Below are 115,343 nucleotides of genomic sequence, written 5' to 3' on the forward strand. Positions count from 1 at the left end.
GCGCCAGCCGTTATGACGAAATCAAAGCCTATACGCCAGCCTGGGCAGAGAAAGTGACCGGTGTGCCGCAGGCACAGATCATTCGCGTTGCGCGCGAGTTCGCCGAGAATGCTGATAAAACCCACGGCCGTTCGATGATCATCGTCGGTGCCGGGATGAACCACTGGTATCACCTCGATATGAACTATCGCGGGTTGATTAACATGCTGGTCTTCTGTGGCTGTGTTGGTCAGAGCGGCGGCGGCTGGGCGCACTATGTTGGCCAGGAAAAACTGCGTCCGCAGACCGGCTGGCAGCCGCTGGCCTTTGCCCTCGACTGGCAGCGTCCGGCGCGCCATATGAACAGCACCTCTTACTTCTATAACCACTCCAGCCAGTGGCGCTATGAAACGGTGACGGCGCAAGAGTTCCTCTCGCCGATGGCGGATAAATCCCGCTACAGCGGTCATCTGATTGACTTTAACGTCCGCGCCGAGCGTATGGGCTGGCTGCCTTCCGCGCCGCAACTGGGTACTAACCCACTGCGTATTGCCGCCGAAGCGGAAAAAGCTGGCATGTCAGCGGTGGATTACACCGTGAAATCCCTGAAAGAGGGTTCGCTGCGCTTCGCCGCCGAGCAGCCGGAAAACGGTAAAAACCATCCGCGTAACCTCTTTATCTGGCGCTCCAACCTGCTTGGCTCCTCCGGGAAAGGGCATGAGTACATGCTCAAATATCTGCTCGGCACCGAGCACGGTATTCAGGGCCAGGATCTGGGCAAACAGGGCGGCGTGAAACCGGAAGAGGTGGATTGGCAGGATAACGGCCTCGACGGCAAACTCGACCTGGTGGTGACGCTCGACTTCCGTCTCTCCAGCACCTGTCTCTACTCTGACATCGTGCTGCCGACCGCAACCTGGTATGAGAAAGACGACATGAATACCTCGGATATGCATCCATTTATTCATCCGCTCTCTGCCGCCGTCGATCCGGCGTGGGAATCGAAAAGCGACTGGGAAATTTATAAAGGTATCGCCAAATCCTTCTCCGCGCTCTGCGTCGGACATTTAGGCAAAGAGACCGACGTCGTGACGCTGCCGATTCAGCATGACTCCGCTGCCGAGCTGGCGCAGCCGCTGGGCGTGAAGGACTGGAAAAAAGGCGAGTGCGATCTTATCCCGGGTAAAACCGCACCGCACATTATTCCGGTGGAGCGCGATTACCCGGCAACCTATGAGCGCTTTACCTCTATCGGCCCGCTGATGGAGAAAATCGGTAACGGTGGGAAAGGCATCGCGTGGAATACTCAGAGCGAAATGGATCTGCTGCGCAAGCTCAACTACGTGAAAGCGGATGGCCCGGCGAAAGGCCAGCCGATGCTTAACAGCGCCATCGACGCGGCAGAGATGATCCTCACCCTCGCACCGGAAACCAACGGCAACGTGGCGGTGAAAGCCTGGGCGGCGCTGAGTGAATTTACCGGTCGCGACCATACGCATCTGGCGCTGAATAAAGAAGATGAGAAGATCCGCTTCCGCGATATTCAGGCGCAGCCGCGCAAAATTATCTCCAGCCCAACGTGGTCTGGCCTGGAAGATGAGCATGTCTCTTACAACGCCGGTTATACCAACGTTCATGAGCTGATTCCATGGCGTACGCTCTCCGGCCGTCAGCAGCTCTATCAGGATCACCAGTGGATGCGTGACTTTGGCGAAAGCCTGCTGGTCTACCGTCCGCCCATCAACACCCGTTCGGTAAAAGAGATGCTGGGCGTGAAAGGCAACGGCTACCCGGAGAAAGCGCTCAACTTCCTGACGCCGCACCAGAAGTGGGGGATCCACTCCACTTATAGCGACAACTTGCTGATGCTGACGCTTGGTCGCGGCGGCCCGATTGTCTGGCTGAGTGAAACCGACGCCAAAGAGATGGGCATTGCCGATAACGACTGGATCGAAGTCTTTAACAGTAACGGCGCACTCACCGCCCGTGCGGTGGTCAGCCAGCGCGTACCGTCCGGTATGACGATGATGTACCACGCCCAGGAGCGCATTGTGAACCTGCCAGGCTCGGAGATCACCGGCCAGCGCGGTGGCATTCATAACTCGGTCACGCGTATTACGCCGAAACCGACGCACATGATTGGCGGTTACGCGCAGCTGGCGTACGGCTTTAACTATTACGGCACGGTCGGGTCCAACCGCGATGAATTTGTGGTGGTACGTAAGATGAAGAACATTAACTGGTTGGATGGCGAAGGCAATGACCAGGTACAGGAGAGCGCAAAATGAAAATTCGTTCACAAGTCGGCATGGTGCTGAATCTCGATAAGTGCATCGGCTGTCATACCTGTTCAGTCACCTGTAAAAACGTCTGGACCAGCCGCGAAGGGATGGAGTACGCGTGGTTTAACAACGTCGAAACCAAACCGGGCACCGGCTTCCCGACCGACTGGGAAAACCAGGAGAAGTGGAAGGGCGGCTGGATCCGTAAAATCAACGGCAAGCTGCAACCGCGCATGGGTAGCCGTGCGATGCTGCTGGGCAAAATCTTCGCTAACCCGCATCTGCCGGGCATCGATGACTACTACGAGCCGTTTGATTTTGACTATCAGAACCTGCATAACGCGCCGGAAAGCAAGCATCAGCCGATTGCGCGTCCGCGTTCGCTGATCACCGGCCAACGCATGAACAAAATCAGCGCCGGGCCGAACTGGGAAGACGATCTCGGCGGCGAGTTCGAGAAGCTGAGCCGCGATCAGAACTTCGAAAACATGCAGAAGGCGATGTACGGCCAGTTCGAAAACACCTTCATGATGTATCTGCCGCGCCTGTGCGAACACTGCCTCAACCCGGCCTGCGTCGCCACCTGCCCGAGCGGTGCCATCTATAAGCGTGAAGAAGATGGCATTGTGCTGATCGATCAGGATAAATGCCGCGGCTGGCGCATGTGCGTTACCGGCTGCCCGTACAAAAAAATCTACTTCAACTGGAAGAGCGGCAAGTCTGAGAAGTGCATCTTCTGCTACCCGCGTATCGAAGCGGGCATGCCGACGGTCTGCTCCGAAACCTGCGTAGGGCGTATTCGTTACCTCGGCGTGCTGCTGTATGACGCGGATGCGATTGAGAATGCGGCCAGCACCGAAAATGAGAAAGACCTTTATCAGCGTCAGCTGGATGTCTTCCTCGATCCGCACGATCCGGCAGTGATCGCTCAGGCTCTGGAAGATGGCGTACCGCAGAGCGTAATCGACGCGGCGCAGAAATCGCCGGTCTACAAAATGGCGATGGACTGGAAGCTGGCACTGCCGCTGCACCCGGAATACCGCACGCTGCCGATGGTCTGGTATGTGCCGCCTCTGTCACCGATTCAGTCCGCTGCCGATGCGGGCGAGCTGGGCAGTAACGGCATTCTGCCGGACGTCGAGAGCCTGCGTATTCCGGTGCAGTATCTGGCGAACCTGCTGACCGCCGGGGATACCCAGCCGGTGCTGCTGGCGCTGAAACGTATGCTGGCAATGCGTCACTTCAAGCGTGCTGAAACCGTCGACGGTGTGATTGATACCCGTGCGCTGGAAGAGGTGGGCCTGACGGAAGCGCAGGCGCAGGAGATGTATCGCTATCTCGCCATCGCCAACTACGAAGACCGTTTTGTGGTGCCGTCCAGCCATCGTGAACTGGCGCGTGAAGCCTTCCCGGAGAAGAGCGGGTGTGGCTTTAGCTTCGGCGATGGGTGTCATGGTTCGGATAACAAATTCAACCTGTTCAACAGCCGCCGCATCGACGCGGTGAATGTGACAGTGAAAACGGAGCCGCACGCATGATTGAACTGGTGGTTATCTCCCGCCTGCTTGAGTACCCGGATGCTGCCCTGTGGCAGCATCAGCAGGAGCTGTTTGATGCGCTGGCCTCCGGCGACAATCTGTCGAAAGCGGACGCCCAGCAGGTAGGTATCTTTTTACGTGACCTGACTTCGCAGGATCTACTCGATGCGCAGGCCACCTACAGTGAGTTGTTCGATCGTGGTCGCGCCACCTCGCTGCTGCTGTTCGAGCATGTGCACGGTGAATCACGCGATCGTGGCCAGGCGATGGTGGACCTGCTGGCGCAGTATGAGCGCCACGGGTTGCAGCTCGACAGCCGCGAGCTGCCGGACCATCTGCCGCTCTATCTGGAGTATCTGGCGCAGTTGCCAACCGCTGAAGCGATTGGCGGTTTACAGGATATCGCGCCGATCCTGGCGCTGTTGCAGGCGCGCTTACAGCAGCGTGAAAGTCACTACGCCTCGCTGTTTGACGCGCTGTTGACGCTGACGAAAACCGAGGTGGATAACGCGCAGGTGGCGGAAAAAATTGCCGGCGAAGCGCGCGACGATACGCCGCAGGCGCTGGACGCGGTATGGGAAGAGGAGCAGGTGAAGTTCTTTGCTGAACAGGGCTGCAATGATTCCGATATCACTGCGCACCAGCGTCGTTTTGCCGGTGCCGTCGCGCCGCAATATCTGAATATCTCAACAGGAGGAGAGCGCTAATGCACTTCCTTAATATGTTCTTCTTTGACATCTATCCCTATATGGCGGGCGCGATCTTCCTGATTGGCAGCTGGCTGCGGTATGACTATGGGCAGTACAGCTGGCGGGCAGGCTCGAGCCAGATGCTTGACCGTAAAGGGATGAACATTGCGTCCAACCTGTTTCACTTAGGCATCCTCGGGATTTTTGCTGGTCACTTCCTCGGTATGTTGACGCCGCACTGGATGTACGAATCCTTCCTGCCGATTGAAGTGAAGCAGAAGATGGCGATGATCGGCGGCGGTGCCAGCGGCGTGCTGTGCCTGGTGGGCGGTCTGATGCTGCTCAAGCGCCGTCTCTTTAACCCGCGTATTCGCGCCACGTCGACGGCGGCGGATATCCTGATCATGAGCCTGCTGATGGTGCAGTGTACGCTCGGTCTGCTGACCATTCCGTTCTCTGCACAGCATATGGACGGCAGCGAAATGATGAAGCTGGTGGGCTGGGCGCAGTCAGTGGTGACCTTCCATACCGGTGCGTCAGCCCATCTTGATGGCGTTGCCTTTATTTACCGCGTGCATCTGGTGCTCGGCATGACGCTGTTTGTGCTCTTTCCGTTCTCTCGCCTGGTGCATATCTGGAGCGCGCCGGTGGAGTATTTAACGCGTAAATACCAGATTGTCCGCGCTCGTCGCTGATAACGCTGGATTGACAATGAAAAACCCTGCCCCGGCAGGGTTTTTTGTTTTCGGCGCGGTGCGGGTTGTGTGCCGGATGGCGGCTGCGCCTTATCCGGCCTACGGGTTAGTTCTATATGTTCGATTGCCGTCGGCCCGATAAGCGGAGCGCCATCGGGCAATGGCATGTTGCACGATTCAACATTGGGCGCTGGTTTTGTAGGCCCGATAAGCGAAGCGCCATCGGGCAATGGTATTTTGCACGATTCAACATTGGGCGCTGATTTCGTAGGCCTGATAAGCGAAGCGCCATCAGGCAATGCAGCGGTTGCAGAACTGGTAAATATAAAAGAAGGGTAGCGGAATAAGCAGGGGGAAGGATTACTCGTCGCTGCGCTCCTCGCCCTGCGGGTCGTTGCCTGCGGCAACGCTCTCTCGCTACGCTCGAGTCGAACCTTGGTCGAAGCTTCTCATCCTTCCCCGAATGGAGAATATGAATGAACAGAACGCGTATAAGAATGGGAGTTTTATTCGAGAGATGGTGGTGGGGGAAGGATTACTCGTCGCTGCGCTCCTCGCCCTACGGGTCGTTGCCTGTGGCAACGCTCTCTCGCGATGCTCGAGTCGAACCTTAGTCGAAGCTTCTCATCCTTCCCCGAATGGAGAATATGGGTGAACAGAACGTGTATAAGAATGGGAGTTTTATTCGAGAGATGGTGGTGGGGGAAGGATTCGAACCTTCGAAGTCGATGACGGCAGATTTACAGTCTGCTCCCTTTGGCCGCTCGGGAACCCCACCACGGGGTGACTACATTGTTGCGGTATTGCAGAGGAAGGATTATTCGGAGCTACGCTCCTCACCCTTCGGGCCGTTGCCTTTGGCAACGTTCTCTCGCTGGTGCTCGAGTCGAACCTTCAAAGTCGGTGACGGCAGATTTGCAGTCAGCTCCCTTATGATCGCTCGGGACCCCACCACGGGGTAATTCAAATTGTGATGCAGGACGTAGATGGTGGTGGGGGAAGGATTCGAACCTTCGAAGTCGATGACGGCAGATTTACAGTCTGCTCCCTTTGGCCGCTCGGGAACCCCACCACGGGGTCACTACATTATTGTGGTATTGCAGAGAAAGGATTATTCGGAGCTACGCTCCTCACCCTTCGGGCCGTTGCCTTTGGCAACGTTCTCTCGCTGATGCTCGAGTCGAACCTTCAAAGTCGGTGACGGCAGATTTGCAGTCAGCTCCCTTATGATCGCTCGGGAACCCCACCACGGGGTAAAACTTTTTACTGGCCGCTTCCTTCTCGGGAAGCGGGGCGCATCATACCAAATGACGCGCCTCTGTAAAGCATTCAATCGTGAAAAATGAATCGGTTGCCTGCTTTTTACCCGCAACGCTGTAAAGCCAGGCAACCTGAAGAGAGAGCGCTTAAAGAATGATTGTCCGGTTACCGTAAACAAAAACGCGCTGGGCCAGCACCTGGTAGAGCGCGCGGCTGAGCACGTTCTTCTCCACGTCGCGACCGGCGCGCATCATATCTTCAGCAGTATAGGTGTGATCGACATGGATCACGTCCTGCATGATGATTGGGCCTTCATCCAGATTGTCGTTAACGTAGTGCGCGGTAGCACCAATAATCTTCACGCCGCGCTCATAAGCCTGGTGATAAGGGCGTGCGCCGATAAACGCCGGCAGGAAGGAGTGGTGAATATTGATGATCTTATTCGGGAAGCGCGAGACAAAGTCCGGCGTCAGGACGCGCATATACTTCGCCAGCACCACGTAATCAGGCTGATGGGCTTCAATCGCTTTCACCATCAGATTGTCGTGCGCTTCGCGCGTTAAGCCTTCGTGGCTGACCAGCTCGAAGGGAATGTCGAAGCGTTCAACCAGCGGGCGCAGCGTTTCGTGGTTGCCGATCACTGCCGCGATCTCAACATCCAGACCGCCATAGTTGGCTTTCATCAACAGATCGCCGAGGCAGTGCGCCTCTTTGGTCACCAGAATCACCACCCGACGACGACCCGCCGCGTTCAGCTCACGAATAGAGCCTTCCGGCAGCGCGCTGTCGAGATCGGCCAGCAGCGTGGCATCGTTAAAAATGCCCTCAAGTTCGGTACGCATAAAGAAGCGGCCGGTACGGTGGTCGACAAATTCATTATTCTGAACAATGTTCAGCTCGTGCTTATAACAAATGTTAGTGATACGAGCGATAAGGCCCTTCTGATCGGGGCAGATGGTGCGCAGAATTTTACGTTGTAAAGAGTGCATTGCCGGGTAAATCCTGTTGAGTGTGTTTGTTAAGGGTGCTGCCGGGCTTATTGCCCGCAGCACTTTTTGAATTTTTTACCTGACCCGCAGGGGCAGGGATCGTTACGACCAAACTGCGGGCGCGTACCGTCGATGTAATACCATTCGCCGTTTTCCTTTAAAAAACGGGAACGTTCAATAATTGCGCCATTTTTGTCATTCTCGCGAAAGCGAGCAACAAAACTGACATAACCTTCATTGTCATCGTGACCGTAAGCGTGCTCAAATAGCGTCAGTCCGAGCCAGGTTGTGGCCGCGAAACCGGCCTCAATCTGTTCGCGAAAGGTGTGTGCCGCGCAGGAGGGATGCCAAGTTTTCACCAGATAATCCGTCTGATGTAAGACAAAAGCGGTATAGCGAGAACGCATCAGGCGAGAGGGATCCGGCGCCGCGTGTTGACCAGACAGATAAGGCTGGCAACATACGCTATACTCCTGAGCGCTACCGCAAGGACATGTTTGAGACAAAACAGCATTCCTGAAACAATAATAACGGCGCAGCACGCGCCAGGGTGGCAATATGTTAACTGAGCCGCCGCGTTGTGGCTACAGTAAGCCGGGGGAAGTGAAGCACGCGGAATGAGAACGGTAAAAATCGGTCTGGCGCTGGGTTCTGGCGCAGCCAGAGGTTGGTCGCATATTGGCGTCATTAATGCGTTAGAGCGCGCCGGCATTACTATTGATGTCGTGGCAGGATGCTCAATCGGGTCATTAGTTGGCGCGGCATACTCCTGTGGACGTTTGTCTCTGCTGGAGAATTGGGTGCGCTCTTTCCGCTACTGGGACGTACTGCGGCTTATGGATCTCTCCTGGCGCCGCGGCGGTTTGCTGCGCGGTGAGCGCGTGTTCAATCAATACCGCCAACTCCTTCCTTTCGACGACTTTAGCCACTGTGAAAAACGTTTTGGCGCGGTCGCAACCAATCTCAGCACCGGACGTGAGTTATGGTTTACCGAAGGCGATCTGCACCGTGCTGTGCGCGCCTCATGCAGTATTCCGGGTTTGATGTCGCCCGTTGCGCATAATGGCTACTGGCTGGTCGATGGCGCGGTGGTTAACCCGGTCCCGGTCTCATTAACCCGCGCGCTGGGTGCTGATATCGTTATTGCCGTTGATCTTCAGCATGACGCCCATTTAATGCAGCAGGATTTGCTCTCCGTAACGCCTTCCGATAGCGAGATGGAAAAAGGTAGCGGTGAAGCCCTGCGCTGGCATCAGCGCCTGCGCGAACGGCTTAGCCGCACCACGCCGAAACGCCCGGTGACGCCGACTGCGATGGAGATCATGACTACGTCGATCCAGGTGCTGGAAAACCGCCTCAAGCGCAACCGTATGGCGGGCGATCCGCCGGATATTTTGTTGCAACCCATTTGTCCGCAAATATCCACTCTCGATTTTCATCGTGCTGATGCGGCGATTGCCGCCGGGCAATTAGCGGTGGAAAAGAGGATGGACGAGTTACTTCCGCTGGTGCGGACTTTAGCGTGAACATAATTTTTATAAGACTTCAGCAAATTCTGACAGGCGAGTGTCGGCGAAGCATGCCACTATTGATCTACTGTCAGGCAGGGGAGAAGAGATGACGCAGCCGTTGGTCGGAAAACAGATATTGATAGTGGAAGACGAACTCGTTTTCCGATCGCTGCTGGATTCATGGTTGCAATCTCTTGGCGCAACGACGTTGCTGGCCGGAGACGGAGTGGATGCGCTGGAGCAGATGGCTGGCAATCAACCCGATTTGATTATTTGCGACCTGGCCATGCCGCGTATGAATGGTCTCGCGATGGTTGAAGCGCTGCGCAACCAGGGCATGCAGACGCCGGTGCTGGTGATTTCCGCTACCGAAAATATGGCCGACATCGCAAAAGCCCTGCGTCTTGGCGTGCAGGATGTCGTCCTGAAGCCCGTTAAAGATTTTAATCGTCTGCGGGAAACTATCTTCGCCTGCATCTACCCAAATATGTTTAATTCCCGGGTCGAGGAGGAGGAGCGTTTATTCCAGGACTGGGATGCGCTGGTGGATAACCCGCAGGCGGCAGCGAATTTATTAAAAGAGCTTCAGCCTCCTGTACAGCAGGTCATTTCCGGTTGTCGGGTAAATTATCGCCAGCTTGTTTCCGCTGAAAGCCCCGGACTGGTGCTGGATATTGCACCGCTTTCCGGACACGATCTCGCTTTCTATTGTCTTGATGTAACTCGCGCCGGCAATAATGGCGTGCTGGCGGCGCTGCTGCTGCGCGCATTATTTAACGGCTTACTTCAGGAACAATTGTCACATCAACGCCAGCGCTTACCTGAAATGGGTGCTTTACTTAAGCAGGTAAACCAATTGCTGCACCAGGCAAATTTGCCGGGGCAGTTCCCGTTACTGGTGGGGTATTACCACAGCGAGCTTAAGAATTTGTTATTAGTTTCGGCCGGTTTAAACGCCACGTTAAATACCGGTGAACACCAAATTCAAATCAGCAGCGGCGTTCCTCTCGGTACGCTTGGGAATACCTACCTGAACCAGGTAAGCCAGCGCAGCGAAGCGTGGCAATGTCAGGTTTGGGGTGCAGGCGGGCGGTTACGCTTAATGTTGAACGCGGAATGAGCGATCGCGTGGCGAAGCTCAGATAGATTTACCCGTCATTTAAAAACGGGTGCTAATATCGCCGCAGTTTCTTCGTATTAATCCGAATTAGTTGTTAGCGCGTCCTTTTCAGACCTGGTCATTGGGTTGGTACTGATATACTCAGACGCGAGTTAATTCATGAACCTGTTCAAATCATGGACAGTCCAGGAGATTTCAATGGCTGCAATAAATTCGAAAGTGACTAAAGCAGTAATCCCGGTCGCGGGGTTGGGAACGAGGATGCTACCAGCTACGAAGGCAATTCCGAAAGAAATGTTGCCGCTGGTTGATAAGCCATTAATTCAGTACGTGGTCAATGAGTGCATCGCCGCGGGCATTACTGAAATCGTTCTGGTAACACATTCATCTAAAAACTCTATTGAAAACCACTTCGATACCAGCTTTGAGCTTGAAGCAATGCTGGAGAAGCGCGTTAAACGTCAGCTTCTTGAAGAAGTGCAATCTATCTGCCCGCCGCACGTGACCATCATGCAGGTGCGTCAGGGCCTGGCGAAGGGTCTTGGCCATGCCGTCATGTGTGCGCATCCGGTTGTCGGCAACGAGCCGGTCGCTGTTATCCTGCCGGACGTTATCCTTGATGAGTTCGAATCCGATCTGTCGCAGGATAACCTCGCTGAGATGATCAAACGCTTCGACGAATCGGGTGCCAGCCAGATCATGGTTGAGCCGGTTGATGACGTTACCGCATACGGCGTAGTGGACTGCAAAGGCGCCACGCTGAACCCGGGCGACAGCGTGCCGATGGTTGGCGTGGTTGAGAAACCGAAAGCGAACGTCGCGCCGTCAAACCTGGCGGTTGTTGGCCGCTATGTCCTGAGCGCTGAAATTTGGCCGCTGCTGGCGAAAACGCCTCCGGGAGCCGGTGATGAGATCCAGCTTACCGATGCAATCGATATGCTGATCGAAAAAGAGACCGTTGAAGCCTATCACATGAAAGGCAAAAGCCATGACTGTGGTAATAAACTCGGCTATATGCGCGCCTTTGTAGAATATGGCATTCGCCATAACTCTCTGGGCGAAGAGTTTAAAGCCTGGCTGAACGAAACGGTAGGCGCTGCTAAAGCATAACCCCCAGCGCAGAAAGTAAATAAGGTCGACATTAATCGTGCTCAGCACTGATTATCGTCGGCCTTTTTTATTGCGCGTTTATCAGAAGGCCTTTGTGAAAAGGGGAGATAAGAAAAAGCCTACAATGCTGGTAATAAAAATGGCGGGTTTTTGAGCGCTGCCAGCGGCGAAAACAAACATCGTCATCGTCCGGCCTATTTGTGAAGAAATTGTGTAGAACGGGCAAAAAAAAATCCCGCCAGCGGCGGGATATTAAAAGCAGATAAGCGTTTACTCACTTAAGCGAGCAGAAAGTCTTCCAGCTTTTTACCTTGTTCATCGATAGCTTTTTTGATTACGGCTGGAGTACGCCCCTGACCGGTCCAGGTTTTCGTTTCGCCATTTTCATCTACGTAGCTATATTTAGCCGGACGTGCAGCGCGTTTTGCTTTAGTACCCGTTTTAGCCGCAGCCATGCTGTTCAGCAATTCATTCGGGTCAATACCATCAGCAATTAACATTTCACGATACTGCTGCAGTTTACGGGTACGCTCTTCAACTTCAGCTGCGGCAGCGTTCTCTTCTTCACGACGCTCATTAACCACGACTTCTAATTTTTCCAGCATCTCTTCCAGTGTTTCAAGCGTGCATTCTCTTGCCTGTGCGCGCAGAGTACGGATGTTGTTCAGAATTTTAAGGGCTTCGCTCATTGTAGTAATCTCAAACTTATATTGGGGTGGTTTGTTGGGCTAATAATAGAGCGTTAAATTCAGCAGTGCAATAGCCGCGAATGTAAGGAATTCAAAATAGCTCTTTATTTAAGTCTTTCCTAAATACCGCTATCTTAAATTTTTAATCAACAACCACACTGCCAGACAGGTATAAGCGTGCAGCCCAGCTTCGTTCATATGCAAAGGTGAAACGATATTTTTTGATTATTCCTTTAGGAGAAATAGCCATAATGGATAAATAACAACCGCGTGTATTACCGTGTTAAATGCGCTTACTTTAGTAAAATATTAATAATTTCTGGATGATATGATAAGGATCATCGCATAACGACCGTATGCTAACTTCCTGAATTCGTTACGGCTGTTTCTTTTGCAGCTACAACCGCTGCGATCGGAAAATGCGTGTTTATGCGTAAATCTGTCTACAGGATTAACCTAAGCTACAACGCTTGCTCAGGTCCGGCCGTTAAAACATGATACAATTCGCCGCAGGATCATCACACTTTGATTAGGGTTTTGCGCGCAATGGCACAGCTTTATTTCTACTATTCAGCAATGAATGCAGGGAAATCGACGGCATTACTACAGTCCTCGTACAATTATCAAGAGCGAGGCATGAGAACGGTAGTTTATACCGCAGAAATTGATAACCGCTTTGGTGCAGGGAAAGTCAGTTCCCGGATTGGTTTATCCTCGCCCGCACGTCTGTTTAATCAGCACACCTCGCTGTTTGACGACATTAAAGCTCAGCACGAAGAAGAAGCCGTGCACTGTGTGCTGGTGGACGAATGCCAGTTTTTGACGCGGGAGCAGGTATATGCTCTTTCAGAAGTGGTGGATGAGCTTGATATTCCCGTGCTCTGTTATGGGCTGAGAACTGATTTTCGCGGCGAGCTCTTTGGCGGAAGCCAGTATTTGCTGGCGTGGTCAGATAAATTAGTAGAGCTTAAAACCATCTGTTTCTGCGGCCGTAAGGCAAGCATGGTGCTGCGACTGGATCACGCGGGACGTCCTTATAATGAAGGCGAGCAGGTGGTAATTGGCGGCAATGAACGCTACGTCTCCGTATGCCGTAAACATTATAAGGAAGCGCTGGCAGAAGGCTCTCTCGCGACGATACAGGCGCGGGTAAGAGGGTAGGGATTGCGTACCGCGACCTGAGTAAATAGATGCTGGTTGCGCAGAAAATAAAAAACCCGCCGAAGCGGGTTTTTTTATGACGCTATATCATTAAGCGGGTTTCTTGGCTTTTTTGTCAGCTTTAACCGGTGCAGCTTCCACTTTTGGCGCGGCAGCGGCTTCACCCTCTTTATATTCGCGACCGTAGAAGGTATCCAGCAGGATCTGCTTCAGCTCTGCGATCAGCGGGTAACGCGGGTTCGCGCCGGTGCACTGGTCGTCAAACGCATCTTCAGAAAGTTTGTCGACGTTGGCCAGGAAGTCCGCTTCCTGCACGCCAGCTTCGCGAATTGATTTCGGAATACCCAGTTCCGCTTTCAGGCTCTCCAGCCAGGCCAGCAGCTTCTCAATTTTTGCCGCGGTGCGGTCGCCCGGTGCAGAGAGACCCAGGTGATCGGCAATCTCTGCGTAACGGCGGCGTGCCTGCGGACGGTCATACTGACTGAACGCGGTCTGTTTGGTCGGGTTGTCATTCGCGTTGTAGCGGATAACGTTGCAGATCAACAGGGCGTTAGCCAGACCGTGCGGAATATGGAACTGCGAGCCCAGTTTGTGCGCCATGGAGTGACACACGCCGAGGAAGGCGTTAGCAAACGCGATACCGGCGATGGTTGCGGCACTGTGGACGCGCTCACGGGCAACCGGGTTTTTCGACCCTTCGTTATAGGAAGCCGGCAGGTTCTCTTTCAGCAGTTTCAGTGCCTGCAACGCCTGACCGTCGGAGAACTCAGAAGCCAGTACAGAGACGTACGCTTCCAGCGCGTGGGTTACCGCATCCAGGCCACCAAAGGCGCAGAGGGATTTCGGCATATCCATCACAAGGTTGGCGTCAACCACCGCCATATCCGGGGTGAGGGCGTAATCCGCCAGCGGGTATTTCTGGCCGGTGGCATCATCGGTAACCACCGCGAACGGCGTGACTTCAGAACCGGTACCGGAGGTGGTGGTCACGGCGATCATTTTCGCTTTGACGCCCATTTTCGGGAACTTGTAGATACGTTTACGGATATCCATAAAGCGCAGCGCCAGCTCTTCGAAGTGAGTTTCCGGATGTTCGTACATCACCCACATGATTTTCGCGGCATCCATCGGGGAACCGCCGCCGAGGGCGATAATCACGTCCGGCTTAAAGGAGTTCGCCAGTTCAGCGCCTTTACGCACCACGGTCAGTGTCGGATCCGCTTCCACCTCGAAGAACACTTCAGTTTCCACGCCCGCAGCCTTCAGCACGGAGGTGATCTGGTCAGCATAGCCGTTGTTGAAGAGGAAACGGTCGGTCACGATCATCGCGCGTTTGTGACCATCAGTAATCACTTCATCCAGCGCGATAGGCAGAGAGCCGCGGCGGAAGTAGATTGATTTCGGAAGTTTATGCCACAACATGTTCTCAGCTCGCTTAGCAACGGTTTTCTTGTTGATCAGGTGCTTAGGACCAACGTTTTCTGAGATGGAGTTACCACCCCATGAACCACAACCCAGAGTCAGGGAAGGCGCAAGTTTGAAGTTGTAGAGGTCACCGATACCACCCTGAGAAGCCGGGGTGTTGATAAGGATACGCGCGGTTTTCATCATCTGGCCGAAGTGGGCCACACGCTCAGGCTGGTTGTCCTGGTCGGTGTAGAGGCAGGAGGTGTGCCCGATACCGCCCATGGCGACCAGTTTCTCTGCTTTCACGACCGCATCGTCGAAATCTTTCGCGCGATACATTGCCAGCGTCGGAGAGAGTTTCTCATGGGCAAACGGCTCGCTCTCATCCACAACGGTAACTTCACCGATGAGGATTTTGGTGCTTGCCGGTACGCTAAAGCCCGCCAGTTCAGCAATTTTGTGCGCCGGTTGACCGACGATAGCCGCGTTGAGTGCGCCATTTTTCAGGATGATATCCTGAACCGCTTTCAGCTCCTGGCCCTGCAGCATGTAGCCGCCGTGGCTGGCGAAACGCTCACGCACTGCGTCATATACGGAGTCAACAACCACAACAGACTGTTCAGAAGCACAGATCACGCCGTTATCGAAGGTTTTCGACATCAGCACAGACGCAACAGCACGTTTGATATCGGCGGTTTCGTCGATAACCACCGGGGTGTTACCCGCGCCAACACCGATTGCCGGTTTACCAGAACTGTAAGCGGCTTTCACCATGCCCGGACCACCGGTCGCGAGGATCAGGTTGATATCCGGGTGATGCATTAAAGCATTAGAGAGTTCGACGGAAGGTTGGTCGATCCAGCCGATAAGATCTTTTGGCGCACCTGCTGCAATTGCAGCCTGCAGCACAATGTCCGCCGCTTTATTGGTGGCATCTTTTGCACGCGGGTGCGGAGAGAAGATGATTGCGTTACGGGTTTTCAGGCTAATCAGTGATTTAAAGATTGCAGTAGAAGTAGGGTTAGTGGTCGGGACGATACCGCAGATAATGCCGATAGGCTCAGCGATAGTAATCGTGCCGAAAGTATCATCTTCCGATAATACGCCGCAGGTTTTCTCATCTTTGTACGCGTTGTAGATATACTCAGAAGCAAAGTGGTTTTTAATCACTTTATCTTCAATGATACCCATGCCGGATTCAGCTACGGCCATTTTCGCGAGGGGGATTCGAGCATCTGCGGCAGCCAGGGCGGCGGCGCGGAAGATTTTATCTACTTGCTCTTGAGTAAAGTTGGCATATTCACGCTGGGCTTTCTTCACACGTTCAACGAGTGCGTTCAGTTCAGCGACATTAGTAACAGCCATAATGCTCTCCTGATAATGTTTAAACTCTTTTAGTAAACCATCTGCGCAAACTGTCAGTATAGTCAGCGCCGCCACAGGTTGCGTAAAGCTATGTAAGACAACAAGTTACAAAGCATAATGCCGCTGGTTTACTAAAAGAGCCTTAACGAACCGGGAGCAATTATTGACATTTCTGCTCTCTATTCGTGGCATCAAGATTACCCACTTCTGAGTAATTAATGCGTGATCCATATCAAGTTTTAACGAAGCTGACACCTTTCAGCCTGCCCATTTTCAGTGAGTTGTATCAATTGTTAACGGTTCCCCGCAGAAGATGGCTCGGATTTTTCACATCTAGCTCAACTCAATAACACCCTGTTTTATCAGGGTTATTGGTGCATGAACTGATGGACTCCAGAAAAAAATCGCGTATCTTCTGCATGGATTTTCCTGTCACGCTATTGTTTCTAAGGTACTGGCGATAACGCGGAGCTTGCTGTGGATCACTTTGGGTTTGATATTCCTCTCTATTTTAAATTTTTCGTCGGTCTTTTTGCGCTGGTGAACCCGGTTGGCATCATCCCGGTTTTTATTAGTATGACCAGCTATCAAATGGCCGACGCCCGCAATAAAACCAACCTTACCGCGAATGTCTCAGTCGCTATCATTCTCTGGACGTCACTCTTTCTGGGCGACACCATCCTGCAACTGTTTGGTATCTCGATTGACTCTTTCCGCATTGCCGGCGGCATTCTGGTCGTTACCATCGCAATGTCGATGATCAGCGGCAAGCTGGGGGAGGATAAACAGAATAAGCAGGAGAAATCGGAAACCGCTATTCGCGAAAGCGTGGGCGTGGTGCCGTTAGCGTTGCCATTAATGGCAGGGCCGGGGGCAATCAGCTCCACCATCGTCTGGGGGACGCGCTACCACACGCTTGCACATCTTATCGGCTTCTCAGTAGCGATTGCGCTGTTCGCGCTCTGCTCATGGGGGCTGTTCCGCATTGCGCCCTGGCTGGTGCGCCTGCTCAGGCAAACCGGTATTAACGTCATTACGCGTATTATGGGGCTGCTGCTGATGGCGTTAGGCATTGAGTTTATTGTTGCCGGCGCGAGGTCGCTTTTCCCTGGTCTGCTGAATTGATTCATTCTTTCATTTATATAGGTTTTATTTTTTCCTGAGCGCGAGAACATTGCGCTTTCGAATGTAAGCCTGCTCGCATAATTAGCAAAAGATATGAAGAATCAGCAGAAGGGCGGCAGGCATAACAAATTACAATAATCAGAAAAGCTGTTTTCTATCATAGAATTATAAGTTTCATGAATCATTGATGTCTGCATTTTGAGCAATTAAATCTGTTATTTCTCTCACATCATACTATTGGGCTTGCCGAGTCATTATCGAAATGATATTAGTACTTTCAATCTCCTCGCAGAGTAATGTGCTAAAAAGTAGTCAATTGTTGATTTTTTGTGCAAACTTCTGCGAAGGCAGCCAACAAGCATCACAAGGCGGTGATGCTTCTTTATCTGATTGATAATTAATAAGAAAAAACCAACAGGGAGACGCAGTCGTCATCTCGCTGCGGCTGTCGCTACGCCGTAAAAGAGAAATGGTTAACAAATTTGCAAAATGTATTGGCGGCGGTCTCGGGCATTTGTTATTTTCCGGCGAATGTCTTTATCAGCCTCATAATTTACAGCGTAAAGCGATTTGTTGAGAATCGTTTTCAATTAGAAAATAAATAGCATGAATACAACGCGGCTCGACAGGGGAGGCGCGTTAATGAATCGACGCGAGATTGCCGTTCGAGCGATCCGTAATAAAAAAGTCGGTGATAGCAGAAGTAAAAAAAAGATGTCTGAAAGCGCCAAAAGCTCCTGCGCTATTCAGGCCCCCGAACAGGGGATGATACAGCTGGCATAAATGTCGGTAATTATAATGATTGGAGTCACAACACAATGTCCATCATCACAAAGAAAAGCGTAGTTGCAGCGGGTATTTTAGCAGCGCTAATTTCCGGTAACGCCGCCTTCGCGGCCGACGTACCGGCTGGCGTTCAACTGGCGGAAAAACAGACGCTGGTGCGCAATAACGGTGCTGAAGTGCAATCTCTCGATCCGCATAAAATCGAGGGCGTTCCGGAATCAAACGTTAGCCGTGACCTGTTTGAAGGTCTGCTTATTTCCGATGTTGAAGGCCACCCGACTGCCGGTGTTGCTGAAAAATGGGAAAACAAAGATTTTAAAGTCTGGACATTCCATCTGCGTAAAAACGCAAAATGGTCAGACGGCACCCCGGTTACCGCCCATGACTTCGTCTATAGCTGGCAGCGCCTGGCAGATCCTAAAACGGCTTCTCCGTACGCCAGCTATCTGCAATATGGCCATATCGCCAATATCGATGATGTTATCGCCGGTAAAAAACCGACCAGCGAATTGGGCGTAAAAGCGATCGATGATAATACCTTCGAAGTCACGCTGAGCGAGCCGGTTCCCTATTTCTATAAACTGCTGGTTCACCCGTCCGTTTCCGCTGTGCCAAAAGCCGCGATTGAAAAATTTGGCGATAAGTGGACCCAGCCTGCAAATATCGTTACCAACGGCGCTTATAAGCTGAAAGATTGGGTGGTCAACGAACGTATCGTTCTTGAGCGCAACACCAATTACTGGGACAACGACAAAACCGTTATTACCCAGGTAACCTACCTGCCAATCTCTGCAGAAGTGACGGACGTTAACCGCTACCGCAGCGGCGAAATCGACATGACCTATAACAACATGCCGATTGAACTGTTCCAGAAATTGAAAAAAGAGATCCCGAAAGAAGTTCACGTCGATCCGTACCTCTGTACTTATTACTACGAGATCAACAACCAGAAAGCGCCATTCACTGACGTTCGCGTGCGTACCGCCCTTAAACTGGCGCTGGACCGCGATATCATCGTTAATAAAGTGAAAAACCAGGGCGACCTGCCTGCTTACAGCTACACCCCGCCGTATACCGATGGTGCAAAACTGACCGAACCGGCCTGGTTCAAAATGACCCAGGAGCAGCGTAACGCCGAAGCGAAAAAACTGCTCGCCGAAGCGGGTTACACAGCGGACAAACCGCTGAGCTTCAGCCTGCTGTATAACACCTCCGATCTGCACAAAAAACTGGCGATTGCCGTTGCCTCTATCTGGAAGAAAAACCTCGGTGCCAACGTCAAGCTGGAGAACCAGGAGTGGAAAACCTTCCTCGACACGCGTCATCAGGGCACCTTTGATGTTGCACGTGCCGGCTGGTGCGCGGATTACAATGAGCCGACCTCCTTCCTGAACACCATGCTTTCAGACAGCTCGAACAACACCGCGCACTATAAGAGCCCGGCGTTTGATAAGCTGATCGGCGACACGCTGAAAGTGACCGACGAAGCGCAGCGCGCTGAGCTTTACTCCAAAGCTGAACAGCAGCTTGATAAAGACTCCGCCATCGTTCCGGTCTACTACTACGTGAACGCCCGTCTGGTGAAACCGTGGGTGGGTGGCTACACCGGTAAAGACCCGTTAGATAATATCTACGTGAAAAACTTGTATATTATCAAGCATTAATGGCAATGAGTGGGGCAGGGCAACCTGCCTCACAGTGTCTTATTTTTATCGCACCAGAACACACATCGGTCGCAGACGGCACTTGGGTTGTCTGAAAGAGAATGTGTAAAAGGCACAGGCCAGAAGGTACGGGCAATGTTGAAATTTATCCTGCGTCGCTTTCTTGAAGCGATTCCAACACTCTTTATTCTGATTACGATTTCGTTCTTTATGATGCGTCTTGCGCCGGGAAGTCCTTTTACCGGTGAACGTGCGCTTGCGCCGGAAGTAATGGCCAATATCGAGGCGAAATACCATTTAAACGATCCCATCACCACCCAGTATTTCAGCTACCTGAAACAGCTGGCGCATCTGGATTTTGGTCCGTCGTTTAAATACAAAGATTACACCGTGAATGACCTGGTGGCGGCGAGCTTCCCGGTTTCCGCCAAATTGGGCGCCGCGGCGTTTATCCTCGCGATTGTGTTCGGCGTGACGGCAGGCGTTATTGCCGCCTTGAACCAGAACACCAAATGGGACTACACGGTAATGGGGTTAGCCATGACCGGGGTAGTGATACCCAGCTTCGTTGTAGCTCCTCTGTTAGTGATGATATTTGCCATTGTGCTGCAGTGGTTACCGGCCGGCGGCTGGAATGGCGGGGCACCTAAATTTATGATCCTGCCGATGGTCGCGCTCTCGCTCGCCTATATCGCCAGCATCGCGCGTATCACCCGTGGTTCAATGATTGAAGTGCTGCACTCCAATTTCATCCGCACCGCGCGCGCGAAAGGGCTGCCGATGCGCCGGATCATCTTCCGTCACGCGCTGAAACCGGCGCTGCTGCCCGTGCTCTCCTATATGGGCCCGGCTTTTGTCGGCATCATTACTGGCTCCATGGTTATCGAAACGATTTATGGCTTGCCGGGTATCGGCCAGCTGTTCGTGAACGGCGCGCTTAACCGCGACTACTCGCTGGTGCTGAGCCTGACGATTCTGGTCGGCGCGCTGACCATCACCTTCAACGCGATTGTTGATGTGCTCTACGCCATCATCGATCCGAAAATTCGTTATTGAGACTGGAGTTCGCCATGATGTTAAGTAAGAAAAACAGCGAGGCGCTGGAAAACTTCAGTGAGAAACTTGAAGTCGAAGGGCGTAGCCTTTGGCAGGATGCGCGTCGCCGCTTTATGCACAACCGCGCGGCGGTCGCCAGCCTGTTTGTACTGGTGCTGATTGCGCTGTTCGTGACGCTGGCACCGATGCTGTCGCAGTTCAGCTACTTTGATACCGACTGGGCTATGATGTCTAACGCGCCGGATATGGAATCAGGACACTACTTCGGCACCGACTCCTCCGGGCGCGATCTGCTGGTGCGCGTTGCTATCGGCGGGCGTATCTCGCTGATGGTCGGCATCGCCGCCGCGCTGGTAGCGGTAGTTCTCGGCACGCTCTACGGTTCGCTCTCCGGTTACCTTGGCGGCAAAACCGACTCGGTGATGATGCGTCTGCTGGAGATCCTCAACTCCTTCCCGTTTATGTTCTTCGTTATCCTGCTGGTCACCTTTTTCGGGCAGAACATTCTGCTGATCTTTGTGGCTATCGGCATGGTCTCCTGGCTCGATATGGCGCGTATTGTGCGCGGCCAGACCCTGAGCCTGAAGCGTAAAGAGTTTATCGAAGCAGCGCAGGTGGGTGGGGTTTCCACCGCCAATATCGTGATGCGCCATATCGTGCCGAACGTACTTGGCGTGGTGGTGGTGTATGCCTCGCTGCTGGTGCCAAGCATGATCCTGTTCGAATCCTTCCTGAGCTTCCTCGGCCTCGGTACGCAGGAGCCGCTCAGCAGCTGGGGCGCGCTGCTAAGCGATGGCGCAAACTCAATGGAGGTTTCTCCCTGGTTGCTGCTCTTCCCGGCGGGTTTCCTTGTGATCACCCTGTTCTGTTTCAACTTTATCGGCGATGGCCTGCGTGATGCCCTCGACCCGAAAGATCGTTAAGGAGTGCCGTTATGAGCATGACTGAAACCGTAGTAGCGTCAACGACGCGGCAGCAAACGGACCTCCTGCTGGATGTGAAAGATCTCCGTGTGACCTTTGGCACGCCGGATGGCGATGTCACCGCGGTCAACGACCTGAACTTCTCCCTGCGCGCAGGCGAGACGCTGGGCATCGTGGGCGAATCGGGCTCCGGTAAATCCCAGACCGCATTTGCGCTGATGGGGCTGCTGGCCTCCAACGGGCGTATTGGTGGCTCGGCGCTGTTTAATGGCAAAGAGATACTGAATCTGCCGGAACATGCGCTGAACAAACTGCGCGCCGAGCAGATCTCAATGATTTTCCAGGACCCGATGACCTCGCTGAACCCTTACATGCGTGTCGGCGAACAGTTGATGGAAGTGTTGATGCTGCACAAAGGCATGAACAAAGCCGAAGCGTTTGAAGAGTCGGTGAAAATGCTCGACGCGGTCAAAATGCCGGAAGCGCGTAAGCGCATGCGCATGTACCCGCACGAATTCTCCGGTGGGATGCGCCAGCGCGTGATGATCGCCATGGCGCTGATGTGCAGGCCGAAGCTGCTGATTGCCGATGAACCAACCACTGCCCTCGACGTGACCGTGCAGGCGCAGATCATGACATTGCTTAACGAGCTGAAACGCGAATTCAACACCGCAATCATCATGATCACCCATGACCTCGGCGTCGTGGCAGGCATCTGCGATAAAGTGCTGGTGATGTATGCCGGGCGTACCATGGAGTATGGCAAAGCGCGCGACGTCTTCTATCAGCCGTCGCACCCTTACTCTATCGGCCTGCTGCATGCGGTGCCGCGTCTGGATGCCGATGGCGAAGCGATGTTGACCATTCCGGGCAATCCGCCAAACCTGCTGCGTCTGCCGAAAGGCTGCCCGTTCCAGCCGCGCTGTCCGCACGCGATGGAGATCTGTAATAACGCGCCGCCGCTGGAAGAGTTCGCGCCGGGCCGTCTGCGCGCCTGCTTTAAGCCGGTGGAGGAGTTAGTATGAACGCCGTAACCGAAGAGAGAAAAGTGCTGCTCGAAATCGCCGATCTGAAGGTGCATTTCGATATTAAAGATGGCAGACAGTGGTTCTGGCAGCCGCCGAAAACCCTGAAAGCGGTCGATGGCGTGACGCTGCGTCTTTATGAAGGTGAGACCCTTGGCGTGGTCGGTGAATCCGGCTGCGGCAAATCCACCTTCGCACGCGCGATTATCGGCCTTGTGAAAGCGACCGACGGGAAAGTCGCCTGGCTGGGGCGTGACCTGCTGGGCATGAAGCCGGATGAGTGGCGCGCCGTGCGCAGCGATATCCAGATGATTTTCCAGGATCCGCTCGCCTCGCTGAACCCGCGTATGACCATCGGCGAAATCATTGCCGAGCCGCTGCGCACCTATCATCCGAAGATGCCGCGCCAGGAAGTGAAAGATCGGGTAAAAGCGATGATGATGAAGGTGGGCCTGCTGCCTAACCTGATCAACCGCTATCCTCATGAGTTCTCCGGCGGTCAATGCCAGCGTATCGGCATCGCACGCGCGCTGATCCTTGAGCCGAAGCTGATTATCTGCGACGAGCCGGTCTCCGCGCTCGACGTGTCGATTCAGGCGCAGGTGGTCAACCTGCTGCAACAGCTACAGCGTGAAATGGGGCTGTCGCTGATCTTTATTGCCCACGATTTGGCGGTGGTGAAGCATATCTCTGACCGCGTGCTGGTGATGTACCTGGGCCATGCGGTAGAGCTGGGCACCTATGACGAGGTGTACCAGAATCCGCTGCACCCTTACACCAAAGCGCTGATGTCGGCGGTGCCGGTGCCCGATCCGGATGTCGAGAAGAACAAAACCATTCAGCTGCTGGAGGGGGATCTGCCATCGCCGATCAACCCGCCGTCGGGCTGCGTCTTCCGCACCCGCTGCCCGATTGCCGGGCCGGAGTGTGCGAAAACCCGTCCGGTGCTGGAGGGGAGCTTCCGCCACGCGGTCTCCTGTTTGAAGGTCGACCCGCTTTAAGCGAGGCATAAAAAAAGGGCTGACAACATGTCAGCCCTTTTTCTTTCCAGCGTTTATTCGCGCCAGAGAATATGGCACAGCTTATGGTCTTTCTCACGGCACAGCAGCACGCGCGCAAAGATATCATTCAGCTCACCGCCGTCCGTCTCCGCCAGGCCAATGACCACCTCAGCAAAGAAATCGGGGTTTAAATCGAAATCCACATGCTCCTGCCAGTCCTCGCCGGGATCGAACAGTTCTGCACCGCCACGCTCTTCAAACTGCAGGTTGAAAAGAATGATGTCCGCCGGATCCAGGTTGTCCGCCGCCAGTTCCAGGAAGATGTCGTACGCTTGCTCAAGCGTTTCATCTTCCGTCAGGCGGTTATTCAGGTCCATTTCCATAAATTACCTCATCACGTCTGTTGGGCACGTTTTACAGCAACGGACTAAAGAAGTAAAACAGTCGTTCAGCAATGCGGTGCCAGAAGGGGCGTTTTACCCATAAGCGCGCATCCAGTAAGCGCGAGCGCGAGATGTAATCATCCTGCACCGCCGCCAGATCGCCGCCAAATCCCGCATCGTCAATTACCAGCGTGATCTCAAAGTTGAGCCACAGGCTGCGCATATCGAGGTTCACTGTGCCGACCAGGCTCAGCTCGCCGTCAACCAGCACGCTCTTGGTATGCAGCAATCCGCCTTCAAACTGGTAGATTTTCACCCCGGCGGCCAGCAGCTCGGTAAAGAATGCGCGGCTGGCCCAGCCGACCAGCACGGAATCATTTTTGCGCGGCAGAATAATGCTCACATCCACTCCACGCTGCGCGGCGGTACAGATCGCATGCAGCAGATCGTCGCTGGGGACAAAGTAGGGGGTGGTCATGATCAAATATTCACGCGACGCATACACCGCCGTTAGCAGCGCCTGGTGGATCAAATCCTCCGGGAAGCCCGGGCCAGATGCAATGGTGTGAATAGTGTGCCCGCTGGCCTCTTCAAACGGCATGATATTGGCATCGGGCGGCGGCGGCAGAATGCGCTTGCCGGTCTCAATCTCCCAGTCGCAGGAGTAGACGATACCCATTGCCGTGGCGATGGGGCCTTCCATACGCGCCATCAGATCGACCCACTGACCGACGCCGGAGTCCTGTTTAAAGTAGCGCGGATCGACCATGTTCATGCTGCCGGTGTAGGCAATATAGTTATCGATCAGTACGATTTTACGGTGCTGGCGCAAGTCCATGCGGCGCAGAAAGACACGCATCAAATTGACCTTCAGCGCTTCAACGACATCAATGCCCGCATTGCGCATCATTCCCGCCCACGGGCTGCGGAAGAAGGTGACGCTGCCTGCTGAGTCCAGCAGCAGACGGCAGTGGACGCCGCGGCGCGCTGCCGCCATCAGCGACTCTGCCACCTGGTCGGCCATACCGCCGGGCTGCCAGATATAGAAAACCATCTCGATATTGTGGCGGGCGAGCTGAATATCGCGGATCAGCGCCTGCATTACGTCATCTGAGGAGGTCAGCAGTTGCAACTGATTACCTTTGACCCCGGCGATACCCTGGCGGCGCTCGCACAGCTTAAACAGCGAGGAGGCAACGCTGCTGTTCTCGGTGGCAAAGATATGGTTGAAGTGTTTAAGATCGCTGAGCCACTTGGCGGTGGAGGGCCACATCGCCCGCGCACGCTCCGCGCGCCGTTTACCGAGATGCAGTTCGCCCAGAGAGAGATAAGCGATAATGCCCACCAGCGGCAGGATATAGATGACAAGCAGCCATGCCATGGCCGAGGTGACCGCCCGGCGCTTCATCAGAATACGCAGCGTAACACCTGCAATAAGCAACCAGTAACCAACAACAATGAGCCAACTCATTACGGTGTAAAACGCGGACATCGACAAAAATCCTTTTACAATCTGTATTGGTTGAGTTTACGCATACGAATTCATCTGGCAAATAAAAACGCCGAAAAGCGCTGGCCTGAAAGAGGTGACGGACTATAATGGCGGCTTCTCTTTTGTATAGAGTTGTAACAATGAAGCGTAGTCGAACGGAAGTGGGGCGCTGGCGTATGCTGCGTCAGGTTGGCCGCCGGAAAGCGCGCTGGCTGGAAGCGCAGTCCCGCCGTAATATGCGAATCCACAGCATCAGGAAATGCGGCGTTAATCGCCATCGTAATGTGCTGCTGTTTGCCATCTACGATATCTGAATCCCGGGCACCGAAAAGGTGCCCGCGGTCGTTTATAGTCCCTTAGATTCAGGAGAAAGACGATGTTGCGTAAGCCGCGCGTCATCCGCTGGATGGATCGCTGCACGGGTATCGTATTCCTGCTTTTTGCTACCCGTTTAGCATTAAGCAAGCGTTGATGCCATGCGGGGCAATGGAGTGCATTGCCCCGTACTGACTTAAAAAACTTTCTTGTACGGTTTAACCGTCACAGTCTGATAGACGCCCGCCGCCACGTAGGGATCGGCTTCCGCCCAGGATTTCGCCGCTTCCAGCGATTCAAACTCAGCAATCACCGTTGAGCCGCTAAAACCTGCAACACCGGGATCGTTACTGTCGACTGCCGGCAGGGGACCTGCGGTTAACAGACGGCCTTCATCGCGCAGCAGTTGCAGGCGTGCGAGGTGGGCCGGGCGTACGGAGAGGCGTTTTTCCAGAGAATCGGCAATATCTTCAGCAAAAATAACGTATAACACAGAGCAAGCTCCTGTCTTTTCAGAAAGGCATAACGTAAGTGAAAGGTGGATTGACTGCAATGCAAAGATTGCAACCGGCAGGAGATCCTGCCAATTAACGGGGCTTTTTTACCCGTAGCAGCGATAAATTTGATCTGCACCAGGCTGGCTTGTTGAATATGATTGCTATTTGCATTTAAAATCGAGCCCTGGTTTTTTAACTGACACGATTATGACTTCAATGACCCTGGATTTACCTCGCCGCTTTCCCTGGCCGACGCTGCTCTCCGTCGCCATTCACGGTGCTGTTGTGGCGGGTCTGCTTTATACCTCGGTACATCAGGTTGTTGAACTGCCCGCGCCCGCGCAGCCTATCTCTGTCACCATGGTGTCGCCTGCGGAGCTGGAGCCTGCTCCCGCTCCGGCACCGCCGCAGCCGGTTGTCGAGCCGGAACCAGAACCGGTTGTTGAGCCAGAGCCAATCCCGGAGCCGCCCAAAGAGGCACCGGTGGTGATTGAGAAGCCAAAGCCAAAACCCAAGCCGAAGCCTAAACCGAAGCCGGTGAAAAAAGTGGAGCAGCCGAAGCGTGAAAGCAAGCCGGTTGAGCCGCAGCAGGCGAATCCGTTTGAGAACAGCGCTCCGTCACGTCCGGCGGCAAGCACCACGACTTCGACCGCGACAAAACCGGCACCGTCTGTTCCGGCAGGCCCGCGCGCACTGAGCCGCAACCAGCCGCAATATCCGCCGCGCGCACAGGCGTTGCGTATAGAAGGGCGCGTAAGAGTGAAATTTGACGTCACGGCCGATGGCCGCGTTGAGAATGTGCAGATCCTCTCGGCGCAGCCAGCGAATATGTTTGAGCGTGAAGTAAAAGCCGCGATGCGCAAATGGCGCTATGAGGCCGGTAAGCCCGGCTCGGGGCTGATCGTCAACGTGGTCTTCCGCCTCGATGGCGGCACCTCGATGGAGTAAGAAAAAAAGCCTCCCTGCGGAGGCTTTTTTTATGGCAGTTCGGGCAACGGCCGAGGTTTGCCCTCATTGTCCACCGCGACATAGATAAACAGCGCTTCGGTGGCTTTATAGCGCTGACCAATCGGTTCAGACATCACTTTTTTTACCCACACTTCGACGTTAATCGTGATCGAGGTATTGCCGCGTTTGACGCAGCGGGCGTAGCAGCAGACCACATCACCCACGGCGACCGGGCGCAGGAAGGTCATGCCGTCTACCCGCACGGTCACCACGCGCCCGTGGGCGATCTCTTTCGCCTGAATGGCACCGCCCATATCCATTTGCGACATTAACCAGCCGCCAAAAATATCGCCGTTAGCGTTAGTATCGGCGGGCATTGCGAGTGTGCGTAGTACAAGTTCGCCCTGAGGCGCAGTTGAAGGCGTTGTCATTATTATCTCTTCTGTGATGAGGGATTTCTGGCGGGATGCTACTACGAATGCGGGAGGTTCGGAAAGAAAAAAGCCAGGCATTGCGCCTGGCTTTCAGCATCAGGATTTCTCATCCTGCGCCGGCATGTGCCGGTAGATATAGACGCCGCTCAGCACGGTGAACAGCAGGGTGAGAATAGTCAGGCCAAAGACCTTGAAATTGACCCACACGTCGAACGGCAGCCAGAAAGCGATATAGATATTCGCCAGCCCGCAGACGATAAAGAAGAGCGCCCAGGCGATATTAAGCTTCGACCAGACGGCGTCCGGCAGCGTCAGCTCTTTGCCGAGCATGCGCTGGATCAGCGTCTTCTTCATCACCCACTGGCTGAAGAGCAGCGCCGTGGCAAACAGACCGTAGATCACCGTCACTTTCCACTTAATAAATTCCACATCATGGAATTTAATCGTCAGCCCGCCAAATACCGCCACCAGCACGAAGGTAATCAGCGCAACTTTTTCTACCTTGCGATAGCGGATCCAGCAGTAGATCAGCACGATGGCCGAGGCGACAATCAGCACCTTGGTAGCGGTGAAAATGTCGTACATCTTGTAGACCACAAAAAAGAGCGCCAGCGGAAGAAAATCAAGAAACTGCTTCATTCTACGATTCCATCAAAAGGGTCACCCGGACGGGGGACCGGGATAATTATTTGCGCATCAGCATATAGAGGCGGAAAAGATAAATCAGCAGTGCGGCTGAGAGCAGATTGCTCAGGGTGTTGGCAATCACCGCGCCCACTTCCGGTGTGAACACCGCAAGGTGGTGGGCATAGAGCAGCAGCACGGTTTTTGCCAGCAACCAGCCGATCACCGCCGGTGCCACCAGACGCATATTTGCCCAGCCAAGACGCACACTGCTGCGCATGGCGGCGAAAATGCCTATTTTCTCCTGCACCAGCATAATCGGCGCTAAGGCGAGCAGAATCGCCAGAATCACGCCGGGTACAATGATAAACATAATGCCGAACTGCACAATGAAGGTGGTAAGCATGATGAGCAGGAATAACTTCAGCAGCATCGGTGCGCTGGCACCAATCGCCCGTAACGCGCTGACCGGCTGACCGGCAGAAACCATCTGAATCAGCAGTAACATACCACCGGCCAGAATCGCATTGCCGATCAGCCCCGAAAAGGTTGCCGCTCCAGACGCGCGTAGCAGCACCATCTGCTGTTCCTGGGTCATATTCTGCACCAGATCGAACAGACCTACGCTGCCCGCCAGGTTATCTCCCTCTGTCAGAATGGAGAGTTCCTCTTCACTGGGTGAAAAGGCATGCCCAATAACAGCGGTGATAAAAGCACACAACAGCGCGATCAGTAAAATCGTAATGAACTGATTACGAAAAAAATTCCCCGTGTCACGGTAAACGGATTTCGCCGTGATAGACATGCACTCTCCTTGAGTATGGCGATATTAATTGACGGGCGATTGTACCCCGAATAGGCCCTCAGTGGCAGCATCACGGCTTGTATGGAAAAGCATATCTTTGTAAAGGGGCGCTAAACCGTAGCGCGCCCGCGCCCGATCGCAGGCTTCATTCACTTTGCCCGCTTCGCCTGACATCTGAAATTCACGGCACGGCGAGGGGCGCTGCGCATAAATGCTGCAACTGGCGTTTTCGCCCGGCGTACCGACCAGCGCCACACAGCGGCTCTGTTTTTGATTGGTTCCGCTCATACAGCGCAAAAATGGGGTGAGAGGCTCAGTTAACTGAACCGGAACCGGGCCGCCAGCATCATCAGCTTCAGCCCAGTAGAAAGAGACACGAAAATACGCACAACAGGCTCCGCACGACATGCACGGGTTGAGATCACTCATAGCGCACCTGCACTTAACGACGCATCAACAGGAAAAGTCAGGCAGATAAATTATCGCTGCCGAATCGGGCGCACAAGAGGGGGTGAGAGGAATATTTTTTATGCCTTCATAAGGCAAAAATTGATGCAACAACAAAAGTTAAGGAGTGTAACGAAACGCAAAAATTAACCCAGATCAATGAATGTTAAATTACAGGGGTAAGTGTGATCAGGATTGGATCACATCCTACCTAATACCAGGTATAGTGCGCGGCGATAAAACCTCAAACATGGAGTGGATATGAAGAAGTTAGCCGTGGCAGCACTGATCCTCAGCACCCTTTCCGGGGTAGCATACGCGCACGACGCAGGCGAGTTTTTCATCCGGGCCGGTTCGGCCACCGTCCGTCCAACGGAAGGTTCAGATAACGTTTTAGGCGCGCTGGGCAGTTTCAACGTTGATAACAATACGCAGCTTGGCCTGACCATGACATGGATGGCGACCGACAACGTCGGTATTGAACTGCTGGCCGCAACGCCGTTCCGCCACCACGTTGGCACCGCGCCGACCGGCGATCTGGCTACCGTAAGTCATCTGCCCCCTTCGCTGATGGCGCAGTGGTACTTTTTTGACTCCCAGAGCAAAGTGCGCCCATACCTGGGTGCCGGTATCAACTACACCACCTTTTTCGATGAGAAATTTAACTCCACCGGCAAAGAGGCAGGGCTCTCTGATTTGAGTCTGAAAGATTCGTGGGGCGTAGCGGGACAGGCTGGCGTGGATTATCTGATTAACCGCGACTGGCTGATCAACATGTCGGTGTGGTGGATGGATATCGATACCGATGTGCGCTTCAAGCACAACGGCGTACAGCAGAACGTCCATACCCGTCTCGATCCGTGGGTGTTTATGTTCTCTGCTGGTTACCGCTTCTGATGGTAATGACGGAAACAGGCCTTTGCAGATCTGTTTCCGTTTTTTACGTCCCTTAACTCGCCAGCGTGGCGGCTTTCAGGCGCTGCACAAACCCTTTCAGTTCGGCCAGCATGGCGGTCGGGTTATCCAGATTGCTCTCGATAATCTTCACAATCGCCGATCCGGAAATCGCCCCCGCGGCACCGGCTTCAATCGCTGAAGCCACCTGATCCGGCGCCGAGATGCCAAAGCCCTGCAGCGCAGGCGCGGCATGATACTCCGTCAGTTTCTCCACCAGATGATGCAGCGGCAGCGCCGCGCGGTTCTCCGCACCGGTCACACCTGCACGCGACAGCAGGTAGGTGTAACCGCGGCCGTATGAGGCAATCTGGCGCAGCAGATCGTCATCAGCATTTGGCGGGCAGATAAAGATAGGCGCGATATTGTGGCGCATCGCCGCCTGGCGGAACGGGGCGGACTCCTCAATCGGTACGTCGGCGACCAGCACCGAATCGACGCCGACGCTGGCACACTGGGCGTAAAACTCATCGACGCCACGGCTAAACACCAGGTTGGCATACATCAGCAGGCCAATTGGGATGGTCGGATGCTTCTGGCGGATCGCCGCCAGCATTTCAAAACAGTGACCGACGGTAACGCCCGCAGCGAAGGCGCGCAGCGTGGCGCTCTGAATGGTCGGGCCATCCGCCAGCGGATCGGAGAAGGGAATGCCCAGCTCCAGCGCATCCGCGCCGCCTTCGATCAGCGCGTCGATAATTTGCAGCGACAGGCCCGGTTCCGGATCGCCGAGGGTGACAAACGGGACAAAGGCACCTTCCCGGCGCGCGTTGAGCTGGTTGAAGAGGTTGTCATAGCGTTCCATCAGATTTCGCCTCGCGCTTTCAGAATGTCATGGACGGTGAAGATATCTTTGTCGCCGCGCCCGGAGAGGTTAACCACCAGCAACTGCTCCTTCTCAGGGTTTTCGCGCATCATCTTCAGCGCGTGGGCCAGCGCATGGGAGGACTCCAGCGCCGGGATAATCCCTTCGTGGCGGCAGAGCGTTTTAAATGCTTCCAGCGCTTCATCATCGGTAATCGAGACATACTCAGCGCGACCGGTGCTGTTGAGATGGGCGTGTTGCGGCCCTACTGACGGGAAATCCAGCCCGGCGGAGATGGAGTAGGACTCCTCAATCTGCCCATCTTCGGTCTGCATCATCGGCGATTTCATGCCGAAGTAGATGCCGACGCGGCCATGTTTCAGCGGCGCGCCGTGTTCGCCAGACTCGATGCCGTGACCCGCCGGTTCCACGCCAATCAGGCCGACGGCGCTCTCTTCGATAAAGTCGGCAAACATCCCGATGGCGTTAGATCCGCCGCCAACGCAGGCGATCACCGCATCCGGCAGACGTCCCTCTCTTTCGAGGATCTGCGCTTTAGTCTCTTCGCCGATCATGCGCTGGAACTCGCGCACAATGGTCGGGAAGGGGTGCGGGCCGGCTGCGGTGCCGAGCATATAGTGCGCGGTTTCGTAGCTGCCGGACCAGTCGCGCAGCGCTTCGTTACAGGCATCTTTCAGGGTGGCTGAGCCGCTGTGCACCGGGATCACTTCCGCGCCCATCAGTCGCATACGGAAGACGTTCGGCGACTGGCGCTCCACATCTTTTGCGCCCATATAGATGCGGCACTTTAGGCCGAGCAGGGCGCTGGCAAGCGCAGACGCCACGCCATGCTGACCCGCGCCGGTTTCGGCGATGATTTCGGTTTTGCCCATCCGTTTCGCGAGCAGCGCCTGACCCAGCACCTGGTTAGTTTTGTGCGCGCCGCCGTGGAGCAGATCTTCACGCTTAAGGTAGAGCGTGGTACGGGTACCGGCGGTCAGGTTCTGACATTTGGTCAGCGCCGTCGGGCGACCGGCATAGTTTTTCAGCAGGTCGTTAAACTGCTGCTGGAACGCCGCATCGCTCTGCGCGCTGACAAACGCCTCTTCCAGCTGGCGCAGCGCGGGCATCAGAATTTGCGGAACGTACATACCGCCAAATTCACCAAAGTAGGGGTTCAGTAGTGTCGTCATCTTGCTTCCTTAATATGCACGCAGCGTACGGAACACCGAGGCCAGTTTGCTGGCGTCTTTAATACCCGGCTCCGACTCTACGCCAGAATTGAAATCTAATCCGGCACAGCCAGCTTTCGCCGCCTGTACGCAGTTATCCGCGCCCAGTCCGCCAGCCAGCAGCACATTGTCGAGCGTTTCGCCGGTCAGCAGGGACCAGTCAAAACTTTTGCCCGTGCCGCCCTGGCCGTTATCCAGCACATATTTATCGACGTGCTCAAGGTTGCGCGGCGGCAGAGTGGTACCGACGCTCAGGGCTTTCCAGATTTGCGTCTGCTCGCCAAGCTGCGCGCGCAGGGCGGAGATGTAGGCCTGATCTTCATCGCCGTGCAGCTGAACGGCACTCAGCTTAAGTTTAGCTGCGGTCGCCACAACCTCGTCGGCTGGAGCATTACGGAACACGCCAACATAACTCAGGGGCGCGCCCTGCATCACTTTTTCTGCCTGCTCAACGTTTACCGCGCGCGGCGAGGCGGCCACAAAAATCAGCCCGCCGTAAATGGCTCCGGCGTCATACGCCGCCTGCGCATCTTCGGCGCGGGTCAGGCCGCACACTTTGTTTTCACCCAGCAGAACGCGTTTTACCGCCGCATCCAGATCGTCGTGAGACATCAGCGCAGAGCCAATCAGGAAACCGTTGGCAAAGTGGCTCAGTTCACGCACCTGCGCATAAGTGTTGATGCCAGACTCGCTAATTACCGTGACGCCAGCGCCAAGACGAGGGGCCAGTTCACGGGTGCGATTAAGATCGATGGAGAGGTCGCGCAGATCGCGGTTATTAATGCCGACAACTTTAGCGCCCAGCGCCACCGCGCGCTCCAGCTCCTCTTCATTACTCACTTCTGTCAGCACGCCCATACCAAGGCTGTGCGCCACGGCGGCCAATTGGCGGTACTGCTCATCATCCAGCACCGAGAGCATTAACAGGCAGGCATCGGCGTGGTAGTAGCGCGCCAGGTAAATCTGATACGCATCGATAATAAAGTCTTTGCACAGCACCGGCTGCGGCGCGATGTCGCTGACGATACGCAGGAAGTCGAAGCTCCCCTGGAAATATTTCTCATCGGTCAGCACCGAAATCGCCGAGGCGTGATGCTGATAGATATCCGCAATGCGCGCCGGGTCAAAATCTGCGCGGATCACCCCTTTCGAGGGTGACGCTTTTTTGCACTCGAGGATAAACACGGTATGTGTTCCACGCAGTGCATCATAGAAGTGGCGTGTGCTCGGCTGCACCTCGTTCTGAAAAGAGGCCAGCGGTTGTTGCTCCTTGCGCGCCGCAACCCATACAGCTTTGTCGGCGACGATTTTCGCTAAAACGGTCTGCATTGTTTACCCTCTTGCCGCAAGTGCGGTGACTTTGTCGTAAGCGGCCCCGCTGTGCAGGACGTCCAGTACCTGTTGCGCGTTAGCCTTCAGATCTTCTTTGCCGTGCAGCCGCATCAACATGGCGACGTTGGCGGCGACGGCAGCCTCGTGAGCAGGCTCGCCTTTACCTTGTAATAAGCGGGTCAGAATGTCACGGTTTTCTTCCGGCGTGCCGCCCGCCAGCGCCTCCTGATGATAGGCGGTCAGGCCGAAGTCAGCCGCCGTTAACTGATAGCTCCTGATTTCCCCGTCGTGCAGTTCGGCAACCACGGTTGGCGCATGCAGCGACACCTCATCCATTCCGCCGCTGTGCACTACCGCCGCACGCTGATAACCGAGCACGCGCAGGGTTTCGGCAATTGGCAGCACTAGCTCCGCGCTGTAGACGCCAATCAGCGCTAGCGGTGGGTGCGCCGGGTTAATCAGCGGCCCGAGCACGTTAAACAGTGTGCGGGTTTTTAGCTGCTGGCGAACCGGCATCGCGTGGCGAAAACCGGTGTGGTACTTCGGTGCGAAAAGAAAGCAGACGCCGAGCTCATCGAGCGCCGTGCGGGATTTGTCCGCATTCATATCCAGATTGATGCCAAACGCCGCCAGCAGATCCGACGAACCAGAACGGCTTGAGACGCTGCGGTTGCCGTGCTTGGCCACCTTCAGGCCGCAGGCGGCGGCGACAAAAGCGCTGGCGGTGGAGATATTGATACTGTTGCTGCCATCCCCGCCGGTGCCAACGATATCGGCAAAGGCGTACTCCGGGCGCGGGAAGGGTGCCGCATTTTCCAGCAGGGCAGTCGCCGCACCGGCAATCTCCTGCGGCTGTTCGCCGCGGATCTTCATACTGACCAGAGCCGCCGCCAGTTGCTCCGGCTTCAGCTCACCGCGCACCACCGCAGAGAAGAGCTGGTGGCTCTCCTGCTGGCTCAGCGTCTCGGCCTGATAGAGTTTTTCAAGGATCGGTTGCAGCGTGTTTGCCTGTTCAAGCTTCTGTAATGCCCAGGCCAGCGTCTGCTCCAGCAGGCGCGCGCCCTGGGTGGTGAGAATCGATTCCGGGTGGAACTGGAAGCCGCAAACGCGATCGGCGTCATGACGCACCGCCATCACCATGCCATCGAAATGGGCATTGATGGTGAGCCCGGCCGGAATATTACTGCCAACCAGCGAGTGGTAGCGGGCAACCGGCAGCGGGTTGCTGAGGCCCGCAAACATCGCCTGGCCGTCATGTTCAATGCTGGAAGCTTTACCATGCAGGATCTCACCGGCCTGGCCGACATAACCGCCATAGGCTTCGACAATCGCCTGGTGACCAAGGCAGATGCCGATGATCGGCAGTTTGCCGCGCATACGCGTCAGCAGTTCCGGCATGCAACCCGCTTCAGAAGGCGCGCCCGGGCCAGGTGAGAGCATCAGCACCGGGTTTTGCATGGTTGCCAGGCGGTCAATTAAGGTTTGAGCCGGAACATGGTTGCGGTAAATCACCACGTTGTGTCCGCTTGCGCGCAGCTGATCCGCCAGGTTGTAAGTAAAGGAGTCGATATTATCGAGCAGCAGAATGTCAGCCATCAGAAAATCTCCTGTGCGTGGTGGGCGGTGGCAATAGCGCGCAGAACCGCGCGGGCTTTGTTACGGGTTTCATCGGCTTCAGACTGCGGAACGGAATCCAGCACCACGCCTGCACCGGCCTGAACGGTAGCGATACCATCCTCCACCCACGCGGAGCGGATGACGATGCAGGTATCGAGATCGCCATGGGCGGTGAAGTAACCCACCGCGCCGCCGTAGCTGCCGCGACGCGTGCCTTCGGCTTCGGCAATCAGCTGCATAGCGCGTACTTTTGGCGCGCCGCTGAGGGTGCCCATATTCATACAGGCGCGATAGGCGTGCAGCACATCGAGATCGTGACGCAGCTCGCCCACCACGCGGGAGACCAGGTGCATCACATAGGAGTAACGGTCGACTTTCGTCAGATCCGCCACATAACGGCTGCCCGGCGTACAGATACGTGCCAGGTCGTTACGTGCCAGGTCGACCAGCATCAAGTGTTCAGAGAGTTCTTTGTGGTCGGTACGCATCTCAAGCTCAATACGGCTGTCGAGATCGCGATCCAGCGAACCATCGGCGCGACGCCCGCGCGGGCGCGTTCCGGCAATCGGGTAGATCTCGATCTGGCGGTTGCTGGCGTCATACTTCAGCGAGCTCTCCGGCGACGCGCCGAATAGCGTGAAATCCGCATCCTGCATAAAGAACATGTAGGGGCTGGGGTTGCTCTTTTTCAGCACTTCATACGCGGCCAGCGGCGACGGGCAGGGCAAGGTGAAGCGGCGCGACGGCACGACCTGGAAAATTTCACCGGCGCGAATCGCTTTTTGCATTTTGCGCACCACATCACCATACGCCTCATCGCTCTGGTTACAGTCGCACTGCATATGTTCAACGGTTTCTACCGGCAGCGGCGTAACGGGCGCATCCAGCTGCTGGCGCAGCGTCTCGACGCGTTGCAGCAGGCGATCTTTTTCATTCGCAGACGGGGTAAAGAGGCTCGCCTGAATGCGCGTCTCTTTTTTCTGGTGGTCGATCACCAGTAAGGTTTCCGCGAGATAGAAGCAGTAGTCCGGGCAGTTGCGGTCGTGCTTCAACTCCGGCAGATCTTCAAAACCCGCTACCAGGTCATAGGCAAACAGGCCACCGAAAAACATCGCTTCACGCTCATCGGCCGGCAGTTCAACCAGCCCCTGTAGCAGACGAAACGCATCAAACACCGAGAGCGAGCAGAGGCGGGCATCTTCATCAAGTAGCTGGCTGACCGCCGGGAAGCGCAGCTCGCGGCCATTTTCCAGCACGTGGTTTTCAACGCCTGAAGGCAGTACGGTATCAAGCAGTGTCAGCAGGGCGGCACCATTAGCGGTCAGTGCGGTAAGCGTGACGGTGTCACCTAAAGCGGTAATGCGCAGTGCGCTGTCGACCAGCAGCAGGCTTTTGAGATCGTCTTTGCTGTCGATGTCGGCGGATTCAAGCAGCAGAGTTGCAGGACGGGCGTCACACAACTGGTGGAACAGCGCCGTCGGGTTGCTGTGGTAACGCGCCTGGGTGGTCAGAAGGTCGAGTGCTGGTTTTTGCATCTGCATCGCTCTCATTAATTTGTTCAAAAAAAAGCCCGCTGAAAAAAGCGGGCCTGGTATCGGTATGCTGAATGCGCACGTGATCACAAAGCCCTTAACAGGGAGTGCGCCACCAGCGATTGTTAAAGAGATGTGCATTCATTTTTGCGATACCGTTGTCGAGTGAACTTGCGTACTAGTTAACTGGTTCATGAAAAGAAAGTCAACCATGAATTCAGAAAATGTGTGCTACCCGTTATGATAGGTCACAAATTGCAGTTTGATGAATTAGCGGAGCCGCTTTGAGCGACACGAATTACGCCATTATTTACGATCTTCACAGCCACACGCTCGCCTCCGATGGCCTGCTTTCCCCCGAGGCGCTGGTGCACCGCGCGGTCGAGATGCGCATCGGCACGCTGGCGATCACCGATCACGACACTACCGACGCCATTCCTGCTGCCCGTGCTGAAATTGCCCGCGCCGGGCTGGATCTCAATTTAATCAGCGGGGTGGAGATCTCAACGCTTTGGGAAAACCACGAGATCCACATTGTTGGGCTGAATATTGATATCGACCACCCGGCAATGCGTGATTTTCTTGAGCAGCAATCCCAGCGCCGCACCGAGCGCGCAAAGCTTATCGCCGAGCGGCTGGAGAAAGCCCATATTCCCGGCGCGCTGGAAGGGGCGATGCGTCTGGCGCAGGGCGCGAATGTGACGCGCGGCCATTTCGCCCGCTTCCTGGTTGAGCAGGGTAAAGCGGGCAATATGGCCGATGTTTTCAAAAAGTATCTCGCCCGTGGCAAAACGGGTTACGTTCCGCCGCAGTGGTGTACAATAGAACAAGCCATTGATGTGATTCATCATTCTGGCGGGACGGCGGTAATGGCCCATCCGGGGCGTTATAATCTTTCTGCCAAATGGCTTAAGAGACTGCTGGCGCATTTTGCTCAATGCGGCGGTGAGGCGATGGAAGTCGCCCAATGCCAGCAGGCTCCCAATGAGCGAACCCAGCTGGCGGAGTATGCCCGTCAGTTCGGTCTGTTAGGGTCACAGGGGTCTGATTTCCATCAGCCCTGTCCCTGGATTGAACTGGGACGCAAACTTTGGCTTCCGGCGGGCGTCGACGGCGTCTGGTCGGCGTGGGAGCAGCCGCAGAACAACACAGAGAGGGTTGTATGAGTCAGTTTTTTTATATTCATCCAGATAATCCGCAGCCGCGTTTAATCAACCAGGCCGTCGATATCGTGCGCAAAGGCGGCGTTATCGTCTATCCCACCGACTCCGGCTACGCGCTGGGCTGCAAACTTGAAGATAAAGGGGCGATGGAGCGTATTTGCCGCATCCGTCACCTGCCGGACGGCCACAACTTTACGCTGATGTGCCGCGATCTCTCGGAACTCTCCACCTACGCGTTCGTCGATAACGTGGCGTTTCGCCTGATCAAAAACAACACGCCGGGCAACTACACCTTCATCCTGAAAGGGACCAAAGAGGTGCCGCGCCGCCTGTTGCAGGAGAAACGTAAAACTATCGGCCTGCGCGTGCCGTCGAACCCGATTGCGCTGGCGCTGCTGGAGACGCTCAATGAGCCGATGCTCTCGACGTCGCTGATGCTGCCGGGCAGCGAGTTTACCGAGTCGGATCCCGATGAAATTAAAGATCGGCTGGAGAAGCTGGTGGATCTGGTGATTCACGGCGGCTATCTCGGCCAGCAGCCGACGACGGTGGTCGATCTGACCGACGCTGCGCCGGTGGTGATCCGTGAAGGCGTCGGTGACGTTAGGCCTTTCTTATAGCGGCGCAAGTCGCTATACTACGCGGCCATTTCAGACGCGGCTTAAGCCGGGCTGATGACCCTATTCGACGCCTGTGAAGGCGACATAAAGGATGCTCTATGAGCGAGAAACTACAGAAAGTGCTGGCGCGGGCCGGCCACGGCTCCCGCCGTGAAATCGAAACTATTATCCAGGCAGGCCGCGTCAGCGTTGATGGCAAAATCGCCACGCTGGGCGACCGCGTCGAGGTCACTCCGGGGCTGAAAATCCGTATCGATGGTCATCTCATTTCGGTGAAAGAGTCCGTCGAACAGATCTGCCGCGTACTGGCTTATTACAAACCGGAAGGCGAGCTCTGCACCCGTAACGATCCGGAAGGGCGCCCGACGGTGTTTGACCGTCTGCCGAAACTGCGCGGTGCGCGCTGGATTGCCGTCGGTCGTCTGGACGTCAACACCTGCGGTCTGCTGCTTTTCACCACCGACGGTGAGCTGGCGAACCGCCTGATGCACCCGAGCCGCGAAGTCGAGCGCGAATACGCCGTGCGCGTGTTTGGCGAAGTGGATGACGCGAAGCTGCGCGATTTGTCGCGCGGTGTGCAGCTGGAGGATGGTCCGGCAGCGTTTAAGACCATCAAATTCAGCGGTGGGGAAGGCATTAACCAGTGGTACAACGTTACGCTGACCGAAGGGCGCAACCGCGAAGTGCGTCGCCTGTGGGAAGCGGTCGGTGTGCAGGTGAGCCGTCTTATCCGCGTACGCTACGGCGATATTCCGTTGCCGAAAGGGCTGCCGCGCGGCGGTTGGACCGAGCTGGATCTGGCGCAGACTAACTACCTGCGTGAGCTGGTCGGTCTGGATGCTGAGACGCAATCAAAAGTCGCGGTGGAGAAAGATCGCCGTCGCATGAAAGCGAACCAGATCCGTCGCGCCGTTAAGCGCCACGCTCAGCCGACCGGCGGTAAGCCTGCTGGCGGCAATCGCCGCCCGGGTGGCGGACGCACTAAAAACGATTAATGAAAAAGGGGGCGCAAGCCCCTTTTTTTATCGCTAGTAATCGATGCCGATCTGCGCTTTTATTCCCGCCTCAAACGCATGTTTCACCGGCCTTAACTCACTTACCGTATCCGCCGCCTCGAGAATATCGCGATGGCAGCCGCGTCCGGTAATGATCACCGTCTGCATCGGCGGGCGGTTTTGCAGGGCGGTTAACACCTTTTCCAGCGGCAAATAGTCATACGCCACCATGTAGGTCAACTCATCCAGCAGCACCATATCCAGCGCCGGGTCGGCCAGCATCCGCTCGGCATGCTGCCAGACTTCAAGGCAGGCGACGGTATCGCTTTCGCGGTTTTGCGTGTCCCAGGTAAAGCCGGTGGCCATCACCTGAAATTCGACGCCCAAAGGTTCAAGTAAGTTACGCTCACCGTTTGGCCAGGTGCCCTTGATAAACTGAATCACACCCACCTTTTTGCCATGCCCGACGGCGCGCGTGGCGGTGCCGAAAGCCGCTGTGGTTTTGCCTTTGCCGTTACCGGTGAAAACAATAACAATCCCGCGCTCATCCTGGGCGGCGGCAACCCGTGCATCGACGCGCTCTTTCACCTTCTGCTGGCGCTGCTGATAACGTTCATCGCTCATTGGGCGATCCCCGGCTTGCGGCCCGGTTGCGCATCGAAGGTCATGCCGGTTTTGCGGCGGCTGTCATCGCCCATCAGCCACAAGTAGAGCGGCATAATGTCGGCCGGGGTTTTAAGCTTCTGCGGATCTTCCGTCGGGAAGGCGCTGGCGCGCATGCTGGTGCGCGTTCCGCCGGGGTTGATGCAGTTGACGCGCAGCCGGTTTTGATACTCTTCCGCCAGCACCTGCATCATCCCTTCGGTGGCAAACTTCGAGGTCGCGTACGCGCCCCAGTTGGCGCGCCCCTGGCGACCGACGCTGGAGGAGGTAAAGACCAGCGAGCCACAGTCCGATTTGAGTAATAAAGGAAGCAGTGCCTGGGTGAGGTAGAACGTGGCGTTAACGTTGACCTGCATCACTTCGTTCCAGACGGCCGGATCCTGCTCGCTCATCGGGCAGATGTCGCCGAGCAGGCCAGCGTTATGCAGCACGCCATCCAGATGGGGTGTGGTGGTTGCGATTTCACTGGCGAGTTGTTGGCAATCTTCGGGGGTGCAGGTTGCCATATCGAGGATAAACCACTGCGCGGCCTGGCCTTCGTCGTTCACCTGCTGCGCGACGCGGCGCAGTTTCTCTTCATTACGACCCAGCAGAATCAGGCTGGCGCCGTGGCGGGCGTAGGTTAATGCCGCCTCTTTTCCAATACCGTCGCTGGCACCGGTGACAAGAATGATGCGACCGTTTAGCAGGTCGCGTTTGGGCTGATAGTGCACTCTGTCTCCTCAGGCCGCAGCCTGTAATCACCTTCACGTGTTGGCTTTATGCCTTAAACGTCCGGCTATTTCAATCGGTGAAGGGGAGAGTTACACACCCTTTACCCTAAGGAGTGCTAAAAAATTCAGCAACATGGCGAAGCGGCCGCACGCCTGGCGCGAGACGCGCCCGCACCCCTCATGTACACTGAGCCGATTATTGAGTGAAGTCACCGAGGTGGTATGCATGGAATTACTCTCTGAATATGGTCTGTTTTTAGCCAAAGTTGCCACCGTGGTGGTGGCGGTGGCGATCGTTATGACGCTTATCATCAATCTGCGTCAGCGCAAACGTCAGCGCGGCGAGCTGAAGATCACCCGCTTAAACGAGCACTATAAAGAGATGCAGGAGGAGATGTCCGTCGGCCTGATGGATACTCACCAGCAGAAGCAGTGGCATAAAGCGCAGAAGAAAAAGCTGAAGGCGGATGCAAAAGCGGCAAAAGCCCAGGCGAAGGCGGGCGTGTCAAAAGAGCCGGTCAAACCGCGCGTCTACGTACTCGACTTTAAAGGCAGCATGGATGCGGGTGAAGTGCACGGTCTGCGCGAAGAGGTAACCGCCGTGCTGAGCGTCGCAACGCCGAACGATCAGGTGTTGCTGCGTCTTGAAAGCCCGGGCGGCGTGGTGCACGGTTACGGTCTGGCGGCCTCGCAGCTGCAACGCCTGCGCGATAAGCAGATCCCGCTCACCGTTGCCGTGGACAAAGTCGCCGCCAGCGGCGGGTACATGATGGCCTGCGTGGCAGATAAAATTGTCGCCGCACCGTTTTCCATCATTGGCTCCATTGGCGTGGTGGCGCAGGTGCCCAACTTCAACCGCTTCCTGAAAAGCAAAGATATTGATATTGAGCTGCATACCGCCGGGCAGTATAAGCGCACGCTGACGCTGCTGGGTGAGAACACGGAAGAGGGGCGGCAGAAGTTTCGTGAGAACCTTAACGAAACTCACGATCTCTTCAAAGGTTTTGTCAGCCAGATGCGGCCGCAGCTTGATATTGAGCAGGTGGCGACCGGCGAGCACTGGTACGGTAGCCAGGCGCTGGAGAAGGGGCTGGTGGATGAAGTCGGCACCAGCGATGAGCTGTTACTGGGCCTGATTCAGGAGCACGAAGCGATTGGCGTGCGTTACCAACAGCGTAAAAAGTTGCTGGAGCGCTTTACCGGTAGCGCAACAGAAAGCGTTGATCATCTGCTGATGCGCTGGTGGCAGCGCGGGCAAAAACCGATGATGTAAACAAAAACGCGAGGCTCAGGCCTCGCGTTCTTTTTTAGTCGATCAGGTGGTACTTTTCAGAAAGTTCATGGGCTAAATATTTGAACATATTGAATACCGCCGTGCTTTTCCCCGTTGGCAACCCTTGCTCATCCAGGTAGTACTCTCCGCTAAACACCAGCACGCCGTTGCGCTGCGTCACACCGGTGGCCTCAATGCCCGCCAGCGTGTCGTCATGATCGCGAATTAGCTGATTCGCCAGCTCAAGCAACGCCTGACGATCGATAGGTTGAGATGTCTCGCTCATTTTCATCCTCCTCAATTTTTGTCGAAGTTTACCGCCAGCAAAGGTGAGGGGCAAATTTTCCCTTGTTTTGTGAGGGGCTTACGGGCTCGTTAACCTGGCGCGATGCGTTTTTGCATGCTAATAAAGTTGCTTAACAAATTTTATCAGGTACAGTGTGACCCTTTCGTCAATCTGGCAACAGAATTGCTTGACATTCGACCGGATTATCGTCTTGCTATACCACGCTGATATGAAAAAGCCTGAAATCTCAGTCACCTGAATGCCTCTATTCACGTGACCGGCAACGCCAAAGGGTTGATATCCCTTGACGCCGCCGCAATAGTGACTGTTTATCAGTGGATGTGACGCAATACGCGACGCATTTCCGGAAGAATACAATAGGTAAAGGTGAATATGGGTAAAGCTCTCGTTATCGTTGAGTCCCCGGCAAAAGCCAAAACGATCAATAAATATCTCGGTAATGACTACGTGGTGAAATCCAGCGTAGGGCATATCCGTGATTTGCCGACCAGTGGCTCAGCACCTAAAAAGAGCGCCGACTCCACCGCCACCAAGCCGGCTAAAAAGCCTAAAAAGGATGAGCGGGGCGCGCTTGTAAACCGCATGGGCATTGACCCGTGGCACAACTGGGACGCGCATTATGAAGTGCTGCCCGGTAAAGAGAAGGTGGTTTCCGAGCTGAAATCCCTCGCTGAAAAAGCTGACCACATCTATCTCGCAACCGACCTTGACCGCGAAGGGGAAGCCATTGCATGGCACCTGCGGGAAGTGATCGGTGGCGATGAGACACGCTACAGCCGTGTCGTGTTTAACGAAATTACCAAGAATGCGATTCGTCAGGCCTTTGAAACGCCTGGCGAGCTGAATATCGACCGTGTGAATGCCCAACAGGCGCGCCGCTTTATGGACCGCGTGGTGGGTTATATGGTCTCGCCGCTGCTGTGGAAGAAGATCGCGCGTGGTTTGTCCGCCGGTCGTGTGCAGTCCGTCGCCGTTCGCCTGGTGGTAGAGCGCGAGCGCGAGATCAAAGCGTTTGTTCCGGAAGAGTTCTGGGAAATTGACGCCGCAACGACAACGCCAGGCGGTGATACTCTGCCGTTGCAGGTGACCCACGAAGGGGATAAAGCCTTTCGTCCGGTCAACCGTGAGCAGACGATGGCGGCGGTCAGCCTGCTGGAAAAAGCGCGCTATACCGTTATCGATCGCGAAGATAAGCCAACCAGCAGCAAGCCTGGCGCGCCGTTTATCACCTCCACGTTGCAGCAGGCCGCCAGTACGCGCCTTGGCTACGGCGTGAAGAAAACCATGATGATGGCCCAGCGCTTGTATGAAGCGGGTTACATCACCTATATGCGTACCGACTCCACCAACCTGAGCCAGGACGCGGTCAGCATGGTACGCAGCTATATCGGCGATAATTTTGGTAAGAAATACCTGCCAGAAAACGCCAACCAGTACGCCAGCAAAGAGAACTCGCAGGAAGCGCACGAAGCGATCCGTCCTTCCGATGTGAGTGTGCTGGCCGAATCGTTAAAAGATATGGAAGCGGACGCGCAGAAGCTCTATCAGCTGATCTGGCGCCAGTTCGTTGCCTGTCAGATGACACCGGCGAAATATGACTCCACCACGCTCACCGTCGGCGCGGGCGATTTCCGCCTGAAAGCGCGCGGACGTATCCTGCGTTTCGATGGCTGGACGAAAGTGATGCCTGCGCTGCGTAAGGGCGATGAAGATCGCACCCTGCCGGCGGTTAATAAAGGTGATGAGCTGACGCTGGTTGAACTGACACCTGCCCAGCACTTTACTAAACCGCCTGCGCGCTTCAGTGAAGCATCGCTGGTGAAAGAGCTGGAAAAACGCGGCATCGGCCGTCCGTCTACCTATGCGTCGATCATCTCGACCATTCAGGATCGTGGCTATGTGCGCGTGGAAAACCGCCGCTTCTACGCGGAAAAAATGGGTGAAATCGTAACCGATCGTCTGGAAGAGAACTTCCGCGAGTTGATGAACTACGACTTTACCGCGCAGATGGAAGATAGCCTCGACCGCGTCGCCAACCACGAAGCTGAATGGCGCAGCGTGCTGGACAGCTTCTTTGGCGATTTTTCGCGTCAGCTGGAGCAGGCTGAGCAGGATCCGGAAGAAGGCGGCATGCGCCCGAACCAGATGGTGCTGACCAGCATCGACTGCCCGACCTGCGGTCGCAAGATGGGTATTCGTACCGCCAGCACCGGCGTATTCCTGGGCTGTTCAGGTTATGCGCTGCCGCCGAAAGAGCGCTGCAAAACCACCATCAACCTGATCCCGGAAAATGAAGTACTCAACGTGCTGGAAGGCGACGACGCCGAAACCAACGCGCTACGTGCCAAACGCCGCTGCCAGAAGTGCGGCACGGCGATGGACAGCTACCTGATCGATCCGAAACGCAAGCTGCATGTCTGCGGTAATAACCCGACCTGTGACGGCTACGAGATCGAAGAGGGCGAGTTCCGCATCAAGGGCTATGATGGTCCGATCGTTGAGTGTGAAAAGTGTGGTTCTGAAATGCACCTGAAGATGGGGCGTTTCGGCAAATACATGGCCTGTACCAACGACGACTGTAAAAACACGCGTAAGATCCTGCGCAATGGTGAAGTCGCGCCGCCGAAAGAAGATCCGGTGCCGCTGCCTGAGTTGCCGTGCGAGAAATCAGACGCCTATTTCGTGCTGCGTGACGGTGCGGCGGGTGTCTTCCTCGCGGCCAACACCTTCCCGAAATCGCGCGAAACCCGCGCGCCGCTGGTGGAAGAGCTCTATCGCTTCCGCGATCGCCTGCCGGAGAAGCTGCGCTATCTGGCTGATGCGCCGCAGGAAGATCCGAACGGCAATAAAACCATCGTGCGTTTTAGCCGTAAAACCAAGCAGCAGTACGTCGCCTCTGAGAAAGAGGGGAAAGCAACCGGCTGGTCCGCTTTCTATATCGACAACAAATGGACTGAAGCGAAAAAGTAATCGCTATCAAGCACCTAGCGAGAAGGGCCGGATAATCCGGCCCTTTTTTATTATCTGTTATTATTCTTAGTTCCTCGCTATACACAGAAGCTATAAATGATATAGTGGTTATAGTTTTTCTCTTTTTTATTATCAAATCGTCTTAAGCGCTCGCCGCTTGCCTCATTCGGATGGTCTGTCATGAAACTACAGCAGCTTCGCTATATTGTTGAGGTGGTCAACCACAACCTCAACGTCTCCTCTACGGCCGAAGGCCTCTATACCTCGCAGCCTGGCATCAGCAAACAGGTGCGGATGCTTGAGGATGAACTCGGTATTCAAATCTTCGCCCGTAGCGGAAAGCATCTTACGCAGGTGACGCCAGCCGGGCAGGAGATTATCCGCATTGCACGGGAAGTGTTGTCCAAAGTGGAGGCCATTAAATCGGTGGCAGGGGAACACACCTGGCCGGATAAGGGGTCACTCTACGTCGCGACTACCCATACCCAGGCGCGCTATGCGCTGCCAAATGTGATTAAAGGCTTTATTGAGCGCTATCCGCGCGTCTCGTTGCATATGCATCAGGGATCGCCGACGCAGATCGCTGAGGCGGTCTCCAAAGGCAATGCTGACTTTGCCATTGCCACCGAAGCGCTGCATCTCTATGACGACCTGGTGATGCTGCCGTGCTATCACTGGAACCGCTCGATTGTGGTGACGCCGGATCATCCGCTGGCGGCCAAGCAGTCCGTATCGATTGAGGAGCTGGCGCAGTATCCGCTGGTGACCTATACATTTGGTTTCACTGGTCGCTCGGAGCTGGATACCGCATTCAATCGTGCCGGGTTAACGCCGCGCATTGTCTTTACCGCGACAGACGCCGATGTGATTAAAACCTATGTCCGCCTCGGTTTAGGCGTAGGGGTGATTGCCAGCATGGCGGTCGATCCCGTATCAGACCCGGATCTGGTGAAACTTGATGCTGATGGTGTTTTTAGCCACAGCACGACCAAGATAGGCTTTCGTCGCAGCACCTTCCTGCGCAGCTATATGTATGATTTTATTCAGCGCTTTGCGCCGCATTTAACGCGCGATGTGGTCGATGCCGCCGTAGCGTTACGATCCAATGACGACATCGAAGCGATGTTTAAAGATATTAAGCTGCCGCAAAAATAATACCGACGGGTATCTTATCGCCCGAAAAGATACCCATAATGCCGTCTAAACCTAAATTAGAATTATCATCAACTCTGATAAAATCCTTTCGCAGAGTGATTGACGTCACATTTCAAATCCGCACCGTCTCTATTTTGCGACAAACATAGAAACTAAATAGCAACTCTGCAAATCCATTACTTCAATTATTTATTTGTTGTCAAAAGATTAAATATTTCTTTGGAAATGGTGAGTAAATTCACTGGATTTTCCGCTAAAGTTCTTTTAGGATTTGTCTCATCCCATGATTACTAATACCGATTGTTGGTGCACAGAATGATAAGCGATGTCGATTGTACGAGGTTAGCAATGCCAACAGGAAGTGAAGAGCCGCAAAGGGACCCTGAGCTGAAGCGTAAAGCCTGGCTGGCGGTATTTCTTGGCTCTGCCTTGTTCTGGGCAGTGGTTGCGTTACTGGTCTGGAAATTTTGGGGGTAAAATGGCGATAGCAGGTCGATACGAACCCGTTAAGCGAGTGTGTCAGCTTCATGACACGCCACCAAAAGCAAAAAGCAAAACTGTGACCGCTCTCCCGGCCTCCTGGAAGCTGACGCCGCAGCAGAAAGCGTTTATTGACGCCTTTGCTGAAGACGACATTAAAAAACAATAAATATACCAGCAAGATCAATGTGGGGAATTATCCCGCTATTCATTGACGTGCTCTTTTGTACTCTTTAAATAATACGCAGCATAGATGAATTGAGTAAAAACTCAGTTTCGATGAATAGATTCAAGGGGTAAATTTTTATGATTAATAACCTTGGTATGAAATATTGGTCATGGCTCACAGCGTTCTCGGTTTCCGCCCTCATCTGGGGTGAACTGGTCTGGCTGGCCCTGCAGTAACGAATTGAAAAACCTCGCGTCGGCGGGGTTTTTTATTATCTCCGCCTTATCCCCGCCCGTAAGATTTTCCCTTTTGTAGCAATTTGGGGTGTTATCAAAACGTTACGATATGTTTGTGTTATCTTTAATACAGACCCTGATAAGCATCAGGGTAAAGCTATCCCTGTAATAAAGGAGGAGCACATGTCGTCGACCCTACGCGAAGCCAGTAAGGACACGTTGCAGGCAGAGAACAAAACGTACCACTACTACAGCTTGCCGCTGGCTGCGAAACAACTTGGGGATATTTCGCGCTTACCCAAGTCCCTGAAAGTGTTACTTGAGAACCTGCTGCGCTGGCAGGATGGTGAATCCGTCACCGAAGAGGATATCCAGGCGCTGGCCGGCTGGCTGAAAAACGCCCATGCCGACCGGGAGATCGCCTATCGTCCGGCCAGGGTATTGATGCAGGATTTTACCGGCGTACCGGCCGTTGTTGACCTCGCCGCCATGCGCGAAGCGGTTAAACGCCTCGGCGGCGATACCGCCAAAGTGAACCCGCTCTCACCGGTCGATCTGGTGATTGACCACTCCGTCACCGTGGACCATTTCGGTGACGATGACGCGTTTGAAGAGAACGTGCGTCTGGAGATGGAGCGCAACCACGAGCGTTACGCCTTCTTACGCTGGGGCCAGCAAGCCTTTAGCCGCTTCAGCGTCGTGCCGCCGGGCACCGGCATTTGCCACCAGGTCAACCTCGAGTATCTGGGCAAAGCGGTATGGAGCGAGTTGCAGAATAAAGAGTGGATTGCCTATCCGGATACGCTGGTCGGCACCGACTCGCACACCACCATGATCAATGGACTCGGCGTGCTGGGCTGGGGCGTCGGCGGGATTGAGGCCGAAGCCGCTATGCTCGGTCAACCCGTATCAATGCTGATCCCCGATGTGGTCGGTTTCAAACTGACCGGCAAACTGGGCGAAGGCATCACCGCGACGGATCTCGTCCTGACCGTAACGCAGATGCTGCGTAAACACGGTGTGGTTGGGAAGTTTGTCGAATTTTACGGCGACGGGCTGGACTCGCTGCCGCTGGCCGACCGTGCAACCATCGCCAATATGGCACCAGAGTATGGCGCAACCTGCGGCTTCTTCCCGATTGACAGCGTTACGCTCGGCTATATGCAGTTGAGCGGCCGTAGCGAAGAGCAGGTCGCGCTGGTTGAAGCCTACGCGAAAGCGCAGGGGATGTGGCGTAATCCGGGCGATGAACCGGTCTTCACCAGCACGCTGGCGCTCGATATGGGCGAGGTCGAGGCGAGCATCGCCGGGCCGAAACGCCCGCAGGATCGTGTTACCCTTAATGAAGTACCAAAAGCTTTTGCCGCCAGCAACGAGCTGGAACTTAACACCGCGCAGAAAGATCGCAAACCGGTGGGCTATGTTCACAAAGGCCATCAGTATGAGCTGCCGGACGGGGCGGTGGTGATCGCCGCAATTACCTCCTGTACCAACACCTCTAACCCGAGCGTATTGATGGCGGCCGGCCTGCTGGCGAAAAAAGCCGTGACTCTCGGGCTGAAACGCCAGCCGTGGGTGAAAGCGTCGCTGGCACCGGGATCGAAAGTGGTCTCCGACTACTTGGCGCAGGCGCGTTTAACGCCATATCTCGATGAGCTGGGCTTTAACCTTGTCGGTTACGGCTGTACAACCTGTATCGGTAACTCCGGGCCGTTGCCGGAACCTATCGAGCAGGCGATTCGCGAAGGCGACCTGACCGTGGGCGCAGTGCTGTCGGGTAACCGTAACTTCGAAGGGCGTATCCACCCGCTGGTGAAAACCAACTGGCTGGCCTCGCCGCCGCTGGTTGTCGCCTATGCGCTGGCCGGGAATATGAATATCAACCTTGCCACCGAGCCGCTCGGGGTCGATCGCAAAGGCGACCCGGTCTACCTGAAAGATATCTGGCCATCGAGCGCCGAGATTGCGCGCGCAGTTGAGCAGGTATCAACGGATATGTTCCGCAAAGAGTATGCGGAGGTGTTTGAAGGCACCGACGAGTGGAAATCGATCGAGGTTGAGCGTTCCGATACCTATAGCTGGCAGGATGACTCCACCTATATCCGTCTGTCGCCCTTCTTTGACGAGATGCTGGCGGAGCCGAAACCGGTTGAGGATATCCACGGGGCGCGCATCCTTGCGATGCTGGGTGATTCAGTGACTACTGACCATATCTCACCGGCGGGCAGTATCAAAGCGGACAGCCCGGCAGGGCGTTATCTGCAAAGCCATGGCGTGGAGCGGGGTGATTTCAACTCCTACGGTTCCCGTCGCGGCAACCATGAAGTGATGATGCGCGGTACCTTTGCCAACATCCGCATTCGCAATGAGATGGTTCCGGGCGTGGAGGGCGGCATGACGCGCCATCTGCCGGGTAGTGAAGTGATCTCTATCTATGACGCAGCGATGCGTTATCAGCAAGAGGGCACGCCGTTGGCGGTGATTGCCGGGAAAGAGTATGGCTCCGGTTCAAGCCGCGACTGGGCAGCGAAAGGTCCGCGTCTGCTTGGCATTCGTGTGGTAATTGCCGAATCCTTCGAACGTATTCACCGCTCGAATCTGATTGGCATGGGGATCCTGCCGCTGGAGTTCCCGCAGGGCGTCACGCGTAAGACGCTGGGACTGACCGGGGAGGAGCGGCTGGATGTTGCCAATCTGCAAAATATCAAACCGGGTGGTGAACTGCCGGTGACCTTAACGCGCGCCGACGGCACGCAAGAGGTGATTCCGTGCCGCTGCCGTATTGATACCTCGACAGAGCTGACGTACTACCGTAACGACGGTATCCTGCACTATGTGATCCGCAATATGCTCAACTAAACAAAAAGGCCTGCTTGTGCAGGCCTTTTTTTATTACTTCAGCAGATGTCCCATCTTTTCCGCTTTCGTATCGAGATAGTGCTCGTTCTCCGGATTGCGCCCGACAATCAGCGGCACGCGCTCAACGATATTGATCCCGGCTTCGGTCAGAATCTCGACTTTCTTCGGGTTATTGGTCAGCAGACGCACTTCATCTACAGCCAGCAGTTTGAACATATCGGCGCAGAGGGTGAAGTCACGCTCGTCGGCGGCAAAACCAAGCTGATGGTTGGCTTCGACGGTGTCATAACCCTGATCCTGCAGCGCATAGGCGCGGATCTTATTCAGCAAGCCAATGTTACGGCCCTCCTGGCGATGATAGAGCAGGACACCGCGGCCCTCTTCGGCAATGTGGTTGAGCGCTGCTTCAAGCTGGAAGCCGCAGTCGCAGCGCAGGCTGAACAATGCATCGCCGGTTAAACACTCGGAGTGTACACGTGCGAGAACGGGCAACTGCCCGGAAATATCACCATAGACCAGGGCCACATGATCCTGTCCGGTCGCCAGTTCTTCAAAACCCACCATCAGGAAGTCGCCCCATGGGGTTGGCAGTTTGGCTTCTGCCACACGTTTAAGTTGCATGTGAATCTCCGGATTATTTGGGCGCAGCGCGCACCGTTAACCTGTAAGTTTTCTGAATCGCGCCATTTTGCCACAAGCTGCCTGACGACGCCTACATCTGCGCGGTGAATACCGCATAAACGCACAAATGCGCCGTTTCAGCGAAACTGTCATTTTTCGGTTATGATTGTGTCACTTACGCACAAGGAGATGAGATGCTGTCGATAGCTAAGCGAACAACCGCCGGTGCGGCGATTTTATTAATTATGCCGCTGGCTGTCTGGATCTCCGGCTGGCACTGGGAGCCCGGGCAAAACCACTGGTGGCTGCGCGTACTCTTCTGGATGACCGAAACGGTGACGCAACCCTGGGGCATTATTACGCACGTGGTGCTCTGCGCCTGGTTCCTGTGGTGCTTACGTTTTCGCCTCAAAGCCGCATTGATGCTCTTTGTTATCCTCGGCTGCGCCATTGTTGCCGGGCAGGGGGTGAAATCCTTCGTCAAAGGGCAAGTGCAGGAGCCGCGCCCCTTCGTCTTATGGCTGGAAAAAGAGCACGCTATCCCAACCGATCAGTTCTATAGCCTGAAGCGCAAAGAGCGCGGCGCACTGGTAAAAGAGCAGCTCGTCAATCAGCATGATATTCCTGGTTTTTTACGCCACCACTGGCAAAAAGAGACCGGGTTTGCCTTCCCGTCCGGGCACACGATGTTTGCCGCTAGCTGGGCGTTGCTTGGCGTCGGGCTGCTGTGGCCGCGCAGAAGGACCTGGACTATCGTGATTTTGCTCGCCTGGGCGACGAGTGTGATGGGTAGCCGTTTGTTACTCGGCATGCACTGGCCGCGGGATTTAGCCGTCGCGACGCTTATCTCCTGGATTCTGGTTACGCTGGCGACATGGCTGGCGCAGCGCATCTGCGGGCCGCTCACGCCGCCAGCGGAAGAGGTGCCGGAGATCGTTGAGCGTGACAGCGAGACTTGATTTCCATCATTTTGGCCGCAAATCAGAAATTAACATTATGCGTCCCCATTTCGCGGCGGGCGCTAAAATGGTAGTTTATAAGGCTTGTGGCAGTCAGTTGCACATAAATTCATCGCACGAACCACATAACGGGATGTAATGTGAAATATTTACTCATTTTTCTACTGGTGTTAGCGATTTTTGTCGTGTCGATTACGCTTGGTGCGCAAAACGATCAGCAAGTCACGTTTAATTATCTCCTCGCACAGGGTGAATATCGCATCTCTACGCTGCTGGCCGTGCTGTTTGCTACCGGCTTCGCGATCGGCTGGCTGATTTGCGGTCTCTTCTGGTTACGCGTTCGCGTCTCTCTCGCACGTGCAGAACGTAAAATCAAACGCCTCGAGCAGCAGATTGCTCCCGCCGCGGACGTTCCGGTTACGCCCGGCACGCCGGCGGTGAAGGAATAATATTTTATGCTGGAGTTGCTGTTTCTGTTGTTGCCTGTCGCAGCGGCCTATGGCTGGTATATGGGGCGCAGAAATGCTCAACAAACTAAACAGGATGAGGCTAACCGCTTGTCGCGTGAATACGTGGCCGGGGTTAACCTTTTACTGAGCAATCAGCAGGATAAAGCGGTCGATCTCTTTCTCGATATGTTGAAAGAGGATACCGGCACGGTTGAGGCGCATCTTACTCTCGGGAATCTGTTCCGTTCGCGCGGCGAAGTTGACCGCGCTATCCGCATCCATCAAACCCTGATGGAGAGCGCCTCCCTCTCTTACGATCAGCGCCTGTTAGCGGTGCAGCAGCTTGGCCGCGATTATATGGCGGCCGGGATGTACGATCGCGCCGAAGATATGTTTAACCAACTGGTGGATGAGACCGATTTTCGCGTCAGCGCGCTGCAACAGTTGCTGCAAATCTACCAGGCGACCAGCGAATGGCAGAAAGCGATCGACGTCGCCGAGCGGCTGGTGAAGCTCGGTAAAGATAAGCAGCGCGGTGAAATCGCCCACTTCTACTGCGAGCTCGCGCTACAGCAGATGGGCAATGAGGATATGGATCGCGCCATGGCGCTGCTGAAGAAGGGCGCAGCGGCCGATCGCGACAGCGCGCGCGTCTCCATCATGATGGGGCGCGTCTTTATGGCCAGCGGCGATTACGCAAAAGCGGTAGAGAGCCTGCTGAAGGTGATCGATCAGGATAAAGACCTGGTCAGCGAAACGCTGGAGATGCTGCAAACCTGCTATCTGCAATTGGGTAAAACCGATGAGTGGGCGGATTTCCTGCAGCGTTGCGTCGAGGAGAATACCGGTGCTGCCGCCGAGCTGATGCTGGCGGAGATTGTTGAGCGTCGCGAAGGGGCGGATGCCGCGCAAGGGTACGTCACGCGCCAGCTGCAACGCCATCCGACCATGCGTGTGTTCCATAAACTGATGGACTACCACCTCAACGAAGCGGAAGAGGGGCGCGCGAAAGAGAGCCTGATGGTGCTGCGCGAAATGGTTGGCGAGCAGGTACGCAGCAAGCCGCGTTATCGCTGCCATAAGTGCGGTTTTACGGCCTATACCATGTACTGGCACTGCCCATCCTGCCGCGCCTGGTCGACGGTTAAACCGATTCGCGGTCTCGACGGGCAGTGATTTTTTAAAAGCCCTCATTTTAGTTACAACATACTTGTGGGATTTTCTAAAACGGTTTCATCAACTCCTGTGCGATCTGCGCCTTGCAGGTAAGGGAAACTGTTATTTCACTCGCTGCGCAGGTAGAATGCTGCCCGTTTATCCATTTTGCGCCTGAGCGGGTGCCCTCATTTCAGAAGGTCTGATCATGACGTCCACTGCTTTATCGACTTCCCGCGCGGTTACCGACTCTCCGGTCGTTGTCGCCCTCGATTATGCCAACCGCGACAGCGCCCTGGCTTTTGTAGACCGCATCGATCCGCGCGATTGCCGCCTGAAAGTGGGCAAAGAGATGTTCACGCTCTTCGGGCCGCAGTTTGTGCGCGAGTTGCAGCAGCGCGGTTTCGATATCTTCCTCGATCTGAAATTCCATGATATTCCCAACACTGCCGCCCATGCGGTAAAAGCGGCGGCGGATCTTGGCGTCTGGATGGTTAACGTCCACGCCTCGGGCGGCGCACGCATGATGACCGCAGCTAAAGAGGCGCTGCTGCCATTTGGCGCAGATGCACCGCTGCTGATTGCGGTTACCGTGTTAACCAGCATGGAAGCGAGCGATTTGCAGGATATCGGCATTACCGCCACGCCTGCGGAGCATGCCGAACGCCTGGCACGTCTCACACAGCAGTGCGGGCTTGATGGCGTGGTCTGCTCGGCGCAGGAAGCGGTGCGTTTCAAAAGCGAGCTTGGGCAGGCATTTAAACTGGTCACACCGGGTATCCGCCCGCAGGGCAGCGACGCAGGCGATCAGCGCCGGATTATGACGCCCGAGCAGGCGCTGCAGGCCGGTGTCGATTACATGGTGATTGGTCGTCCGGTTACGCAATCTGCCGATCCGGCGCAAACGCTGAAAGCAATCAACGCCTCATTAGGCAAGGGGAGAGCATGAGCGATAACAACAGCCGTCTGGTCTACTCCACCGAAACCGGCCGCATTGATGAAGAGAAAGCGCCCGTTGAACGCCCAAAAGGCGACGGCATTGTGCGCATTCAGCGCCAGACCAGCGGGCGTAAAGGCAAAGGCGTCTGTTTAATCACCGGCATCGATCTTGATGACGAGGCGCTAAGCAAACTGGCGGCCGAGCTAAAGAAAAAATGCGGTTGCGGCGGGGCGGTGAAAGAGGGCGTTATTGAGATCCAGGGTGATAAACGCGACTTGCTTAAAACATTGCTGGAAGCAAAAGGCATGAAAGTAAAACTTGCCGGTGGCTAAAAAAGAAAGGCCGCGTTATTCACGCGGCCTTTTATTTACGAATTTTTTAAATCAGACCTGAAAGAAAGTAGATTTCTTGATATTTATTTGCCGTAGTACCGACTAATTATTTACCGACCTGATGGCCAATAATACCGCCGACTGCTGCGCCGCCCAGCGTGCCGAGCGTGCTGCCGTCTGTTAATACAGCACCGCCAAGCGCACCCGCACCCGCGCCAATCGCGGTGTTACGAGAACGTTTATCCCAGTGACCACAAGCGCTCAAAGACATTGCCAGGGTAACTGCCAGTACTGCTGCGGCCATTTTTTTACTTGTTAACATCATCATACTTTCTCCTGAATAATCGATTCACGGAATCAGAGGCTCTCTAAGTATAGTCTTAGAAATAATCTGAAAGATCTTCCGTGAAACCTTGCTGCGCAGGGGTAATGCAATCACCTGAGTGATAATTACTCCCTGTTATATCGCTGATAATAATTTTACGCAGCGGCACGCAACAAACCAGGTAAAAACTCTTAATAAAATGCTCAGAATCGTCTCAGAAAAGAGAGAGATAGCCCGCCTTAGCGGGCGAGGGAATCAGGCGATGGATGGGCTTTGAACAATATCAATAATCAGACCTGCCTCTTTAAGCTGGCGCTGTGCCTCGGCGGTAATGGCGTCATCTGTAATCACCCGCTGAAAACGCTCAACCGGCCCGAGCGTATAAGGATGCACGACGCCAAATTTTGAGCTGTCCGTCAGCACAATCGCCTCGCTCCCTTTTTCCAGCACCGCGTTTACCACATCGGTGCGCATCATATCGCGCCCGGTAAAGCCTGTTTCCGGTTGCCAGCCATCAATGCCGATAAAGGCCTTACTGAAATGCACCTGCGAAATGTACTGGCGCGTCAGCGGCCCCACCATGCTTTCACTCTTTTTCTGGTAAATGCCGCCGAGCAGAATCACTTCGCACTGCGCCGATTTAAGCAGATGCGCGATGTAGCTGCTGACCGTGATAATGGTGATATCCCGCTGCTCGCCAAGCTTGCGGGCGAGGAGGGCGTTGCTGCTACCGTTCTCGATAAACACTGTTTCACCGGCGCTGACCAGCGAAGCGGCAAAGTCAGCCAGCTCGCGCTTAACGGCATAGTTAGTCAGCATCCGCGTTTCGACATCTTCGCTGTCGAGCGGCACTGCAAACCCGTGAGTGCGACGTAGATAGCTCTGCTTCTCCAGCGTGTTCAGATCCTGGCGAATCGTCACTTCAGAAACGCCGGTCATACGGGCAAGATCGGCAACGCTCATCTGACCTTTGTCGATGACCGTTTGCAAAATAAGTTGTTGTCGGGAATTCATAGCCACACTTTTTATCTTTCGCGCGAATGTAAATCGCCACGACTGCGGTGGCATTCCCGGCTGCCGCGTCATGGCGAAAAGAGATTACTTAAATTTCCCAGGGCGTTTTCTGCGTGCCTGAGTGGGGGGGCTGGTCGCTGTTATCGAGATCCCGCAACTCCGTCTTCAGAATTTCCAGATTACGGATAGCGGACTGATAATCTCCGGCCACCAGAATATCAAGCACGGTATCGATCCGGCCGGCCAGCTGTTTTACATCGATCTCTGCCATACCTTCACCTTCATATCGAAAAACGAATAAATTCAATGATGCAGAAAAGCGTTTAAAAAGAGAAGGGAAAAAACCACATCTCAGGCGCTTCTCTGCATGAAGTATATATTCATCCCTCCGCCCGTGGTCGGTCAGAGCGTGACGTAGTCTTTGCAGGCGCGCAACGCGCACTATCTGGAGGAATACGCAATGACGATAAGTAATCAACCGACCTGCAAACTCTTTACCGATGAACAACGTTTCACGCAACTCTCAGGTTTTTACGAAGAGGAGCGGCGCACCGTATGGATGATGCTGCGCGCGAGACCGCGTCCCTGCTTCAACCATCAGCTGATTGAGGAGATCATGAACCTCTCCTGGCTGGTCAGGCAGAGCGGTTTTGCCGTTGACTTCTGGGTCACCGGATCGCTGGTTCCCGGTATGTTCAACACCGGCGGCGATCTGCACTTTTTTGTCGAGTGCATCAAAAACGGACGCCGTGAAGCGTTACGCGCCTATGCCCGTGCCTGCGTGGATTGTGTGCATGCGGCGTCACGCGGTTTTGACACCGGCGCAATTTCGCTGGCGATGATCGAAGGCAGTGCGCTCGGCGGTGGCTTTGAGGCCGCGCTGGCGCACCATTTTGTGCTGGCGCAGCGCGATGCGCGCCTCGGTTTCCCGGAGATCGCCTTTAACCTCTTTCCCGGCATGGGGGCCTATTCATTGGTTTCGCGCCGCTCGGGGATGAAACTGGCGGAAGAGCTTATCTATAAAGGGGAGTCCCATTCGGCGGAGTGGTATGCGTCAAAAGGGCTGGTCGATGTCGCGTTTGAAGAGGGACAAGGCTTTATGGCCGTGCGTACCTTTATCGATACGCTGCAACCTCGCCTCAATGGCGTGCGTGCCATGCTCAGGGCGCGCCAGCGCGTGCTGCAACTGCCGCGCAGCGAGCTGATGGATATCACGGAGGATTGGGTAGATGCCGCCTTCTGCCTGCAAGCGAAAGATATCGCCTATATGGAGCGCCTGGTGCTGTTGCAAAACCGCCATACGGCGGTTGCGCTCAGTAAAGCCGGTTAACGCGCCTTGCGTTGCCGGTAGCATGTAAACCAACGTTCAAACGCGGCAGCGGGCATCGGTCTGGCGAACAGAAACCCCTGCCGCTCATGGACGCCATTGTCGGTCAAAAACGCATCCTCCTGCGCACTCTCCACCCCTTCAGCAATCACCTGCAGTTTAAGCGCCGCCGCCACCGCGACAATGGCGCGCACCAGCGATTGCGAAATCGGCTGTTGATGAATATCGCGCACAAAGCTCTGATCGAGTTTGATGGCGTTAAGGGGAAAGCGTGCCAGTTGTGATAGTGAGGAGTAGCCGGTACCAAAGTCATCCAGATGCACCTGCGCCCCCAGCGCGCTGAACTGCTGGATCACAGAGAGCGCCAGCGCTTCGTTCTCAATAATGCAGCTTTCGGTCAGCTCAACGTCAATCGGGCAGTCAGTAAAATGAAGTTCACTGAGCGCCCGTTTCAGATCGCTGAAGATGGTCTGATCGGCGAGCTGTCGCGCAGAGACATTCACCGCCACGCGCAGGTCAATCCCCTGGTCGCGCCATTTTGCCACTTGCCTGACCACATCCAGCATCACCCAGCGGCCGAGTGGCACAATCAGGCCGGACTCTTCGGCGTAGGAGATAAAATCGAGCGGTGGGATCAACCCGCGCTCGGGCGACTGCCAGCGCACCAGCGCTTCGAGGCTGCGCACTTCGCCCTCCCGGTTCACTTTCGGCTGGTAGTGAATCACCAGTTGCTCTTTATCCAGCGCCTTGCGCAGATTGGTATCAAGCCAGAGATACTCAAATACCCGCTGGTTCATCTCGGCGCAAAACACACAAAACTTGCCGCGGCCACTCTCTTTGGCGGTGTACATCGCGGTATCGGCATTACGAATCAGATTTTCGCGGTCGTTACCATGTTCGGGGGCGAGGGCAATGCCAATTGAGCAGCCGGAGTAGATCTCAATCAGCCCGATGCGGAACGGCGCACGCAATCGACATAAAATGCGCGATGCCATCGCCTCCAGCGCCACTTGCGAAGTGTCGGTCGCCAGCACGATAAACTCATCGCCGCCAAGCCGCGCCAGCACCTGGCCCTCCTCAAGACAGCCCAATATGGCCAGCGCAACGGCCTGCAACAGCTGGTCGCCAAACATATGCCCATAGGCATCGTTCACTTTTTTAAAGTTATCGAGATCGAGATAGACCACGCCGACCTGCGAGTCGCCGCGCGCGGCAATGGCATCGCTGATGCGATCCTGGATAGCGTTGCGATTGGGTAAACCGGTAACGGTATCGGTATTCGCCAGCACCCGGAGCCGCTCCTGGGCATGGCGCTCCTCGGTAATGTCGGTACCGGAGCAGATAAGGTAAACCTCGTTTTTACCGCTACCGCTGTGCACAAATTTATTGCGGAAGATAAACAGGCGCTGGCCTTTGCGCGTCTTCACCCAGCGCTCCACTTCGTACGAGGAGCCATCGCGGAAAAACTGGGTGATATTGCGCTTTGAGGCCGCCGCTTCACTGCGGCTCATAAACAGCTTGAAGACGTTTTGCCCAATCACTTCGTGCTCTTTCAGGCCGGTGTACTCTTCGCTCAGGCGGTTAAAACGCTGAATATTGCCCAGCCGGTCAAGGATCACGATCACCGAATTGGCTTCTGACACCACCTGCTCAGCAAAGGAGAGGCCCTGCACCAGATCGCGGGCGACAGCCTGAGTATCGTCCCATGTCGATGCGCTACCCGCCCAGGCATTACGGGTAATTTTGCGCCCGACAAGGTGAACCGTCACCTCTTCGCCAAATAGGGTGAGGGGCATGGTCAGGCTGGAGGTGATCACCGTCATCGCGCGGATCTGTGCCGCCTGCTCATCCGTCAGCGCCACCACCTGCGTTGTATCGGCATGCTCTTCAGGGGCGAAATGCAGGGCGTTGCTGTCAGCCGTAAGCCGCCAGTAAGGACTGTGTGAACCCAGATAGCGAAACAGCACGCTCTGTTCCTGCGTCTCTCTCATGCGTTCTCCCAACCTACCCGCCACAGGACGGGCACCTGTTGATGACCGACAACCGCCGTTAATGACAAAGCGGTTCTCCGTTAACGTATTGTTTTTATAGGAGTGGTGAGTAAAGCATTACCTGGTGTGAAAAGCAGAGACGGCTGCCGCACGCAAATGTGGGCGGTAAACAAACCGCTGCCTGATGTGAAGTGTGGTTGGTTTTCGCTATTTGTGGGAGGGAAAGTGCTTAAAAATGCGCAATATATCGGCAGAAAAGCGCTCCCTCCCGGACGGGAAGGAGCGTAGAAGCGTTACATCACCGGACGGGCGATCACGCTGCGGGTTTCCATGCGCACTTCGGCGATGGTGACATCAATGACATCCGTCACTTTGAACACCACTTCACCTTTGATCTGCACGGTGCCGCTCTCCTGGCTGCACACCAGCTCATCACGCACGGCATGAATGAACGGGGCAGGGATAAAGGCGACCGCGCCGTTATCCACAAGGCGAACGCGCATCCCGCCGCGGCTGACATCGATGATTTCCGCTGCGAAGCGGGTGTCGGTGCCGGCTTTGTTTTGCAGGAAACGGGCATAGAGCCAGTCGCCGACATCGCGCTCGGCCATGCGGTTCAGGCGACGGCGCTCGGCCATCTGCACGGTGGTCTCATCCTGCGGACGCACCGGCGTTTCACCTTTAATAATCGCTTTCAGCAGGCGGTGGTTGACCATATCGCCATACTTACGAATCGGCGAGGTCCAGGTTGCGTAGGCATCCAGCCCCAGACCGAAGTGCGGGCCTGGATTGATGCTGATTTCGGCGAAGGACTGGAAGCGACGAATGCGGCTGTCGAGGAACCCGGAAGGCTGCGCGTCGAGTTCGCGGCGCAGTTTGCAGAAGCCTTCCAGCGTCAATACTTCTTCAGCGTTCACTTCAACGCCGTGGGTTTTCAGCATCGCCACCAGCTGCTCGCTGTTCGCCGGGTCGAAACCTAAATGGACGTTGTAGATACCAAAGCCCAGCTTGTCGCGCAGCACGCGCGCGGCGCAGATGTTGGCGGCAATCATCGACTCTTCAACGATGCGGTTGGCAATGCGGCGCGGCTCGGCAACGATATCCAGCACTTCGCCTTTTTCGCCCAGCACAAAGCGGTAATCCGGGCGGTCTTTAAACACCAGCGCATGGGTCTGACGCCACTGGCCGCGCAAATCGCAGGCGCGTTTCAGCAAACGGATCTGCGAAGCGATTGCGTCATTAACAGGCTGCCACTCGCCACGGTTTTCCAGCCAGTCAGAGACATCGTCATAGGCCAGTTTGGCTTTTGATTCGATGGTGGCGGCGAAAAATTCAATGTTCTCTTCGATCGTGCCGTCGCTGTCCAGCGTCATGCGGCAGACCAGCGCCGGGCGCACTTCGTTCGCGCGCAGGGAGCAGAGATCGTCAGAGAGTTCGCGCGGCAGCATCGGAATGTTGAAGCCCGGCAGGTAGTTGGTGAAGGCGCGAATTTTCGCCGCATCGTCAAGCTTGCTGCCTTCGGCAATCCACGCGGTAGGATCGGCAATCGCCACGGTCAGCTGCAGCTTGCCGTCCGCCAGCTCTTCAGCGTAAAGCGCATCATCCATATCTTCGGTGCTGGCGCTGTCGATGGTGACGAAATCAAGCGCGGTCAAATCCACACGCTGCAGGCCATCATCGAGCATCTCTGTCGCCACGCCGTTCGGCGCCTCTTTTTCGAGGTTATGACGGGCAAGCGTTACCCACCACGGCACAAAGTGGTCATCGGAGAAGGTGATAAATTGCGTGAGTTCCGCGTAGAAGCCGCGATCGCCTTTCAGCGGGTGACGGCGCATCTCGGCGACCGCCCAGTCACCCTCTTTAAAATCATGCTCCACGCCGCGCGCGGCGCGACAGGGAATGGAGTCTTTGAGTAAAGGATGATCCGGCACAATCGACAGGCGGTCATCTTTTTTGTGCACTTTGCCCACGAAACGGGTCAGAAAAGGCTCGACCAGCGTTTCCGGCTCCGCGCTTTCGCGCTCTTTTTCCGTGTGAATAACGGCAACAATACGATCGCCGTGCATCACTTTTTTCATCTGCGGCGGCGGGATGAAATAGCTTTTTTGAGCATCGACTTCCAGAAATCCGAAGCCTTTCTCGGTGCCTTTAACAACACCTTCTGCACGCGGTGTCTGAGAGTGGAGCTGCTGTTTAAGCTGCGCGAGCAGCGGGTTATCCTGGAGCATAATCATCTATTTTCGTGGCTAAAAGAGCGGCTGACAGTTTTACGCGATTCCGCCTGTTGCAGCAAGCGCTCTTTCAGCAAAATCTCCTGCGCGCCGCCCGGTTTATAGCCTTACGCCGCAGGCTCGCCGAGGGCGATCTTCAGCCGGTTGATCCAGCCGCACAGGGCACAGCGCAGCAGCAGACTGAATGCTACCTGAGTGCTAAAACCAGCGTCCGAGAGCGCTGCAAGCTGGCCCGGGCTGAATCTGTCCGGTGCGCAGGTCAGCATTTGCACCGCCTGCACCAGAGTGCGCTCTTTATCGTTATCCGCCAGAAACGCGCTGAGGGCAGGTTCGCCCTGGCGCAGCGCTTCCCGCAGCCCGGCAGCATGAACGCCACGTTGCAGGCGCTCAGCAAAACAGCCGGTGCTACCGTTGATGCGCGCGGTTGAGGCTCCGACCAGCCAGCCCAGCGTTTTATTCGGCGTAATGGTATTCACCTGCTGGCAAATCTCGCCCAGTTCGTTAAGCAGCAAATGCTCGTGCGCCAGCAGCGGCGCAAGCTGACGCAGCTCGGGCAGGGGCTGCCAGTGGGCAAGGGAGCCCATCTGCGCGGCGTTTGATACACGCGGGTCAACCCCCTCAATCGCCGGTTGCCAGCCCGCGTTTGCATCGGCAAACAGGCTGGCATCAGCGGGCGGCTGCGTCTCCATGCCGGGAATATAGCGCACCGGTTGCCCCAGCAGCGCCTGCAAAATGGCGAGCACCCGCGCCTGGAAGGCGATAAACCCGACAATCTGATTGAAGAGCACAATATCGAACAGCGTCAGGCCGACCTCTTCGAGTTGCTGACGGGCGCGGGCATCAATCACCGACGGCGAGGCAGCTAGCTGACGCGCATATTGCGTGATCTGCGCCAGTCGGCAGTTGCTCTCTCGCGATGAATCGGGGGCCGCCAGAGGAGCGAGCCGTGCGGCGTAGTGGTTGCATAAACGCTGGACGCCAAACACTTGCGCCACGGTGAGCGCGGTGCTGAGCCGATCGTAGGCGCTGAAGGTGCGCAGCCGCGTGGTCTGTATCCGCTGCGGAAAGAGCAGGGCGTAGAGTTTGCGCGCGGGCGCGGCAATGGCCTCGACATCGCCATGCAAATCATCCGGCACAGTCAGGTCGAGCAGAAAGGGGTCATTAACGGTAGCGGCTTCGGGAACCAACGGTAGCGCGTGTACCCGGCTGGCGCTTGACTGGGTCTCATGATACCAGTGGCTTTTGCCTGCAATCCGGCGTTGTTCCATGGTCGTTCCTTGGTCTCAAAGTGGCGATCCGGGGACGACGTCAGGTCTTGGCTTGCCGGATCGGTGGTGCTGCTTAATCCTGGCGTAAGGGGGAGGCGGGATAAAAGATTGTTAGGTGATAACAAATATCAGAAAGGCATAAAAAAACGCCCCTTCGGTAGAAGGGGCATTGGGGAATTATTTGATTTCCAGCTCGTTCATCGCTGCGATGTTGAAACCGCCGTCAACGTGAACCACTTCACCGGAGATACCGGCAGAGAGGTCAGAGCAGAGGAACGCCGCAGAGTTGCCGACGTCTTCGATGGTCACGGTGCGACGGATCGGGGTAACCGCTTCGCAGTGTGCCAGCATTTTACGGAAGTCTTTGATACCGGAAGCCGCCAGGGTGCGGATCGGACCCGCGGAGATGCCGTTGACGCGCACGCCTTCCGGACCCATCGCGTTCGCCATATAGCGCACGTTCGCTTCCAGAGACGCTTTCGCCAGGCCCATCACGTTGTAGTTCGGGATAGCGCGCTCTGCGCCCAGGTAGGAGAGAGTCAGCAGCGCGGAGCCCGGGTTCAGCATTTCGCGGCAGGCTTTAGCCATCGCTACAAAGCTGTAGGAGCTGATGTCGTGGGCAATTTTGAAGCCTTCACGGGTTACGGCGTTAACATAGTCGCCGTCCAGCTGATCGCCCGGTGCGAAACCGATGGAGTGCACGAAGCCGTCAAATTTTGGCCAGACTTTCGCCAGGTCAGTAAACAGGGCGTCGATGCTCTCATCTTGCGCCACATCACACTCCAGCACGATGCTGGAACCCAGCTGGGCGGCAAACTCTTCAACACGGCCTTTCAGCTTGTCGTTCTGGTAGGTGAACGCCAGCTCCGCGCCTTCGCGATGCATAGCCTGTGCGATGCCGTATGCGATGGAGAGTTTGCTGGCTACGCCAGTCACCAGAATGCGCTTACCGGAAAGAAAACCCATAGCTTTAATCCTTATATTCATTGTTGTGGCGCTCGCGGCTCTGTTGGGGCGAGCGTCGTTAAAACGCGGCGATTCTATCATGAGTCGCCGTCTCCGTTAATCCGACCACTGAAAGGTTTGGTCTCAGCGGTCTTTTCGCCAGGCGTCGGCGGTTAAGGCTTCGCCAAAATGACCGGCAATTAAGCGTTTTGTGAGATCGTGCAGCGGCGAGGCGAGCACATCGGCAGTGCTGCCGCGCTCCACCACTTCCCCCTGATGCATCACCAGCACCTGATCGCTGATATGTTTCATCATGCCGATATGCTGGGTGACATAAATATAAGAGATACCCTGTTTCTCCTGTAATTCCAGCATCAGGTTGATTAACTGCGAACGCATCGACATATCGAGCGAGGCCAGCGCTTCGTCAGCAATAATCACTTTCGGGCGCAGGATCAGCGCGCGCGCCAGCCCAAGGCGCTGTTTCTGCCCCGGCGCCAGCATGTGCGGATAGTAGCTGACGTGATCCGGCAGCAGGCCGACCATGCGCAGGGTTTCCAGGATGCGTTTACGCCGCGCGTCCGGCTCCAGATCGGTGTTGAGACGCAAAGGGAAATCAAGGATCTGCGACAGCCGCTGGCGCGGGTTAAGCGAGGTGGTCGGATCCTGAAAAATCATGCGGATATGCTGGCTGCGGAAGGTGTAATCGCCGTAATGCAGCGGCTTATCGTCAATCACCAGTTCCCCGGCGGTAGGGGCAATCATTCCCGCCAGCATTTTCGCCAGCGTCGATTTTCCTGAGCCGTTCTCGCCGATAATCGCCAGCGTCTGCCGTTCGCGCAGGGTAAAGCTGAGCGGCTTCACCGCTTCAACGGTCTGGCGGCGGAACCAGCCAGTGCGGTAGCGAAAGGTTTTGCTCAGGTTGCGCACTTCAAGTAAGGTTTCAACCATCTCACTCACTCTCCATATTCAGCGGGAAATGGCAGGCAAACAGGTGATTACGCGGTCCTGCAAGCCGCGGCGTTTCAATACATTTGCGCTGGGCATAGGGGCAGCGCGGCCCGAGGCGGCAGCCAATCGGCAGATGCTCAAGCAGCGGGATCGCGCCTGGCAGCGTATTCAGGCGGCTTTTATGCGGCATTGCGCTGCCAAAATCGGGGATAGCGCGGATCAGTGCCTGGGTATAGGGGTGATGCGGCGTGGCGATCAGATCTTCGCTCGGCGCGGTCTCAACCGTCTGCCCGCAGTACATCACATTGATACGGTCGGCCCACTTGCTCAGCATCTGCAAATCGTGGCTGATCAAAATGATGGTCGTATTGTTGTTCTGGTTCAGCCGGTCGAGCAGGCGGAAAATCTGCGCCTGGGTGGTCGGTTCCATGGCGTTGGTCGGTTCATCGGCAATCAGCAGGCGCGGCTGGTTGGCCAGCGCAATGGCGATCATCACTTTCTGACACTCGCCTTCCGTCAGCTCGTAAGGGAAACTGCGCATCGCATCTTTATGATCTTTAATGCCGACGCGGTGCAGCAGCTCAATCGCCCGGCGTTTGCGCCAGCCCATGCGCTGCCACCATTTGCCTTTAAAGGTCCAGCGCGGGATGTTTTGCATCAGCTGCTTGCCGACACGCTCGGAGGGATCGAGACAGGATTGCGGCTCCTGGAAAATCATCGACACGTTGTGGCCCAGCAGCTTGCGCCGCTCGCGCGCCGAGAGGCGCATCAGGTCGATATCATCAAAGCGCATACGGTCCGCCGTGACGCGCCAGTTATCCTTGGTAACCCCACAGATCGCTTTCGCAATCAGGCTTTTACCGGAGCCGGACTCACCCACCAGCCCACGGATTTCCCCCTCGGCAAGGGTCAGGCTGACGCGGTCGACTGCTTTCACCCATTCAGAACCGGTTTTGACTTCAATAGTCAGGTTACGGATATCAAGAAGCGGCATTACTCCACCCCCGCAGTGATGGCGCGACGGATGCCATCGCCCAGCACGTTAACCAGCAGCACGCTCACCATAATCGCCGCGCCCGGCAGCATTACCGTCCACGGTGCAACATAAATCAGCTCCAGCGCATCGCCCAGCATCGCGCCCCACTCCGGCGAGGGGAGCTGCGCGCCGAGATCGAGAAAGCCCAGCGCGGCAATATCAAGGATCGCCATCGACAGCGCGCGGGTAATCTCCGTCACCATACCGGCAGTGATATTCGGCAGAATCGCGTACCACAAAATATTCATCGTCGACGCGCCATCAAGACGGGCGGCGACAACATACTCTTTTTCCAGCTCGTCATGCACCAGGCTGTAGACCGAGCGCACCATGCGCGGCAAAAGCGCCAGCCAGACGGCAAACATCGCATGGGAGAGATGCGGGCCGACAAAAGCCACCACAATAATCGCCAGCAGCAGGGTTGGCAGCGAGAGCAGGGTATCGAGAATATGGTTCAGCACCGCCGAGCGCAGGCCGTGCGTCGCTCCGGCAAAAACGCCGAGCAGCAGCCCGCACACCGTGGCGGCGAGCGTAACCAGAAACGCGCCGCCAACGGTAGGCGCCGCGCCGCTCAGCAGGCGGCTTAACACATCGCGGCCGAGATCGTCAGTGCCGAGAAAAAACGACACATCGCCATAGCGCGACCACGACGGCGGCAGAAGCTGGTAGCCGAGAAACTGCTGGTCGATGCCGTAAGGGGCGAACCAGTGACCGAACAGGCAGAGCAGCGCCAGCGCGCCGCAGCCATAGAGGCCGATCATCGCGGTGGGATCGCCATAAAAGTGGCGCCACGCGGTACGCAGCGCGCCGGGCGCACGTTTTTCGCTGTAGACGCTATCGTAAGGCATACCATTCCTTATGTTTTAACGGGTTCGCCAGCGCGCCGAGAATATCGGAGAGCACGTTGACGATAATCACTAATGAACCGATAACCATCACGCCGGCGGAGATCGCGGCATAATCCTGCTGGCGGATAGCATTGATCAGCCAGCGGCCCAGCCCCGGCCAGCTAAAGACCACTTCGGTGATCATCGCCAGCGTCAGCATGGTGGAGAATTGCAGCCCGAGGCGCGGGATCACCGGCGGCAGGGCGTTGTGCAGCACATGGCGGCGCAGAATAGTAAAGCGGGACAAACCGCGCGTCGCCGCCGCTTTAATGTAGTTTTTCTCAAACACGTCAATGGTGCTGATACGCATCAGGCGGATCACTTCGGTGGTCGGTGCTACCGCCAGCGTCACCACCGGCAGGATGACGTGGCGCAGGGCGCTCATCAGCATCTCATCGCGCCACGGCGAGTCGGAAATCCAGGCGTCAATCAGCGAAAAACCGGTGACGGTTTTCACTTCATACAGCAGATCAAAACGCCCGGAAACCGGCAGCCAGCCGAGATTGAGAGAGAAGAAGAGGGTAAGCAGCAGCGCCAGCCAGAAGACGGGAATGGAGAAGCCGAGCAGCGCGACGGCGCTGATGGCTTTATCCTGCCAGCGGCCGCGCATCACGCCTGCCAGCATCCCCACCGGAATACCGACCAGCAACGCCGAGCCAAAGGCGAGGATACAGAGCTCCATCGTCGCCGGGAAAACTTCCTGCAACTGCTCGGAAATCAGCTGCCCGTTAATGCTCGAGACGCCAAAATCCCAGTGCAACAGGCCGTTAAACCAGAAGATCCACGCATTCCACAGCGTCGCGCCCTGCAAGGGCGCATGGGGGGTAAAGTAGCTCAGGCTGAAGCCGACAAAGGTCAGTAAAAAGAGGGTGACCAGCAGCAGCAGCAAACGACGCAAAGTAAAAATAATCACGGCGACACCTCTTTTTTATCCCGCGACACGCCAGCGAAAGAGGCGCTGCCGAACGGGCTCAGCACCAGGCCTTTAATATCGTACCGGTACGCCTGCAAGCGCAGGGAGGAGGCGAGCGGCAGCACCGGCAGTTCGCGGGCGAGGATCTGCTGGGCTTCATCATACTCATCGATGCGCGACGCCAGCTGCTGTGAGGCGAGCGCTTTTTGCAGCACCTCATCAAACTCGCGCTGGCACCAGTGGGCAAAGTTGGTTTGCGAATCAATCGCCGCACAGCTCAGCAGCGGGCGGAAGAAGCTATCCGGATCGTTACTGTCCGTGGCCCAGCCGGTGAGCGTCAAATCGTGATTCATGTCCATCAGACGCGCCTCCTGGAAGCGCCCCTCAACCGGCACAATCACCACTTTCACGCCCACCTGCGCCATATCCGCCTGAATCAGCTCGGCGGTTTTCAGCGGGCTGGGGTTCCAGGGCTGCGAACTGGTTGGCACCCACAGTTGCAGGGTGAGGTTCTCCAGCCCCAGCGCTTTCAGGCGCTCGCGCGCCTGTTTCGGATCGTATTCGGTAATATTCGCGTCATTATCGTATGCCCACGACGCGCGGGGCAGGATCGACGCCGCAGTTTCCGCTGTGCCGTAATAGATCGACTGCATCAGGCGTTGGTTATTGATCGACAGCGCCAGCGCGTGACGCACTGCCGGATTGTTGAGCGGCGGTTTGTTGGTATTGAACGCCAGGTAAGCGATGTTCATCCCCGGACGCAGGGTTAAACGCAGCCGCGGGTCGTCACGCAAAATCGTCAGCTGGCTGGCAGCAGGCCACGCCAGTACATCGCACTCGCCGGTGAGTAGTTTCGATAAACGACCGGTGCCGCCAGAGCCAAGATCGACAACCACTTGCTGCATCAACGGCTTGCCGAGCCAGAACTTTTCGTGACGTTGTAACCGAACGTACTGTCCGGCGCGATACTCATCCAGCTGGAACGGCCCGGTGCCGACCGGCTGACGGTCAATCAGCTCCTGATGGTCGTTTTTTTGCAATTGCGCGGCATACTCTGCCGACATCACCGAGGCGTAGTGCGTGGCGAGATGCCATAAGAAGGAGGCATCCGGCTTTTTCAGGCGAAACTCGACGGTGCGGTTATCCAGCTTGCGCACGCTCTCCACCGAGTCGGCAAATTGCAGGCTGTCGAAATAGGGGAAGCTGTCGCCATTGACGTTATGCCACGGATGGTGGCGATCGAAAATGCGCTGGAAGGTAAACACCACATCGTCAGCATTCAGCGTGCGGGTGGGAGTAAACCACGCGGTATGCTGGAAATTGACGCCGCTGCGCAAGCGAAAACGGTAGGTTGCGCCGTTATCCAGCACCTCCCAGCTCTCCGCCAGCTCCGGCACCAGACGATAAGTATAAGGATCAACATCCAGCAGGCGGCTATAAAGCTGCGCGGCGAGGGTGTCGACAATCAGCCCGCTGCTCGCTTTTTGCGGGTTAAAGGTATTAACCTGGCCATTCACGCAATAGACAAAGCCGCTGTCGCGGATATCCGGCGCGGCGGCGGGCAGAGGCGCAGCCTGAGCCGTACCGGTCGCCAGCAGTGCGGTGAAAAGCAGGGAAGAGAAAACCAGACGCATGATTTTTTCAACGGTTTTAAAGTAATGGGCAAAGTGTATCGCACTTACCTGGGCTACGTACAAATGTCTGCGGACAACTGCTGTTATTGTCGACGATTTCAGCGTATTTGATGCTTTTTCAGCAGTGCGCGTAGCTGGTGATAGGTTAAACCAAGCCGCTCTGCCGCCCGTTTCTGGTTGAATTCGGCCTGTTGCAGGCTCTGCTCGAGCAGGTTTTTCTCCTGATCGAGCTGAAACTGTCGCAGATCCAGCGGCAGTTCGGGCAGCGAAGTTGCGCTATTTTCTTGCCTCGGCGCTGGCGCTTTTTCACTCACATCACGGCGGAAAGGGTCGAGGATAATGGTGTCCAGCGGCGTGTCGCTGCTGCCGTGACGGTAGACGGATCGCTCCACCACGTTTTTCAGCTCGCGGATGTTTCCCGGCCAGCCATAGTTCATCAGCACCTCGCGGGCATGCTCGGTAAAACCCGGGAAAAGCGGCATATGCAGTTCACGGCACATCTGGATGGCGAAATGGTCAGCCATCAGCATGATATCGCTCTGGCGCTGGCGCAGCGGCGGTAACAGCACCACATCAAAGGCCAGCCGGTCGAGCAGGTCGGCGCGAAAGGTTCCTTCCTGCACCATCTGCGGCAGATCGGCGTTGGTGGCGCACACTAGCCGTACATTAACCTGTAACGGCTGGCTGCCGCCGACGCGCTCCAGCTCGCCATACTCAATCACCCGCAGCAACTTCTCCTGCACCAGCATCGGCGCGGTTGCCAGCTCATCCAGAAACAGCGTACCGCCGTCGGCGCGCTCAAAACGGCCAGGGTGGCGCTTCTGCGCCCCGGTAAAGGCGCCCGCTTCATGACCAAACAGCTCGCTGTCGAGCAGGTTTTCATTCAGCGCCGCGCAGTTTAAGGAGATAAACGGCCCCTGCCAGCGCGAGGAGAGATAGTGCAGGCGGTTGGCAATCAGCTCTTTACCGGTGCCGCGCTCGCCGATAATCAGCACCGGTTTATCGATCGGTGCAAGGCGGGAAACCTGTTCCAGTACCTCAATAAAGCTGTTGGCTTCGCCAAGAAGGTTATCTTTCTGTTCTGCCATGATGAAATTCGCCACAAGTTGGTCTCTTTAACCACTCTAGTCTAAGTTATGGTTAAGGTAAAATCATTCATTCCCTTTATAATCAAGCAGATGAAAAGTTGGCACGGAGATTGTATTAATCAGGCAGCAGGGCTCAGCCCGATAACAGAAATCAAGAGGATTAGATTATGGGTATTTTTTCTCGTTTTGCCGACATCGTGAACGCCAACATCAACTCGCTGCTGGAGAAAGCGGAAGATCCGCAAAAACTGGTCCGCCTGATGATCCAGGAGATGGAAGATACGCTGGTTGAAGTGCGTTCTACTTCTGCACGTGCGCTGGCTGAAAAGAAACAGTTAACGCGCCGTATTGAGCAGGCGAGCGCACAGCAGGCTGAATGGCAGGAAAAAGCCGAACTGGCGCTGCGTAAAGAGAAAGAAGATCTGGCGCGTGCGGCGCTGATCGAAAAACAGAAAGTGACCACGCTTATCGAAACGCTGGAGCAGGAAGTGACGCTGGTTGATGAAAGCCTGGCGCGCATGAAGAAAGAGATTGGCGAGCTGGAGAACAAACTGAGCGAAACCCGTGCTCGCCAGCAGGCGCTGACGCTGCGTCACCAGGCTGCCAGCTCCTCGCGCGATGTGCGCCGTCAACTCGACAGCGGCAAAATGGATGAAGCAATGGCTCGCTTTGAGTCCTTCGAGCGTCGTATCGACCAGATGGAAGCCGAAGCGGAAAGCCACGGTTTTGGTAAGCAAAAACCGCTGGATCAGCAGTTTGCCGATTTGCAGGCAGATGATGAAATCAGCGAGCAACTGGCGCAACTGAAAGCCAGAATGAAACAGGACAACCAATAATAACGAGCGGCGGCATCAGAAGATGCCGCTGGCATCCCTGTAAGGAGTACACATGAGCACGCTTTTTCTGGCTATACCCCTGACGTTATTCATTCTGTTTGTTTTACCGGTCTGGTTATGGCTGCACTACAACAACCGCGCTTCACGCGGCGCGCTTAACCAGAACGAACAGCAACGTTTGCTGCAACTGACGGATGAAGCAACGCGCATGCGCGAACGCATTCAGGCGCTGGAAGATATTCTGGATGCAGAACATCCAAACTGGAGAGATCGCTGATGGCTACCCTCAATCTGAATAAAAAATTATGGCGTATTCCGCAGCGCGGTAAGCTCGGCGGCGTCTGCGCCGGTATCGCGGAATATCTCGATATCCAGGTCAGACTGGTGCGTATCATCACCGTGCTGGCGATGCTGTTTGGCCTCTTTTTCTTTGTCGTCGTCGCCTATATCGCGCTCTATTTTGCGCTCGATCCGCTGCCGGATAACTACACTGAAGGTGAAGTTCCGGCCAGCAACAGCGAGTTGCTGGATGCAGTAGATGCCCAGTTGGCCGCCGGCGAGAGCCGTTTGCGCCAGATGGAGCGTTATGTCACATCCGATACGTTCTCGCTGCGTAGCCGTTTTCGTCAGCTTTAAGAGGTGAATATGAATCGACACTGGCAACAGGTAAACCGCAATGTCAAACCCGGCCTGAAGCTGGTCGGCAAACTGATGTTGCTGACCGCACTGCGCGTTGGACCTGCGGGCGTGGCGGGCTGGGCGGTAAAATCCGTTGCCCGTCGACCATTGAAAATGGTGCTGGCATTCGCACTGGAGCCGCTTCTTAAGCGCGCGGCGAATAAGCTCTCCCGCCGCTTTGATAACAAGCCTGTTACGCGTAAGCGTTGACAACTGCGTCGCCGCCCATATCTCATAGTGAGCAGGACTCTTCCGGATTTAAGGGCGCATACGCATGGCGATGGAACGAATACGAAACGAAATCAACTCGCTGGTCAACCGCGGCATGGACAAGCATCTCCGTCTCGCGGTGACCGGCCTTAGCCGCAGCGGTAAAACCGCGTTTATCACCGCGCTGGTTAATCAACTTCTCTCAATTCACACCGGCGCACGCCTGCCGCTGTTCAGCGCGGTGCGCGAAGAGCGCTTACTCGGCGTTAAACGCGTTCCCCAGCGTGATTTCGGCATTCCCCGTTTTACCTATGATGAAGGGCTGGCTCAGCTTTACGGCTCGCCGCCGGTATGGCCAACCCCGACGCGCGGCGTGAGTGAAATCCGCCTCGCGCTGCGCTTTCGCTCCCGCGACTCGCTATTACGTCACTTTAAAGAGACCTCCACGCTCTATCTGGAAATTGTCGACTACCCCGGCGAGTGGCTGCTCGATCTGCCGATGCTGGCGCAGGATTACCTGAGCTGGTCGCGGCAGATGACCGGTCTGCTTAGCGGGCAGCGCCAGGCCTGGTCTGAGAAATGGCGCGCGCTCTGCGCCGGACTCGATCCGCTTGCGCCCGCCGATGAGAACCGGCTGGCAGAGATTGCCGCCGCCTGGACCGAGTACCTGCACCAGTGCAAGCGCGAAGGGCTGCACTTTATTCAGCCGGGGCGATTTGTGCTGCCGGGCGATATGGCAGGCGCACCGGCATTGCAGTTCTTCCCGTGGCCGGATGTTGATGGTACCGGCGAGGCGAAGCTGGCGCAGGCCGACAGGCACACCAACGCCGGGATGCTGCGCGAACGCTATCAGTACTACTGCGATCATGTGGTAAAAGGCTTTTATAAAAACCACTTCCTGAAATTTGACCGGCAGATCGTGCTGGTTGACTGCCTGCAACCGCTTAACAACGGCCCGCAAGCCTTTAACGATATGCGCCTCGCGCTTACTCAACTGATGCAGAGCTTCCACTACGGCCAGCGAACGCTGTTTCGCCGTCTCTTTTCGCCGGTGATCGATAAGCTGCTCTTTGCCGCCACCAAGGCGGACCACATCACCGTCGATCAGCACGCCAATATGGTGTCGCTCCTGCAACAGCTGATTCAGGACGCGTGGCAAAACGCCGCCTTTGAAGGCATCAGCATGGATTGTATGGGGCTGGCTTCCATTCAGGCGACGCAGAGCGGAATGATCGAGGTTAACGGCGAGACGATTCCGGCGTTACGCGGTCACCGATTAAGCGACGGTTCGCCGCTCACCTTCTACCCCGGCGAAGTGCCGGCGCGCTTGCCGGGGCAGGCATTCTGGGAGAAGCAGGGCTTTAATTTCGAGGCGTTTCGCCCGCAGGTGATGGATGTCGATTCGCCGCTGCCGCACATCCGGCTGGATGCCGCGCTGGAGTTTTTACTGGGAGATAAATTGCGATGACCGAGCCGCTAAAACCGCGTATCGATTTCACCGGGCCGCTGGAGACGCCAGCGCAGGAGCAGTTTAAACAGGCGCAGCGCTTTGACGCTCTCGCCGCCGAGAAGTTTGCCCCGGTTGCCGTAGATGAACTGCCCGAAGAGGGGCAGGCGGAAGCGGTAGTTGAAGCCGCGTTGCGCCCGAAGCGCACATTGTGGCGCAAAATGGTCACCGCCGGGCTGGCACTGGCCGGTATTACCGTTATTGGTCAGGGCGTGCAGTGGGCGATCAATGCCTGGCAGACCCAGGACTGGGTGGCGCTCGGTGGCTGCGCAGCGGGTACGCTGATCGTTGGCGCAGGCGTCGGATCAATTGCCAGCGAGTGGCGGCGGCTGTGGCGTTTACGTCAGCGCGCGCACGAGCGCGATGAAGCGCGCGAACTGTTGCAGAGCCACGGCACCGGCAAAGGACGCGCTTTTTGCGAAAAACTGGCGCAGCAGGCGGGGCTTGATAAATCCCATCCCGCCTTGCAGCGCTGGTACGCGGCGATCCATGAAACCCAGAGCGACCGCGAAATCGTTACGCTCTACGCCTACCTGGTGCAGCCGGTGCTGGATGCGCAGGCGCGGCGAGAAATCAGCCGCTCGGCGGCGGAATCGACGCTGATGATTGCCGTCAGCCCGCTGGCGATGGTCGATATGGCGTTTATCGCCTGGCGCAATCTGCGCTTAATTAACCGCATTGCCGCGCTCAATGGTATTGAGCTGGGTTATTACAGCCGCCTGCGTCTTTTTCGCCTGGTGCTGCTGAATATGGCTTTTGCCGGGGCCAGCGAACTGGTGCGCGAAGTGGGGATGGACTGGATGTCGCAGGATCTGGCAGCCAGGCTCTCAGCCCGCGCAGCGCAGGGGATCGGTGCCGGGCTGCTTACCGCGCGCCTCGGCATTAAAGCGATGGAGCTTTGCCGTCCGCTGCCGTGGATCGATGGTGACAAACCCAGGCTCGGCGATTTCCGCCGTCAGTTAATCACTCAGGTCAAAGAGACGCTACAGAAAGGCAAATCCTCCGGCACAGCCGGTTAGAAGGCAGGCGCTGCGCGCTTATCTTTACGCCGCCGCGCCGCTTTTTTCCGCAGGCTGTCAATATTTGTTGACAGACATCTTCCTGCCGACCGTTAAGTGGCATATCATCCTTTCATTACGTGAATGAATAAGGGTGAAGGTTCCCATGCGTCTTGAAGTTTTTTGTGAGGACCGGCTTGGTCTGACACGCGAATTACTTGATCTGCTGGTGTTGCGCGGTATCGATCTGCGCGGCATTGAGATCGATCCCATCGGGCGTATCTACCTCAATTTCGCCGCGCTCGACTTTAACAGCTTCAGCAGCCTGATGGCGGAGATCCGCCGTATTCAGGGCGTCACCGACGTCCGCACCGTGCTGTGGATGCCCTCCGAGCGCGAACACCGCGCGATGAGCGCACTGCTTGAAGCGCTGCCGGAACCGGTGCTGTCGCTTGATATGAAGTGCAAAATCGAACTGGCAAACGCCGCCAGCGCGCAGCTCTTTGGCCAACAGCCGGATAAACTGCTCAATCATAATGCGGCTCAATTAATCACCGGTTTCAACTTCCAGCGCTGGCTGGAGGGCAATCCGCAGCATTCGCATAACGAACATGTGGTGATCGGCGGGCAGAACTTCCTGATGGAAATCACGCCGGTGCATCTGGAAGGGGAAACCGGCGAGGCGGTGCTGACCGGCGCGGTAGTGATGCTGCGCTCGACGGCGCGAATGGGCCGCCAGTTGCAAAATATCAGCCAGCAGGATGTCAGTGCGTTCAGCCAGATTGTCGCCGTCAGCCCGAAAATGCGCCACGTGGTTGAGCAGGCGCGCAAGCTGGCAACCCTCACCGCACCGCTGCTGATTACCGGCGACACCGGCACCGGGAAGGATCTGCTGGCGCACGCCTGTCATCTTTCCAGCCCGCGCGCGGCAAAACCCTATCTGGCGCTGAACTGCGCCTCGATTCCTGAAGAGTCTGTCGAAAGCGAGCTGTTTGGCCATGCGCCGGAAGGCAAAAAGGGCTTTTTCGAGCAGGCGAACGGCGGTTCGGTGCTGCTGGATGAGATTGGCGAGATGTCGCCGCGTATGCAGGTGAAACTGCTGCGTTTCCTTAATGATGGTACTTTCCGTCGCGTTGGTGAAGATCACGAAGTGCACGTTGATGTGCGGGTGATCTGCGCGACGCAGCGTAACCTTGTGGAGCTGGTGCAGAAGGGGCTGTTCCGCGAAGATCTCTACTACCGCCTGAACGTGCTGACCCTCAATCTGCCGCCGCTGCGCGACCGCCCACAGGATATCGTGCCGCTGACCGAACTGTTTGTTGCGCGCTTTGCTGATGAACAGGGTTTACCGCGGCCGAAACTCGCCCACGATTTGACGCAGCTGCTTAGCCGCTATAACTGGCCGGGCAACGTGCGCCAGCTGAAAAACGCCATCTATCGCGCCTTAACCCAGCTGGAGGGGTATGAACTGCGCGCGCAGGATATTCAGCTGCCGGATTACGATGCGGCCACCTTGCCGGTCGGGGATGATGCGATGGAGGGATCGCTGGATGATATCACCAGCCGCTTCGAGCGCTCGGTGTTAACCCAGCTCTATCGAAATTACCCCAGCACGCGCAAGCTGGCGAAGCGCCTCGGCGTCTCGCATACGGCGATTGCCAACAAGCTGCGGGAGTATGGCTTAAGCCAGAAGAAGAGCGACGAGTAGCTTGTAACAATAAAAAAGGCCGGATAGCGGTAAGCGCTTATCCGGCCTGTTTCATTCCAGAGGCGATTAGCCTTTCAGCACGTCCAGTGCAGCGGTGTAATCCGGCTCGTTGGTGATCTCATTCACCAGCTCGCTGAAAATAACCGTATCGTTCTCATCAAGCACTACGACCGCACGTGCAGCCAGACCTTTCAGCGCGCCGTCGGAGATACCGACGCCATAGCTATCGAGGAAATCGGCACCGCGCAGGGTGGAGAGGGTAACAACGTTGCTCAGGCCTTCCGCGCCGCAGAAGCGGGACTGGGCAAACGGCAGGTCAGCAGAGATGCACAGCACAACGGTGTTGTTCATCTCTGTCGCCAGCTGGTTGAATTTGCGCACGGAAGCGGCGCAAACACCGGTATCGATGCTCGGGAAAATGTTCAGCACTTTGCGCTTACCGGCGAACTGGCTCAGCGCAACATCGGAGAGATCTTTAGCGACAAGCGTGAACGGCTGCGCTTTTGCGCCAACCTGCGGAATAGCGCCAGCAACGGGAACCGGGTTGCCCTGAAAATGAACGAGTTGCGACATAATAGCTTCCTGTTTACATATAGTTAACGTCGGCGCTAGTTTATGCCATCGTTCGAGACCACGGCAAACCAATTTTCGTATCTATACTGGTTTACATTCCGTCAAAGGAGCATGTATGAGAAATGTGAACGTTTATGAGGAAACCTGGCCGCTGCATTCGCCGTTTGTGATTTCGCGCGGCGCGCGCAGTGAAGCGAAAGTCGTGGTGGTCGAACTGGAAGAGGACGGGATCAAAGCGGTTGGCGAATGTACCCCTTACGCGCGCTACGGCGAGAGCGAGGCCTCGGTGATGGCGCAAATCATGACCATTGTGCCGCAGCTGCAAAACCGCCTTAGCCGTGAAGCGTTGCAAACCCTGTTGCCGCCCGGTGCGGCGCGCAATGCCGTCGATTGCGCCCTGTGGGATCTGGCGGCGCGCAAAGCGGGGCGTTCGCTGGCGCACTATACCGGCGTAACCCTGCCGGAAACCGTCATCACCGCGCAAACGGTGGTGATCGGCACACCAGAACAGATGGCTGCCAGCGCGGCGGCACTGAGCGAAACCGGCGCCGGGTTGCTTAAAATCAAACTTGATGATCATCTTATTAGCGAGCGGCTGGTGGCGATCCGCGCCGCCGCGCCAGAGGCAACGCTGATTGTCGATGCTAACGAGTCGTGGCACAGCGAAGGACTCGCCGCGCGCTGCCAGCTGCTGGCTGATTTAGGCGTGGCGATGCTTGAGCAGCCACTGCCTGCTGGCGAGGACGCGGCGCTGATCAACTTTATCCACCCGTTACCGATCTGCGCTGATGAGAGCTGCCACACGCGCGAAAGTCTCGATGCGCTGCAGGGGCGCTATGAGATGGTCAACATTAAGCTGGATAAAACCGGCGGCCTGACCGAAGCGCTGGCACTGGCTCATGAAGCCGCCGAGCGCGGCTTCGGATTGATGCTCGGTTGCATGATCTGCACGTCACGCGCCATTTCGGCTGCGCTGCCGCTGGTCAGTGGTGTGCGCTTCGCCGATCTTGATGGCCCCACCTGGCTGGCGGTGGATGTCGAGCCGTCGCTGCGTTTCTCCACCGGCGAGCTTCATCTTTCAGCATCCCAGCAAAGCAGCGAGGTCATTGCCGCGAGATAGTCTTCGCTGGCGGCATCGGCTGAGATCGGCGGCAGTTCCATGGTAATGCAGGGCAGGTTGATCTCCGCACACCAACTGCCGAAGGAGCCGGGCGTTTCATACCCGACGCTTTTCACTAACGGCAGCGAAAAAGCCTGCGCCAGCCACTCGCCGAGCGGGCTTTCGCGAGGATCTTCCACGCAGGCCAGCGGATCGTGAAAGCTGACCACCCACGCCGGATGCAGGCGATGAATTAACTGACAGAGCGCACGGGTTTCCGGCTCGGAACCCGGAGCCGCCCCCGTATGCAACACCACATCCCGCTCGGGCGCCGCGCTGTTCCAGCGATAAACAGTCTCGCCCGCCTTCCAGTTTGCCGCCGGAAAGTTACGGTTGAGATCGACGCCGTTGGCGTTAGCACGCAAACCGAGCTGACAACCATCCGGATTGACCGCCAGCACCACGTGATGATGGCGCAGATCGCTCCTGAGCGTGCGCATGGCGCAGGAGAGGGCGACCATGGCGGCATTTTCGTCCCCGTGCGTACCGGCAATAATCAGCCCGCTTTTTGCCGTTGCCAGCGGTGCCGGAAACCAGAAAAGCGGGGCACCGAGCAGGGACTCGCCATACTGCTGACGGCTATCGGCAAAGTTTCCCCGTAAAGAGCGCGGACGTGTCGCTGGCATAGGTTTACCTGTTTCTGCATTGAATAAACCAAGTGTTGGATAGAAAGCGGTGCGACGCAAATCATTTTCCTGATGTATGAGTTTGCATTCCTTAGAGCTAAAACAAATAATTACCGCATCTTTTTTGCGGGATGTGGCACATCACAAGGGGCTTTCATGACATACCGATTTTCAAAACTTTGCTGCGCGCTGGCGCTGTGCGGCTTATCTGTCAGCGTGTTTGCAGCGGATGTGCCGCCGGGAACCCCGCTTGCGGAAAAACAAGACGTGGTGCGCCACCTCAAAGATGAGCCGGCAACGCTCGATCCGGCAAAAGCCGTTGGCCTGCCGGAAATTCAGGTGATCCGCGACCTGTTTGAAGGTCTGGTCAATCAGAATGAGAAGGGTGAAATCATTCCCGGCGTGGCGAAAAGCTGGCAGAGCAGCGATAACCGCATCTGGACCTTTACGCTGCGTGATGATGCCCGCTGGTCCGACGGCACGCCGGTCACGGCGCAGGATTTTGTCTACAGCTGGCAGCGGCTGGTTAATCCGCAAACCACGTCCCCATTTGCTGGCTTCGCTGCGTTAGCGGGCATCAGTAATGCGAAAGCGATTACCGATGGCAAAATGGCAGTTGATAAACTGGGCGTCAGCGCGGTGGATGCAAAAACGCTGCGCGTGCAGCTTGATAAGCCGCTGCCGTGGTTCCCGAACCTGGCGGCCAGTTTTGCGCTCTATCCGGTGCAGAAAAAGAACGTCGAGAGCGGCGCAGAGTGGACGCGTCCCGGCAATCTGGTCGGTAACGGCGCATTTGTGCTGACTGACCGCGTGGTGAATGAAAAGCTGGAGCTGGCGCGTAATAAACAGTACTGGGACGATGGCAAAACGGTGATCAATAAGGTGACCTTTGTGCCGATCAATCAGGAGTCCGCCGCCACCAAACGCTATCTGGCGAATGGCGTTGATATCACCGAATCTTTCCCGAAAAACCTCTACCAGAAGCTGCAAAAAGAGATCCCGGGTCAGGTCTATACGCCGCCGCAGCTGGGCACCTATTACTACGCGTTCAATACTCAGAAGGGGCCGACGGCAGATGCGCGCGTGCGCCTGGCGTTGAGCTTAACCATCGATCGCCGGGTGATTGCCGAGAAAGTGTTGGGCAGCGGCGAGAAACCGGCGTGGCGCTTTACCCCGGATGTGACCGCCGGGTTTAGGCCGAAGCCGTCGCCGTTTGAACAGATGAGCCAGCCCGAGCTCAACGCACAGGCGAAAACTCTGTTGCAGGCGGCGGGTTACGGCCCGCAGCGGCCACTGAAGCTGACGCTGCTTTATAACTCCTCTGAGAACCATCAAAAGATTGCTATTGCGGTGGCCTCGATGTGGAAGAAAAATCTCGGCGCGGAGGTGAAGCTGCAAAATCAGGAGTGGAAAACCTATATCGATAGCCGTAACAGCGGCAATTTCGATGTCATTCGCGCCTCGTGGGTCGGGGATTACAACGAGCCATCGACCTTTCTCTCGGTGCTGACCTCCAACAGCAGCAGCAACATCCCGCGTTTTAGCGATGCGGCTTATGACAAAGCGTTTAACCAGGCGACACAGGAAAATACGCCGGAAGCGCGCAATGCTGATTACAACGAAGCGGAACAGATCATCTCCAGCAAAGCGCCGATTGCGCCCATTTACCAGTACACCAACGCGCGGTTGATCAAGCCGTGGCTGAAGGGCTACCCGATCACCAACCCGGAAGATGTGGCCTACAGCCGTACGCTTTACATCATCAAACACTGATAAAAAAATCCCCCTTGCATCACGGGAGGTAAGGGGGAAAGTCGTTGATTACTGAATGTTTCCTGTCTGGGCAGGTATGGCGAAAATTTTAGTTAGGCATTGTGGAGGCACAATGGAGGAAAAAAGGAGACGCAGCCGCAGATGAGCAAAGGGCAAAAAAAAGCCCGCTACAGAGAGCGGGCAAAAAATACTGGAAGCAATGTGAGCAATGTCGTACTGAATAGTTGAGTGGGTTACTCAACTATTCAGTAATGAGAAAGATAATCTTTATCATTTGAACATGCAACTCCTTTTTACATTTTTCCCGCAGGCCGCGTATAGCGGGCGTTTCCGGCAGATTTTTCCGACATTGGTCAAAAAACAGGCAGCTATTTGTGCTATAGTGCTGATGTTTTAACCAACCAAGAGGATGTTATGTCGAACCCACTCAACCCTACCGAACTGGCCATCGAATACCTGCGTCGCGACAAAAGCGCGCTTACCCCGGCTGAATACCTGAAAAGACTGAATCTGCTGAAACTTGAGTTTGAAGATCTGCTTACGCTCTCCCATAGTGAACTGAAAGAGGAGATCGACTTTGCCTGGCGGCTTGGCATCCACTGATTGTCGCACCACGTTAAAAACGAAAGAGGCGTTATGCTGGCTTGTAAACAAGCAGCAGCGCCTGTTTGATTTCGCTATTAAATAAATAAACGGCTGGATTTAACATATTATTATCGGCATTAAAAACCAAATCTTTAATTATTTAAACAAGCTTTATTCTGGCTAAATTAAATATGTAGCGCGTCAAAATTATCTCGCTAATTAAACTCTTTTTATATGATATATTGTTATGCCCGCAATCTGTTTTTGCCTGTTTTGTGGTTTTTTGTGCTGACGAGATTGCTATGGAAAGGTCAATTCATATTACTTAAGTAAAATCTAAGGCGCTTTAAGGCAAACCTGGCATTGCGCTAAATTAGCCGTGTCAAAGCGGATTGCGAGTGTTATAACGAGGCTACCGTTCTCCGGTGTTCTGGCGAGTCTCATTATGTTAAGAAATCTCAGTGTTCGTACTTTTATATTTTTTTACCTTCTGGTCTCTTTTGTTATCGTTGATGCGATAGTGATCGTGCTCTCGAAAAATATCCCATTAATTGCTGCGGTAAGTAGCGTGTCCGTTATTTCGCTGGCATTAATATGGATATATTTAACGCAGTATCTGGTGACGCCAATTAATACGGTGAAGAGAAGTATTGAAGCGGTAACAGCAGGTAATCTGTCGATTGTTATTCCTGAATTTGGTAATAACTGCGCCGGCCGGTTAATCCCTGGTATCAATAGTTTATCTGCAAGTATTGCCGTGCTGGTCAAAGAGATACGCCTCTCCTCTGATAATGCGCTCGGGCTTTCCGCCCAGCTCGCTTCACGCAGTGCCGATTTGTCGGTGAAAACGGAAGAGCAATCCGCAGCACTGGTGCAGACCGCCTCCAGCATGGAAGAGATGGCTTCCAGCACCAAAAACAACGCCGATAATACGCGGCTTGCCAGCACCCGCGCTAATGATGCCTCTTCCTGCGCTGAACGCGGCGGCCAGTTAATGGGGCAGGTGGCGAAGAATATGCAATCCATTACCGATTGCGCGGAGCAGATGCGCGAAATTATCTCCATTATTGATGGCATCGCTTTTCAGACCAATATTCTGGCGCTGAACGCCGCGGTGGAAGCGGCGCGCGCCGGCGATCACGGCAAAGGTTTCTCGGTGGTGGCGGGCGAAGTGCGCAGCCTTGCGCACCGTAGCGCCGAGGCGGCGAAGAACATTAAATCGCTGATTGCCGTCACGACCGATAACGTCACTCAGGGCGCGACAGTGGTGAGCGAAGCCGGGCAGAACATGCAGGAGATTGTCTCCGGTGCCAGCATTGTCAGTAAGCTGATGGATGAGATTGCCGTCTCCACGCTGCAACAGGAGAAGGGTATTGCGCAAATCACCCTTGCACTGGCGGAGCTGGAGCAGGTTACGCAAAGCAACGTATCGGTGGTTGATGAACTTGCCGGTTCGTCGGATCTACTGAAACATCGCGTTGAAGAGTTACAGCAGCGCACCAGTAAATTTAGCCTGGCTGATGAAAAGCCTGCGCCTGCGCGTCAACGCGATGCGCAGCCAGAGAAGCCGCGGGCTCCGCTTACGGCGGCGGTCGGTGGCGGCCAGGAGAACTACTGGCACTCGTTTTGATAGCGCCCTAGTGGATAAAAAGCCCGCACTGCGGGCTTTTTTTATGGCAATCCGTCGTAATTTGTTAGCAAATTCAGCGCCATGATTGCTTAACCTTGGCGCATGGCTAGACTGTCATCAACAAAGACTGAATGTGGAGGCGCAGTGGAAGCCATTAAAGGAGCCGACCTGCAGGTGCCGGACGCGGTTTACGCGTGGCAACTGGACGGCAAAGGCGGCGTCAAACCGCTGGCAGCGGATGATGATATCACCGCCCAGACACCCTGCTGGGTGCACCTGAATTACACCAACCAGGAGAGCGCGCAGTGGCTGGAAACGACGCCCGTCTTACCGAACAGCGTGCGTAACGCGCTGGCGGGCGAGAGTTTGCGGCCCAGAGTAAGCCGCATGGGCGAGGGGACACTGATTACGCTGCGCTGCATTAATGGCAGCACCGACGAACGCCCCGATCAGCTGGTTGCCGTACGCGTTTATATGGACGAGCGGATGATCGTTTCGACGCGCCAGCGGAAAGTGCTGGCGCTGGATGATGTCGTCAGCGAACTGGAAGAGGGCAGCGGGCCAACGGATTGCGGCGGCTGGCTGGTCGATGTCTGCGATTCGCTCACCGACCACGCCAGCGAGTTTATCGAATCACTTCACGACCGGATTATCGATCTCGAGGATGACCTGCTTGACCAGCAGGTTCCACCGCGCGGCATTCTGGCACTGCTGCGTAAGCAGTTAATTGTGATGCGTCGTTATATGGCACCGCAGCGCGATGTCTTTGCGCGGCTGGCCAGCGAACGTTTGCCGTGGATGAGCGACGATCAGCGCCGCCGCATGCAGGATATCGCCGATCGCCTCGGACGCGGGCTGGATGAGATTGATGCCTGCATTGCGCGTACCGCCGTGATGACCGACGAGATCACCCAGGTGATGCAGGAGTCACTTGCGCGGCGCTCCTATACCATGTCGCTGATGGCGATGGTTTTTCTCCCCAGCACCTTTTTAACCGGGCTGTTTGGCGTCAACCTTGGCGGCATTCCCGGCGGCGGTTGGCACTTAGGTTTTGCCATCTTCTGCGCCGCGTTAGCGCTGCTGATCGGTGGTGTGACCTGGTGGCTGCATCGCAGTAAATGGCTGTAAAATTTAACTTTTTTAACATTAATTGAACATTAAAACGCCACTTAAGTTGAGCGAGGTCAATAAACGCCGCGGCTATTCAGGGCAATATTCACGTCGCAGGTGAATGCAACGTCAAGCGATGGGCGTTGCGCTCCATATTGTCTTACTTCCTTTTTTTGAATTACTGCATAGCACAATTGATTCGTACGATGCCGACTTAATCAGTCGGCTTTTTTTTTGCCTCTGCGCCATGAGCTTCTACCTTTAAAGTAACGACAATGCTGAAGTGGAGATCACCATGGCTACTCTGACGTTACGCAACGCGCTCTATTCACTGCCGCCCGACCCCGTGCCGAATGACACGGTGCCAATCCCGGACCCGATCCCCAAACCGCAGCCGTTGCCGGATCCGCCACCGGATGAAGAGCCGATTAAAATGTCGCGTTAAGAGGGCAGATCTGAGAGGATACGCGCCTGCTGAACCGAAGCCTTTTATCGCGAGACTCTATTTTGACCGCTTTTTCAACACTGAACATGCTGCCCGCCGCCCAGATCGAAAACCTTAACGAGCTGGGCTACCTCACTATGACGCCCGTGCAGGCTGCTGCGCTCCCCCTGATTCTGGCCGGAAAAGATGTCCGCGTGCAGGCAAAAACCGGCAGCGGTAAAACAGCGGCATTTGGTCTTGGCGTATTGCAGCACATTGATAGCAGCCGTTTTCAGACCCAATCGCTGATTTTATGCCCGACGCGCGAGCTGGCGGATCAGGTAGCCAGCGAACTGCGCCGTCTGGCTCGATCCATGCCGAACACTAAAATTTTGACGCTCTGCGGCGGTCAGCCGTTTGGCGCGCAGCGCGATTCGTTGCAGCATGCGCCGCATATCATCGTCGCCACGCCGGGCCGCCTGCTGGACCATCTGCAAAAAAGCACGGTTTCGCTGGAGAACCTGCAAACGCTGGTGATGGATGAAGCCGATCGCATGCTCGATATGGGCTTTAGCGACGCCATTGATGAGGTGATCCGCTTCGCCCCGGCGCAGCGCCAGACCTTACTCTTCTCCGCCACCTGGCCGGAAGCGATTGCCGCGATCAGCGGGCGCGTACAGCGCAACCCGGAAACGGTTGAGATCGATACCGTCGACGATCTACCGGCTATCGAGCAGCAATTTTTTGAAATCTCCCGTCACGGCAAAATCGCGCTGTTGCAAAAACTGCTGAGCGTTCACCGCCCGGCCTCCTGCGTGGTCTTCTGCAATACCAAAAAAGATTGCCAGGAAGTGTGCGATGCGCTGAATGCCGCAGGGCAGGAGGCGCTGGCGCTGCATGGGGATCTGGAGCAGCGCGACCGCGACCAGACGCTGGTGCGTTTTGCTAACGGCAGCGCCCGCGTGCTGGTGGCGACCGATGTCGCCGCGCGCGGTCTGGATATCAAATCCCTTGAGCTGGTTGTTAACTACGAGCTGGCATGGGATCCGGAAGTGCACGTTCACCGTATCGGGCGCACCGCGCGCGCCGGAAATCAGGGGCTGGCGATTAGCCTCTGCGCACCGGAAGAGGCGCAGCGGGCAAATATTCTCTCTGAAATGCTGCACCTGAAGCTGAACTGGCTGACTGCGCCAGCCAATGTCGCCATCGCGCCGCTGGCGGCAGAGATGACTACGCTCTGCATTGATGGCGGTAAGAAAGCCAAAATGCGTCCGGGCGATGTGCTGGGTGCGTTAACGGGTGAGATGGGGCTGGACGGGGCCGATATCGGCAAGATCACCGTCCATCCGGCGCATGTCTATGTCGCGGTGCGACAGAGCGTGGCGCGCCAGGCGTGGAAGCAGCTGCAAAACGGCAAAATCAAAGGCAAAGCCTGCCGCGTGCGCTTGCTGAAATAACGCCAGCGCCATTAAAAAAGCCTCTCAGAGAACATTACCTGAGAGGTTTTTTTTTACTTCACTTCAATCACATTCAGCCGTAGCTCATCGAGCTGGGCATCATCCTCTTCTGGCTGCCAGCCAACCGGTTGGGTCGGGATCTCTTCGCGATCGAACGCCAGATCGCCGCCGTTGACCACTTCCGAACCATGTTTGATCCCTTTGAAATCGAACAGGTTGATATCGCTCAGATGTGACGGCACCACATTCTGCATCGCGCTGAACATGGTTTCGATACGGCCCGGGTAGCGTTTATCCCAGTCGCGCAGCATATCGGCGATTACCTGGCGCTGCAGGTTCGGCTGCGAACCGCAGAGGTTGCACGGAATAATCGGGAAGCCTTTGGCTTCGGAGAAGCGCTCGATATCTTTCTCGCGGCAGTAGGCCAGCGGGCGGATGACAATGTGCTTGCCGTCATCGCTCATCAGCTTCGGCGGCATGCCTTTCATCTTGCCGCCGTAGAACATATTGAGGAACAGGGTTTGCAGAATATCGTCGCGGTGGTGGCCGAGAGCAATTTTCGTTGCGCCCAGTTCAGTCGCGGTGCGGTAGAGAATGCCGCGGCGCAGGCGTGAACAGAGCGAGCAGGTGGTTTTGCCTTCCGGGATCTTCTCTTTCACGATGCTGTAGGTGTTCTCTTCGACGATTTTGTACTCGACGCCCTGCGCTTCAAGGTACTCAGGCAGAATATGCTCCGGGAAACCGGGCTGTTTCTGATCGAGGTTGACCGCAATCAGCGAGAAGTTGACCGGCGCGCTCTGCTGCAGGTTGCGCAAGATCTCCAGCATGGTGTAGCTATCTTTGCCGCCGGAGAGGCAAACCATAATCCGGTCGCCTTCTTCAATCATGTTGAAGTCGGCAATCGCCTCGCCAACGTTGCGGCGCAGACGCTTCTGCAACTTGTTGAGGTTGTACTGTTCTTTTTTGCTAATTTCTTGATTTTGCGACATGAAAAAGGCTCAATTCGGTTTTTTTGCGCCAGCGGTCCATAAACCACGGGCAGAGATACGCGATTAGGGCGGGATTGTACCAATGATTTACGCCTAAGGCAGGTATTTATCACCTGGCAAGGGCAGCTCAGGCGATGCGCTTTTCCTTATATTTGCCTTTCACCACGCCATCATAAAAACGGCCTTTCGAAACGACGGTAAGAAAAAGGGTAAAAATGCGCTCGGGCACCTCGTGATATTGAAAGGTGCGCTTGTCGTGAAAGCGGATCTCCAGCGTGCGGCTTTGCGGGTCATACCCGACAGAGACAATTCGTGATGATGTAACAGGGTGATGACGCATGAAGATGTCCTGGCCGCCGGGTTGAGTGGTGATTATTAGCCAGCTTGCCGCCCGTTGTCATGCAAAACAGTGACATAAAAAAGCCGCCGGGTGTCATCCGGCGGCTTTTATTTCGTCTGAGCGTTATTCGGCCGCGCTTTTTTCCGCTTTCCCGGCCAGCTGCGCGAGGAAGTCGTAGCGTTTTTGCAGATCCGCCGCCGCATCTTTCCACAGCTGCTCAGCCACCTCCGGCTGCTGCGCATTCAGGCGTTTGAAGCGCTGCTCATTAAGCAACGTCTCTGCCAGCGCATCCGAAGGCGGCCGGGAGTCGAGCGCCAGCGGGATTTTGCCCTCGGCTTCACGACGTGGATCGTAGCGATAGAGCGGCCAGAAGCCGGTGGCGGTAAGCTGGCGCATTTGATCGTGGCTCAGCGCCAGATCGTAGCCATGCTCCTCGCACGGGCTGTAGGCGATAATCAGCGACGGGCCGGGGTAAGCCTCCGCTTCCTGAATCGCTTTCACCGTCTGGTTAAGCTGCGCGCCGAGAGAGATCTGCGCAACGTAGACATGACCATACATCATCATGCTGACGCCGAGATCTTTGCGCGCTTTGCGCTTACCGTGCTCGCCAAACTTGGTGACCGCACCGAGCGGCGTCGCCTTTGAAGCCTGTCCGCCGGTGTTGGAGTAACACTGGGTATCAAGCACCAGGATATTGACGTTCTCGGTCAGACTCATCACATGATCCAGGCCGCCAAAGCCGATATCGTAAGCCCAGCCATCGCCGCCAATCAGCCAGATCGACTTCTCGACCAGCGCATCGGCATCGGTCAGCAGTTGCTGCGCACCTTCCACATCGGCCAGCGCACTTCGCAGGGCCGCCACCTGATCGCGGCGCACCTCTGGCGTGGCATCGGCACGCAGAGCCGCAAGCAGGTCGGCGGGCAGCGCGTCAGCAAACTGTTCCACCAGGCGCATAACGCGCTGGCGATGCTGGTCAACGCTCTGGCGGAAGCCAAGCCCGAACTCGGCGTTATCTTCAAACAGCGAGTTAGCCCACGCCGGCCCGCGCCCGTTCGCATCGGTGGTGTAGGGCGTCGAAGGCAGGTTGCCGCCATAGATCGAGGAGCAGCCGGTGGCGTTAGCGATCATCATGCGGTCGCCATAAAGCTGCGTCAGCAACTTGATATAGGGCGTTTCGCCACAGCCGGAGCAGGCACCCGAGTACTCAAACAGCGGCGAAATAAGCTGCGAGGTACGGATATCAATGCGCTCCAGCTGGCTGCGGTCAATCTCCGGCAGGTCGAGGAAGAAGTCATAATTGGCTTTCTCCTCTTCGACATGCTCAAGGCGTGACATCATGTTGATCGCCTTGATCTCCGGGTTCTGGCGATCTTTCGCCGGGCAGACTTCAACGCAGAGGTTACAGCCGGTGCAATCTTCCGGTGCTACCTGCAAAACATATTTCTGGCCGCGCATATCGCGCGCTTTCACATCCAGCGAATGCAGGCTTGCGGGCGCATCCTCCATCGCCTGCGGCGGTACCACTTTGGCGCGGATCGCCGAGTGCGGGCAGGCAGCCACGCAGTGATTACACTGGGTGCAAAGCTCCTCTTTCCAGATCGGGATCGCCTCGGCAATATTGCGCTTCTCCCAGCGCGTGGTGCCCACCGGCCATGTGCCGTCCGGCGGCAGCGCAGAGACGGGCAGGGCGTCGCCAAGCCCGGCCAGCATCGCCGCCGTCACCGTTTTAACAAAGTCCGGCGCGCTGTCTGAGACCACCGGCGGGCGATGCGCGCTTTGGCTATCAACCTCTTGCAGCGGCACTTCGGCCAGCGATTCGCGCGCCAGCGCCAGCGCCTGCCAGTTGCGCTCAACCAACTCCTGGCCTTTGCTGCTGTAGCTTTTGGCAATCGCGCCCTGCAACGCCGTTAACGCACTGTCGCCCGGCAGAATGGCGGTGAGATGGAAAAAGGCCATCTGCATCACGGTGTTAATGCGCGCGCCCAGCCCGCATTCGCGGGCAATTTTTGCCGCATTAACCACATAAAAACGGGCGTTTTTCTGCCTGAGCACCGCCTGCACTTCCTGCGGCAGACGCGACCACACCTCATCCGCGCTGTAAGGCGTGTTGAGCAGGAAAATACCGCCCGGTTTCAGGCGCTCTGCCATCTGATATTTGTCGATAAACTGCAACTGGTGACAGCCGACAAAATCGGCCTGCGATACCAGATAGGCCGAGTTGATCGGCCTTTCGCTGACGCGGAGATGAGAAACCGTCAGCCCGCCCGCTTTTTTGGAGTCATAGACAAAGTGACCCTGGGCGTACCACGGCGTCGTATTGCCAATGATCTTGATATTGTTCTTGGTCGCCGAGACGCTGCCATCGCTGCCGAGCCCATAAAAGAGCGCTTCCAGTTTGGCGTGCGTCGGCAGGGTGTTTTCCGGCAGCGGCAGGGAGAGGTGAGTAACATCATCATAAATGCCGACGGTGAAGCGCGGCTTCGGTTTATCGGCGCGCAGCTCATTAAAGACGGCCAGGACACACTCCGGCCCGAACTCTTTCGACGACAACCCGTAGCGGCCGCCAATCACGCGCGGCAAAGTTTCGCGCTCACCGCGATTAAAGGCTTCCGCCAGCGCGGTCATCACATCGAGATAGAGCGGCTCTGCCTGCGCGCCCGGCTCTTTGGTGCGATCCAGCACCGCCACGCTGCGCACGCTTTGCGGCAGCACCGCCAGCAGATGCGCGGCGCTGAAGGGGCGATAGAGCCGCACTTTCAGCACGCCGACTCTCTCGCCGCGAGTCAGCAACTCATCAATCACCTCTTCGCAGGTGCCAATCGCCGAGCCCATCAGCACGATCACCCGCTCCGCCTGCGGGTGGCCATAGTACTCAAAGGGTTTGTAGTGTCGACCCGTGGCGGCGGCAAAATCATCCATCGCCTGCTCAACATGGTCGTAAACGGCGTTGTACCACGGGTTTGTCGCTTCGCGGGACTGGAAATAGGTGTCCGGGTTCGCCGAGGTGCCGCGGATCACCGGGTGTTCCGGGTTGAGAGCTCGCGCGCGATGCTGGTCAATCTCCTGCTCGGGCATCAGCGTGCGCAGGTTGTCGTCCGAAAGCGGCACGATCTTGTTAATCTCGTGCGAGGTGCGAAAACCATCAAAGAAGTGAATAAATGGCACGCGGCTTTTCAGCGTCGCAATATGGGAGATAAGGGCAAAATCCTGCGCTTCCTGCACGCTGCTGGCGCAGAGCAGGGCGCAGCCGGTCTGGCGCACCGCCATCACATCGGAGTGGTCGCCAAAAATCGACAGCGCATGGGTGGCGACGGTTCGCGCGGCAACGTGCAGCACAAAGGGAGTTAACTGCCCGGCCAGCTTGTAGAGGGTCGGGATCATCAGCAGCAAACCCTGCGATGAGGTAAACGACGTTGAGAGCGCCCCGGTCTGCAATGCCCCGTGCACGGCGGCAATCGCCCCCGCTTCTGACTGCATCTCTACCACGCGCGGCGTGTCGCCCCAGATATTTTTCAGGCCGTTGCCTGCCCAGGCATCTGCCTGTTCAGCCATCGTTGAACTGGGGGTAATCGGGTAGATGGCGATAACTTCACTGGTGCGGTACGCAACGGATGCGACTGCGCCATTACCGTCAATTGTGATCATAAAGCACCCTTACATTGCTCAAAAGAAGGGACGCGTTTTACGGCGACGAGTCCTGTAATTGTTAAGCAAGTATAAGACTTTTCTCTAATCCCCTGAACTTACGTGGTCTTCGAGTGCACAAATTGATCCAGGCGGTGCAATAAAAAAGCGGAACATAATGTTCCGCCTTACGCTGTTACCACCAACTGCTGGCTTCTTTTTCTCTGGCTTTACCTTCGCTTTGCATTAACGCTTTCCCCCCTGATGAGAGGTTACGCCGGGCGTCAGCTTCAGACTGAATGACATCCGTTTGTGCCGCTCGCTGTTTAAGCTCTTGCTCAACGAAATCCTTCTCTCGCTGCACGCGAGCTGATTTTGCCTGCAGCTCAAGACGGCGCTTTTCAATCTCAAGATCGCGGAGTTGATCCTCAAATTGCCGATCGCGTTTTTTATCTGCGGCTATTTCAGCTTCACGCTTCGCCTGCCTGGCATTTATAGCCGCACGCTGAGCCGCGGCCGCTGCTCTTTTTTTCTCCCGGTGCTGGCGTCTTTTTTCTCGCCAGTACTCTTTTTCCTGCTGTGCCTGCATTTCGCCTTCACTTTCAGCAGTAGCGACTGCTTTTAATTGCTCCTGAAGCGTTGCGGCACAGAGATAATCAGGGGTAAAAGTTACGGCCGCCAAAAAAACAAATAAAGCTGCGCGTTTCATTTTTGACCTTTTATTTTTTCTCAGGGCAGGTGGCATTGGGTTGAATACGCGTCTCGTCTTTGCCCATGGAGATAATTACCGCAAGGCCCGGTGTAAACATGCAGCTTTTTCCTACCTGGGTGGAGGAGAATACATGTTTACCCTCTTTGTAGCTTAAGGTAACGGCTTCAACCAGAACCTTATCTTTGACAAGAGATCCCGCCGCCGCACCGATTGCGCCGCCGCCCACGCCGCCAGCTACGGTGTTCAGCGTAGAGCCACTCTCGATATTGTGCCCGGCAACGCCACCGGCAACCGCGCCCAGTACGGCACCAAATGTCTGCGCGGCTTTTTTATTCTCACTATTATCTACCGCAACTTTAGCTGGCAGGACAGATAAAATCGTGACGGTTTTCGTTTTTTGTTTGGCATTAACCTGACCGGCGCTGTAAACATCTGCCGCCAAATAATCAGCATTTGATTGACAACCCATTAACGAAAAGCAGGAAAGAAGCGTTGCTGCACAAAGCGTTTTTTTAAATAACATAACGGTAACCATTTTTTAATTAAGGAAAAAATCTGTGCGCGATATTAAGGGAGCGTGTAATTATTTTTCAATTACTTTTGGAAATATTGAGATCTGTTTGGATAAAAAATGGTGTAAATATAATTCATATGTATTAATTAAAAGATAAGGATATAAAAAACAAATAAAAGTGACCGCCGTTATTTAAAAAAACGCTAAAAAGTCTCGCGTGATCGATGATGAAAACGCTTCTCCCATCCGCCGCGGCGAACGACCACGTGCGAGGGGCGATCCCGGTTCATTATTAGAAAAATCGCAAAAAAGTGTTTCACCGCGCCACAAAGATGAGTTTCAGCCCTCGACGTATTGCGCCGGGCTGCCTATGATGCTTGGGTTTCGCTTTTTTGATGGGGGAGAGGAAGAGATGCGTTCAGCATTATGGATCGGGTGTGCCGCACTGTTATTGTCAGCCTGCAGCAGTGAACCTGTTCAGCAGGCAACCGCCGCGCACGTTGCGCCAGGGTTAAAAGCGGCGATGTCCAACAGTGGGCAGGCCAACTGCGCGATGATCGGCGGTTCAATGTCCGTCGCACGCCAGCTTGATGGGTCAATGACAGGGATGTGTGCACTGCCAAATGGCAAACGCTGCAGCGAGCAGTCGCTTGCCACCGGCAGTTGCGGAAGTTACTGAGCGTTCGCGGCGCGGGTGTAAATCAGGGTCTGCGTCGCGGTGGTCAGCGTCAGCTGATTCCCGGTCAGATCGACCTGCGCGCCCTCGGCGAGCATTGCATTAATGGTGTGATCCAGTTCGTTACGCTGCGCGTCCGGACACATCATCATCGTCATCGCCAGATGTTTCACGGTTAAGGCACCTTCAGAGAGCTTGCCCTGGCCGGTGAAACCGTTACACATTTTGCCGGATACGCGCAGATCTTTATCAAAGCGGATCTCGGGTTTCGGCTCGTCTGGCGCAACGCTTTTGCCATTAAATGTAGTCAATACAAAGCGCTGATTTTCCAGTTGTTCTGGTTTCAGCTGTACGGCGCGGGAACTGACGCAGCCAGCAAGCACTGCGCTCAACGCGACCAAAGCGATCAATTTTTTCATCTTTTCCTCTGGGTTCGTTCCATCAAAACGGTGGGAATTGTACCCGGTCGAACAGCCGTGTCACCGGGGTTACTCTTAAAACGCTCCCCGGCGATGGGGAGCGCGTCTCAGGTCAGCGCGTTCGGACAGCTTTCGCCCTGATGCAGCTGACGCAAGTTTTCCAGCGTCGTTTCCGAAATACTGGTCAATGCTTCGGCGGTCAGGAAGGCCTGATGGCCGGTAAACAGCACGTTGTGGCAGGCGGACAAGCGGCGGAAGACATCATCCTGAATCACATCATTAGATTTATCTTCAAAGAAGAGATCGCGCTCGTTCTCATACACGTCCATTCCCAGCGCGCCAATCTTCTGCGTTTTTAATGCTTCGATCGCGGCCTGGGAATCAACCAGCCCGCCGCGGCTGGTGTTAATGATCATCACGCCGTTTTTCATCTGCTCAAACGCGGTCTGGTTGAGCAGGTGGAAGTTCTCCGGCGTCAGCGGACAGTGCAGTGAGATGACGTCCGACTGTGAAAAGAGGGTTTGCAGATCGACATACTCGACGCCCATATCCAGCGCCGCTGCGCTCGGGTAGGGATCAAACGCCAGCAGGCGCATACCGAAACCTTTCAGAATACGCAGCGCGGCAACGCCGATTTTCCCGGTGCCAATGACACCCGCCGTTTTACCGTACATGGTGAAACCGGTCAGGCCTTCAAGGGAGAAGTTGGCATCGCGGGTACGCTGATAAGCGCGGTGAATGCGGCGGTTCAGCGTCATCATCATACCGATAGCATGTTCGGCCACCGCTTCCGGCGAGTAGGCCGGTACGCGCACCACGCTCAGCCCTAACTCTTTTGCCGCTTCCAGGTCGACGTTGTTAAAGCCAGCGCAGCGCAGGGCGATAAACTTCACGCCGAGCTTTTTTAGCTCTTCCAGCACCGTGCGGCTGCCGTCATCATTGACGAAAATACAGACACCTTCGCAGCCATTAGCGGTTTTGGCGGTCTTTTTCGTTAACAAAAAGTCGAAAAATTCAAGATCGTAGCCATAACGCTCGTTTACCTGCTGCAAATACTTTTTATCGTATTGCTTTGTGCTGTATATCGCGAGTTTCATAAGACTTTTCTCCAATGATTTTCTGCCTCTATTATCACGTTTTAAAATTATTAAGTAAATGCTCAACTATTGTTTAGAGACAGAGGCGAGGTGAATGCTTCCAGATTGAGTATATGTCCATCCCGCGAAGAGAGATCAACGGCTCATCGTCTGAGCGCCCATTAGGGGTAAACGCAGCGGCCAGTCTATGATTAACGAGGCGTGTGCGTTCAATATCGCGCCGCGACGTGGCACAATAGACGCCAGTTTCGCCTCAATTAGATGCAAAATCAGGATATTAGCCGCCCATGAAGGGTAAATACAAGGCCGCCATCGCACTGGTACTACTGTTTATACTGCTGCCGCTCACGCTGCTACTGACGCTGGCGCAGTGGGTGCCGACGCTGGTCGGCATCTGGTTGCCCGCCGGCACGCGCATCGCCATGAGCGACAGCCCGCGCCTCACGCTCCGCTCCCTCTATATACCCGATTTACGCTACATCACCGATGACTGTACCCTCGCTGAGCTCAGCAATGCCCGGCTGACCCATCCCAGCCGCTGGCAGCTGCATATTGATGCGCTGGAGATTAACACCGCCTGCCTGAATAAACTCGCCAAAAATGACGAAGATAACAGCGCGCCGCGCTCGCTGGCGCAGTGGCAATCGCTGCTGCCTTACAGCTGGGTGACCGTCGATCGCCTGACGGTATCGCCGTGGAAAACGTGGCAGGGCAAACTTTCGCTGGCGCTGACGCCGCAGGTTCAGGCGCTCACTTATCAGGGCGATCGCGTTGAACTCAGCGCCCGCCTGCAAGGCCAGAAGCTGAACGTCAATCGTATGGCGCTAAAGCTGTTTAACGATCAGCCGCCGTTTACCCTTGGCGGTGAATTTACGCTGCCCAACGATCCGGCGGGGATCCCGGTGAACGGGCATATGGAGAGTACCCTGACGCTGCCGCAGCAGCCGCACACTCTTGATGTCGATCTCGACTGGCGCGATAACCAGGGGCAACTGATTGTGATGGCGCGCGGCGAAGGGGAGCCGCTGCTGGATCTTCCCTGGCAGATGAGCGAACAGCGCTTCGCCATCAGCGATGGGCGCTGGAACTGGCCTTACCAGGGCTTTCCGTTAAGCGGACGTGTCGGCGTGAATATCGACAACTGGCAGGCCGGACTAGAAAATGCGCGTATCAGCGGTCGGTTAAATGTCTTAACCCAGGGCGACGCCGGCAAAGGTAATGCTGTGCTCAACTTCGGCCCGGGGCGTCTCAGCCCCGGCAACAGCGATATGCCGCTACAGCTGACCGGTGAGGCGAAGCAGGGCGATTTGATCTTCTACGCCGTGCTACCCGGCCGTCTCAGCGGTAGCGTTGAGGATCTGCGCCTGGCCTTCAGCCCCGGCGCGCTGCTGCGCTCACGAGGGCGCATTATTGATTCGCTCAATATTGATGAGGTGCGCTGGCCGCTGGCGGGTGTCAGCCTGACGCAGCGCGGTATCGACGGGCGCTTGCAGGCCATTCTGCGCGCCCATGAGAATGCGCTCGGCGACTTTACCCTCCATCTTGACGGCCGCGCCGAGGATTTCCTGCCGGATAATGGGCTGTGGCGCTGGCGCTACTGGGGCGATGGCTATTTCACGCCGATGCACGCCCGCTGGGATGTCGCCGGGCGGGGCGAGTGGCGCGACGAAGCCATCACCTTAACGGAACTCTCTACCGGCTTCGATCAACTGCAATATGGTGCCATGCAGATGAGTAAGCCGAGGCTGGTACTGGATAAACCGGTACGCTGGCTGCGTGATAGTGCAAAACCGCGCTTTACCGGCGCTCTGACGCTGGATGCGGGCAAAACGACCTTTAGTAGCGGCAGCGTTTTGCCGCCGTCAACTCTGCATTTCAGCGTCGACGGCCCGGAGCCGACGCGCTTCCAGTTCAAAGGCGCGCTTAACGCCGAAGCGATTGGGCCGGTGCAGGTGAATGGGCGCTGGGACGGCGAGCGCCTGCGCGGCCAGGCGTGGTGGCCACAGCAATCCCTGACGGTGTTCCAGCCGCTGGTGCCGCCGGAGTGGAAAATGAATCTGCTCGACGGCTCGCTCTATGCGCAGGTCGCCTTTTCCGCCGCAGCCGATCAGGGCTTTGAAGCGGGCGGTCATGGCGTGCTGAAGAACGGTAGCGTCTGGACGCCGGATAACGAAATCCACGGCGTCGACTTTGTGCTGCCGTTCCGCTACCGCGATGCTACCTGGCAACTGGGCACGCGCCACCCGGTGTCGCTGCGCATCGGTGAAGTAGTTAATCAGGTGACGGCGAAAAATATCACCGCCGATTTACAGGGTGCGTGGCCCTACAGTGAGCAAGATCCGCTAACCCTCAGCGATGTCAGCGTCGATGTGCTCGGCGGCAAAGTGACGCTGCAACAGCTCCGTCTGCCGCAGCATGATGCGGCGCTGCTGCGCCTGAAGCATATTGAAGCGAGTGAAGTGATAAGCGCGGTGAATCCGAAGCAGTTTGCGCTCTCCGGCCCCGTTGACGGCGCGCTGCCGCTGTGGCTCGATAACCCACGCTGGATTATTAAAGATGGCTGGCTGCATAACCCAGGGCCGATGACGCTGCGACTCGATAAAAACACCGCAGACGCCATCGTCAATGACCATATGGCGGCGGGCGCGGCGATTAACTGGCTGCGCTATATGGAAATTTCGCGCTCGTGGACGAAGATCGATGTCGATAATCTGGGGCAATTAACCCTGCGCGCGAAACTCTCGGGCACCAGTTATGCCGAAGGCAAAAGCGGGCGTGTTAATCTCAACTACACCCATCAGGAAAATCTGTTCACGCTATGGCGCAGTCTGCGTTTTGCTGACAACTTACAGTCATGGCTGGAGCAACATGCGGCGCTGCCCGATACGCGCTGCAAAAAGGGCACGTCGTGCGAGGAAAAGAGATGAGAACCCTGAAAATCGTGCCAGGCCTGCTGGCGGTAACGCTGCTGGCTGGCTGTACGCCACGGATTGAAGTGGCGGCGCCGAAAGAGCCGATCACCATCAACATGAACGTCAAAATTGAGCATGAGATCCATATCAAGGTCGATAAAGATGTGGAGAGCCTGCTGAAATCCCGAAGCGATCTCTTCTGAGGCGATGATGAAAAAACGAGTCATATGCGCGCTGCTCGCGCTAAGCCTGGTAAGCGGCATCGCCCAGGCGCTCACGCTGGATGAGGCCCGCAGCCAGGGCCGCGTCGGCGAAACGCTGAACGGCTATCTCGCACCGCTGCGTCAGGATCAGGAGACGCTGGCGCTGGTTGAACGCATCAATAAAGCGCGTACCGAGAGCTATCAGCAGTTGGCAGACCGCAACAATATTCCGGTGGATGATGTCGCCAATATGGCGGGGCAGAAACTGGTTGCGCGGGCGAAGCCGGGTGAGTATGTGCGCGGCATTAACGGTAAGTGGCTGCGAAAGGAAAATTAACCCTCTCACCTGCAGGTGAGAGGGTACAAACTTACGCGGCAACGATGCTGTCGATAGCCGCTTTCGCATCGTCCTGCGCTTTTGCCGCCACTTCCGGGCCGTAGGCGATGCCTTCAGCGAAGACAAAGTTAACGTCGGTGATGCCGATAAAGCCGAGGAACAGCGTCAGGTACGGAGCAACCAGGTCAGACGGGGTATCTTTATGAATACCGCCACGGCTGGTGACGATCACCGCACGTTTGCCGGTGACCAGACCTTCCGGGCCATTTTCGGTGTAACGGAACGTCACGCCCGCACGCGCCACCAGGTCAAAGTAGTTTTTCAGCTGCGTCGGGATGTTGAAGTTGTACATCGGCGCGTTGATAACAATCACATCATGCGCCTGCAGTTCAGCAATCAGTTCGTCAGAGAGCGACAGCGCTTCCTGCTGACGCGGTGTCAGCGGGGCATCGCTCGGGCGCAGCGCGCCAACTAACTCACCGTCCAGCACCGGAATCGGGTTTGCCGCCAGATCGCGCACGGTGATTTCATCATCAGCGTGCTTTGCGCGCCACTGTTCAACGAAGTAGTCAGAGAGCTGCGAAGATTGAGAATACCCTGCCAGAATGCTGGATTTAAGAACTAATACTTTACCCATTGGGTTGTTTCCTTTGTTGTATTTACGCTGGGTTGCCCCCGTGAATTCGTCACACTCTATTCACAATCCGTAATCATGAATAGCGCAATATATCGAAGCCCATGTTCGAATTTCTTGAACAAGAAAAGGATTGTTGCGATGTGCTATTCTACGCACATTGCAAACTGATCCAGTTTCCCGGCAGTGCTCTGCCCGATAAATCTATGACTGAACAACAAAAATTGACTATTAACGATCTCTACGCGCAGCTCGACACGCTGATGCTGCGCGATAAACAGCGCTTCGCCCGCCGTCTGCAGGGCAGCAAGAAAGTTAAAAATCCTGAATCTCACCAGGCCTTGTTACAACAGATCGCAGAAGAAGCCGCACAGGCTGCAGCGAAAGTGGCGCAGCGCGAAGCGTCTCGCCCGGTAATTGACTACCCGGAAAACTTGCCGGTCAGCCAGAAGAAGCAGGCGATCCTCGAAGCGGTACGCGATAACCAGGTGGTAATTGTCGCTGGTGAAACCGGCTCCGGTAAAACCACGCAGCTGCCGAAAATCTGTATGGAGCTGGGGCGCGGAATCAAAGGACTGATTGGTCATACCCAGCCGCGTCGTCTTGCTGCACGTACCGTGGCGAACCGTATTGCTGAAGAGCTGAAGACCGAGCCGGGCGGCTGCGTTGGCTATAAAGTCCGCTTTAACGATCACGTCAGCGATAACACCCTCGTTAAGCTGATGACGGACGGTATCCTGCTGGCAGAGATTCAGCAGGATCGGCTGCTGATGCAGTACGACACCATCATTATCGATGAGGCGCACGAACGCAGCCTCAACATCGATTTTCTGCTCGGCTACCTGCGCGAGCTGCTGCCGCGCCGCCCGGATCTGAAAATCATCATCACCTCGGCGACCATCGATCCTGAGCGCTTCTCGCGCCATTTTAACAATGCGCCGATTATTGAAGTCTCCGGGCGCACCTATCCGGTGGAAGTGCGCTATCGTCCGATTGTTGAAGAGGCGGATGACACCGAGCGCGACCAGCTGCAGGCGATTTTCGATGCCGTGGATGAGCTGGGACGTGAAAGCGCTGGCGACATTCTGATCTTTATGAGCGGCGAGCGCGAAATTCGCGATACGGCAGATGCGTTAAATAAACGCGATCTGCGCCATACGGAAATTTTGCCGCTCTATGCGCGCCTCTCCAACAGCGAGCAGAACCGCGTCTTTCAGCCGCACAGCGGGCGGCGCATTGTGCTGGCAACTAACGTGGCGGAAACCTCGCTCACCGTGCCCGGCATTAAATATGTGATTGATCCCGGTACCGCGCGCATCAGCCGCTACAGCTACCGCACCAAAGTGCAGCGTCTGCCGATTGAGCCGGTGTCGCAGGCCTCTGCCAACCAGCGTAAAGGGCGCTGCGGCCGTGTCTCGGAAGGGATCTGCATTCGTCTCTATTCGGAGGATGATTTCCTTTCGCGCCCGGAGTTTACCGATCCGGAGATCCTGCGAACCAACCTGGCGTCGGTCATTTTGCAAATGACCGCGCTGGGGCTGGGCGATATCGCCGCCTTCCCGTTTGTCGAAGCGCCGGATAAACGCAATATTCAGGATGGTGTGCGCCTGCTGGAAGAGCTGGGTGCGATTGCCACCGACGAACAGCAGACCGCCTATAAACTGACGCCGCTTGGTCGCCAGCTTTCGCAACTGCCGGTCGACCCGCGTCTGGCGCGCATGGTACTGGAAGCGCAGAAACATGGCTGCGTGCGCGAAGCGATGATCATCACCTCGGCGCTGTCGATTCAGGATCCGCGCGAGCGGCCAATGGATAAGAAACAGGCCTCGGATGAAAAGCATCAGCGCTTCCACGACAAAGAGTCCGATTTCCTCGCCTTTGTGAACCTGTGGAACTACATCGGCGAGCAGCAGAAAGCGCTCTCCTCGAACCAGTTCCGCCGCCAGTGCCGCGTCGATTACCTCAACTACCTGCGCGTGCGCGAATGGCAGGATATCTACACCCAGCTGCGCCAGGTGGTGAAAGAGCTTGGAATTCCGGTGAACAGCGAGCCGGCAGAGTACCGCGAGATTCATATTGCGCTGCTTACCGGGCTGCTGTCGCATATCGGTATGAAAGATGCCGATAAGCAGGAGTTTACCGGCGCGCGCAACGCCCGTTTCTCCATCTTCCCTGGCTCCGGTTTGTTCAAGAAACCGCCGAAATGGACGATGGTGGCCGAACTGGTAGAAACCAGCCGCCTGTGGGGGCGCATTGCTGCGCGCATCGATCCCGAGTGGGTCGAACCGGTTGCGCAGCATCTGATTAAACGCTCCTGGAGCGAACCGCACTGGGAGCGCTCGCAGGGTGCGGTGATGGCGATGGAGAAAGTGACGCTTTACGGTCTGCCGATTGTCGCCGCGCGTAAGGTCAACTACAGCCAGATCGATCCGGCGCTGTGCCGCGAGCTCTTTATTCGCCACGCGCTGGTGGAAGGGGACTGGCAAACCCGCCACGCCTTCTTCCGCGACAACCTTAAGCTGCGCGCCGAAGTGGAAGAGCTGGAGCATAAATCCCGCCGCCGCGACATTCTGGTGGATGATGAGACGCTGTTTGAGTTTTACGATCAGCGCATCAGCCATGAGGTCATTTCGGCCCGCCACTTCGACAGCTGGTGGAAGAAGGCGAGCCGTGAAACGCCGGATCTGCTCAACTTTGAAAAGAGCATGCTGATCAAAGAGGGCGCGGACAATGTCAGTAAGCTCGATTACCCGAACTTCTGGCATCAGGGCAACCTCAAGCTGCGTCTGAGCTATCAGTTTGAGCCGGGCGCGGATGCCGATGGCGTGACGGTACACATTCCGCTGCCGCTGCTCAATCAGGTGGAGGAGAGCGGTTTTGAGTGGCAGATCCCCGGCCTGCGCCGCGAGCTGGTGATTGCGCTGATCAAATCGTTGCCGAAACCGACGCGGCGCAACTTCGTCCCCGCGCCGAACTATGCCGAAGCGTTTTTAGGCCGCGTGACGCCGCTGGAGATGCCGCTGCTCGACGCGCTGGAGCGCGAACTGCGCCGCATGACCGGCGTAACCGTCGACCGCGACGACTGGCACTGGGATCAGGTGCCCGATCACCTGAAAATCACCTTCCGCGTGGTGGATGATAAGAATAAGAAGCTGCTCGAAGGCCGCTCCCTTAGCGAGTTGAAAGAGCAACTGAAGGGCAAAGTGCAGGAGACGCTGTCGGCGGTGGCCGACGACGGCATTGAGCAGAGCGGGCTGCATATCTGGAGCTTTGGTCAGTTGCCGGAAAGCTACGAGCAGAAGCGCGGCAGCTACAAAGTGAAGGCGTGGCCAGCGCTGGTTGATGAGCGCGACAGCGTGGCGATCAAGCTGTTCGATAATCCGCAAGAGCAGCAAAATGCAATGTGGGCCGGTATTCGCCGCCTGCTGCTGCTGAACATCCCGTCGCCGATTAAATATCTGCACGAGAAGCTGCCGAACAAAGCCAAGCTGGGGCTCTACTTCAACCCGTACGGTAAAGTACTGGAGCTGATTGATGACTGCATCGCCTGCGGTATCGACAAACTGATTGATGAAGCGGGCGGCCTGGTCTGGACGGAGGAGGGCTTTGCCGCGCTGCATGAGAAAGTGCGCGCCGAGCTGAACTACACGGTGGTGGAGATCGCCAAACAGGTCGAGCAGATCCTGACGGCGGTGTTCAATATCAACAAGCGTCTGAAAGGGCGGGTTGATATGACCATGGCGCTGGGGTTATCGGATATCAAAGCGCAGATGAACGGGCTGGTGTATCGCGGTTTCGTCACCGGCAACGGCTTCCGCCGCCTCGGCGATACGCTGCGTTACTTACAGGCGATTGAAAAGCGGCTGGAGAAGCTGGCGGTCGATCCGCACCGCGATCGGGCGCAAATGCTGAAAGTGGAGCAGGTGCAGCAGGCGTGGCAGCAGTGGCTGAACAAGCTGCCGCCCGCGCGTCGTGACGATGAAGAGGTGAAGGCGGTTCGCTGGATGATCGAGGAGCTGCGCGTCAGCTTCTTCGCCCAACAGCTCGGCACGCCGTACCCCATCTCCGACAAACGCATCCTGCAAGCAATGGAGCAGATTAGCGCGTAATGCCTTTGTAGGCCGGACACGCGATGGGGTTGTAGGCCGGATAAGGCGTCAGCCGCCATCCGGCAGTTAACCACGGCTTACCAAACGGAACAGTTCGCCATCCGAGCAGGATTGCCGGATGGCGCTACGCTTATCCGGCCTACGGTATCGAATTCACCCGCACGCGATGGGTTTGTAGGCCGGATAAGGCACCAGCCGCCATCCGGCAGTTAACCATGGCTTACCAAACGGAACAGTTCGACATCCGCGCAGGATCGCCGGATGGCGCTACGCTTATCCGGCCTACGGTATCGAATTTACCCGCACGTGATGGGTTTGTAGGCCGGATAAGGCACCAGCCGCCATCCGGCAGTTAACCATGGCTTAGCAAATGGAACAGTTCGACATCCGCGCAGGATCGCCGGATGGCGCTACGCTTATCCGGCCTACGGTATCGAACTCACCCGCACGCGATGGGTTTGTAGGCCGGATAAGGCGTCAGCCGCCATCCGGCAGTTAACTACGGCTTACCAAACGGAACAGTTCGACATCCGCGCAGGATTGCCGGATGGCGCTACGCTTATCCGGCCTACGGTATCGAATTTACCCGCACGCGATGGGGTTGTAGGCCGGATAAGGCATCAGCCGCCATCCGGCAGTTAACCACGGCTTACCAAACGGAACAGTTCGACATCCGCGCAGGATCGCCGGATGGCGCTACGCTTATCCGGCCTACGGTATCGAATTCACCTGCACGCGATGGGTTTGTAGGCCGGATAAGGCGTCAGCCGCCATCCGGCAGTTAACCACGGCTTACCAAACGGAACAGTTCGACATCCGCGCAGGATCGCCGGATGGCGCTACGCTTATCCGGCCTACGGTATCGAATTTACCCGCACGCGATGGTTTTGTAGGCCGGATAAGGCCCCAGCCGCCATCCGGCAGTTAATCACGGCTTAGCAAACGGAATAGCTCCCCATCCGCGCAGGCTCGCCGGATGGCGCAATGCTTATCCGGCCTACGGTAACGAATTTACCCGCACGCGATGGGGTTGTAGGCCGGATAAGGCCCCAGCCGCCATCCGGCAGTTAACCACGGCTTAGCAAACGGAATAGCTCCCCATCCGCGCAGGATTGCCGGATGGCGCTACGCTTATCCGGCCTGCGATTTTTACGAGTTTACCCACGCCAGCGTAAAGCCATCCCATCCTTTTGTGCCGACGGTCTGCATTGCCGTCGCCGTCAGGTGCGGGTTGTCGCCAATCATCTCAATAAATTTACGCACGCCCTGCACCCGGTCATCGGTGGAGGATGGGTTGGTCACTTCGCCGTCGCGCACCACGTTATCGCCAATAATCAGCGTGCCGGGACGCGAATAGTGCAGCGCCCACTTCAGGTAGTTCGGGTTATTGGGTTTATCGGCATCGATAAAGATCAGATCGAACGGCGGGCGCTCGCCGAGGGATTCCAGTGTTTGCAGCGCCGGGCCCTCTTTGACTCTCACCTGGCGGGTTAACCCGGCAAATTCAATGTTCTCACGGGCAATCGCGGCATGTAACGCATCGAACTCCAGCGTCAGTAATTCGCCATCGGAGGGCAACTCTCGCGCCATCCACACCGTGCTATAAGCGCCCAGCGTGCCGATCTCAAGAATACGTTTCGCGTGCGTCATGCGCACCAGCAGCGCCAGCAGCTGGCCCTGCATTGGCGAAACATCAATTTCAGGTAACCCGGCGCGCCGGTTATTGGCGAGGATCTGCGTCAGAACCTCATCTTCAGGGAGAAGCTGTTGTGCTAAGTACTCATCTACCGCGGACCATTTCTGCTGCATAGCATAACTCCTGGTGTTGTTGAGAATTAGTTCATACCGGACCAGCCTCCACCCAGCGCGCGATAGAGATCCACCTGCGCCAGTAACAGATTATTTTTCACCTGCACGGCGTTGAGCTGCGCGCTGAAGAGCGTGCGCTGCGCATCAAGCACCGTCAGGTAGGAGGAGTAGCCGTTCTGGTAACGATTTTGCGCAATGCGCAGCGTCTCTTCCGCCACCTGCTGCTGGCCTTCCAGCTCGCTCAGCTGCTCGCCGAGGCGAGTGATAGCATCGAGACTGTCATTCACCTCTCTGAACGCATTGCGCACGGTACTTTCATAGCCATAGAGCGCCTGGTTGCGCTGCGACATGGAGACATCCACCTGCGCATTCAGCGCCTGGCGGTTCAGCAGCGGCGCCAGAATGCTGCCGCCAATGTTCCACAGCCGCAGCGGGTTATCGAGCAGGCCGGGCAGGGTGTCGTCCTGCATACTGCCGCTGGCGGTGAGATTGAGCGACGGCAGCAGTTTCGCCTGCGATACCGCAAGCCCGGCATCAGCGGCAACCAGCTGGCGCTGAGCCTGCACGATATCCGGCCGCCGGTTAAGCAGCGTAGATGGCAGCTGCGCAGGCAGCGACAGCGGGGTAAGCGCCGAAAAATCGCCGCGCTGGATTGCGCCCGGGTTGCTGCCGAGCAGCACGCTGAGCGCATTCTCCTGCTGGCTAATCTGGTGCTCCAGCTGCGGAATTTGCGCCCGCGTTGCGCGTAGTTCCGAATCCGACTGCATCAGCTCCAGCCGCGAGGTATAGCCAGTTTCATACTGACGCCGGGCGAGCCGCCAGGCATCTTCCCGCGCTTTTAGCGTCGAGCGCGTGACGCGCAGCTGCTCATCCAGTGATAGCAGGGTGAGATAACCGGAGGCGACATTGGTGGCAACGGTTAAATCGGCCGCCGCAGCCGCCGCTTTTTGCGCCTCCAGCGAGGCTTCTGCCGCCAGCGATGCGCTGCGGCTCGCCCCCCAGATATCGACATCGTAACTGGCGGTTAAATTGCCCTTATAGAGCGTGCTGTGCACCGGCTGACCAGTGGCGGCGGATTGCGAACGGGCGCGGGTGCCGGATAAACCGACATCCACTTCGGGAAACAGCGCACCGTTGGCGGCATAGACCCGCGCCTGGTACTCATTGACCCGCTCGCGGGCGACCAGCACGTCGCTGTTATAACGCAGAGCCTGATCGACATAGCGGTTGAGCTGGCTGTCGTGAAAGTTGCGCCACCAGACGCTGTCGACTTTGCCCAGCGGCCCGCTTTCGCTGCGCCACGCCGCCGGGATCTGTAACGAAGGCTGTGCGCGTTCCACATCCACCGACTGGCAGCCCGCCAGCAGCAGGCTGAGCGCGATAAGTGTCGGATAGCGCCTCATTGCTGCGCCTCCCGCGTATCAATATGCACCTGCACGGACATACCGGGACGCAGACGGGCGATCTCATCGGCTTTGCCCTCCACCTGAATGCGCACCGGAATACGCTGGGCGATTTTGACAAAGTTACCGGTGGCGTTGTCCGGGCTGATAGCGCTGAACTCCACGCCGGTAGCGGGCGAAATGCTCTCAACCCGGCCGTTAAAGCTGCGGCCATCAAGGGCATCGACACTAAAAGTGACCGGTTGGCCGACAACCACATCAGCAAGTTGCGTCTCTTTGAGGTTGGCAATCACCCAGCGCTGGGCAGGCACCAGCGAGGTGAGATGCGTCCCGGCAGTGACATACGCGCCGAGGCGCACGCTGATCTGCCCAAGCTGCCCGTCGCGCGGGGCGACGATGCGCGTATTTTGCAGATCGATCTGCGCCAGCTCCAGCGCCGCCTGGGCGTTTTCCACATCTGCCTGTAGCGAGGCGCGATTGACGATGGTGGTTTGCAGATCCTGGCGCGACATCTCAAGCGTTGCCTGCGCCTGGGCGATACTGGCGCTGTTTTGCGCGGCGGTTGCCAGCGCGGCATCGCGCTCGCGAACCGAGAGGGAACCGTCCGCCGTCAGCGCTTTGACGCGTTTTAAATCCGCCTGCGCCTGAAGGTTCTGCGCTTTGGCGCTGGCGAGCGCCGCTTCATTACGCGCGATCACCGCCTGCGCGCTTTTGCGCTGTTGCAGGTTGTTTTCCAGCGCGGCGCGCTTCATCGCCAGCGTCGCCTTCGCCTGATCGACGCGCTGACGATAGATGCGGTCGTCAATCTGCATAATCAGGTCGCCTTTTTTCACATTGACGAAATCCTGCACCGGCACTTCGGTGATATAGCCATTGACCTGCGGGCTGATAAACGTCGTCTGCCCGCGCACATAGGCGTTATCCGTCGACTGCGTATGCCGCGTAAACGGCGGCAGTTGCCACGCGTAAAGGATCACCAGCACGCCGACGATCACGATCGCCGCGGCGGTAAATAGGGACACCACGCGCACATTGCTGCGGGTACTTGCCTGCTCTTTAGCGGCGTCCTGCTGGCTCATAGTAAGAACTCCAGTAATGTCATCATTATTATTTGCTACCCGTTGCCCGTTTCAGGGCCAGACGAGCGGTAATACGCAGGCGCAGCAAGCGCCATACAATCCATAACAGCGTGGCGGCGGCGACGCTCGCCGTCAGCATATAAGTGTCGTTATAAGCCAGTATCGTCGCCTGTAACGTCGAGGCGGTCTGCAACTGGGTTATCGCCTGCACGCTGAGCAGGCTGTTGTCGCCGATCATGCTCTGGTACATCTGGCTATAGAGTTGCAGGCGCTCATTGACCAGCGGGTTAAGGGTGGTGAGCTGATCCGCCAGCAGGCTTGAGTGATACTTTTCGCGCCACGTCTGAAAGGTGCCGAGGATCGCCGAGCCCATCAGCCCGCCGATATTCTGGCTCATGCCAAACAGCACCGAGAAGCTGACGAGGTTGCGCGGTTCGGCGATGACGCCACCAATCCCGGCCAGCATCGCGGGGGCGATAAAAAAGGCGCTGGCAAAGCCGAAGAGGAACTGGCTTATCATCAGCTGATCCGGGCGCGTCAGGCTGGTTGACTGGCTATCCATCAGCGAGGCGATAATCATCAGCGCCAGCGCGGTGAGGATCGGCCACCCCAGCCGCTGCGGCTTGATGGTCAGGCAACTGGCGACAATCCCGCAAATAATCCCGGCGAGAATCGACCACGCCAGCCGGGTCATCTGCTCGTTTTGCAGGCCAACATACTGCAACCAGCCAAAAACCCCGGTGTTCTGTTCGGCAAGCACAATGCGGATCAGCAGCATAATCAGGCCGAGGCGCACAATACTGCCGCTGGAGAGCCAGCGGGTGTTGAGCAGCGGGTTCTTTCGGTTGTGCTCAAACACAATCGCCGAGACGATCAGTACCAGCGCACCGGCCAGCGCCCAGCCGAGCCACGGTGTTTCAAACCACCAGTCGAGACGCCCGAGGGAGAGCACCGCGCAGAGCAGCGCCATGCCGGGTGCCAGCAGAAAGAAGGTGATGAAATCCTTCTTCTCAAACACCTTTTTACGATCGCCCGGCGGCAGCTTGAGGGCAATCACGCAGCCGAGCGAGATAAGCGCCAGCCCAAGCTCGAAAAGATAAAGCCCGCGCCACTCCTCGAGTTGTAGCAGTTCGGTAGAGAAGAGGCGGGCAATCGGGATCGCCAGCGTCGAACCGGTAATACCGATGGTTAGCGCTTTCAGCCGATGTTTCGCTGGCCAGGCCTGAATTTGATAGTAGATGCCCAGCGAGCTGAGCGCGGCGGCCACCATGCCATGCGCACCGCGTACCAGTAGCGCAGAACTGAGATCGTTAATAAAGAGGTGGAAAAAGGTGACCAGCACATAGAGCACCAGAAACCCTTCGGTAAATGCCCGCAGGCCATACTGCTGGCGAAACTTTACCAGCAGCAGGTTGATGGAGACGTTGGTCATCACGTATACCGCCGGTAGCCAGGCGATCTCCGTTGACCAGGCGGCAAAGGTGCCCTGCAAATTTTGCAGGTTCGCCGTCACCATTGCGTTACCCAGTGCGCCGGTCATGGAGACCAGCAAACCGACAATGCCATAGGCGATGCGCCGCGGCGTGCTGTGCCAGGGCGTTGAAGGGGAGCCGAGCAGCATCGGCTTTTCATGAGCGGCCCATTCACGCGGCGCGTAGGGGTCGCGTTTGGGTTCAGACATTACTTTTTGACCTCATGGGTAACGATAGACGGCAGAGAAAAACATCGAGTGTGGTTATGCATGAAGACCTAAAGATTACTTTGCTGAATAGTTAGGGGGCTAACGATTCTACGTGCGCCCATAAATGCAATGCAAGTGCATAAGAAAAATATAGATTACGCGCTACACCGTGGCAGGGGAAGCTAACAAAAATAGTCGCTCGTTGCGTGACGTTGTCACGAAATGTTTTCTTTTTGTGCGGTGCTCAGTGGTGAAAACCGCGATTAGGAGAGATCCTCTGTTCAGTATTCGGCGTGCGGTTAGGCTGGAGACAGCAATGTGAAGGAGGTTTCCATGCTTAAAACAACATTTCCCGCTCTGCCTGAGCCGACGCTCGCCGCCGTAAACAGGCTCGGTGAATGGCTGGCGCAAAATGACTTCACCGGCAAACCGTCGCCGGTGCGGGCAGATGTGGTGATCCTGGCGGGTAATGCCGTCATTCCGACCATTGAAGCTGCCTGCGGACTGGCGGCAGCGCAAAAAACACCGCTGCTGATTAGCGGCGGTCTTGGTCATTCAACCACCTTCCTCTATTCAGCGATTGCCCGCCATCCACGCTATAACGTGATTCGTACCACCGGGCGCGGCGAAGCGGCGATCCTCGCCGATATCGCTCGCCAGTTCTGGCAGATTGGAGAGCGCCAGCTACTGATTGAAGACCGCTCAACCAACAGCGGCGAAAATGCCCGTTTGAGTCTTGAACTGCTGATGAGCCGACAGATTGCGCCGAAAACAGCGGTGATTGTACAGGACCCAACCATGCAGCGGCGCACGATGGCGACCTTCGCCCGCGCCAGCCAGCAGTATGCTAACGCACCGCACTGGTTCAGCTGGCCCGGCTTTACGCCACGGTTGATCAACACGCCGGATGGGCTGGCTTTCCAGCCCCGCGTTCGCGGGTTATGGCCCGTTGAACGTTATCTTTCCCTGATGATGGGGGAAGTGCCGCGCCTGCGGGATGACGCGAACGGTTATGGCCCTAACGGGCGCGATTACCTGGCGCATGTTGAATTTCCCCCGGAGATCGAGCAGGCCTGGCAAACCCTGCAGGCGGATCCTCAACTCACCGACGCCTTATCCCAGCGCGCGCTGTAAGGCCAATGCCCGTTTGCGTCAGCTGTGGCGCAAACGGGCAGCGCCATCCTCTGAACACGTAATTTTTTGTTCGCTTTTCCCGCCGCTTTTTTGCGTTCCCTCACAAAAGTTGCTCCTGAGCCTCGGCATCGCCCGCCGCGGCGATAGATTTTTAACAACACGTTAGCTTTTTAAAAACAATGCCATTACAGGAGCAGATCATGACAGCACCCGTACAACACCCGATGTTTATTGATGGGCAATTTGTCAGCTGGCAGGGCGAAAGCTGGCTTGATGTGATCAACCCGGCAACGGAAGAGGTTCTCGCACGTATTCCCGACGGGCGCGCAGAGGATGCTCGCCAGGCCATCGAGGCCGCCGAGCGGGCACAGCCCGGCTGGGAAGCGCTACCCGCCATTGAGCGTGCAGGCTGGCTGCGTAAAATTGCCGCTGGCATTCGTGACAACGCCAGCGAAATTAGCGCGCTGATTGTCGCCGAAGGGGGCAAAATCCAGCAGCTCGCCGATGTCGAAGTCTCCTTTACCGCCGATTACATCGACTATATGGCCGAGTGGGCGCGCCGTTACGAAGGGGAGATCCTGCAAAGCGACCGCCCGAACGAGAATATCTTTGTCTTTAAACGTGCGCTGGGCGTGACCACCGGCATCCTGCCGTGGAACTTCCCGTTCTTTCTTATCGCCCGCAAAATGGCGCCTGCGCTGATTACCGGCAACACCATTGTGATCAAACCCAGCGAGTTTACCCCGAGTAACGCCATCGCATTCGCCAAAATCGTTGAGCAGGTTGGCTTACCGAAAGGGGTCTTCAACCTGGTGCTCGGGCGCGGCGAAACCGTCGGCCAGGAGCTGGCGGGTAACCCGAAAGTGGCGATGGTCAGCATGACCGGCAGCGTCGGCGCGGGGGAGAAGATCATGGCGGCGGCCGCGAAAAATATCACCAAAGTGTGCCTCGAACTGGGCGGTAAAGCGCCAGCGATTGTACTCGACGATGCCGACCTTGAGCTGGCGGTGAAAGCGATTGTTGACTCCAGAGTGATCAACACCGGACAGGTGTGTAACTGCGCCGAGCGCGTCTATGTGCAGAAGGGCATTTACGATCGCTTCGTCAACCGCCTCGGCGAAGCGATGAAAGCGGTGCAGTTTGGCGATCCGGCGCAGCGCAACGACATTGCGATGGGGCCGCTTATCAACGCCGCGGCCTTGCAGCGAGTGGAAGAGAAGGTGGCGCACGCCGTCGCCGAAGGGGCGCGAGTTGTCCTCGGCGGCGAAAAAGTTGCAGAAAAAGGGTACTTCTATCCGCCGACGCTGCTGCTGGATGTCAAGCAGGAGATGGCGATCATGCATGAGGAGACCTTTGGCCCGGTGCTGCCGGTGGTGGCGTTCGACACGCTTGATGAGGCGCTGGCGATGGCGAATGACAGCGACTATGGCCTCACGTCTTCGATCTACACCCGCGATCTCAACCAGGCGATGAAAGCGGTGCGCGGGCTGAAGTTTGGTGAAACCTACATCAACCGCGAGAACTTTGAAGCGATGCAGGGGTTTCACGCTGGCTGGCGTAAATCGGGCATTGGCGGCGCGGATGGCCGCCACGGCCTGAATGAATATCTGCAAACCCAGGTGGTCTACCTGCAATCGTGATAAGCCTGCCCCCGCAGCACGCGGGGGCGTTTTCACACCTTGCTTTCGATCCACGCCATCATCAACTCCGGCCAGACGGCAACCGGTAAGCCCAGCGCATCGCGAATACCAAACCCGTGTTTCCCCTGCTCAAACAGATGCATCTCCACCGGCACGCCGAGGCGGCGCAGCGCACTGAACATCACCACGCTGTTTTCCACTTTTACCGCCGGATCGTCGACCGCATGCAGCAAAAAGGTTGGCGGCGTCTGGCTGTTGACCTGCTCCTCGGCAGAGTAGCGGCGGATCTGCGCCTCATCGGGCGTATCGCCAATTAGCTGCTGGCGCGACATCGGGTGATCGATATCGGCATGCATAGTGATCACCGGGTAGACCAGCGCCATAAACGCCGGGCGCGCGCTCTGCTCATCGATGGCGTCCATTGGTGTATAGACCGAATCGTGGTAACGCGTGCCGAGACTCGCCGCCGCGTGGCCGCCAGCGGAAAAGCCCATCACGCCGAGTTTGTCGCCGTCAAGCTGCCAGCGCTCCGCCTGGGCGCGGATAAGGCGCATTGCCCGCTGCACATCCGCCAGCGGCGCGTCTGCTCCCTCGGCATGACCATCGCCGGGGAAGCGGTAGGTCATCACAAACAGGGTATAGCCGCGTTCATTAAAGAAGGGGGCGAGGGCGCTGCCCTCTTTATCCAGCACCACACGGCGGTAAGAGCCGCCGGGCGTCACCAGAATGCCGACACCGTTGGGGTGCTGTGGCGCATAAACGGTGATTTCCGGTGCCCGCACGCCGGTCACCGAGCGATCGAAAGGCGAGGGGCCGGTATGCTCTGTTTCCAGCTGAAACTGTACCGGGCTGACCTTCGCGCCGGGCGCTTCGCCCTGCGGCCAGACGGGAAAGGTGGTGGCGCGCGCGACGGCGTCCTCCATTAAACTCAGTAGTTTTTGCGGCGTCAGCTTATCCACACAGGCTCCTTATGTTTTGTGCTTATTCATTATTGCGTTGTCGGTTTTTACTGCGCAAACCACGCGCGCCGCGTAAGCGCTAAGTGGCTGAAAAGTGATACAGAAAAGTTAATGAATTTTTAAGGAAACCCCGTTATGTTGAAAGCCGGTTCGTTCTTTCAGGGGTTTCATATGCGTAGCAACTATTCAGGCCCGCAGATCGCCATCCACTGGTTGGTGGTGCTGCTGGTCGTCGGCGCATACTGCGCCATGGAGTTTCGCGGGTTTGCGCCGCGCAGTTACCGGCCATATTTCAATATTGTCCACGTCTCATGCGGTATCTCTGTTCTCGTGCTGATGGTCGCACGGTTACTGGTGCGGCTAAAACACCCGGCACCGCCTATTGCGCCTAAACCCTCCGCGATGATGACCGGGCTGGCGCACCTCGGGCATCTGGCGATTTATCTGCTGTTTATCGCCTTGCCGCTGCTGGGCCTGCTGATGATGTATAACCGCGGCGGCCCGTGGATCGCCTTTGGCCTGCCGATGCCCCACGCAGCCGAGGCTAATTTCGATCTGGTCGACACGCTTAAGGAGTACCACGAACTCCTCGCCACGCTCGGTTACTTTATTGTTGGCCTGCATGCCGCCGCCGCGCTGCTGCACCATTACATTTTCAAAGACAATACGCTGCTGCGCATGATGCCGAAAAAGCGCGAACGATAACGCCTTCTGCCCGGTGACATCCGTGACCGGGCTGCATATCCTGCGAAATTCCTTAACCGTTTTTGCGTAACTTGCCCCAGAATGCTGTGATCCCGCCTGATTTTTGTAAGAAAAAGCTGGGGAGAAATCACATTTTCTATCATCGCCTGTGGGCGAAATTCGAACAAGCAGTGTAGATATTATATCTATTATAGAAACACTATCGAGAGCGGGAGAGGCAAATGACACAGCCAGTACAGGAATCACTCGACCGGGTGGCTGCCGATGCGCAGGCCGGCGGATCGCGCAAATTACGTAAAGTTCTGCTCGCCACCGGCATCGGTCACTTTGTGGAGTGGTTCGACTTCGGCCTCTACGGCACGCTGGCGGCAATTATCGGCCTGCAATTTTTTCAATCCTCCAGCCCCAGCGTTGCGCTGCTCTCCTCGTTCGCGGTATTTGGCGCCGGGTTTATCATGCGCCCGCTCGGTGGACTGTTCTTCGGCTCGTTGGGCGATCGTAAAGGCCGACAGAAGGTGCTGGCGACGGTGATTTTGCTCACCTCGGGCGCAACGTTTGTCATGGGGCTGCTGCCGACCTATCACCAGATTGGCATTACCGCCACGGTACTGCTGGTCATCACCCGCCTGGTGCAGGGCTTTGCCGCAGGCGGTGAAAGCTCGGGCGCAACAACGTATCTGGCAGAATACGCTCCGACCGCCAGACGCGGTTATTTCACCTGCTGGATCGACAACTTTGGCTTTATGGCCTTCGTTGTTGGCTCCGGGCTGGTGTTCTTGCTCACCGCTGCGCTGGGTGAGAGCACCATGAACGACTGGGGCTGGCGCATTCCTTTCCTGATTGCCGGGCCGCTCGGCTGGGTCGGGCTCTATCTGCGCAGGCATCTGGAAGATTCGCCGGAGTTTCTTGAGGCGATGAAAAGCGGGCAGATTGAAACCGCGCCGCTGCGCAAAGCGGTGACGACCGCCTGGCGCGCGCTGCTCTTCTGTGTCGGGTTTGTGGTGATCAAAGCGGTAGGGCACTGGACGCTCCAGACGTTTATGCCAAGCTACCTCGCCACCGAGCTGCATTTCAGCAAACTTAATGCCTACGCCATCACCACTATCGGCCTCTTCTCCGTTGCGGTATTGGTGCCATTTATGGGTTATCTCTCTGACAAGTACGGCCGTAAGCCGCTGATGCTGGCGGGTTGTGCGGGGTTTATTCTGCTGAGTTACCCGGCGATGATGATCATGGCGAACGGCGATGTGCTCTCAGCGGTGCTGGCGATGGTGATGCTCGGCGCGTTTATCGCTGCGTTTGATGGCGCATGTACGGCAGCGATGGCGGAGCTCTTTCCTACCAACGTGCGCTACGGCGGCCTGTCGATTGCCTATAACTTTGCCGTGGCCTTCTTTGGCGGCATCACGCCGTGGTTCTCCGCGTGGCTTATTACGTCGACAGGCGATAAGTTTTCACCCGCCTTCTATGTCATGGGGGCTGCGTTAATCACCTTCATCACCGTGATGCGCGCCCGTGAAACAGCCGGACAGCCTTTAAAACGTTAAAATAATGCCCGGTGGGGATTATCTCGCCGGGTTATAAAATGATCGATATATTCTTATAGTGAAATATAATATATCCGATGCGAAAGCGCCTAGGTGGAAAGTTTTATCCCATAGGGGCACAGCGGAAATAAGCATTCGTTTTGTTTATCACATTCGCGCAAAGAAATATTATCATTCCCTGGACATGAGCAACTATTTTTTAAAGTTTTCCAGATGGTTGGGAAATAGGGCATGGTATGGATAACTTTGAATTCATGCATTCTGCCATCCATGATAATCCCTTTTGAATCAGTAACTAATATATTCCCCGGGCGCAGGAAATAGTGGCCCCGGTACCAGACGATCACCGCTTTGTCCTGCTGTGTCCTGGCTAAAGCAAATGCCGTACCCGTGGCAGGGGAAACTAACATATCCGTAATATTCCAGCGCATACATCTTCCTTACATAATATCTACTCATTCGCCAGGAAGAATCTTAGCAAACAATATAGAAAGAACCTAAGCGAAACGTTAATTTAAGTTCAATATGCTAAACGAGAATAATATTTAAAAATTTTTACGCTAAGTTGTGCGCTGAAACATGCTAACGGGAAGAGTGTCATGCGAAATTAATAACCTGAGTTAATATATGGTTATTTCATTGGCAGGCGAAAAGTCCCCTTTAACTATTATCTTTTGTGATGCTATCGAGATATCAATTCATAATTAATCCCTCAGTGGGTCAATCGACGAGCAGGATAATTAACGCATTTACCCCGCCAGCGCTTTTACAGCCATACTCTTTTCTTCCTCAAAACGTTTGTTTGCATGACCATCGCCGCTAAGTTACCATACCCCCCTATAGTATCCAGGAGGTTCTATGCCCCATTCACCTGAAGATAAAAAACGCGTGCTGACGCGGGTGCGGCGTATTCGCGGCCAGGTTGACGCGCTGGAGCGGGCGCTGGAAAACGGCGAGCCCTGCATCGCAATTTTGCAACAAATCGCCGCCGTACGCGGCGCAGCCAACGGCCTGATGGGCGAAATGGTTGAAATTCACCTGAAAGATGAGCTGGTCGCCGGAGAAACTACCGCCGACCAGCG

At 56.1% G+C, this 115,343-nt stretch carries 106 protein-coding genes, 2 tRNA genes, 4 other RNA genes, 1 pseudogene and 1 other annotated feature (2 of these 114 cut by a window edge); of the genes and pseudogenes, 58 read left to right on the top strand and 55 right to left on the bottom strand.

Going from position 1 to position 115,343, the window contains the following annotated elements:
- The 4 genes in view from N7V53_RS11030 to narI are tightly spaced (each overlapping or abutting the next) and all read left to right on the top strand, a layout consistent with a single transcriptional unit that may run on beyond the window.
- Positions 1–2,267, top strand: partial view of a nitrate reductase subunit alpha gene (locus N7V53_RS11030; protein ID WP_279793401.1) — the 3' portion only. The gene continues 1,477 nt to the left of window position 1, outside the view; 2,267 of the gene's 3,744 nt are visible here — the last part of the coding sequence; the start codon falls outside the window, past its left edge; its stop codon occupies positions 2,265–2,267.
- The gene (narH, locus tag N7V53_RS11035) at positions 2,264–3,799 is read left to right on the top strand and encodes a nitrate reductase subunit beta (RefSeq protein ID WP_023478752.1); all 1,536 of its coding nucleotides are present in this window, start codon (positions 2,264–2,266) and stop codon (positions 3,797–3,799) included. Before N7V53_RS11030 ends, narH begins: the two co-directional genes overlap by 4 nt.
- Positions 3,796–4,506 carry a nitrate reductase molybdenum cofactor assembly chaperone gene (gene narJ / locus N7V53_RS11040; RefSeq protein ID WP_023478820.1) on the top strand — a complete coding sequence of 237 codons (711 nt, stop codon included), beginning with the start codon at positions 3,796–3,798 and terminating at the stop codon, positions 4,504–4,506. The genes narH and narJ overlap by 4 nt, the downstream gene beginning before the upstream one ends.
- Positions 4,506–5,183, top strand: a complete 678-nt coding sequence (gene narI / locus N7V53_RS11045) for a respiratory nitrate reductase subunit gamma (protein WP_279793402.1) — start codon at positions 4,506–4,508, stop codon at positions 5,181–5,183. Before narJ ends, narI begins: the two co-directional genes overlap by 1 nt.
- A gap of 343 nt (positions 5,184–5,526) precedes the next feature.
- Here narI and N7V53_RS11050 read toward each other — a convergent pair.
- The 8 genes from N7V53_RS11050 to N7V53_RS11085 all read right to left on the bottom strand — a co-directional run bounded on the left by N7V53_RS11050 (position 5,527) and on the right by N7V53_RS11085 (position 7,938).
- Positions 5,527–5,657, bottom strand: a non-coding RNA gene (locus N7V53_RS11050) — RtT sRNA.
- 44 nt (positions 5,658–5,701) lie between these two features.
- Positions 5,702–5,832, bottom strand: a non-coding RNA gene (locus tag N7V53_RS11055) — RtT sRNA.
- A gap of 44 nt (positions 5,833–5,876) precedes the next feature.
- A tRNA-Tyr gene (locus tag N7V53_RS11060) sits at positions 5,877–5,961 on the bottom strand.
- 22 nt (positions 5,962–5,983) lie between these two features.
- A non-coding RNA gene (locus N7V53_RS11065) (RtT sRNA) lies at positions 5,984–6,128 on the bottom strand.
- Positions 6,129–6,170: 42 nt separating this feature from the next.
- Positions 6,171–6,255: transfer RNA gene (locus N7V53_RS11070), tRNA-Tyr, on the bottom strand.
- A 22-nt stretch (positions 6,256–6,277) separates the two neighbouring features.
- Positions 6,278–6,422, bottom strand: a non-coding RNA gene (locus N7V53_RS11075) — RtT sRNA.
- Between the two features lie 167 nt (positions 6,423–6,589).
- A complete protein-coding gene (gene purU, locus N7V53_RS11080) occupies positions 6,590–7,432 on the bottom strand; it encodes a formyltetrahydrofolate deformylase (protein WP_279793403.1) in 843 nt (280 codons plus the stop codon).
- A gap of 47 nt (positions 7,433–7,479) precedes the next feature.
- The gene (locus tag N7V53_RS11085; RefSeq protein WP_139966252.1) at positions 7,480–7,938 is read right to left on the bottom strand and encodes a YchJ family protein; all 459 of its coding nucleotides are present in this window, start codon (positions 7,936–7,938) and stop codon (positions 7,480–7,482) included.
- Positions 7,939–8,049: 111 nt separating this feature from the next.
- Here N7V53_RS11085 and rssA point away from each other — a divergent pair, with 111 nt between their 5' ends.
- The 3 genes from rssA (at position 8,050) to galU (ending at position 11,173) form a co-directional block, all read left to right on the top strand.
- A complete protein-coding gene (rssA, locus tag N7V53_RS11090; protein ID WP_034812189.1) occupies positions 8,050–8,958 on the top strand; it encodes a patatin-like phospholipase RssA in 909 nt (302 codons plus the stop codon).
- 91 nt (positions 8,959–9,049) lie between these two features.
- Positions 9,050–10,063, top strand: coding sequence for a two-component system response regulator RssB (gene rssB, locus N7V53_RS11095; protein ID WP_023478635.1), 1,014 nt, complete (start codon positions 9,050–9,052; stop codon positions 10,061–10,063).
- Between the two features lie 198 nt (positions 10,064–10,261).
- Entirely contained in the window at positions 10,262–11,173 is a 912-nt protein-coding gene (gene galU / locus N7V53_RS11100) for a UTP--glucose-1-phosphate uridylyltransferase GalU (RefSeq protein ID WP_023478871.1), read from the top strand.
- Positions 11,174–11,451: 278 nt separating this feature from the next.
- Here galU and hns read toward each other — a convergent pair whose 3' ends face one another.
- Positions 11,452–11,862, bottom strand: coding sequence for a histone-like nucleoid-structuring protein H-NS (gene hns, locus N7V53_RS11105; protein ID WP_023478663.1), 411 nt, complete (start codon positions 11,860–11,862; stop codon positions 11,452–11,454).
- A 546-nt stretch (positions 11,863–12,408) separates the two neighbouring features.
- Between hns and tdk the strand changes: the two genes are divergently transcribed.
- The gene (tdk, locus tag N7V53_RS11110; RefSeq protein ID WP_124968191.1) at positions 12,409–13,023 is read left to right on the top strand and encodes a thymidine kinase; all 615 of its coding nucleotides are present in this window, start codon (positions 12,409–12,411) and stop codon (positions 13,021–13,023) included.
- 90 nt (positions 13,024–13,113) lie between these two features.
- Here the strand turns inward: tdk and adhE are convergent, their stop codons facing one another.
- Positions 13,114–15,795, bottom strand: a complete 2,682-nt coding sequence (adhE, locus tag N7V53_RS11115) for a bifunctional acetaldehyde-CoA/alcohol dehydrogenase (protein WP_279793404.1) — start codon at positions 15,793–15,795, stop codon at positions 13,114–13,116.
- Positions 15,796–16,272: 477 nt separating this feature from the next.
- Here adhE and N7V53_RS11120 point away from each other — a divergent pair, with 477 nt between their 5' ends.
- From N7V53_RS11120 to oppF, 7 genes are all read left to right on the top strand, one after another.
- Entirely contained in the window at positions 16,273–16,920 is a 648-nt protein-coding gene (locus tag N7V53_RS11120) for a YchE family NAAT transporter (protein WP_034812181.1), read from the top strand.
- A gap of 642 nt (positions 16,921–17,562) precedes the next feature.
- Positions 17,563–17,703 carry a hypothetical protein gene (locus N7V53_RS11125; protein ID WP_180344334.1) on the top strand — a complete coding sequence of 47 codons (141 nt, stop codon included), beginning with the start codon at positions 17,563–17,565 and terminating at the stop codon, positions 17,701–17,703.
- 35 nt (positions 17,704–17,738) lie between these two features.
- The gene (gene oppA, locus N7V53_RS11130; protein ID WP_076769933.1) at positions 17,739–19,370 is read left to right on the top strand and encodes an oligopeptide ABC transporter substrate-binding protein OppA; all 1,632 of its coding nucleotides are present in this window, start codon (positions 17,739–17,741) and stop codon (positions 19,368–19,370) included.
- A gap of 135 nt (positions 19,371–19,505) precedes the next feature.
- Positions 19,506–20,426 (top strand): oligopeptide ABC transporter permease OppB, encoded by a 921-nt coding sequence (oppB, locus tag N7V53_RS11135; RefSeq protein WP_054803454.1) that lies wholly within the window; start codon positions 19,506–19,508, stop codon positions 20,424–20,426.
- Between the two features lie 14 nt (positions 20,427–20,440).
- On the top strand, positions 20,441–21,349 hold the full coding sequence (gene oppC / locus N7V53_RS11140; protein WP_023478831.1) for an oligopeptide ABC transporter permease OppC: 909 nt from the start codon (positions 20,441–20,443) through the stop codon (positions 21,347–21,349).
- 11 nt (positions 21,350–21,360) lie between these two features.
- Positions 21,361–22,374: an ABC transporter ATP-binding protein gene (locus N7V53_RS11145; protein WP_094419774.1), complete on the top strand. Its 1,014-nt coding sequence runs from the start codon at positions 21,361–21,363 to the stop codon at positions 22,372–22,374.
- Positions 22,371–23,375, top strand: coding sequence for a murein tripeptide/oligopeptide ABC transporter ATP-binding protein OppF (gene oppF, locus N7V53_RS11150; protein WP_023478603.1), 1,005 nt, complete (start codon positions 22,371–22,373; stop codon positions 23,373–23,375). The genes N7V53_RS11145 and oppF overlap by 4 nt, the downstream gene beginning before the upstream one ends.
- Before the next feature lie 53 nt (positions 23,376–23,428).
- Here the strand turns inward: oppF and N7V53_RS11155 are convergent, their stop codons facing one another.
- The gene (locus tag N7V53_RS11155) at positions 23,429–23,758 is read right to left on the bottom strand and encodes an HI1450 family dsDNA-mimic protein (RefSeq protein ID WP_023478694.1); all 330 of its coding nucleotides are present in this window, start codon (positions 23,756–23,758) and stop codon (positions 23,429–23,431) included.
- Between the two features lie 31 nt (positions 23,759–23,789).
- The gene (cls, locus tag N7V53_RS11160) at positions 23,790–25,250 is read right to left on the bottom strand and encodes a cardiolipin synthase (RefSeq protein WP_023478590.1); all 1,461 of its coding nucleotides are present in this window, start codon (positions 25,248–25,250) and stop codon (positions 23,790–23,792) included.
- A 140-nt stretch (positions 25,251–25,390) separates the two neighbouring features.
- Between cls and N7V53_RS11165 the strand changes: the two genes are divergently transcribed.
- Both N7V53_RS11165 and N7V53_RS11170 read left to right on the top strand, forming a co-directional pair.
- A complete protein-coding gene (locus tag N7V53_RS11165; RefSeq protein ID WP_023478828.1) occupies positions 25,391–25,564 on the top strand; it encodes a YciY family protein in 174 nt (57 codons plus the stop codon).
- A gap of 62 nt (positions 25,565–25,626) precedes the next feature.
- A pseudogene (locus N7V53_RS11170) lies at positions 25,627–25,722 on the top strand (LysE family translocator); the annotation flags it as partial.
- A gap of 39 nt (positions 25,723–25,761) precedes the next feature.
- On the opposite strand, the gene N7V53_RS11175 reads toward N7V53_RS11170, so the two are convergent.
- Positions 25,762–26,058, bottom strand: coding sequence for a YciI family protein (locus N7V53_RS11175; RefSeq protein ID WP_023478925.1), 297 nt, complete (start codon positions 26,056–26,058; stop codon positions 25,762–25,764).
- A gap of 220 nt (positions 26,059–26,278) precedes the next feature.
- Between N7V53_RS11175 and tonB the strand changes: the two genes are divergently transcribed.
- Entirely contained in the window at positions 26,279–27,010 is a 732-nt protein-coding gene (gene tonB, locus N7V53_RS11180) for a TonB system transport protein TonB (protein WP_023478823.1), read from the top strand.
- 29 nt (positions 27,011–27,039) lie between these two features.
- Here tonB and yciA read toward each other — a convergent pair whose 3' ends face one another.
- From yciA to N7V53_RS11200, 4 genes are all read right to left on the bottom strand, one after another.
- On the bottom strand, positions 27,040–27,441 hold the full coding sequence (gene yciA / locus N7V53_RS11185; protein ID WP_023478754.1) for an acyl-CoA thioester hydrolase YciA: 402 nt from the start codon (positions 27,439–27,441) through the stop codon (positions 27,040–27,042).
- Between the two features lie 99 nt (positions 27,442–27,540).
- Complete coding sequence (locus N7V53_RS11190) at positions 27,541–28,083, bottom strand: septation protein A (RefSeq protein ID WP_023478762.1); 543 nt, start codon at positions 28,081–28,083, stop codon at positions 27,541–27,543.
- Between the two features lie 46 nt (positions 28,084–28,129).
- On the bottom strand, positions 28,130–28,873 hold the full coding sequence (locus N7V53_RS11195; RefSeq protein ID WP_279793405.1) for a YciC family protein: 744 nt from the start codon (positions 28,871–28,873) through the stop codon (positions 28,130–28,132).
- A gap of 24 nt (positions 28,874–28,897) precedes the next feature.
- Positions 28,898–29,302 carry a YkgJ family cysteine cluster protein gene (locus N7V53_RS11200; protein ID WP_279793406.1) on the bottom strand — a complete coding sequence of 135 codons (405 nt, stop codon included), beginning with the start codon at positions 29,300–29,302 and terminating at the stop codon, positions 28,898–28,900.
- A 279-nt stretch (positions 29,303–29,581) separates the two neighbouring features.
- On the opposite strand from N7V53_RS11200, the gene ompW reads away from it, so the two are divergent.
- Positions 29,582–30,217 carry an outer membrane protein OmpW gene (ompW, locus tag N7V53_RS11205; RefSeq protein WP_124968197.1) on the top strand — a complete coding sequence of 212 codons (636 nt, stop codon included), beginning with the start codon at positions 29,582–29,584 and terminating at the stop codon, positions 30,215–30,217.
- A 52-nt stretch (positions 30,218–30,269) separates the two neighbouring features.
- Here the strand turns inward: ompW and trpA are convergent, their stop codons facing one another.
- The 5 genes from trpA to N7V53_RS11230 are packed head-to-tail and all read right to left on the bottom strand — an operon-like array spanning position 30,270 to position 36,801.
- A complete protein-coding gene (trpA, locus tag N7V53_RS11210; RefSeq protein ID WP_023478789.1) occupies positions 30,270–31,079 on the bottom strand; it encodes a tryptophan synthase subunit alpha in 810 nt (269 codons plus the stop codon).
- Positions 31,079–32,272 (bottom strand): tryptophan synthase subunit beta, encoded by a 1,194-nt coding sequence (trpB, locus tag N7V53_RS11215; protein ID WP_023478707.1) that lies wholly within the window; start codon positions 32,270–32,272, stop codon positions 31,079–31,081. The genes trpA and trpB overlap by 1 nt, the downstream gene beginning before the upstream one ends.
- 9 nt (positions 32,273–32,281) lie before the next feature.
- Complete coding sequence (gene trpCF, locus N7V53_RS11220) at positions 32,282–33,640, bottom strand: bifunctional indole-3-glycerol-phosphate synthase TrpC/phosphoribosylanthranilate isomerase TrpF (RefSeq protein ID WP_279793407.1); 1,359 nt, start codon at positions 33,638–33,640, stop codon at positions 32,282–32,284.
- A gap of 3 nt (positions 33,641–33,643) precedes the next feature.
- Entirely contained in the window at positions 33,644–35,239 is a 1,596-nt protein-coding gene (gene trpD, locus N7V53_RS11225; RefSeq protein WP_124968200.1) for a bifunctional anthranilate synthase glutamate amidotransferase component TrpG/anthranilate phosphoribosyltransferase TrpD, read from the bottom strand.
- On the bottom strand, positions 35,239–36,801 hold the full coding sequence (locus N7V53_RS11230; protein WP_279793408.1) for an anthranilate synthase component 1: 1,563 nt from the start codon (positions 36,799–36,801) through the stop codon (positions 35,239–35,241). The genes trpD and N7V53_RS11230 overlap by 1 nt, the downstream gene beginning before the upstream one ends.
- 19 nt (positions 36,802–36,820) lie before the next feature.
- Positions 36,821–36,916 (bottom strand) — a sequence feature (Trp leader region).
- A 160-nt stretch (positions 36,917–37,076) separates the two neighbouring features.
- Between N7V53_RS11230 and rnm the strand changes: the two genes are divergently transcribed.
- From rnm to rluB, 3 genes are all read left to right on the top strand, one after another.
- A complete protein-coding gene (gene rnm, locus N7V53_RS11235) occupies positions 37,077–37,958 on the top strand; it encodes an RNase AM (protein ID WP_094419784.1) in 882 nt (293 codons plus the stop codon).
- Positions 37,955–38,575, top strand: coding sequence for an L-threonylcarbamoyladenylate synthase (locus N7V53_RS11240; RefSeq protein WP_023478797.1), 621 nt, complete (start codon positions 37,955–37,957; stop codon positions 38,573–38,575). The genes rnm and N7V53_RS11240 overlap by 4 nt, the downstream gene beginning before the upstream one ends.
- 98 nt (positions 38,576–38,673) lie before the next feature.
- Positions 38,674–39,570, top strand: coding sequence for a 23S rRNA pseudouridine(2605) synthase RluB (gene rluB, locus N7V53_RS11245; RefSeq protein ID WP_054803447.1), 897 nt, complete (start codon positions 38,674–38,676; stop codon positions 39,568–39,570).
- Between the two features lie 33 nt (positions 39,571–39,603).
- Here rluB and cobO read toward each other — a convergent pair whose 3' ends face one another.
- Positions 39,604–40,194 (bottom strand): cob(I)yrinic acid a,c-diamide adenosyltransferase, encoded by a 591-nt coding sequence (gene cobO / locus N7V53_RS11250; protein ID WP_279793409.1) that lies wholly within the window; start codon positions 40,192–40,194, stop codon positions 39,604–39,606.
- A complete protein-coding gene (locus tag N7V53_RS11255) occupies positions 40,191–40,946 on the bottom strand; it encodes a YciK family oxidoreductase (RefSeq protein ID WP_124968206.1) in 756 nt (251 codons plus the stop codon). Before N7V53_RS11255 ends, cobO begins: the two co-directional genes overlap by 4 nt.
- 226 nt (positions 40,947–41,172) lie before the next feature.
- On the opposite strand from N7V53_RS11255, the gene sohB reads away from it, so the two are divergent.
- Positions 41,173–42,219: a protease SohB gene (gene sohB / locus N7V53_RS11260; protein ID WP_279793410.1), complete on the top strand. Its 1,047-nt coding sequence runs from the start codon at positions 41,173–41,175 to the stop codon at positions 42,217–42,219.
- 34 nt (positions 42,220–42,253) lie between these two features.
- Here the strand turns inward: sohB and N7V53_RS11265 are convergent, their stop codons facing one another.
- The gene (locus N7V53_RS11265) at positions 42,254–42,505 is read right to left on the bottom strand and encodes a YciN family protein (RefSeq protein WP_124968208.1); all 252 of its coding nucleotides are present in this window, start codon (positions 42,503–42,505) and stop codon (positions 42,254–42,256) included.
- A 393-nt stretch (positions 42,506–42,898) separates the two neighbouring features.
- On the opposite strand from N7V53_RS11265, the gene topA reads away from it, so the two are divergent.
- The 5 genes from topA (at position 42,899) to acnA (ending at position 50,395) form a co-directional block, all read left to right on the top strand.
- A complete protein-coding gene (gene topA / locus N7V53_RS11270; protein WP_094419788.1) occupies positions 42,899–45,496 on the top strand; it encodes a type I DNA topoisomerase in 2,598 nt (865 codons plus the stop codon).
- 180 nt (positions 45,497–45,676) lie between these two features.
- A complete protein-coding gene (gene cysB, locus N7V53_RS11275) occupies positions 45,677–46,651 on the top strand; it encodes an HTH-type transcriptional regulator CysB (protein WP_023478728.1) in 975 nt (324 codons plus the stop codon).
- A 315-nt stretch (positions 46,652–46,966) separates the two neighbouring features.
- Positions 46,967–47,128, top strand: coding sequence for a YmiA family putative membrane protein (locus N7V53_RS11280; RefSeq protein WP_076769923.1), 162 nt, complete (start codon positions 46,967–46,969; stop codon positions 47,126–47,128).
- Between the two features lie 309 nt (positions 47,129–47,437).
- Complete coding sequence (gene ymiC / locus N7V53_RS11285) at positions 47,438–47,536, top strand: small membrane protein YmiC (protein WP_225975715.1); 99 nt, start codon at positions 47,438–47,440, stop codon at positions 47,534–47,536.
- 183 nt (positions 47,537–47,719) lie between these two features.
- Positions 47,720–50,395: an aconitate hydratase AcnA gene (gene acnA / locus N7V53_RS11290; RefSeq protein ID WP_279793411.1), complete on the top strand. Its 2,676-nt coding sequence runs from the start codon at positions 47,720–47,722 to the stop codon at positions 50,393–50,395.
- A 33-nt stretch (positions 50,396–50,428) separates the two neighbouring features.
- Here acnA and ribA read toward each other — a convergent pair whose 3' ends face one another.
- A complete protein-coding gene (gene ribA / locus N7V53_RS11295) occupies positions 50,429–51,016 on the bottom strand; it encodes a GTP cyclohydrolase II (protein WP_023478838.1) in 588 nt (195 codons plus the stop codon).
- Positions 51,017–51,210: 194 nt separating this feature from the next.
- On the opposite strand from ribA, the gene pgpB reads away from it, so the two are divergent.
- The 5 genes from pgpB to yciH all read left to right on the top strand — a co-directional run bounded on the left by pgpB (position 51,211) and on the right by yciH (position 54,851).
- Complete coding sequence (gene pgpB / locus N7V53_RS11300) at positions 51,211–51,975, top strand: phosphatidylglycerophosphatase B (RefSeq protein ID WP_279793412.1); 765 nt, start codon at positions 51,211–51,213, stop codon at positions 51,973–51,975.
- 140 nt (positions 51,976–52,115) lie between these two features.
- Positions 52,116–52,424 carry a LapA family protein gene (locus tag N7V53_RS11305; protein WP_023478720.1) on the top strand — a complete coding sequence of 103 codons (309 nt, stop codon included), beginning with the start codon at positions 52,116–52,118 and terminating at the stop codon, positions 52,422–52,424.
- A gap of 6 nt (positions 52,425–52,430) precedes the next feature.
- Entirely contained in the window at positions 52,431–53,600 is a 1,170-nt protein-coding gene (lapB, locus tag N7V53_RS11310; protein WP_023478853.1) for a lipopolysaccharide assembly protein LapB, read from the top strand.
- Positions 53,601–53,787: 187 nt separating this feature from the next.
- Positions 53,788–54,528, top strand: coding sequence for an orotidine-5'-phosphate decarboxylase (pyrF, locus tag N7V53_RS11315; RefSeq protein ID WP_279793413.1), 741 nt, complete (start codon positions 53,788–53,790; stop codon positions 54,526–54,528).
- Entirely contained in the window at positions 54,525–54,851 is a 327-nt protein-coding gene (gene yciH, locus N7V53_RS11320) for a stress response translation initiation inhibitor YciH (RefSeq protein ID WP_279793414.1), read from the top strand. The genes pyrF and yciH overlap by 4 nt, the downstream gene beginning before the upstream one ends.
- Before the next feature lie 106 nt (positions 54,852–54,957).
- Here the strand turns inward: yciH and osmB are convergent, their stop codons facing one another.
- The 3 genes from osmB to N7V53_RS11335 form a co-directional block, all read right to left on the bottom strand.
- On the bottom strand, positions 54,958–55,176 hold the full coding sequence (gene osmB / locus N7V53_RS11325) for an osmotically-inducible lipoprotein OsmB (RefSeq protein ID WP_034812242.1): 219 nt from the start codon (positions 55,174–55,176) through the stop codon (positions 54,958–54,960).
- A 255-nt stretch (positions 55,177–55,431) separates the two neighbouring features.
- Positions 55,432–56,190, bottom strand: coding sequence for a DNA-binding transcriptional regulator YciT (locus tag N7V53_RS11330; protein ID WP_279793415.1), 759 nt, complete (start codon positions 56,188–56,190; stop codon positions 55,432–55,434).
- An 88-nt stretch (positions 56,191–56,278) separates the two neighbouring features.
- Complete coding sequence (locus tag N7V53_RS11335; RefSeq protein WP_023478666.1) at positions 56,279–56,461, bottom strand: hypothetical protein; 183 nt, start codon at positions 56,459–56,461, stop codon at positions 56,279–56,281.
- Positions 56,462–56,650: 189 nt separating this feature from the next.
- On the opposite strand from N7V53_RS11335, the gene N7V53_RS11340 reads away from it, so the two are divergent.
- Positions 56,651–57,520, top strand: coding sequence for a crotonase/enoyl-CoA hydratase family protein (locus N7V53_RS11340; protein WP_023478610.1), 870 nt, complete (start codon positions 56,651–56,653; stop codon positions 57,518–57,520).
- On the opposite strand, the gene pdeR is transcribed toward N7V53_RS11340, so the two are convergent.
- The 10 genes from pdeR to pspF all read right to left on the bottom strand — a co-directional run bounded on the left by pdeR (position 57,517) and on the right by pspF (position 70,461).
- A complete protein-coding gene (gene pdeR, locus N7V53_RS11345; protein ID WP_279793416.1) occupies positions 57,517–59,508 on the bottom strand; it encodes a cyclic di-GMP phosphodiesterase in 1,992 nt (663 codons plus the stop codon). The two genes, N7V53_RS11340 and pdeR, sit on opposite strands and share 4 nt — an antisense overlap.
- Before the next feature lie 293 nt (positions 59,509–59,801).
- A complete protein-coding gene (locus tag N7V53_RS11350) occupies positions 59,802–61,736 on the bottom strand; it encodes an exoribonuclease II (protein WP_042714825.1) in 1,935 nt (644 codons plus the stop codon).
- Between the two features lie 110 nt (positions 61,737–61,846).
- Positions 61,847–63,007 (bottom strand): CMD domain-containing protein, encoded by a 1,161-nt coding sequence (locus N7V53_RS11355; protein WP_279793417.1) that lies wholly within the window; start codon positions 63,005–63,007, stop codon positions 61,847–61,849.
- Positions 63,008–63,184: 177 nt separating this feature from the next.
- Complete coding sequence (fabI, locus tag N7V53_RS11360; protein ID WP_023478625.1) at positions 63,185–63,973, bottom strand: enoyl-ACP reductase FabI; 789 nt, start codon at positions 63,971–63,973, stop codon at positions 63,185–63,187.
- Positions 63,974–64,096: 123 nt separating this feature from the next.
- The gene (gene sapF / locus N7V53_RS11365; RefSeq protein WP_279793418.1) at positions 64,097–64,903 is read right to left on the bottom strand and encodes a peptide ABC transporter ATP-binding protein SapF; all 807 of its coding nucleotides are present in this window, start codon (positions 64,901–64,903) and stop codon (positions 64,097–64,099) included.
- Between the two features lies 1 nt (position 64,904).
- Positions 64,905–65,897, bottom strand: coding sequence for a putrescine export ABC transporter ATP-binding protein SapD (gene sapD, locus N7V53_RS11370; protein ID WP_023478893.1), 993 nt, complete (start codon positions 65,895–65,897; stop codon positions 64,905–64,907).
- On the bottom strand, positions 65,897–66,787 hold the full coding sequence (sapC, locus tag N7V53_RS11375; RefSeq protein ID WP_023478710.1) for a putrescine export ABC transporter permease SapC: 891 nt from the start codon (positions 66,785–66,787) through the stop codon (positions 65,897–65,899). Before sapC ends, sapD begins: the two co-directional genes overlap by 1 nt.
- Positions 66,774–67,739 carry a putrescine export ABC transporter permease SapB gene (gene sapB / locus N7V53_RS11380; protein WP_124968217.1) on the bottom strand — a complete coding sequence of 322 codons (966 nt, stop codon included), beginning with the start codon at positions 67,737–67,739 and terminating at the stop codon, positions 66,774–66,776. Before sapB ends, sapC begins: the two co-directional genes overlap by 14 nt.
- Positions 67,736–69,373, bottom strand: a complete 1,638-nt coding sequence (gene sapA / locus N7V53_RS11385) for an ABC transporter substrate-binding protein SapA (protein ID WP_279793419.1) — start codon at positions 69,371–69,373, stop codon at positions 67,736–67,738. Before sapA ends, sapB begins: the two co-directional genes overlap by 4 nt.
- 98 nt (positions 69,374–69,471) lie before the next feature.
- Positions 69,472–70,461: a phage shock protein operon transcriptional activator gene (pspF, locus tag N7V53_RS11390; protein ID WP_279793420.1), complete on the bottom strand. Its 990-nt coding sequence runs from the start codon at positions 70,459–70,461 to the stop codon at positions 69,472–69,474.
- A gap of 167 nt (positions 70,462–70,628) precedes the next feature.
- On the opposite strand from pspF, the gene pspA reads away from it, so the two are divergent.
- The 7 genes from pspA to tyrR all read left to right on the top strand — a co-directional run bounded on the left by pspA (position 70,629) and on the right by tyrR (position 76,398).
- Positions 70,629–71,297: a phage shock protein PspA gene (gene pspA / locus N7V53_RS11395; RefSeq protein ID WP_023478673.1), complete on the top strand. Its 669-nt coding sequence runs from the start codon at positions 70,629–70,631 to the stop codon at positions 71,295–71,297.
- 52 nt (positions 71,298–71,349) lie between these two features.
- Complete coding sequence (gene pspB, locus N7V53_RS11400) at positions 71,350–71,574, top strand: envelope stress response membrane protein PspB (protein ID WP_023478697.1); 225 nt, start codon at positions 71,350–71,352, stop codon at positions 71,572–71,574.
- The gene (pspC, locus tag N7V53_RS11405; protein WP_023478705.1) at positions 71,574–71,933 is read left to right on the top strand and encodes an envelope stress response membrane protein PspC; all 360 of its coding nucleotides are present in this window, start codon (positions 71,574–71,576) and stop codon (positions 71,931–71,933) included. Before pspB ends, pspC begins: the two co-directional genes overlap by 1 nt.
- Before the next feature lie 9 nt (positions 71,934–71,942).
- Positions 71,943–72,185 carry a phage shock protein PspD gene (gene pspD, locus N7V53_RS11410; RefSeq protein ID WP_023478580.1) on the top strand — a complete coding sequence of 81 codons (243 nt, stop codon included), beginning with the start codon at positions 71,943–71,945 and terminating at the stop codon, positions 72,183–72,185.
- 70 nt (positions 72,186–72,255) lie between these two features.
- Entirely contained in the window at positions 72,256–73,653 is a 1,398-nt protein-coding gene (locus N7V53_RS11415; protein WP_279793421.1) for a YcjX family protein, read from the top strand.
- Positions 73,650–74,711: a TIGR01620 family protein gene (locus N7V53_RS11420; protein ID WP_279793422.1), complete on the top strand. Its 1,062-nt coding sequence runs from the start codon at positions 73,650–73,652 to the stop codon at positions 74,709–74,711. The genes N7V53_RS11415 and N7V53_RS11420 overlap by 4 nt, the downstream gene beginning before the upstream one ends.
- Positions 74,712–74,856: 145 nt before the next feature.
- Positions 74,857–76,398 (top strand): transcriptional regulator TyrR, encoded by a 1,542-nt coding sequence (gene tyrR / locus N7V53_RS11425; protein WP_279793423.1) that lies wholly within the window; start codon positions 74,857–74,859, stop codon positions 76,396–76,398.
- A gap of 66 nt (positions 76,399–76,464) precedes the next feature.
- On the opposite strand, the gene tpx is transcribed toward tyrR, so the two are convergent.
- The gene (tpx, locus tag N7V53_RS11430; protein WP_279793424.1) at positions 76,465–76,971 is read right to left on the bottom strand and encodes a thiol peroxidase; all 507 of its coding nucleotides are present in this window, start codon (positions 76,969–76,971) and stop codon (positions 76,465–76,467) included.
- Between the two features lie 115 nt (positions 76,972–77,086).
- On the opposite strand from tpx, the gene ycjG reads away from it, so the two are divergent.
- On the top strand, positions 77,087–78,091 hold the full coding sequence (gene ycjG / locus N7V53_RS11435; RefSeq protein ID WP_279793425.1) for an L-Ala-D/L-Glu epimerase: 1,005 nt from the start codon (positions 77,087–77,089) through the stop codon (positions 78,089–78,091).
- On the opposite strand, the gene mpaA is transcribed toward ycjG, so the two are convergent.
- Positions 78,043–78,756: a murein tripeptide amidase MpaA gene (gene mpaA / locus N7V53_RS11440; protein ID WP_279793426.1), complete on the bottom strand. Its 714-nt coding sequence runs from the start codon at positions 78,754–78,756 to the stop codon at positions 78,043–78,045. The two genes, ycjG and mpaA, sit on opposite strands and share 49 nt — an antisense overlap.
- Positions 78,757–78,912: 156 nt before the next feature.
- On the opposite strand from mpaA, the gene N7V53_RS11445 reads away from it, so the two are divergent.
- The 6 genes from N7V53_RS11445 (at position 78,913) to dbpA (ending at position 85,735) form a co-directional block, all read left to right on the top strand.
- Positions 78,913–80,529, top strand: a complete 1,617-nt coding sequence (locus tag N7V53_RS11445) for an ABC transporter substrate-binding protein (RefSeq protein ID WP_279793427.1) — start codon at positions 78,913–78,915, stop codon at positions 80,527–80,529.
- 414 nt (positions 80,530–80,943) lie between these two features.
- Positions 80,944–81,132 (top strand): YdiH family protein, encoded by a 189-nt coding sequence (locus N7V53_RS11450; RefSeq protein WP_023478583.1) that lies wholly within the window; start codon positions 80,944–80,946, stop codon positions 81,130–81,132.
- A 427-nt stretch (positions 81,133–81,559) separates the two neighbouring features.
- A complete protein-coding gene (locus N7V53_RS11455) occupies positions 81,560–82,744 on the top strand; it encodes a methyl-accepting chemotaxis protein (protein WP_279793428.1) in 1,185 nt (394 codons plus the stop codon).
- Between the two features lie 144 nt (positions 82,745–82,888).
- Positions 82,889–83,872, top strand: coding sequence for a zinc transporter ZntB (gene zntB, locus N7V53_RS11460; protein WP_128482883.1), 984 nt, complete (start codon positions 82,889–82,891; stop codon positions 83,870–83,872).
- Positions 83,873–84,149: 277 nt separating this feature from the next.
- Positions 84,150–84,299 carry a hypothetical protein gene (locus N7V53_RS11465; RefSeq protein ID WP_279793429.1) on the top strand — a complete coding sequence of 50 codons (150 nt, stop codon included), beginning with the start codon at positions 84,150–84,152 and terminating at the stop codon, positions 84,297–84,299.
- A gap of 62 nt (positions 84,300–84,361) precedes the next feature.
- Complete coding sequence (dbpA, locus tag N7V53_RS11470) at positions 84,362–85,735, top strand: ATP-dependent RNA helicase DbpA (RefSeq protein ID WP_279793430.1); 1,374 nt, start codon at positions 84,362–84,364, stop codon at positions 85,733–85,735.
- 53 nt (positions 85,736–85,788) lie between these two features.
- Here dbpA and ttcA read toward each other — a convergent pair whose 3' ends face one another.
- The 5 genes from ttcA to N7V53_RS11495 all read right to left on the bottom strand — a co-directional run bounded on the left by ttcA (position 85,789) and on the right by N7V53_RS11495 (position 91,926).
- Positions 85,789–86,724, bottom strand: a complete 936-nt coding sequence (gene ttcA, locus N7V53_RS11475) for a tRNA 2-thiocytidine(32) synthetase TtcA (protein ID WP_279793431.1) — start codon at positions 86,722–86,724, stop codon at positions 85,789–85,791.
- Between the two features lie 127 nt (positions 86,725–86,851).
- Complete coding sequence (locus tag N7V53_RS11480) at positions 86,852–87,064, bottom strand: KTSC domain-containing protein (RefSeq protein ID WP_023478624.1); 213 nt, start codon at positions 87,062–87,064, stop codon at positions 86,852–86,854.
- A gap of 123 nt (positions 87,065–87,187) precedes the next feature.
- The gene (gene nifJ, locus N7V53_RS11485) at positions 87,188–90,712 is read right to left on the bottom strand and encodes a pyruvate:ferredoxin (flavodoxin) oxidoreductase (protein WP_279793432.1); all 3,525 of its coding nucleotides are present in this window, start codon (positions 90,710–90,712) and stop codon (positions 87,188–87,190) included.
- Positions 90,713–90,887: 175 nt separating this feature from the next.
- The gene (locus tag N7V53_RS11490) at positions 90,888–91,400 is read right to left on the bottom strand and encodes a DUF5384 family protein (protein ID WP_279793433.1); all 513 of its coding nucleotides are present in this window, start codon (positions 91,398–91,400) and stop codon (positions 90,888–90,890) included.
- Between the two features lie 10 nt (positions 91,401–91,410).
- Entirely contained in the window at positions 91,411–91,926 is a 516-nt protein-coding gene (locus tag N7V53_RS11495) for a glycine zipper 2TM domain-containing protein (protein WP_279793434.1), read from the bottom strand.
- A 403-nt stretch (positions 91,927–92,329) separates the two neighbouring features.
- Here N7V53_RS11495 and N7V53_RS11500 point away from each other — a divergent pair, with 403 nt between their 5' ends.
- Complete coding sequence (locus N7V53_RS11500) at positions 92,330–92,596, top strand: DUF333 domain-containing protein (RefSeq protein WP_023478601.1); 267 nt, start codon at positions 92,330–92,332, stop codon at positions 92,594–92,596.
- On the opposite strand, the gene hslJ is transcribed toward N7V53_RS11500, so the two are convergent.
- A complete protein-coding gene (gene hslJ / locus N7V53_RS11505; protein ID WP_124968264.1) occupies positions 92,590–93,012 on the bottom strand; it encodes a heat shock protein HslJ in 423 nt (140 codons plus the stop codon). The genes N7V53_RS11500 and hslJ overlap by 7 nt on opposite strands.
- Positions 93,013–93,119: 107 nt before the next feature.
- Positions 93,120–94,109 carry a 2-hydroxyacid dehydrogenase gene (locus N7V53_RS11510; protein ID WP_279793435.1) on the bottom strand — a complete coding sequence of 330 codons (990 nt, stop codon included), beginning with the start codon at positions 94,107–94,109 and terminating at the stop codon, positions 93,120–93,122.
- Positions 94,110–94,396: 287 nt separating this feature from the next.
- Between N7V53_RS11510 and N7V53_RS11515 the strand changes: the two genes are divergently transcribed.
- Genes N7V53_RS11515 through N7V53_RS11525 form a run of 3 tightly spaced genes read left to right on the top strand, consistent with a single transcriptional unit; the run spans position 94,397 to position 97,561 of the window.
- Positions 94,397–97,036, top strand: a complete 2,640-nt coding sequence (locus N7V53_RS11515; RefSeq protein WP_279793436.1) for a YdbH family protein — start codon at positions 94,397–94,399, stop codon at positions 97,034–97,036.
- Positions 97,033–97,224 (top strand): YnbE family lipoprotein, encoded by a 192-nt coding sequence (locus N7V53_RS11520; RefSeq protein WP_054803764.1) that lies wholly within the window; start codon positions 97,033–97,035, stop codon positions 97,222–97,224. The genes N7V53_RS11515 and N7V53_RS11520 overlap by 4 nt, the downstream gene beginning before the upstream one ends.
- A gap of 7 nt (positions 97,225–97,231) precedes the next feature.
- A complete protein-coding gene (locus N7V53_RS11525) occupies positions 97,232–97,561 on the top strand; it encodes a YdbL family protein (protein ID WP_023478679.1) in 330 nt (109 codons plus the stop codon).
- Between the two features lie 31 nt (positions 97,562–97,592).
- Here N7V53_RS11525 and azoR read toward each other — a convergent pair whose 3' ends face one another.
- Entirely contained in the window at positions 97,593–98,198 is a 606-nt protein-coding gene (gene azoR / locus N7V53_RS11530) for an FMN-dependent NADH-azoreductase (RefSeq protein WP_023478686.1), read from the bottom strand.
- Positions 98,199–98,401: 203 nt separating this feature from the next.
- Here azoR and hrpA point away from each other — a divergent pair, with 203 nt between their 5' ends.
- On the top strand, positions 98,402–102,304 hold the full coding sequence (gene hrpA, locus N7V53_RS11535; RefSeq protein WP_279793437.1) for an ATP-dependent RNA helicase HrpA: 3,903 nt from the start codon (positions 98,402–98,404) through the stop codon (positions 102,302–102,304).
- 1,149 nt (positions 102,305–103,453) lie between these two features.
- On the opposite strand, the gene N7V53_RS11540 is transcribed toward hrpA, so the two are convergent.
- From N7V53_RS11540 to N7V53_RS11555, 4 genes are read right to left on the bottom strand one after another with little or no spacing between them, the layout of a single operon-like run.
- Entirely contained in the window at positions 103,454–104,113 is a 660-nt protein-coding gene (locus N7V53_RS11540; protein ID WP_279793438.1) for an O-methyltransferase, read from the bottom strand.
- A gap of 26 nt (positions 104,114–104,139) precedes the next feature.
- Complete coding sequence (locus N7V53_RS11545) at positions 104,140–105,516, bottom strand: efflux transporter outer membrane subunit (RefSeq protein ID WP_279793439.1); 1,377 nt, start codon at positions 105,514–105,516, stop codon at positions 104,140–104,142.
- Positions 105,513–106,595 (bottom strand): HlyD family secretion protein, encoded by a 1,083-nt coding sequence (locus tag N7V53_RS11550; protein WP_279793440.1) that lies wholly within the window; start codon positions 106,593–106,595, stop codon positions 105,513–105,515. Before N7V53_RS11550 ends, N7V53_RS11545 begins: the two co-directional genes overlap by 4 nt.
- A gap of 28 nt (positions 106,596–106,623) precedes the next feature.
- On the bottom strand, positions 106,624–108,276 hold the full coding sequence (locus N7V53_RS11555; RefSeq protein WP_279793441.1) for an MFS transporter: 1,653 nt from the start codon (positions 108,274–108,276) through the stop codon (positions 106,624–106,626).
- A 333-nt stretch (positions 108,277–108,609) separates the two neighbouring features.
- Between N7V53_RS11555 and N7V53_RS11560 the strand changes: the two genes are divergently transcribed.
- Together N7V53_RS11560 and aldA are read left to right on the top strand one after the other, a co-directional pair.
- Positions 108,610–109,410: a YdcF family protein gene (locus N7V53_RS11560; protein WP_023478746.1), complete on the top strand. Its 801-nt coding sequence runs from the start codon at positions 108,610–108,612 to the stop codon at positions 109,408–109,410.
- Between the two features lie 200 nt (positions 109,411–109,610).
- Positions 109,611–111,050, top strand: coding sequence for an aldehyde dehydrogenase (gene aldA / locus N7V53_RS11565; protein ID WP_279793442.1), 1,440 nt, complete (start codon positions 109,611–109,613; stop codon positions 111,048–111,050).
- A gap of 32 nt (positions 111,051–111,082) precedes the next feature.
- On the opposite strand, the gene N7V53_RS11570 is transcribed toward aldA, so the two are convergent.
- Positions 111,083–112,009 (bottom strand): alpha/beta hydrolase, encoded by a 927-nt coding sequence (locus N7V53_RS11570; RefSeq protein WP_279793443.1) that lies wholly within the window; start codon positions 112,007–112,009, stop codon positions 111,083–111,085.
- Positions 112,010–112,180: 171 nt separating this feature from the next.
- Between N7V53_RS11570 and cybB the strand changes: the two genes are divergently transcribed.
- Complete coding sequence (gene cybB / locus N7V53_RS11575; RefSeq protein ID WP_023478751.1) at positions 112,181–112,714, top strand: cytochrome b561; 534 nt, start codon at positions 112,181–112,183, stop codon at positions 112,712–112,714.
- Between the two features lie 221 nt (positions 112,715–112,935).
- Entirely contained in the window at positions 112,936–114,261 is a 1,326-nt protein-coding gene (locus tag N7V53_RS11580) for an MFS transporter (RefSeq protein ID WP_076769880.1), read from the top strand.
- An 89-nt stretch (positions 114,262–114,350) separates the two neighbouring features.
- On the opposite strand, the gene N7V53_RS11585 is transcribed toward N7V53_RS11580, so the two are convergent.
- Positions 114,351–114,692: a hypothetical protein gene (locus N7V53_RS11585; protein ID WP_023478609.1), complete on the bottom strand. Its 342-nt coding sequence runs from the start codon at positions 114,690–114,692 to the stop codon at positions 114,351–114,353.
- 427 nt (positions 114,693–115,119) lie between these two features.
- On the opposite strand from N7V53_RS11585, the gene N7V53_RS11590 reads away from it, so the two are divergent.
- Positions 115,120–115,343, top strand: the 5' portion of a protein-coding gene (locus N7V53_RS11590) for a metal/formaldehyde-sensitive transcriptional repressor (RefSeq protein WP_023478742.1). Its footprint extends 52 nt past the window's final position; only the first 224 of its 276 coding nucleotides appear in the window; the start codon lies at positions 115,120–115,122; its stop codon lies off the right edge, out of view.

Source organism: Kosakonia sp. HypNH10 (assembly GCF_029850615.1).
In the GTDB taxonomy this organism is placed as follows: Bacteria; Pseudomonadota; Gammaproteobacteria; order Enterobacterales; family Enterobacteriaceae; genus Kosakonia; species Kosakonia cowanii.

Coding starts and splice junctions, on each gene's coding strand:
- narH (WP_023478752.1), top strand. CDS start 2,264: ATGAAAATTCGTTCACAAGTCGGCATGGTGCTGAATCTCGATAAGTGC.
- narJ (WP_023478820.1), top strand. CDS start 3,796: ATGATTGAACTGGTGGTTATCTCCCGCCTGCTTGAGTACCCGGATGCT.
- narI (WP_279793402.1), top strand. CDS start 4,506: ATGCACTTCCTTAATATGTTCTTCTTTGACATCTATCCCTATATGGCG.
- purU (WP_279793403.1), bottom strand. CDS start 7,432: ATGCACTCTTTACAACGTAAAATTCTGCGCACCATCTGCCCCGATCAG.
- rssA (WP_034812189.1), top strand. CDS start 8,050: ATGAGAACGGTAAAAATCGGTCTGGCGCTGGGTTCTGGCGCAGCCAGA.
- rssB (WP_023478635.1), top strand. CDS start 9,050: ATGACGCAGCCGTTGGTCGGAAAACAGATATTGATAGTGGAAGACGAA.
- galU (WP_023478871.1), top strand. CDS start 10,262: ATGGCTGCAATAAATTCGAAAGTGACTAAAGCAGTAATCCCGGTCGCG.
- hns (WP_023478663.1), bottom strand. CDS start 11,862: ATGAGCGAAGCCCTTAAAATTCTGAACAACATCCGTACTCTGCGCGCA.
- tdk (WP_124968191.1), top strand. CDS start 12,409: ATGGCACAGCTTTATTTCTACTATTCAGCAATGAATGCAGGGAAATCG.
- adhE (WP_279793404.1), bottom strand. CDS start 15,795: ATGGCTGTTACTAATGTCGCTGAACTGAACGCACTCGTTGAACGTGTG.
- N7V53_RS11125 (WP_180344334.1), top strand. CDS start 17,563: ATGAATCGACGCGAGATTGCCGTTCGAGCGATCCGTAATAAAAAAGTC.
- oppA (WP_076769933.1), top strand. CDS start 17,739: ATGTCCATCATCACAAAGAAAAGCGTAGTTGCAGCGGGTATTTTAGCA.
- oppB (WP_054803454.1), top strand. CDS start 19,506: ATGTTGAAATTTATCCTGCGTCGCTTTCTTGAAGCGATTCCAACACTC.
- oppC (WP_023478831.1), top strand. CDS start 20,441: ATGATGTTAAGTAAGAAAAACAGCGAGGCGCTGGAAAACTTCAGTGAG.
- N7V53_RS11145 (WP_094419774.1), top strand. CDS start 21,361: ATGAGCATGACTGAAACCGTAGTAGCGTCAACGACGCGGCAGCAAACG.
- oppF (WP_023478603.1), top strand. CDS start 22,371: ATGAACGCCGTAACCGAAGAGAGAAAAGTGCTGCTCGAAATCGCCGAT.
- N7V53_RS11155 (WP_023478694.1), bottom strand. CDS start 23,758: ATGGAAATGGACCTGAATAACCGCCTGACGGAAGATGAAACGCTTGAG.
- cls (WP_023478590.1), bottom strand. CDS start 25,250: ATGTCCGCGTTTTACACCGTAATGAGTTGGCTCATTGTTGTTGGTTAC.
- N7V53_RS11165 (WP_023478828.1), top strand. CDS start 25,391: ATGAAGCGTAGTCGAACGGAAGTGGGGCGCTGGCGTATGCTGCGTCAG.
- tonB (WP_023478823.1), top strand. CDS start 26,279: ATGACCCTGGATTTACCTCGCCGCTTTCCCTGGCCGACGCTGCTCTCC.
- yciA (WP_023478754.1), bottom strand. CDS start 27,441: ATGACAACGCCTTCAACTGCGCCTCAGGGCGAACTTGTACTACGCACA.
- N7V53_RS11190 (WP_023478762.1), bottom strand. CDS start 28,083: ATGAAGCAGTTTCTTGATTTTCTTCCGCTGGCGCTCTTTTTTGTGGTC.
- N7V53_RS11195 (WP_279793405.1), bottom strand. CDS start 28,873: ATGTCTATCACGGCGAAATCCGTTTACCGTGACACGGGGAATTTTTTT.
- N7V53_RS11200 (WP_279793406.1), bottom strand. CDS start 29,302: ATGAGTGATCTCAACCCGTGCATGTCGTGCGGAGCCTGTTGTGCGTAT.
- ompW (WP_124968197.1), top strand. CDS start 29,582: ATGAAGAAGTTAGCCGTGGCAGCACTGATCCTCAGCACCCTTTCCGGG.
- trpA (WP_023478789.1), bottom strand. CDS start 31,079: ATGGAACGCTATGACAACCTCTTCAACCAGCTCAACGCGCGCCGGGAA.
- trpB (WP_023478707.1), bottom strand. CDS start 32,272: ATGACGACACTACTGAACCCCTACTTTGGTGAATTTGGCGGTATGTAC.
- trpCF (WP_279793407.1), bottom strand. CDS start 33,640: ATGCAGACCGTTTTAGCGAAAATCGTCGCCGACAAAGCTGTATGGGTT.
- trpD (WP_124968200.1), bottom strand. CDS start 35,239: ATGGCTGACATTCTGCTGCTCGATAATATCGACTCCTTTACTTACAAC.
- N7V53_RS11230 (WP_279793408.1), bottom strand. CDS start 36,801: ATGCAGATGCAAAAACCAGCACTCGACCTTCTGACCACCCAGGCGCGT.
- N7V53_RS11240 (WP_023478797.1), top strand. CDS start 37,955: ATGAGTCAGTTTTTTTATATTCATCCAGATAATCCGCAGCCGCGTTTA.
- rluB (WP_054803447.1), top strand. CDS start 38,674: ATGAGCGAGAAACTACAGAAAGTGCTGGCGCGGGCCGGCCACGGCTCC.
- cobO (WP_279793409.1), bottom strand. CDS start 40,194: ATGAGCGATGAACGTTATCAGCAGCGCCAGCAGAAGGTGAAAGAGCGC.
- sohB (WP_279793410.1), top strand. CDS start 41,173: ATGGAATTACTCTCTGAATATGGTCTGTTTTTAGCCAAAGTTGCCACC.
- N7V53_RS11265 (WP_124968208.1), bottom strand. CDS start 42,505: ATGAGCGAGACATCTCAACCTATCGATCGTCAGGCGTTGCTTGAGCTG.
- topA (WP_094419788.1), top strand. CDS start 42,899: ATGGGTAAAGCTCTCGTTATCGTTGAGTCCCCGGCAAAAGCCAAAACG.
- cysB (WP_023478728.1), top strand. CDS start 45,677: ATGAAACTACAGCAGCTTCGCTATATTGTTGAGGTGGTCAACCACAAC.
- N7V53_RS11280 (WP_076769923.1), top strand. CDS start 46,967: ATGATAAGCGATGTCGATTGTACGAGGTTAGCAATGCCAACAGGAAGT.
- ymiC (WP_225975715.1), top strand. CDS start 47,438: ATGATTAATAACCTTGGTATGAAATATTGGTCATGGCTCACAGCGTTC.
- acnA (WP_279793411.1), top strand. CDS start 47,720: ATGTCGTCGACCCTACGCGAAGCCAGTAAGGACACGTTGCAGGCAGAG.
- ribA (WP_023478838.1), bottom strand. CDS start 51,016: ATGCAACTTAAACGTGTGGCAGAAGCCAAACTGCCAACCCCATGGGGC.
- pgpB (WP_279793412.1), top strand. CDS start 51,211: ATGCTGTCGATAGCTAAGCGAACAACCGCCGGTGCGGCGATTTTATTA.
- lapB (WP_023478853.1), top strand. CDS start 52,431: ATGCTGGAGTTGCTGTTTCTGTTGTTGCCTGTCGCAGCGGCCTATGGC.
- pyrF (WP_279793413.1), top strand. CDS start 53,788: ATGACGTCCACTGCTTTATCGACTTCCCGCGCGGTTACCGACTCTCCG.
- yciH (WP_279793414.1), top strand. CDS start 54,525: ATGAGCGATAACAACAGCCGTCTGGTCTACTCCACCGAAACCGGCCGC.
- osmB (WP_034812242.1), bottom strand. CDS start 55,176: ATGATGTTAACAAGTAAAAAAATGGCCGCAGCAGTACTGGCAGTTACC.
- N7V53_RS11330 (WP_279793415.1), bottom strand. CDS start 56,190: ATGAATTCCCGACAACAACTTATTTTGCAAACGGTCATCGACAAAGGT.
- N7V53_RS11335 (WP_023478666.1), bottom strand. CDS start 56,461: ATGGCAGAGATCGATGTAAAACAGCTGGCCGGCCGGATCGATACCGTG.
- N7V53_RS11340 (WP_023478610.1), top strand. CDS start 56,651: ATGACGATAAGTAATCAACCGACCTGCAAACTCTTTACCGATGAACAA.
- pdeR (WP_279793416.1), bottom strand. CDS start 59,508: ATGAGAGAGACGCAGGAACAGAGCGTGCTGTTTCGCTATCTGGGTTCA.
- N7V53_RS11350 (WP_042714825.1), bottom strand. CDS start 61,736: ATGCTCCAGGATAACCCGCTGCTCGCGCAGCTTAAACAGCAGCTCCAC.
- N7V53_RS11355 (WP_279793417.1), bottom strand. CDS start 63,007: ATGGAACAACGCCGGATTGCAGGCAAAAGCCACTGGTATCATGAGACC.
- fabI (WP_023478625.1), bottom strand. CDS start 63,973: ATGGGTTTTCTTTCCGGTAAGCGCATTCTGGTGACTGGCGTAGCCAGC.
- sapF (WP_279793418.1), bottom strand. CDS start 64,903: ATGGTTGAAACCTTACTTGAAGTGCGCAACCTGAGCAAAACCTTTCGC.
- sapD (WP_023478893.1), bottom strand. CDS start 65,897: ATGCCGCTTCTTGATATCCGTAACCTGACTATTGAAGTCAAAACCGGT.
- sapC (WP_023478710.1), bottom strand. CDS start 66,787: ATGCCTTACGATAGCGTCTACAGCGAAAAACGTGCGCCCGGCGCGCTG.
- sapA (WP_279793419.1), bottom strand. CDS start 69,373: ATGCGTCTGGTTTTCTCTTCCCTGCTTTTCACCGCACTGCTGGCGACC.
- pspF (WP_279793420.1), bottom strand. CDS start 70,461: ATGGCAGAACAGAAAGATAACCTTCTTGGCGAAGCCAACAGCTTTATT.
- pspA (WP_023478673.1), top strand. CDS start 70,629: ATGGGTATTTTTTCTCGTTTTGCCGACATCGTGAACGCCAACATCAAC.
- pspB (WP_023478697.1), top strand. CDS start 71,350: ATGAGCACGCTTTTTCTGGCTATACCCCTGACGTTATTCATTCTGTTT.
- pspC (WP_023478705.1), top strand. CDS start 71,574: ATGGCTACCCTCAATCTGAATAAAAAATTATGGCGTATTCCGCAGCGC.
- pspD (WP_023478580.1), top strand. CDS start 71,943: ATGAATCGACACTGGCAACAGGTAAACCGCAATGTCAAACCCGGCCTG.
- N7V53_RS11415 (WP_279793421.1), top strand. CDS start 72,256: ATGGAACGAATACGAAACGAAATCAACTCGCTGGTCAACCGCGGCATG.
- N7V53_RS11420 (WP_279793422.1), top strand. CDS start 73,650: ATGACCGAGCCGCTAAAACCGCGTATCGATTTCACCGGGCCGCTGGAG.
- tyrR (WP_279793423.1), top strand. CDS start 74,857: ATGCGTCTTGAAGTTTTTTGTGAGGACCGGCTTGGTCTGACACGCGAA.
- tpx (WP_279793424.1), bottom strand. CDS start 76,971: ATGTCGCAACTCGTTCATTTTCAGGGCAACCCGGTTCCCGTTGCTGGC.
- ycjG (WP_279793425.1), top strand. CDS start 77,087: ATGAGAAATGTGAACGTTTATGAGGAAACCTGGCCGCTGCATTCGCCG.
- mpaA (WP_279793426.1), bottom strand. CDS start 78,756: ATGCCAGCGACACGTCCGCGCTCTTTACGGGGAAACTTTGCCGATAGC.
- N7V53_RS11445 (WP_279793427.1), top strand. CDS start 78,913: ATGACATACCGATTTTCAAAACTTTGCTGCGCGCTGGCGCTGTGCGGC.
- N7V53_RS11450 (WP_023478583.1), top strand. CDS start 80,944: ATGTCGAACCCACTCAACCCTACCGAACTGGCCATCGAATACCTGCGT.
- N7V53_RS11455 (WP_279793428.1), top strand. CDS start 81,560: ATGTTAAGAAATCTCAGTGTTCGTACTTTTATATTTTTTTACCTTCTG.
- N7V53_RS11465 (WP_279793429.1), top strand. CDS start 84,150: ATGGCTACTCTGACGTTACGCAACGCGCTCTATTCACTGCCGCCCGAC.
- ttcA (WP_279793431.1), bottom strand. CDS start 86,724: ATGTCGCAAAATCAAGAAATTAGCAAAAAAGAACAGTACAACCTCAAC.
- N7V53_RS11480 (WP_023478624.1), bottom strand. CDS start 87,064: ATGCGTCATCACCCTGTTACATCATCACGAATTGTCTCTGTCGGGTAT.
- nifJ (WP_279793432.1), bottom strand. CDS start 90,712: ATGATCACAATTGACGGTAATGGCGCAGTCGCATCCGTTGCGTACCGC.
- N7V53_RS11490 (WP_279793433.1), bottom strand. CDS start 91,400: ATGAAACGCGCAGCTTTATTTGTTTTTTTGGCGGCCGTAACTTTTACC.
- N7V53_RS11495 (WP_279793434.1), bottom strand. CDS start 91,926: ATGTTATTTAAAAAAACGCTTTGTGCAGCAACGCTTCTTTCCTGCTTT.
- N7V53_RS11500 (WP_023478601.1), top strand. CDS start 92,330: ATGCGTTCAGCATTATGGATCGGGTGTGCCGCACTGTTATTGTCAGCC.
- hslJ (WP_124968264.1), bottom strand. CDS start 93,012: ATGAAAAAATTGATCGCTTTGGTCGCGTTGAGCGCAGTGCTTGCTGGC.
- N7V53_RS11510 (WP_279793435.1), bottom strand. CDS start 94,109: ATGAAACTCGCGATATACAGCACAAAGCAATACGATAAAAAGTATTTG.
- N7V53_RS11515 (WP_279793436.1), top strand. CDS start 94,397: ATGAAGGGTAAATACAAGGCCGCCATCGCACTGGTACTACTGTTTATA.
- N7V53_RS11520 (WP_054803764.1), top strand. CDS start 97,033: ATGAGAACCCTGAAAATCGTGCCAGGCCTGCTGGCGGTAACGCTGCTG.
- N7V53_RS11525 (WP_023478679.1), top strand. CDS start 97,232: ATGAAAAAACGAGTCATATGCGCGCTGCTCGCGCTAAGCCTGGTAAGC.
- azoR (WP_023478686.1), bottom strand. CDS start 98,198: ATGGGTAAAGTATTAGTTCTTAAATCCAGCATTCTGGCAGGGTATTCT.
- hrpA (WP_279793437.1), top strand. CDS start 98,402: ATGACTGAACAACAAAAATTGACTATTAACGATCTCTACGCGCAGCTC.
- N7V53_RS11540 (WP_279793438.1), bottom strand. CDS start 104,113: ATGCAGCAGAAATGGTCCGCGGTAGATGAGTACTTAGCACAACAGCTT.
- N7V53_RS11545 (WP_279793439.1), bottom strand. CDS start 105,516: ATGAGGCGCTATCCGACACTTATCGCGCTCAGCCTGCTGCTGGCGGGC.
- N7V53_RS11550 (WP_279793440.1), bottom strand. CDS start 106,595: ATGAGCCAGCAGGACGCCGCTAAAGAGCAGGCAAGTACCCGCAGCAAT.
- N7V53_RS11555 (WP_279793441.1), bottom strand. CDS start 108,276: ATGTCTGAACCCAAACGCGACCCCTACGCGCCGCGTGAATGGGCCGCT.
- N7V53_RS11560 (WP_023478746.1), top strand. CDS start 108,610: ATGCTTAAAACAACATTTCCCGCTCTGCCTGAGCCGACGCTCGCCGCC.
- aldA (WP_279793442.1), top strand. CDS start 109,611: ATGACAGCACCCGTACAACACCCGATGTTTATTGATGGGCAATTTGTC.
- cybB (WP_023478751.1), top strand. CDS start 112,181: ATGCGTAGCAACTATTCAGGCCCGCAGATCGCCATCCACTGGTTGGTG.
- N7V53_RS11580 (WP_076769880.1), top strand. CDS start 112,936: ATGACACAGCCAGTACAGGAATCACTCGACCGGGTGGCTGCCGATGCG.
- N7V53_RS11585 (WP_023478609.1), bottom strand. CDS start 114,692: ATGCGCTGGAATATTACGGATATGTTAGTTTCCCCTGCCACGGGTACG.